Here is a 115,039-nt window from a genome sequence, read left to right as displayed (position 1 = left end):
GCAAGGGTGAGATCGTGGAATTCGACGCCGATCCGCGGCTGGTCGAGCAATTTGCGGATGACGTGTCGGTTGCGGTCCGTAAGGCGGCGGCCAATGGCGACACTGCGGTGCTGGTCGCGCCGCCTGACGTCCGTCCTTATGTTCGCATGATCACCGAGCGCATGTTCCCCACGCTGCCGGTGCTGTCGCATGTGGAAATCGCGCGGGGGGCCGAGGTGATGTCGCTCGGAGCTGTATCTTGATCGCAAGCAGCTCGGTCTCCATCCTGGCCACGTTCCTGATCTTTTGCCGCATCGGGACTTGCATGATGGTGGCGCCGGGCTATTCCCGCGTCAATATCCCGACGCAGATCCGGTTGTTCCTCGCTATCAGCGTCACTCTGATGCTCACGCCCCTGCTGGAGTCCACAGTTCGCCCGGCTGTGGAAGCGGCGACGGCGCCGGATCTCCTCCGCCTGATCATGTCCGAGCTGATGGTGGGCCTGGTCATTGGACTCACTGCACGCATGTTCTTCGCTGCGCTGGAAACGATGGCCACATTCGTCGCGTCGGGGATCGGTCTGACCCTCCCTGGTGTCGCCGACGATGGCGAGCATGTGCCGGCGCTGGTGCCGCTGATCACGCTGACTGCGACGGTGGTCTTCTTTGTAACCGACCAGCATTGGGAATTGTTGCGCGGCCTAGTCGGGTCCTATCAGATCTGGTTGCCGGCAACCGGGATCAGCGCCGAGGGCGGGCTAACGCAACTCGTAGATCATCTCTCCATGGCCTTTACGCTGGCGCTCCGGGTCGCCAGTCCCTTCGTTATCTATGCTGTCATCGTCAATTTCGCGGTCGGTCTCGCCAATAAACTGACGCCAAGCATTCCCGTCTACTTTATCTCGATTCCATTTGTACTCACTGGCGGTCTACTGCTGCTCTATCTCACGGGCCGCGAAATGGTGCTGCAATTCAGCATCGCCTTCGCGTCCTGGCTGTCCGGGTGACGAGCCATGCAGAAGCGCGACCGCAAGATCCGCCGTATCGCCGCCGTGCAGGCCAGGCTGCATCGGATTGCCGAGTGGCAGCTGATGGAATGCCAGGCACGAGAAAACCAGCTCGAGGAAAAGCAGCGCGTCATTCTCGAAGGTTTCAATGACGAGAGCAAACTTCCGGACCTCGCCGTGCAGACGGCGAGCCAGAGTTTGCGCGCCGCGAGCATCGAACAAGGCGTCGTGGCCAAGGCCAAGGAAAGACTGGCGGTGCATGCACGCGATGAAGGCCGCAAGCTGAAGCATGCGCTGAAAATGGTGAAGTCGGCGGTCGGACGCACGGTTCGGGCCGACGAAAAGCGGGTTCTGGACGACGAAATCGACAAGGCCGTGCGGCGCTCGATCGAGGGAGGATAGGCCGATGAAAGCTCTCACAACTATGCAGGGCGTGACATGACAGTCGCCCCGGTATCGAACGATCTAATTGCGGATGTCATGAAGGCGGCGGATCCGGCCGCTCAACGTGTCGCGGCAACGAGGCTCGAGCGTATGGCGCCGGCGGGCGATGCGAACTTCGCATCTGCGGTCGCCGACGAGTTTGCCGCAGGGCAGGCCGCCCAGAGCGCGAAGTCTGCCCCCGTCAGCGGCGGAGAGATAGTGTCAACGCCGATCATCCGGAAGGCTGAGGGAAGCAACCCGGTTTACCGCAAGTTCGAAGCCTTCGTGCTGCAGATGTTCGTGGAAACGATGCTGCCGAAGGATGCGGAGGACGTATTCGGCAAGGGTACCGCCGGCAATGTCTGGCGTTCGATGCTCGCCGAGCAGATCGGCAATGAAATGGCCAAGGGCAACGGCGTCGGCATCGCCAAGCAACTGGCCAAATCGCGCCCGACATCGGCTCCAACTTCCGAAGGCTAACGGCCGAATCCGGCCATGACAGTAGAGATCGACATGGAACAGATCGAACAGCAGACCTCAGTCATCCCCGTCGAGGCGCAGGCTCTGGCCTTGCCTGAGACCGACCTTCCTGAATCGGCTGTGCAGGAGGCCCCCATTTTCGGCGAGGGGGACGATACGCCTGGCCAATGGCTCGGCACCCAAAGTAGCGCGCTGACCGCGATTGATCGGTTGAAAGCAACCATCGACGAAGAGACGGAGAAGCTTGAGGTTCGCGCCGTAGTGGATTTCGACGGCTTCAGCCAGCGCAAGAACCGTGGTCTGCTCGAGCTGACTCGCGCGATGCGGCTGACTCAGGACATCAAGAACGATCCGCGTGTCGCGCCGCAACTCACACTGTTGCGCGCCAGCCTGATTCGTAATCAAGCGGCGTTACAGATCCATCTCGATGCGGTGCGTGAGGTCTCGGCCATCATCGCGCGTTCGATCCAGGAGGTTGAATCGGACGGCACCTATTCCCTGGCGATCGCAGGCAAGCGCAAATGATGAAGCTGCTGATCACGGGCATTTGGGCCTGCCTCGTCACTGTGGGTACCAGTTTCGGGATCTCCTACTGGAAGGAGACTGCGGCCGCATTGCCCGCGAAGCAGGACCAACCTGAAGGTCTGGTTTATGAAAAGGTCAAGGTGATCAATGTGCCGATGATCGCTGACGGCAGCGTTCAGGGCTATATCGTCACCCAACTCGTCTTCACCGCTAACGCCAAAGTCCTGCGTCAGCTGCCGGTGCCGCCGGAGCCGTTCGTCGTCGATGAAGCATTCCGTATGATCTATGGCGACCAGAAGCTCGATTTCAAGAATCTCGGTCGTTACGACCTCACACAATTCGCACAGACGGTGCGCGCGCAGGTCAACAAGCGTCTGCAGACGGACGCGCTGCAGGAAGTCCTGGTGCAGGATTTCAACTATGTGTCGAAGGATCAGATTCGCCGCTGAGACTACAGCGAGTGGTCATCGCTGTGGTACGGTGATACTCGATGATCTAGCGTGGTGGATGTGTGGTACTTCGTGTTGCGCGAGAAGCTCTGTGTCTTGCACAGCAGTTCGAGGAGGCGGTGGACGCCAACGCCGTAGTCGGCGTCCTCTTGCGCGTAAGGCGTGAGCCTTAGTTCGCCTTTGAAATAGGCGCTTCGTGAGCGGGACGAGACTTCAGATCGTCCAGCCGGTAACCCATATAACGCTTCGATTCGATCGGGTCGAAGCCGAGATGATCGCGTAGCTTCTTGCGCAGCTTGCTCACATGGCTTTCGATCACATTCTCATCGAAGCTGGCATCGAACAGACCGTAGATGGCGTTGAAGAGCTGGGTCTTCGTCAGCCATTTGCCCTGATGCCCGACCAGGTGTTCGAGAATGCGTAGTTCGCGTCGTGGCAGAATCAAAGTGCGACCGGCAACCTCCGGGTCGCGGCCATCGAGAAAGACACGAATTACGCTCGTTTGTGCCGGTTCATGCTGATCGATGGTGCGGCGGCGAATAACTGCCGTTCGTGCCATGATCTCGCGGACGTGGACCGGTGCGTGAACGACGTCATCGACGCCAGCTTCGAATAACTCAATGGTCTGCTTGAGGTGCTTCAGGCTGTTGAGCGCAATAATCGGCGCCCGTGACCTGTTGCGGATACTGGATGGGATGCTCGTCCGATCCGGACAATCGCCCAGCAGAAAGGCCCGAATGACAGTTAAATCATTACCAACGGCACATTCCAGCCAATCGCGAAAGTCTGTAGAAGTGAAGCCAATCGATACAACCCCTTCGCGATCAAACCCGGCCGCATAGCCTTGTGTGACGCCCTCTCGGTCATCGATTACAACAAACATTTTAATCCCCTGCGTGTTCGCCTTGATATCGTTATGGGGTCGAATTAGGCGCACTCGCCCCATTTTTGTCTTGAAGACGCAACACAACAGTTACTTGAGCGGATGGATGGGCCTTTGAGCGATTCGTTGACTTGCAAATGGGAGGCCCGGTCGCTTTTTACGGGATACCCAATGCTGTGATGCGGTCAGCTCACATTCTCCGGCTTGCATTCATCCGTAGTTTCAGAGAGCTCCCTCTCGCTATGTGAACACGACATGACATCTCATGGTCGTGCACGGTCGGTGGCAGAACCGAACCAGCGCTAATGTCAAAACGGGGGAGGTGGCCGATCGCGTGCCGTATCGTCGATATCTGGCGCTTTGATCGGCTGAACTTGCCCGAGTTGTCACACACGCGAATCGGCATACTGGTCATCAAGATGATACCGCATCATCAAGTAGTCGAGGTGCACAAATTTGCAAAGAGTCGTGCATGCAAACCATGCAGTTGAAGCAAACTAACAAGTGGATAATTCATGAAGGGCGACGATTTAGTCGGCCCCTTTTTGCATCGAACTATCTCACAGCGTGTCGTCACAGATGCAATCGCCACTTCACCGGTTTGAACCAGTGCAGTACCACACGGCAAAACGCATTGATTGTCGTGCGCGGGCATATGGAGCGAGAGTCTGTTCGTCATGTGCGGGGCAGCAACATGCGATTGCGTGGGTCCGATATCAGTCGGCATCGGCCAATACTGATATCCGCTCTCAAGAGCGTGCCATATAGGGCGCTCGGATCGCTCGATACGAATCCGAAGTTGCCGATCTTGTCGGCGTCGTCCTTGGTAGTCATCCAGCGTGTCACGAGCATCCTGCCTGTGCGTGGCCGTTAGTATCGATCAGTCAGATCGAGGCATCAATTCAGCGACCTGAAAGGATGACGCCTCTGCTGGTCAGAACCTGCCAGCGGTTGTTTTCGTTCTTGATTTCCTGGATCCGCCCGAGAGCAGGGACATCCTGCCCCGGCACGACCTCAATCACGCCGGTCTTCCCCTCGAGCACTGCGACGCCATCATAGGCGCGGCGCACGTGCCAGCCGGGAATAACTTCGCGTGACGTATTTGCTGGCCGTTGCGCCTGAGGCTGCACCGTGCCGGTGATATCGGCAGTATTCGTCAGCGTGGCTGCGACCTGTACCGCTTGCGCTTTCTCATCGGCAATGCGTGCAAATTTCGCAGCCAGAGCGGTTTGTTCGCGGTCGGCGCGATCTTGTGCGCGGCTCGCCTGTTCGGCGGCCTGCGTACGGGCAGCTTCAGCGGCAGCGCGACTGCTCGCCACATCGCCGGTCATCTCCGCAACTTGCCGTCGTAGCTGCGCGACGGAATCGCGAATGCTGCGAAGATCCGCATCAGATACGGCTGAAGATGTCATCGGCCGCAGGAGCAGATAGGCAATCGCGCCAGCGGAAACGAGCGTTGACAGGCCGACGACCATCGCCAGGGAGAAGAATGGAGCTTTCCATGCCGGCGATTGTAACGGTCTTGCGACAATACGGGCGGGCGGCACAGTGAAGCGCACCTTTGCCTTGATCGGCTCTTCGCGGGTGGAAATGCGAGCGCGTTGCATATTCGCCCGCGCTTCGCTGGCCAGAAGCTCGTCGATCGCAGCGGCAGCAGCGATATGAGGTTTTGGCGTGGAGTGTGAATTCGGTGATTGCTCACGAAACAGGCTGCCGTTTTCCACAGCGGTCGACTGTGAATCCGACGGTTTCTTGGACATCGTCATGCTGATCTTTGCATTGGTCATGACTGTCTGCAGTGGCAATCAAATCGTAAGAGCGGCGTAACAAGCGAAGCTTGCGCGAAGCCGTCGAGATAGATGTGTGCGCAAACGATCAACCGACGGTCGATCTTCATCGCACGACGATGCAGATTGTTCGAACGATGATGGGGTGCCGTCCGCACCGATATGTCGTGCACAAGAGCGCATAGGAGTTGTGTAGTTATCGGTGTGGTCTTCGTGTGGTCGCGAGATGCTAGCCGCCCATCTCACGATCGTCACGGGGTGGCGATTTGATCGAATAATGGAGAATGGCGCACGCACGATCAATGAGATGCGCGACAATCAAATTAAAGTCGACCCAAAGAATATTGAAATTGATTCGTAAAAATATAGATGAGTCGAGCTGCCTCACTCCAAAGTCTATCAGATCAAATCGGTAAATCCGCGCATTGAGTTAAATGCCGTAAATCTTGATAATAGATCGATAGGGGCTATTCATCGGTTGATGAAGTGGCGTTTTAAGAAACCGACACTATTGCCGTGGCCATGGATATCGATCTCAAAAGCCTTCGCGATTACGTGAAATTGTTGAAAGCCGAACGGCAGGATTCGCCGATCGGCAAGATCAAATCTGGCGCGACTGAAATTATTCGAAAGAACCTTCGGGAACTGGAACGGATGCACCGTGAAGACGGCGCGACGTGGACCGAGATTGCTGCGGGCCTTGCTGCGCAGGGCGTTACCCAGGGTGATGGTCAGCCCATCACCGGCCGTCGCCTCACAGCTCTGATGCATAATATCAGGGTGCAGGAAGAACGGAGTCTCGCCCGGGGAAAGGCGCTTGGTGATGCGCCTGATCAGGAGCCGCCCGAGCCACAAGGCACTGCCGACTGAGTCACGTTGCGAATTGTCAAATTCGATCCATTCAAAACGAGTCCCTTGTTGACGACCTTCTGTCACCAAGGTCGTTGGAGTGGATCGATTTGAAAGAGGACCGGCATGGTGCTCCCGCCGCATTGCGGCATGGGCTCTGCCTTTGGCATTCGCTCGACATTGATTGTCTTGTTGGCGCCTGTCCTTCAGCTCCGACAGTTCGGTTATCTGACGTGCCGACGCTCGGCCTTGTCCACCCTGATATGCGATCAGCTTCATGACCAACCAGGTATGGATCCAGTCCGCCGCGCGCTCAGGATGTCATGCTTCATCATGTCCTGTAGAGGATGTGGCTGCAGCGCGTGGTGCACCCAGTTGAAGACATGGAATATGGGTGGTGGCGCGGGGGTCGCTCATCGACTGATCCTGCCGCGTCAGCGGTCGCGGTGCGGAAAGCGAAAATTGGAATGCCCGCCGACCTTCAACAGGTTGAGCAGCGGTCCCCGCCGAGTGTTGTAGATACTGCAGCCGGTGCAGCAAGCGGATGAAGGGTGTCGGATCGCAGGCGGCTTTGGGAGAGGCTAAAAGGCGCCTTGAGGCCAGCTCGCCAAAAACGCTTGCAGACGGGCATGTTGCAGCCTTCTTCGCCCTCGTCAGACGCGCTTTTTTGTTGCATTCATGTCGTGTCGCGCATCAATCCGTGATGGTGATACCCGTTCTATTGCAACTCCCGTGATCTGGCCTCGTCTGTTAAGGAATTCCATCGGTGAGTGCGACGGCAGAAAGCCCAAATAGGACCAGACCGAGAATCCTCGAATTGGGCTCCTGGCACTACTGCAAGGATATCTATCCCGAAGAGACGGATGTGCTTTGGACGGGGGAACGTCCGATCCCTCGCGGGCGAGCGGCGAAAGGCTTTGCCGACTGCACGCCCTGGCGATTCATCAAAGCGATGCGTGAGGCGCGACGCGGGAAATACAACCTGATCATCGTCTATATGCCACTACGCCCGGCGTGGCATCCGCGCTACTGGCTACGCGCTTTCTTCCGGCAGCCGCTTCGCCCGCTCTCCGCGATGACAAGAGTGTTCGGCGTCTCCTGGCTACGATTCGTGAAGCCTCCCGTGCCGATCGCCGTTCTGGATATGAACGACGCCTTCATCGTCGGCTCGCATAACTTTTTTCTGCTCGACAAGGCTACCGCGGCTTTTAAACGCGAGCTTCCCGTCGATCGGTGGCACATTCTCTGCCACTCGGCCCATCCGGCACTTCCGACGCGGCGCATACGGCGCAATCGGCGCTGGAACGAATGTCTGGCGAAGATCCGCCCCATTTCGCTTCCTGCAACAAGGGTCGATACCGATAGCGAACCTCCGGAAAAGACATCTGACGTGTTTTTCGTTGGCGAGGTTGCGGAAAATTCGTGGGTGCGCCGTGTCGGTCTTTCAGAACTCGAGGCGTTGAGAAGCAAGGGTCTCAAGGTCGATATTCCGCATGAGAGGCTACCGCATGACGAGTTCCTGCGGCGGCTTTCCAGCGCATGGCTGGCCTGGTCGCCGTCGGGCTATAGCTGGGAGTGCTATCGAACCGCCGAGGCGGCGCAATGCCTGACGGTGCCGGTTCTCAACTATCCGACGGTCGAGCGTCACGCGCCCGTTCGAGAACACGAGCATGTTCTGTTGTACGACGTAACCCCGGGCAGTCTGTCGGCCGTGATCGAGCGCGGACTGAGCGACAAGCCGCATCTGCGCCAGATGGCACTGGATCTGCGCGAGCATGTTCGCAAATATCATCTGCAGGACGCGATGGTCGATTATGTCATCGACGAGACGCTGCGTGCTGATGGTCGAACGGCTTAACGGAGGCAAAGCTCTGAGGCGCAATCCGTTGGGCTTGACCCCGCAAAGGCCGCCTAGCGCGGCGCGGCAAGATCTGGCGCACCCGACACGATTCGAACGTGTGACCTTTGCCTTCGGAGGGCAACGCTCTATCCAGCTGAGCTACGGGTGCTTGAGCGTCCATTTAGCCGATTGGCCGGGCGGCGGCAACGGCTGGCCGGGGCCGGATTCGGCGAAAATGGCTCGGTTGGAGTGCGCGTGCCCTCTTTCGGGCGACGGTCGCACGTTCGGATCGGGGCGGGATGCGCAGAAGCGCTCGCGCCGCGGGTGTGTGGGGTATTTCGAGGGGGCGAGGGGACCAGGTTGCGCCCCCCGTGATTGTCCCGGAACCTCGTCCATTTGCTCAATCACGCTGTGTTTGGCAGCGGGACGTCCGATCGTGAATGCTGAACCTAGAACAGGAGCCGAGTGACATAACTCCGGCTACCCAGGCGCCGTTCTGCGAACCGACCCAGGCGCCGGCCGTTCCCATGTCGAACATTGGAGGATGTCCTATGAATCCCAACCAGGCTCTTTGGGAGAAAGGTGATTTCACCCGTATCGCTGAGACGATGCGTGCCAGCGGCGAAGCGCTTGTCGCGTCGATAGGGATCACGCGCGGAAGTGATGTGCTCGATCTTGGATGCGGAGATGGCACGACAGCGCTTCCAGCAGCAAAAGCCGGGGCAAATGTCACGGGCGTCGATATTGCACGCAATCTGGTGGAGGCTGGCAACAGGCGCGCGATGGCGGAAGGGCTTACGTGTCGTTTTCAGGAAGGCGATGCGTCGAATCTGAAAGATATCAAGGACGACAGTTTCGATCTCGTTGTCAGCATCTTTGGCGCGATGTTCGCGCCCCGGCCATCGGATGTTGCCAGGGAAATGGTTCGCGTCACGCGGCCGGGCGGCCGGATTGTGATGGGAAACTGGATCCCGAACGATCCCACTCTGGTGGCGCAGATTCTCAAGATCAGCTCATCCTACTCGCCTCCTCCGCCGGAAGGGTTCGTAAGTCCCATGACCTGGGGGCTCGAGGACAATGTTGTCGAGCGCTTCACCTCGGCCGGCATTCCGAAGCCAAATATCTCATTCGCTCGTGACTCCTACGAATTCAACTTTGCCGGACCGCCGGCAAAGTTCGTCGACCAGTTCAAGGCATATTACGGCCCGACCATGAATGCCTTCGATGCGGCTGAAAAAGACGGTCGCGCCGACACCTTGAAGGGCGAGCTTGTAAAGCTCTTCGAGAGCCAGAACAGAAGCTCCGATCCTTCGACGACATCGGTGAAGGCGACGTTCCTGCGCGTGACCGTCCGCAAACCGTGACATGACTGCGAGCGAGCTGCTGCACAGCCAATTTGGCATCGGGCTGTGCAGCAGGAGCGCGATCCCCGTCGTCTTCGCTTTGCAGCATGTGGAAGCACACTTGACATGGATCGCGAAACGATCACGTTGGCCTCAATCAAGTGAACGCCGGCCCAAAATGGCGTCACGACATCAGGGAGGAACCAATGTTCACAAGACGCGGTGTTCTGCTCTCTTCAATCGCGGGAGCGGTCGTGCTCAGCAATAGATTTGCGGTTGGCAAGGCCGCGCAGCCGGCGACGCCGGTGAATTTCCAGGTGCCTGCAGACGCCTGCGACTGTCACACTCATATTCATGGCGATCCCGAAAAATTCCCGTTTTTTGCAGGCCGCGTCTACACGCCGGAACTGGCGTCGCCGGAGGAAATGGCGGCGCTGCACAAGGCACTCGGCGTCAAGCGCGTGGTGATCGTCACGCCCAGCATCTACGGTACTGATAATTCGGCGACCCTGTTCGGCATGAAGGCGCGCGGCAGCGACGCGCGCGGCGTTGCTGTCATCGATGACAAGACACCGGAGAGCGAGCTCGACGCCATGACGGCCGCGGGCATTCGCGGCATGCGGATCAATCTTGCGACCAGCGGCGTGAGCGACCCCGCCATCGGCAAGCAGCGTCTGCTGGCTGCGATCGAGCGCATGAAGACGCGCGGCTGGCACATCCAGATGTTCACCAATCTGCCATTGGTATCTGCGATCAAGGAGGTTGTTGCCAGTGCGCCGATGCCGCTGGTATTCGATCATTTCGGCGGCGCGGAAGCCAAGCTCGGGCTGGATCAGCCGGGCTTTGCGGACCTGCTCGACCTCGTCAAAGCCGGCAAGGCCTATGTGAAGATTTCCGGCGCCTACCGCGCTTCGACGCAAGGGCCGGATTACCCGGACGTCGCACCGCTGGCGAAGGCGCTGATCGCGGCCAATCCGGAGCGGATCATCTGGGGCACCGACTGGCCGCATCCGGATTCGGTGACACCGCCCGGCAAGAAGCCGACGGACGTCACGCCGCTCCATCAGATCGACGATGGCCGCCTGCTGAACCAGCTCGCGATGTGGGCGCCCGACGCCGCCATTCGCAAGACAATCCTGGTCGACAACCCGGCGCGGCTTTACGGCTTCTGACCGCTGGCGTCACCTCGCCGCCTTCTTTGTCCCGCAAGAGTTCCGGATCGGCGGAACTCTCGTCTCTGCCAGAGGTTTGCCCCCGACCGCGACGGGCGGTCGAGGGAGCCCCATGCTGTCAAATCTGCAGGTGTTGCGCGGCGTAGCTGCCCTTGGTGTGGTGTTCTTCCACACCGGCTACAAGTTCGCGGGCGATTGGCACACCGAATTCTTCGGGGTCTCCACCTTCTTCGTCATCTCCGGCTTCATCATGTGTTTCATCACCCGGAAGGGTGATGACGATTTTCTCGCTAAGCGCCTGGAGCGGATCGCACCGCTCTATTGGCTGTGCACAGCCGTGCTTCTTGTCGTGATGTTCGGATCTGCGCTGCTTGAGGCAGAGACATGGGCAAAGCCGTTGGATGGCCGTTCGTCCGAGCCGCTCTGGGCCTATGTCGGCCGTAGCCTGATGTTCGCGCCGATCGGTGACAAATATCCGATCCTGAATGTCGGTTGGTCGCTGAACTACGAGGTGTATTTTTATCTGATCTTCGCAGCCGCGCTTGTGATCAGCCGCCGTCTGGCGCCGCTGATCGTTGTCGGATGCCTGGTGGCGTTGAACTATGCCGCGGCCGCCGTCTGCATGGCGGCTGCCTGCCACTATCTGTCCTTCGACTATACGAAGTTCTTCATCGCCGGGATCGCGATCTTCTATGCGTTGCAGGTTTTTGCTCCCGCTGCACCACAACGCTCCATTGTCTGGATCGGCGCCGCACTCGTCACACTCTGCTATGGGTCCCAATTCGTGGGACCGCTATGGGCAAACAGCGTCACGCCGTCGGTCTATATGGCGCTCGCCGCAGCCGCGCCGGTCGTGATTGTCGCCAGTGCGCTGTTTGTCGAATATGCCGGCGGTGCCATAACCTGGCAGCCGCTTATTCTGATCGGCAATGCGTCCTACGCCATCTATCTCACGCATCCGATCGTTTTCGACGTCATGAAAACAGGTAATGAGCGATGGCTTCAGCTGCCGACGCCCGAAGCATCGACAATGATGATGCTGTGTTATGTCGCCATAGCCGGCGGCGCGGGCATCATCGTGCATCTCACAATTGAAAACCCACTGCTTCGCGTGATCAGGCGCAGGCGGCAACCGGGCATCAAAACACTCGTGTCAGGCAGTGGGCTTGATGCTGTGGGTCGACAGCATCAAGCCGCATAGGTTCTGCCTCAGCTCCGGATCATATTGATCGAGACGTCGCGGATCTGACCCTTGGAGCTGATCGAGACCAGCTGCTTGTTGCCCTTGGTCGTCAGCGTCAGGTTGGCGGCGAAGCCGGCGGCCTCGACGAAGACATCGATCTGGCCACCGCCGGCGCTGCCCTGCAGATTGCCGAAGATATTGCGGCTGGCTTCGCCCCAGGTGCCGGTCACCTGATTACCCTGGCTCTTCACATCGCTGCTGAGTTCGAACTTGTAGCTGTCGCTGGCGCAGCGGAGGGACTGTTTCAGCGCGGTACCGCCGACGACGTTGTAGGTGGCGCGGCAGCGAATTTGTTCGGAGGAGCCATCCGACAGCGACACGGTGCCGCTGCCGCTCCACGATCCGTCAAAGCCGGCAAAAGGGCTCGCCGACTGGGCATGGCTCGCCGTCGCCGACAGCATCAGGATTGCGCCGACAGTGGCGGCCTTGAGGGTGTGTCCGATCAGATGTGCGCTGAATGAGGTCATGGTGATGGCTTTCTGTGTCTGGGGATATCGGAGGGGAGGGGTGCGATCAGGCGCGACGCGTGAGCGTCAGATAGGCGAATTTCGCGGTCGCCGTATCAGGGGCAATCTGCGCGCCGTTGTAGGAAAAGGTGCCGATACCCGGCAGGTCGTTCATCGCGGTGCCAGAGAATGACGGACCGGCAAAGGCGAACGAGAAGGCAAGGATGAAACCGATGATGCGCATGTGACTGTCCCTGTTGGGCGGCGCTGTGTGCCGCTTCGTTGGACAGATGGATAACCATGCCCGGTTTCGGGCGGTCTGCGTCGGTGCGGAAAATGGTTTCGTCCGGGGATCGTTTTGTTTCGCCGCGGGCCTCGCCACGAAACACAAAAAGGCCGGGGCAGCGGTGCCGCCCCGGCCTCGATTGGGTTCAACCCGAGTGGATCAGGTGCTAGTCGACCGTCTGGATCACGTTGGAAATCGGGCGCGCATTGCTGGTTTTCACCGGCTGCAGCTCGGCGGCGATGGCGGCGTCGTAGCTTGCGATCGTCGGCAGCGTGTCCTTGGCGCGGATATGCACGACCTTGTAGCCGCCGGCCTTGAGCTGAGCGAGCAAGTCCGGCACCGCGGCGGCGGACCACTTGTGCAGGTCATGCATCAGGATGATGCCTTTGCCCTTCTTCTTCAGCTTTTCCATCACCGAGGCAACCAGCTTGCCGGCATTGTGGATGCGGAAGTCCTCGGAATCGATGTCGATGGAGAAGGCGGCGATGTTGCGCTCGGCGAGATAGGCCTTGAGCTCCGCATTCTGGCGCAATTGCGGGAAACGGAAGAAGGGCGACAGCGGCTGCCCGGCCATCAGGGTGATGGCGCTGATGCCGCGCTCGATCTCGTCCTTGGCTTCCTGTGGGGTCTTGCTGGCCAGATTCTGGTGCGACCAGGTATGGGTGCCAACCGAATGGCCGGCCGCGATCACCTGCTTCAACACTGCGGGATGCCAGGTGGCATGTTTGCCGATCGGGAAGAACACGGCCTGCACGCATTGCGCGCTGAGCGCAGCCAGCACGGCAGGCGTGGTCACCGGCCACGGGCCGTCGTCGAAGGTCAGCACGACTTCGCCGGGCTGCAGGAAGTCATAGTCGCGATATTGCGACATGCCGAGGCCGGGGCCGCCGGTGGTGTCGATCTGCACGGTGCGTGACACGCCGAGCGCGTTCGGATTGTTGCAGACGGGCTTGGCGATGGCCGGGCGCTTTTCCACCGCGGGAGCCACGGGCATGGCAGCCGGTGCGGCTGCGACAGCCTGCACGCGCGGCGCCGGCTCGGCCGGTGCGGTCGAATTCGACTTCGGCACGCGCGTGTCGATCGAGGCGGTGGTGAGCTCGCCTTTATCGGCTTTCGCACTGGTCTGAGCGCCGGCGGGCCCGAAGAAATGCCAGGCGCCAGCGCCCGCGGCGACAACCGCCGTGAAAGAACCTGCAACGATCAAAAAAGGAAGTTTACGCATAATCACTCCGGCGCCCGAGGCCCACCTCGTTTCACCATTGAGCGAAATAGTTAATCACGCGTATGCGCGGCGCAGTCTCAACGAGAAAATTTGAATTCGTTCAACGCAATGCGCGTTAGGCCGGTACGATGACCTTGCCGATCGGCCAGAGTGCGATGCCGGCGAGCTTCAGATGTGCCCAGGCAAAGGGGATGCCGACGATGGTAATCGCCAGGGCCAGCGCCGCCAGGAGATGGCCGATCGCCAGCCACCAGCCTGCCAGCACCAGCCAGATGATGTTGCCGAGGAGGCCGAAAACGCCGGTGCCAATGTCGCCGCGGCCGGTGACGGCCTCGCGGTCAACGGCGCGCTGGCCGAACGGCAGCAGCGTATAGGCGGCGATATTGAAGGCGGCGCGGGCCCAGGGCAGGCCGATGATGGTGATGGCCATCACAACGGCCGCGATTAGCCAGCCGACTGCCATTCCCAATCCGCCGAACACGATCCAGAGGATATTCAGAAACAGCGGGACGACGGGCATGGGGGCTCTCTGGTGATGCGTAGCGCGCGGTTTTCAGTCCCTTAACAGATGGGATGTGGTTACGGGATGACAATGACGGGGAGAGGGCGGTGCCTCAATAACCCCGGCCGCCGGAGCGGGAATAGGCGGGGCGGGCATCTGCTGCCGGACGAGCCGATGATGCACCGCGCAGGTCGCTACTGGTGCGTGCCTGTGGCTGCAGTTCTTCCAGAAAAATCGGCTTGGAGAAATAATAGCCCTGCGCATAGCGGATCTTGGTCGCGGCCTGAAGATAGGCCAGTTCTTCGAAGGTCTCGACGCCTTCGGCGATCACGGTCATGCCCAGCGCCTCGCTGAGCGACTCGATGGCGCGGAGAATGCCTTGGCTGCGCGGGCGCTTGTGGATGTCCGTAATGAAGGATCGGTCGATCTTGATTTCGTCGGCGGTGATATCCGCCAGCGCCGACAACGACGAATAGCCGACGCCGAAATCGTCGATGGAGATACCGACGCCAAGCGCGCGGAACATCGGCAGGATGTCGTCCTGGAAATGCGTCTTGGCGACGAATGCGTCTTCGGTCACTTCGACCATGAAGCGCGTCGGGCAGCCGGTCTCCTCGATCGCCCTGGCAAAGGTGCGCATGAATTCCGGATTGCCAGCCTGTTTGGCGGCGACGTTGATGCTGATACTGGCGGTGGCGCCGAAGGTCTCGTCGATCAGGTCGATCGACTTCATGATCTCGGCGAGCACCAGATGGGTGAGCTCATCAATCAGGCCGAGTTCGACCGCCAGATTGATGAAGGTGCTGGGCGCCTGGATCACGCCATCGTCGTTACGCAAGCGCACCAGGGCCTCGATACCCTTGATCTCCTGGCTGCGGATATCGACCTTCGGCTGAAACGCGCAGCAGAACCGCTTGTCGAGAATCGCCAGCCGCAATGACTGTTCGGTGGCCATGCGGGTCAGCGCCTCGCTCTCCATGCTGGAGTCGAAGAACACCGCAGCGCCCTTGGTCTCATTCTTCACGCGATACATCGCGATATCGGCGTTCTGATGCAGCGCGTCATAGTTGCGGCCGTGTTCGGGATAGAGGCTGACACCGATCGATGCAGAGGCGAATACTTCGGAGCCGTCGATGAAAAACGGAGCGCGCAGCCGCTGCACCAGCAGCTCCAGATATTCGGCGACCTCCTGCTGGCTCTGGATCGGGTTCAGCAGCAGCAGGAATTCGTCACCGGAAATCCGCGACAGCATGTCGGTGCCGCGCAGGTCGAGCGCCAGTCGCTTGGCGAACTGCACCAGCAGCGCATCACCGACGCTGTGACCGTAATAGTCGTTGATGTGCTTGAAATTGTCGATGTCGAGGAAGGCCAGCGCGAAATGTGATGTCTCGCCGGAATGGCCAATGATGTCGCCGACATGTTTCTCGATCACGCGCCGCGTCGGCAGATCGGTCAGCTCGTCGTAATAGGCGCGGCGAAACAGCTCTTCTTCCATCTCCTTCTGCCGGCTCACATCGGTGGCGCTGGACAGTATCACGCTGCGGTCACCGATACGCACCGGGCGATGCGTGGTCAGGAACACGCGCCGGTCGCGTTCGGAATTGACGCGTTCCTCGAACACCGCGGAGCGGCCGGACTGCAGCAGGTCGAGTGCAGTCTTGCGTCGATGCGTCAGTGCCTGCACCAGAAAATCCGACTGCGGATCGGGTCTGTTGAACTGGTCTGCCGATGCATTGAACTGGATTGCCGCGGCGTCATTTACCAGCAGAAAGTCGCCCTGATCGTCTTGCACAGTGACGGAGGCCGGCAGCATGCGTACGATCTCGCGCAGCATCTCCAATTCGCGTGCGGCATCGCTATCCACGAATCCGGTAGCAGCCTCGGTCGAAGAGGTTGCGGTCGGGCGGTCGCTGTCTATTGGAGAGGCCGACGAGCCTGGGGCGGATGCGTTCTGCATGGTGGCCGAGCCTCGCAAAACGCCTTGTCGATTTGGTTAAATCGGTTCGCAAAACGCGGGTAGTTGTGTAAATGCCGCACGATTTGGACCGGTAGCGGTGCTGACGTCATTAACAAAGCGTCAATGACGGCGGCGAAAGCGCCAGATTGCTCAATAAGGGCGTGCACGATCATTCTCATGACGAGCCTTTGAGAAAAACAATCTGAGTGGCACGCGCCGCGATCTCAGCATGAAATTCTCCACTCAGTCGCGCTGATCGCCGGTCGGGCTCTTGCATTCCGACCCACGCGGTTGTGATCGCTGCGGGATGCAGGATTGGTGGAGAAAAATGCGCTGCATATGCCCGGAAGTTTGAAAGGAACGCCTCGTCATTGATGTAAGTCACAGTGCGCGCGTCGCTATTTTCCCAGGCCACTCGACAGACTTATGTCATGACACCATCCTCTCGCGGTGCCGCAATGGTCGCCCGATGCGAGAGAGACGTCACCGATGAGCAATCCATCCAAAGCCAATGTTCTATGGTTCCTGCCGACCCACGGCGATGGACGCTATTTGGCATCGACCCATGGTGCGCGCGACATCGACTTCAAATATCTCCGTCAGATCGCGCAGGCCGCCGATCAGCTGGGCTATTTCGGCGTGCTGCTGCCTACGGGGCGCAGCTGCGAGGATTCATGGGTGGTCGCATCCGCTGTGGCCCCGTGGACCGAACAGCTTCGCTATCTCGTGGCCGTCCGGCCGGGCCTGCAATCGCCGAGCGTCGCCGCGCGCATGACCGCAACGCTGGACCGCGTCACCAACGGTCGCCTCCTGATCAATGTCGTGACCGGCGGCGATCCGGTCGAGAACAAGGGCGACGGCATTTTCCTGCCGCATGACGAGCGCTATGCCGTCACACGCGAATTCCTCAACGTCTATAACGACCTGCTGGCCGGCAAGACCGTCAATGTCCAGGGCAAGCATATCCAGATTGAAGACGGTCGCCTGATCTTCCCGCCGGTGCAGTCGCCGCGCCCACCGCTGTATTTCGGCGGCTCGTCGGATGCCGGCATCGATGTCGCGGTGGACACTGTCGACAAGTATCTCACCTGGGGCGAACCGCCCGCGCTGGTCGCCGAGAAGGTTGCGCGCGTCAAGGCTGCTGCCGAAAAGCGCGGCCGCAAGCTGTCTTTCGGCATCCGTCTTCATGTGGTCGTGCGCGAGACCAACGAGGCGGCCTGGAAGGCCGCCGACGAACTCATTCAATATGTCACCGACGACGTCATTGCCAACGCGCAGAAGACATTGGCGCGGCAGGACTCCGTCGGTCAGCAGCGCATGATGCAGCTGCATGGCGGTCGCCGCGACAAGCTCGAAATCAGCCCGAACCTCTGGGCCGGTGTTGGCCTCGTACGTGGTGGAGCCGGTACGGCGCTGGTTGGCGATGCGCAGACGGTGGCGGCGCGCATCAAGGAATATCAGGACGTCGGCGTCGATACATTCATCATGTCCGGCTATCCGCATCTCGAGGAGGCCTATCGCTTCGCCGAGCTCGTCTTTCCGCTGCTGTCGCTGCAACAGCACGACAACGTCACATCGCTACGCACGCGCACCGGCCCGGTCGGTGAAATCGTTGCCAATGAGCATCGCGCGCAGAGCGCCTCGTAATTCCGACAGGCACCCATCATGAGCATTGTTGAAATCCTTCCCCGCGTTCGCAGCTTTCGCCTGCCACGCATCGATGGCCTGACCCAATGGATCGTGCCACTGGTCATCCTGCTCATGTGGCAGGCCGCGTGCGTGACCGGCTACGTGCCGGCGCGGGTGATGCCGGCACCGACCGATGTTGCCTTGGCTGGCTGGAAGCTGTTGCTCTCGGGCGAACTCGCTCAGAATATCTGGGTGTCGTTCTGGCGTGCGTCCGTCGGTTTCCTAATCGGCGGCAGCATCGGCTTTGCCTTCGGTCTGGCCAACGGTCTGTCCCAGCTCAGCAGCAAGCTCACCGACACGACGCTGCAGATGGTGCGCAACGTGCCCCATCTGGCGCTGATCCCGCTGGTCATCCTGTGGTTCGGCATCGATGAGTCGGCCAAGCTGTTCCTGGTTGCGCTTGGCGTATTCTTCCCGATCTATCTCAACACGCTGCACGGCATTCGCACGGTCGATCCGCAGCTGATCGAGATGGGCCGCATCTACGGCATGCGCAACAGCGAACTGTTCCGCCGCGTGATCTTTCCGGGCGCGCTGCCATCGATCTTCGTCGGCGTGCGCTTTGCGCTCGGCATCATGTGGCTGACGCTGATCGTGGCCGAAACCATCGCGGCCTCGTCGGGCCTTGGCTACATGGCGATGCAGGCGCGTGAATTTATGCAGATCGACGTCGTGGTGCTCAGCATCCTGATCTATGCGCTGCTAGGTAAGGTCGCCGACAGCGCCTCGCGCGCGCTGGAACGACTGACATTGTCCTGGCACCCGGCTTTTCAGAAACATTGAGCGAAATTCGGAAGCGAGAATTTGAAATGACCGTGCAACAGTCTCTTCGCCTCAGCCATGCCGATGCTCAGGTCATCGATGCGCCCGTCGATTTCGAACAGGCCCGCGCCACGCAGGCGCGGCGTCCGTCCGAGCAGAAGTCCCGTGGACTGTCGCTGACCATTCGTGGTCTCCGCAAATCCTTCGGCAGCAATGAAGTGCTGCGCGGCGTCGATCTGCATATTCCTGCCGGCCAGTTCGTCGCCATTGTCGGCCAGAGCGGCTGCGGCAAGAGCACGCTGCTCCGCTTGATCGCAGGCCTCGACGAGCCGACTGCCGGTACGATCAGCTTTGGTGAGGAAACCCGCCCGGAGGACATCCGCGTGATGTTCCAGGAACCGCGCCTGCTGCCATGGGCCAGTGTGCTCTCGAATGTGGAAGTGGGCCTGGGGACCGACCGGACATCGGCCGATGCCAAGGCACGCGCTGAAAGTGCATTGACGGAAGTCGGCCTCGCCGAGAAGCGCGATCAATGGCCGTCCGTGTTGTCTGGCGGCCAGAAGCAGCGTGTCGCGTTGGCGCGGGCACTGGTCAGCCATCCGCGTGTGCTGGCGCTCGACGAGCCGCTCGGCGCACTCGATGCGCTGACGCGTATTTCGATGCAGCAGTTGCTCGGTCGCGTGTGGCATGATCAGACCTTCACCTCGATTCTCGTGACGCATGACGTGTCCGAGGCCGTGGCGCTGGCAGATCGCGTGCTTGTGATTGAAGACGGCCGCATCGCGCACGATATCAATGTCGATATCGCCCGGCCGCGGCAGCGCGGCTCGGCAGATCTTGCGGCGCTGGAAGGTTCGATCCTGCGCAATCTGCTCGGCCCGGGAGCCGACGCCACTGGCTTGTGAGACTATTGTGACCTGCGAGGCTGCCATGAATTCCGTCGTTCGTAACATCACCGTCGATCGCGAGATTTCCTCTGATCGCGGGGTCTCTTCGCAAGAATTCCGTGGCGCCATGCGAGTGCTGGCCGGCGGCGTCAGCGTGATCACCGTCGGGCGTGGCAAGGACATCACCGGCATGACGGTGACGTCGGTCTCGTCGCTGTCGGTCGATCCACCCACACTGATCGTCAGCGTCAACAGGGAGTCGTCGTCATGGCCGCTGCTGCAGCGCTACGGCACCTTCGGTGTCAACATTTTGTCGGCTGATCAGCTCGATGTGGCCGAGCGATTTTCGGGCAAGGGCGGATTGAAGGGCGCAGAACGTTTCGTTAGCGCGCAATGGGTTACCCGGGCAACCGGCGTGCCGCTGCTGGCCGGCAGCCTTGCCGCAATCGACTGCGACGTCGAGGAAGTCATCGAGCGCCACTCCCACGCCATCGTCATCGGCCGCGTCCGCGATGTCATCACCTCGGTCCCGCACACCGCGCTGACCTATTGGGACGGGCAATATGTGGCGATCGACCAGAACGAAGACAATCTGAAGCTCGCCGAAGTCAGCGTGCCCAGCATGCGGGCACTGCGCGAGATCTGATCCGTAGATTGTAGGGTCGGTTAGCGCAGCGTAACCCACCGCCCGCTGGCGCAATACGCTTTGCTATTGTGCCCTACGTGGGATTACTTCGTCAGCAATGCAAACGAGCCGTTCCAGTCCGCTGGTGGCGGGGTCTCCCGATAGGCGCGGATGCGCTTCTCATAGAGATCGTAGAGCTTCTCGAGCGCATTCGCGACATCGGAATTGCGGCCGCGCTCGACGGCGTACAATGCGCCGTCCCAGTCGCGACTACGATAGCAGGCGAGCATTTCGATGGTCAGGTTGCGCAGCGTCTGGAAGCGCTCCGAATGCGTTACGTCCTCACGTCCGGCGATGGCGTAGATCACTTCCGGTTCTTTCTTGCCCTTCACCATGATGAAGTCGAGTTCAAGAATGGCGAACTTGTCTTTGACGGCGAGCGCGGTCTTCGAGCCGACGATGATTGGGAAGCCGTATTCCTTGGACTGGCCTTCGAGGCGCGAAGCCAGATTGACGCTGTCGCCGAGCACCGAATAGTCGAAGCGCAAGTCCGATCCCATATTGCCGACGACGCAGATGCCGGTATTGAGGCCGATGCCGACGTTGATCGGGATATAGACGTGGCCGCCTTGCGTGGCCTCGTCTTCGCGCAGCTTGTTCAGGGCATCGATGCGATCCAGCATGTCGAGCGCGGCGTGGCAGGCATTGATCTGGTGCTGGTCGTCATCGAGCGGCGCGTTCCAGAACGCCATGACAGCGTCGCCCATATATTTGTCGATGGTGCCCTTGCGATCGAGGATCGCATTGGTCAGCGGCGTCAGGAAGCGGTTCATCAGCGTGGTCAGGCCGTGCGGATCGTGCTTGTAGGATTCCGAGATCGTGGTGAAGCCGCGCACATCGGAGAACATGATGGTCATCTCGCGCTCCTCGCCGCCGAGCACCAGCTTCTCCGGCGATTGCGCGAGCTGCGCGACCAGGGCTGGCGACAGATACTGGCTGAAGGCCGAACGGATGCGGCGGCGCTGCGCCTGCTCGCGCACGAAATTGCTGAAGATGAGCGTGAGATAGATCAGCGTGGTCGAAAGCAGCGGATAGGTGAAGTCGATCAGCAGACGGTGCTGCGTGTAGAAATACCAAGACGTGCCGGCGAGCAGTCCTGCGAATACTGCGCCCATGATGACCAGAGTAACCGGCCCGAACATCGGGGCCAGACAGATCACGATAATGCCGAGAATGATCGCAATGCACAGTTCGGCGCCACGCGTATAGGCGGGTTGCGACAGCACGGTCTTCGTGAGCGCACTCTCCAGCACCTGCGCATGAACCTCGACGCCGGGAATCACTGCGTCGAGCGGTGTCGTTTTGGTGTCGAGCAAGCCGACCGCCGAGGTGCCGATCAGCACCAGATGCCGTGCGATCATGCCGGGTTGCACCGTGCCATCGAGCACGTCGGACGCCGACACATAGATACTGGGATCGCGCTTGGCGAAATGCACCCAGATCCGTCCTTCGCTGTCGGTGGGAATCTCCAGACCCTTGACCGCAATGCTCTTGATGCCGGCGCGGTCGGATTTGATCAGGATCGTGTCGGTGCCGGTGACGGCGCGCAGCATCTCGAAGCTCAGCGACGGCATGACTATGCCTTGCGCCTGCATCATCACGGGCACGCGGCGCACGAGACCGTCGCGCTCCTGACTGATGGTGAACAGGCCGCGTCCCATGGCTGCCTTTTCCAGCAGGTCGATATTCCGGATCAGTCCGGGAAACGCCAACATGAATGGCTGTGGATCGCCGCCGAGCATGGCCAATCCCGTCAGGGGCAGAGACTTGTCGAGTTCCGAAACGACATAGGGCAGGCCGGACTCGCCAAGCACCACGCGCCCGCGCCGGATGGCGTCGGCCAGCACCTGATCGTTGCTGGGTAATGCTTTCAGCCGGATACGCGTTTCGTCATCGAGCCCTGTAAAACTCTCCGCCGCCAGCGCAGGATTCAGCCGGTCCGGTTCGGGGAATACGATGTCGAAGCCGGTCACGACGGCGCCGAGCTGGTTCAACCTGGTGACAAGTTCGGCGATACGCGTGCGCGGCCACGGCCACTGGCCATATTTTGCGAGGCTCTTCTCGTCGATATCCACGATGGTAACGGGCTTCGCCGTCTTCACCCGTGGCTGGATCACTTGATAGGTATCGAAGACGCGCAGCCGCAATTCCTCGATGGCGGGCGGGTCAGCGATGCGTAGCAGCGCGAGGCCCAGCAGCAAGACAAGACAGAATGCACGTGCCCAACCGAACCGCCGCGCCAGCCGTATCACTCGCCGCATGCGCTTCATGGCTGGCGGGTCATTTCTCGCGGAAGGCGCGCATCAACTGATCGCTCAGCGGCTTGGCGAGATAGGACAGCATGGTGCGGTCGCCGGTCTGCACGAAGGCTTCGACGGGCATGCCGGGGATCAGGCGCACATCGCCGAGCTTGGCGACTTCCGACGCCGGCATCGAAATCCGGATCGTGTAATAGCTTTGCCCGGTGCGCTGATCCGTCGTCGTATCCGGCGAGACGCGGCTGACGGCGCCGTTGAGCTCAGGCGTGGTGCGCTGGTTGAAGGCAGAGAGTCGCAGCAGCGTCTTCTGGCCGATCTGCAGCTTGTCGATGTCCTGTGGATTGACCCGGGCTTCCACTGACAGATTGTCGGTCTGCGGCACGATCAGCATAATGGCGTCGCCCGCGGTGATGACGCCGCCGATCGTGTGCACGCTGGATTGCAGCACCATGCCGTCCTGCGGTGCGCGGATGTCGATGCGCCGCAGCTGGTCCTCCGCAGTGACCTTGCGTTCGACGAATTCGCCGATCTTGTCATTGGTCTCGCGCAGATCCTTGGAGACTTCGCTGACCAGGTCCTTGTCGATCTGGAAAATCTGCAGCTCGATCTCGGTGATTTTGCCCTTGGCCTGGGCGCGGGCGGCGATGAACTGTGCGCGTTCGCCGGCGAGGCGCGCGGCGTCGCGTTCCAGCACGGTCAGGCGCGAGATCTGCACCAGCTGTTGATCGAACAATCCGCGGACGCCGACCAATTCCTTTTCCACGAGCGCGATTTCGCGCGTCTTGGCAGTCTCCTGCGCGGTGAGGCCGGCGATCTCCTCGTTGAGCTGCGCGATGCGCTCGCGGAGCTGCTGCTTCTGGCCAACGCGGCCGGTCGAACGCACATTGAACAGCTTCGTTTCGCTGGCGATGACGTTCTTCACGTCGTCATCTGCGATCTGTTCGATAAGCTGCGGTGGAAACGTAATACGATCGACGCCGCGCTGCTCGGCTTCCAGCCGCGCCGCACGGGCCCACAATCCGTTGAGGTTCTTGGTGACGATGGCAAGGCCGGCTTTGGTGACGGTATCGTCCAGGCGCACGACGACATCGCCGGCCTTTACCAGGTCGCCGTCGCGGGCGCGCACTTCGCCGACGACGCCGCCGGTCGGGTGCTGGACTTTCTTGACGTTGGAATCGACAACTACCGAGCCGGGCGCGATCAGGGCGCCGGAGATCTGCGCCGTCGATGCCCAGCCGCCCAAACCGCCCGCGAGCACGAGCACAACGACGAGGCCGATAATGAGGTGGATTCGGATCGAGCGGCGCGATCCTGTGAGCGGCGCACTCATGGCTTGGCTACTCCGCCGTCGGCGACGATCTTGATCGGCTGTGGTGCTGGGCGCTGCAGCACCTGACCCAGCACGGTCTCCTTCGGTCCGAAGGCTTGCATGCGACCGTCCTTCAGCACCAGCAGCATGTCGACGCCTTCGATGCCGATCGGCCGGTGTGCAACCACGATGACGATGGCGCCGCGCGTACGGGCCGCACGCACGGCCTTGGTCAGCGCTTCATCGCCTTCGGTATCGAGATTGGAATTCGGTTCGTCCAGAACGATCAGGAACGGATCGCCATACAGTGCGCGCGCCAGCGCGATGCGTTGCGCCTGACCGGCGGACAGAACGCCGCCGTGATCGCCGACCTGCGTATCATAGCCTTCGCGCATGCCGACGATGAGGTCATGGACGCCGGCCTGCCTTGCCGCAGTGATGATGTCGTCATCCTTCGCGTCGGGATCGAAACGGCAGATATTGTCGGCAATGGAGCCTGCGAACAGTTCGACATCCTGAGGCAAATAGCCGATATGGCGGCCGAGATCGTCCGGCGCCCATTGGTCGAGCGCCGCGGCGTCGAGCCGGACATGACCGCGCACCGGCTTCCAGACGCCGACCAGTGCGCGCAGCAGCGATGACTTGCCGGAGCCCGACGGTCCGATGATGCCGAGGCCGTTGCCGGCCGCGAGTGCAAACGTGATGTCGCTGACCGTGATCTTCTGCTCACCCGGCGGTGCTATGCTGACGCCTTCGATCGTCAGTTTCTGCGACGGGTTCTGCAGCTGAGTAACAGCCGCCTGATCCGGCAACGCGTATAGAAGCCCGTTGAGCCGATGCCAGCTCTGCCGGGCGGTGACAAAACCCTTCCAGTGCGCGATCGCCAGATCGACCGGCGCCAGCGCGCGGGCGCTGAGGATCGAGCCCGCGATGATGATGCCGGCGGTGGCTTCCTGATTGATCACGAGATAGGCACCGACGCCGAGCACCGCCGATTGCAGGATCATGCGCATGACCTTGGCGATGGCACCGAGACCGCCGGCCACATCGCTGGTGCGCTGGTTGCCGGCCAGATAGGTCTCGTTGGCCTCGCGCCAGCGTTGCGTCAGACGTCCGGCCATGCCCATCGCGACGACGACTTCGGCATTGCGCCGGCTAGCTGAAGCGATGCCGCTGCGACGAGCGGCAAGTCCGTTGGCCTCGCGCGCTGGTTCGCGGGTCATGATTTCCGTGAGGATCGTCAGGCCCACCAGCAGAACTGCGCCGACCAGCGCGGTAACGCCGATCATCGGATGAAACGCAAAACAGATCGCCAGATAGAGCGGCAGCCAGGGCAGGTCGAACAGCGCGCTCGGTCCCATGCCGGAGAGGAACGAGCGAACGTTGTCGAGGTCGCGCAGCGGCTGCAGGCCTTCGTTGTGCCCGCCGGCGATGAGCGGAAGCCTCACGACGGTCTGGAACACGCGGGGGCTCAGCGCCTCGTCGAGCGAACTGCCGATCCGCACCAGAATGCGACCGCGCAGCAGGTCGAGAATACCTTGGGCCACGTAGAGTCCGCCGGCCAGGATGATGAGACCGACGAGGGTCGGCACGCTGCGGCTCGGCAGCACGCGGTCATAGACCTCGAGCATGAAGAACGAGCCGGTCAGATACAGGATATTAATCATGCAACTCATCAGCCCGACGCCCAGAAAGGCGCCGCGGCAGGCCCGCAAGGCATCGCCGAGCTCGGTCCGCGCCGGCAGGCTGGAGGTTCGTGACAGGCCACGCTGCATCGTCAAACCTTTGCGGATCATGCGGACGGTCGCTCGTCAGGCACCAAGCGCCACCCCAAGCCCCGATCTGACAGCCATTATGCCATCAGTCAGGCGACTTGTGCAGGTGCTGTCCGCGGGACGGTTAACGGTGCCGCGTTACGCCACGTTGGAATAGGGGTGGACGATGAAGTCGCTGGCGTGCAGCTGGGACATGTGCACGTTATTGAGTTGCAGCGTGTCACCGCCATCGAGATGGATCAGGGTATTGGTTCCCTTCTGCTCGATTCCGCCAGACAGCTCCCAAAGGGTCAGCTTCAAATCGCCGAAGGGGCCTGAAAGATTGGGCACACCACGAATGTGGTCGAGCACGATCTTGTCGGTGCCGACCTCGAAGTCCGTGACGATATCCCTATCGATCGATCCACTATGCGACCCGAAGACGAATTGATCCGAGCCATGGCCACCCGTCAGCGTATCTTTGTTGACCGTTGCGAAGATAACGTCATTTCCGGTCGTGCCGTTCAGTGACACCTGCGTATTGGACTGGAGAGGTGCTGTATTGAAGATGAAATTGACATGTTCGCTAGCGCCGAATCCGTCAGTGACGGTGACGGCAACGGTCGCTTGAGGCGTTTCCGAACTGGTTGGTTTGAAGGTGAAACCATCTTCGAGATAATGATCAATAGACGAGAGTGATCCCGACTTCACCACAGTGCCGTTGATGTCCAGCTTATAGTTCTCACCGCTGGACCAATCTTTGTCCCACACGGACACATCGGAAATCTTGAAATAGCCGCCGTGGAGCTTGGAAAGCTCAGCCGACGACGTATTGATGTCGGGCGCGTCATTGCTCCAGGTCATCTCGGTGCCACCGTGATGGTCGGAGTCGATGTCGAGATGTTTCAGCACGCCTGGATCGGTCAGCGTGAAATAGTCGTTCTTGCCCCAGCCGTAATGCACATCGACGACGCCGTCGTGCTGGTCGAACCAGAGCTGCCAGGGCGAGATGCCCTTCAGGTCGATCGTGTCGCCATAGGACAGACCGGATACCGTGCCGACAAAGTGAGAGCCACGGTCGAGGATCAATTCGTCGCTGCTGACGCCGGAGAATGTCACATTGGCATCCGACCAGCCGCCGAATTCGAGATTGCCGCCGCTGATTTTCGCGGTGCCGTGGCCGGTGACATTGCCGCCGATCTCGAACAGGCCGGCATAGGCTTCGATGGTCCCGTAATTGACCAGATCGCCTTTGATTTCGAGACCGCCGGTGGCCATCGACGCGATCAAACCAAAGTTGATCAGGCTGCCCTTGCCGGTGTCGATAATCAGTGCGTGCGAGCAGTCGGATGCGATGATCTTGCCGTCGCATTGATTGACGATGCTGAGCTTGCCGTCGCCGAGCTTGCCATAGCCGTTGATTGTGTTGTCGGCATTGATGAGTTTCGAGCTGAGCGAGTCGCCGGTGATCCGGTCGGCGCTTCCGTCGAGCGTCACGGTGCCTTCGCCATCGAGCGTGACCGTGCCATGGATCAGCAGGGTTGCGCCGGCCGTGTGATCATCGACCAGCAGCGTGCCGGTGTTTTGCACGACGCCGTGGACTTCGAGCGTCGTGCCCGGTGCGAGCTGGATATCGCCGTCGTTCACCAGTGTGCCGGTGACATTCAGCGTTCCGGTGCCGGTCAAATCGAGCTCGGCCTGGGCTCCGATGTGAAGCCCGGCGATTTCCAGCAGGCCGTTGAGATTGAAGGTAACTGTCCCCGTATTGATGTAGACGATCTCGTCTGCCGTCGGGACGATTCCGAGGGACCAGTTGCCCGGCGTGTTCCAGTCACTGTTGACGGCGCCAGTCCAATAGTTGGACGCTCCGTAGGGCGGCGGCGCAGCCAGGATCACATCGGTTGGGCCACTGCCAACCATCTCGGCGGTTCCACCGCCGTCGGTGTAGCTGACGATAACATAGACGGTCACGCCGACATCTGCGGCAGTGAGGACGTAGCTGCTATCTGTGGCCTGCGAAATCGCGACGGGTGCATTGGAGCCGGGGCTCGAGCGATACCATTGGTAGTGAAACGTCCCCAGTCCATCGACATCGGCCACGCTGCCAGTCTGGGCGGTGATCGTCGCGCCTTCTTGGAATGTTCCGGAGATCGTGACCTTGCCGCTGGGCAAATCATTGACCGGCGTGACGGCAAGCTCCGCATGGCCATCAACCGACGTCACGCCGTCGGAGATCCGATACGTAAACGACACCGGTCCGTTGAAATTGGCCGCAGGCGTGAAGGTCCAGGTGCCGTCTTCGTTTGCGGTGAGCGTTCCGCAGCCGTTCGCAATTTCAAGGCCGGTCACGTGCAGCGTCTGGCCGTCGGCATCCGTGGCATTTGCCAGCAGCTGCGCTTCTGTGATGACCAGACAGTGGTCTTCCGCGATGGCCGTGAGCGCGACATCACCCTCGACAACCGGCGCATGGTTTTCACTGGGCGCGACCGTGCCCTCATAGAGGGCACTGAGATTGTTGTGGCTGCTGCCATCGTCGACCTGCACGGTGAAAGTAGGCTGACTCGTGCTGCCGTCACTGACGAAACGGACATGATGTTGGGCGAGTTGGTCGCTCGTGAAGGCGTAGGAGGTCTCGGAGGAGCCCGTCTCGTTGGTTACACTTAGGAGCTGAAACACGGAATTCGTCGCCGGCACCCATGCGGAGCCGTCCCACACTTCGAATGTGCCGCCAGTGACGTTGCTCACCGTGAAAGTGAAGTCGGTCGTTCCGTCGGGATCGCTGACCGTGAAGCTTGTATCGCTCAGCACCGTAACGCCGCCGAGGACGACCGCGATCGACGAGCCGGTGATCACCGGCGCGTCGTTGACGCCCGTGATCGTAATCGTCTCGGTCTGCGCCACGCTCGCGCCATGCGCATCGATGATATTATAGGTGACCCTGAGGGTCGCGGTCTGGCCTTCGCCGAGATAGGCAAACGCGTTCGGAGCGATTTCCAGCGTGGTGCCGTTGAGCGTCACGCCGACATGCGTGTTGGTCGGCGCACCATTGTTCAGTGAAAATTTCACACCACTCACGGTCAACGTCGCGGTTTCGCCGAGATCGGCGTCGGACGCGCCGGCGAGCAAATCGAAGCTCTGGGCGGCAGTGCTCTGCGTTGCGGCGGCTGTCAGCGCAGATGCAACGACCGGCGCATCATTGGAGCCATCGACCGTGAAGGTCAGCGTCTCATGGGTCGTGTCCGGCCCGGACTGGCTGTCGAAGCCGATGGTGTAGACGGCCTTCTGTCCTGCGGCGAGGAACTTGAACGCTGCCGGATCGTAACTGACATGACCGGTTTGTGGATCGACGGTGACCAGCGATTTGAGGTCAAGCGACGTGGGTGTGCCGCTCGGACCGCTCGCCGAAATGATATGCGCGGTGCCCGGTACATAGGGTGTCGCAACGTCGCCGCTATCCGGATCGGTGATCTGGACCTGATCCTTGATTTCAAAGCTGGTCTTGTCGACCGGCAGCATCACGACAACCGGAGCGACGGTGACGATCGGCGCGGTGTTGAAGCGCGTGAAGGTGACATCAATCGGTGGAGTAGTGGAACCATCGCCCTGCAGCTTGATCGGGACAGTATATGGCTGGTTAGGCAGATAATCCGGAAGAATGAATTTCAAAGGATCGGGACTGGTGCCCGAATTGGGATCGCCAGGCGCGGATCCGCCGCCGGATCCGTTGCTGCGCGGATTGGCGTTCGGAACGTAGTTCGGGAAATAGGTCTGCAGCGTTTGCTCAATGATCGCCCGCGCGATCGGCGTCAGCGGATCGGCGATGCCTGTGGATGTATCGCCATTGCCGAGCACGCTGGTGACCTGACCGGCCGCATTGACGGTGCCGATCGCCTGGCCGCTGGTCTTGCTATACAGCACATAAGAGCCGGTCACGCCGTTGGGCTCGACCAGAACCTGGAATTTCACCGGCGGTGCGCCGCCCTGTCCGGGCACCTCGAAACCGATTTCGACCAGCACGGCGGTGCCGCGAATGCCCATGGTGGCAACGGGCGTATCGACGCGCATGTTGCCATGCTTGGCGGTTTCGCCGGCAACGAAAGTGATCGTGCCCTGCACGAGGCTGAGCAAGGATGAGTTCGCCGATCCCTGGGGATCGTAGACCATCTCGTTCAGCACCATGCGTGCATTGGCCGAGAGGCCAAACACGGTGCCATCGATGAAAGTCATGGTCAGCGATGAGTCTGCGCCAGCCTGGACCACGTCGCCCTTCTGCACCTGATCGCCGACATTGAGCATCACGGAGACGCCATTGCGGATCGCAGTCGCGCTACCGGCTAGCTTGCTAACAGTACCAATGACTTGCGCGGCGGCAGTGGCGCCGCCGCCGAGCTGCGCGACCTGCACTTCACCAACAAGGGCGGTGACGAGGTCGCCGGACAGTTGCGCGCCATCGGGCGACGACAGAGCTGCGCGCAGCGAACCCTTGAAATAGTCGGAGACGACGTGTTCGTGCCCGTCCTTGGACAGCACGAGATCGACGCCGGAGCGCTTGTAGTCGCCGGAGAACAGCAGGTTGGCATCCTGCACGACAATCGCGGAACCGGCCGTATGAGCGGAAAACGTATGGCCAATACTGCCGCCGCCAGCCGTTGGTTCGGCCGGAGCATCGCCAGATTGCGAAAAATCGAATGTACCCGCGTAGTTCAATTTCTACCGCGCATGGTTATGGTTATTAATTAGCTAATTTGCGAGCCATGCATACCACCGCGGGGTGCAATGCGATAGTGGACGTCTGCGCATCACTTTTTCAAGTTATCGCCCGCTTTGTGAAATCATCCGGATACCACTGATCCATATAGTGAATTTTCGTTAACGATGTTCCGAGTTCGGGCTGTGTTCCCGGTTCCGGAAATCGACGTCGCTGGAACGAATGCGTGAGGTAATATAATCCCTCTCGTACGAGCCTTTCGGCCATTTCGATAAAATTGTCGTCAAGCCGGTTAGCCCCCCTTCAGCCTGTCCGCGAACTTCGCCGACCCGGCTAACCCCTTTTAATCTCGTCGAAAATTAGCCGCCTCAAGATGGCCCCACAAATGATCCGGTCACGTGCGAGCAGCCCTGCTTGCCGATGCCCGGACAGACGGGGCGTCTATGATGTGGACTTCTGCTTTTGCGCGGGTGCGCTGCGCGTCTGTGCTGGCCTTGGGGCTGGCGATTTTCGCGGCACCCGCTGATCTCCTGGCCGGAACGGCCTTTCCTGACCAGGCGATCGACGCAGTCGAACGGCCTGCGGAGCCGTTTGGCCTTGCCACATCGGCGCTGCCGGAAGGCGAGCTCAAAGCCAAATGGCGCGGGGTGGAACGCGAGCAGGACGACGAGCAGCTTGCCGTCGAGCTTTGTGCCGAGACACCCGTCCGCTGCTCGCCTGAGGCCGCGAAGTTTCTGGATATCGTTGGCGATGCCAGCGCCCGCGACGGTCGCGCCCGTATGGGTGAGGTCAATCGCGCTATCAATCTGGCGGTTCGGCCCGGTGATGATCTTGTGCTCTATGGCGCAACGGATGTCTGGCGCTCGCCGCTGGCACTGTTCGCCATTGGTGCCGGCGATTGCGAGGACTATGCCATCGCCAAGTTCACCGCATTACGTGCCGCCGGCGTCGCGGCCGAGGATCTGCGCGTTGTGATCCTGCGCGATACGCTGCGCCAGGAAGACCACGCTGTTGCGGCCGCCCGTCTCGATGGCCGCTGGTTCATGCTCGACAACCGTCGCATGGCGATGGTCGAGGACGTCAACATGAAGAACACCCGGCCGCTCTTCGTGATGGATCACAACGGCATCCGGCAATATGTCGACGCGCCGCTGCTGGCGGCTATGCAGCGTCCCGTTGCGGATGAAGCAGCTCTGACCACGCTGGCAAGCAATGCCAAAAAGACATCGGGCCGCCCCGCGCTATAAGCGGAACGGCCCATATCGATCGAAGCTTCAGTCGGTCGCCTGATTTAGGCCGCGCGAACCTTGGTCAGGAAGTCCGTCACCGCCGATTGCAGCATGCTGGCCTGCCCGTCGAGCTCGCGCGCGCCGCTGAGCACCTGGCCGGCCGCTTGTCCCGTGGCGGAGGCTGCTGCGTTGACGCTGCCGATATTGGTGGCGATTTCGCTGGAGCCCGTGGCTGCGGCCTGAATGTTGCGGGCGATTTCGCGGGTCGCAGCGCCTTGCTCCTCGACAGCTGATGAAATCGCCATCGAAATCTCGCTCATCTTCTCGATGGTCGCACTGATATTGCCGATTGCCGAGACGGCATCTCCGGTCGTCGATTGCATGCTGGCAACCTGCGCCGAGATTTCCTCCGTCGCCTTGGCTGTCTGGGTTGCCAGGGCCTTCACTTCCGAGGCGACAACCGCGAAGCCACGCCCAGCTTCACCCGCGCGGGCAGCCTCGATGGTGGCATTGAGCGCCAGGAGGTTGGTCTGTGCTGCAATCGTGTCGATCAGCTGCACCACAACGCCGATCTTCTCGGCTGCGCCGGACAGGAGCTGAACCGTTGCGTTGGTTCGGTCTGCTTCGCCGACGGCCTGCCGCGCGATCTCGGTCGATTGCGCGACCTGCCGCGAGATTTCCTCGACGGAAGCGGTCAGTTCTTCCGCTGCAGCGGCAACGGTCTGCACGTTGTTCAGCGCCTTCTCGGACGCCATGCTGACGCTGGCGACGCGATCGGTGGTTTCGCTTGCGGTGTTGGTCATGGACGATGCGGTGGCCTGCATTCCGGCCGCGGACGTCGCAACCGATTTCACGACGCCGTTGACGCTTTGCTCGAAGCCATCGGCAAGGCTGTTCATCGCCGACTTGCGTTCGGCGGCGACGCGCTGCTGGACGGCTACCTCTTCCTGCTCGAGGCCGTGCATGCGGATCGCGTTGTCCTTGAACACCTGCACCGTCGTAGCCATCGCACCGATCTCGTCGCGACGGCCGGCGCCGGGGATCTCGGCTTCCAGCTTGCCGTCAGCAAGATCCCGCATGCGGGTGCCGAGCTGGCTCAGCGGCCTCGTGATACTGCGGGCGATGAACCAAGCGATCAGACCGGCAACAACAGCGATACCGAGGATCGCTGTTGCCAGTGACCAGATGATCGGCGTCATCTTGGTATCGAGGTCGTCGAGATAGGCGCCGGTGCCGACGAACAGATTCCAGTCGGGCACGGCAACCGCATAGGAGAACTTGCGGATCAATTCGGTCGTGCCCGGCTTCATGTATTCGTAATACAGCGTGACATCGCCCTTGGCGGCGACGCCGTCGCGCAACTCGCGGGTCAGCGCACGGCCGTTGGTCGGGACGTCCAGCCGGTTGGTGCCGAACTGTTTCGGATCCGGCGTCACCAGCGCGATGCCGTTCATGTCATAGGAGAAGACGTAGCCGTTGCCCTTGTCATAAGTCATCGTGCGGGCGCGCTTGACGAATTCCTGGATTGCAGCATCCTTTGTCAACTCGCCGGCTGTCACCTGCTTCTGCAGACCGAGCGCCATGTTACGAGCCGTTTCGACGATGGCGAGAACCTGCTCCATGCGAGAGCTGCGCATCTCGGCGCTGACGAGGCGCGTCGCCTGCACGCCGGCGAGGCAGAGACCGATCAGAGTGACGGTGACGAGAAGCCCGAGCTTGGCGGAAATCGGCAGGTTATTGAGCAGCTTCACGGAAAAGGTCTCCAGCAATCGCGAGCCATGCTTGGATGGCGGTACAATGCTGCACGATACGCAGATGCGTCTTAGAACTTCCTTAATCGTAATTCTCGGGACTCTCCGACGGTTGTGGCTTGGAAAGTGCGCCGCTTCATCTGCAAATTCAGCGGGCTGCGAGTCGCGCTGACTCAAAATACGCCTTGCGCGGGCGCAGGTTCGGGGCGTCAAATGCCGGCCATAAAAACAAACGGGGGAACGATATGGGGCGTCTCGACAACAAGGTTGCAGTCATCACCGGTGCAACGAGCGGCATCGGATACCGTACGGCGGAAATCTTCATCGCGCAGGGTGCGAAAGTTATGATTGCCGGGCGTCGTGCGTCGGAAGGCCATGCGCTTGCTTTGAAGCTCGGCGCAAATTGCAGTTTCCGTCAGACCGACGTTACCGATGAAGCGCAGATGAGTGCACTGATCGGTCACGCGGTCGAGAAATTCGGCCGCATCGATTGCCTGTTCAACAATGCCGGCGGTCCGGCGCAAACCGGTGGTATCGAAGGCCTCGACGTCGATCGTTTCGATACGGCGATGGCGACACTCGTACGCAGCGTCATGCTCGGCATGAAACATGCCGCCCCGCATATGAAGAAGCAGGGCTCGGGCAGCATCATCAACAATGGCAGTATTGCCGGCCGGCTCGCCGGCTACTCGTCCTCGGTGGTCTACGGCGCCGCCAAGGCCGCGGTCATCCATCTGACCAAATGCGTGGCGATGGAGCTCGGTGAGAGCGGCGTGCGCGTCAACAGCATCTCGCCAGGCGCCATTGCGACCGGAATCTTCGGCAAGGCGCTGGGACTATCGGTGGAAGCAGCCGAGCAGACGCCGGCGCTGATGCGCGAGGCATTCAAGGCTGCACAGCCGATCCCGCGTGCCGGCCTGCCGGACGATATCGCCCATGCCGCGGTGTTCCTCGCCAGCGATGAATCCTCTTTCGTCAACGGCAACGATCTGGTGGTCGATGGCGGTGTCACCGGCGGTCGTAACTGGAGCCAGCAGCAGCAGGGCTATGTCGCGATGCGCAAGGCGTTCGGCCAGGACAACGGCTGATGGGCAGGGAGCAAAGAATGTCCATCACATGCGATGCGATCGCGCCGCGGCTGCCTGAAGCCCGCTATGTGTCTGTTGCCGTTGCCGCAGGACTGATGTGTGCGATTGCCCTTGGCAAAGCACTTCCGGCGACAATGGACGCCTTGTCGATTGTTCTGGCGCCGCTTTGCGCCGTCAACGCTGGCTCCAGCGCCAATCCCGGCGATGCGGTGGAACTGATCACGTCGCATGCGCTGCCGAATGTGCCGGGAAAGCGCGTGACCATTGTGCGCGTGTCCTATGGCCCCGGCGGCTTCAGCGCGCCGCATCGTCATTCCGGCACGGTGATAGCCTACATCACCAAGGGAGAGATTCGCTCGCAGCTCGGCGGCGGGCCGGTCGAAACCTTCAAGGTTGGGCAGTCATTCTTCGAGCCGCCGGGCTCGACGCATCTCGTCTCGGCCAATGCGAGCACTACGGAGCCGGCCGAGCTGATCGCAGTGTTTGTGGCTGATGAAGGCGCGCAGCTTACGATGCCGCTGGACTAGTTGCGGTGGTCAAGGCTGACCTCTTTGGCGTGACGCGGCCATGCTGTTGCAGGAAGGACAAACCTGCGGTCGTCACTTGAACGACGGAGCCATGCCCGGCGACGTGCATGCGCGTGGTAAATCCACGGTCGATGCAGTCTTCCCACACCGTCAGTCGCGGGCACGACGTCCGCCATGAATCGAGCACGTCGGCATAGGATCTGGGTTCGCGCGCGATCCATTCCAGGAGATCAAGGATCAGGGGATCGAGGTCATGGGAATCGAGCTCATGGGGCATGGCGCTGTCTGCCTCCCGCGATCGAGGCCGGCGCAATCCGCACCGACCTATGCTATCGATACGCATATCCGCACATAATAAGAACCGGGAGACATTCCATTGTCCAGAACTTTGCGAGTCTTGCTTGTCGCCGTGGCGACCCTTGCTGCCATGGCCAATGTGCCCGTTGCGGCGCAAGCGCAGACCAAACCCAAGGTCACGTCGCTGGGACCCGATTTCCCCAAGACCGAGATCTTCATCGGCAACAGCTTCTTCTATTTCAACAACAGCATGCACAGCCACGTGCTGGGGATGGTGCGCGCTGCCGACCCCGCCAACAGGACGAGCTATCAGGCGACCTCGGTGACCATCGGCGGCTCCGGCTTCGAATGGCACGATGTCGAGAGTTATTTCCGCCCCAACGCCATCGCGTCCTATTCCTTCGATGATAATAACAACATCATCTTCAATAAGCGGGAGCGGCTGTTCGATGCTGCGATCATGATGGATTGCAGCCAGTGCCCGATCCATCCCAAGCTGAAGTCGGTCTTTACTGAATATGCGAAAAAGGATGCGGACATCGTCAGGGCGCATGGCGCGAAACCGGTCTTCTTCATGTCCTGGGCCTATGAAGACAAGCCGGAGATGACGCAGCAACTGGCCGAGGCCTATACGGTCGCCGGTAATGATAACAATGCCTTGGTGATTCCGGCAGGTCTGGCATTTGCGAGGGTGCGCGCGAAGCAGCCCGAGCTCAATCTGTACCAGCCCGACAGGCGTCATCCGAGCATGGCAGGCACATACCTTGCGTCCTGCGTGGTCTTCGCCGCGCTGACGGGCCGCTCGCCGGTGGGCAATCCGTATCTCGCGGGTCTCGATGAAGCGACTGCGAAGATGCTGCAGACGGCGGCGTGGGAAACGGCGCAGGATTATTACGGGAAGTGAGTGCCACATTCTCCGTCATGGCCGGGCGTGTCCCGGCCATCTACGTCTTTGCCTGGTGGTTTAAGACGTGGATACGCGGGACAAGCCCGCGCATGACGGAATTCTACTAACCCTTCTTCTGCAGATCCGGTGCATTGACGAGTGGAATCGCCACGCGTCCCGGCCCCGTCAGCGGCAATGCCGCAGCTGCTTTCTCGTTGGCCATGATCTTGGCCATCACGGCCTGCCCCGCGCGCTCGAACACCTCGCGATTCTCGATCACGAATTGCTGCGACTTGCGCAGTGATGCGATGTAGCCGTTGATCTCTGGCACTACATAGCGCGCCACCATGTCCCAGCTGCGCCTCGTGTTTTCCGGATTGGCCCAGTCATGCACGAAGCCGATGATGGTACCGACACCGCCGGAAACCTGCATCAGGTTCTTGATGGTCTTGATGAGGTCATCCGGCGTGCCGATGGTCGAGGCCGCATTCTCGCCGCCCGCCGTCTTTTCCACTGCGTCCTCGGGCGAGGTGAAGGGCTGGAGGCCCGGCCGCTGCAGCGTGCCGACATTGTATTCGTTGTGCCAGCGCATCAGGCCGGGGCCGGCCTCGCGCGCGGCCTGTTCGCGCGTCTCGGCGATGTGCCAGGACAGCAGCACGCGCCAGTTGGCGCGATCCACCGTGGTGCCGTGCTTCTTGGCTGCGTCCTCCGCAAAGCCCCATTGCGTCGGCAGTGCCATCAATCCCTGCGTCGACATCGAGCCGAGCGAGATGATGCCGATGCCGTATTTGCCGGCCAGCGTCATCCCCGACGGCGAGATCTGCGACGCAACCACGAGGGGCATCTCCTCCTGCAGAGGCAGGATCTGCAGCGCGGCGTCGTTCATGGTGAACCAGTCGCTCTTCGCGGTGACGCGCTCACCGTTGAACAGACGGCGGATGATGGCGATGGCTTCGTCCTGGCGATCGCGCTGGGTCATCGGGTCGATGCCGAGTGTATGCGCGTCGGAAGCGAGAGCCCCGGGGCCGGAACCGAAAATGGCGCGGCCGCCGGTCATATGGTCGAGCTGCACCATGCGCTGCGCGACATTGTAGGGATGATGATAGGGCAGCGAGATCACGCCGGTCCCCAGGCGAATGCGCTTGGTACGTTCGCCTGCCGCGGCGAGGAACATTTCCGGCGAGGCGATCATCTCCCAGCCCGACGAATGATGCTCGCCGCACCAGAATTCATCGTAGCCGAGCGCATCGAGCTGCTCGACGAGATCGAGGTCCCGCCGGAACTGCAGCATCGGATGTTCGCCGATCGGATGATGCGGTGCGAGAAAGGCGCCGAACTTCACGCGAGCCATAGTGTTTCCTCTTTGTAATGTTTTTTAATGTTTTCGTTGCGCGCAGCCTATGGCCACATGTCGCGGCATTCAATGCAGTCCGCTGCATGGCCGCGACGCGCTGCCGCACAATGCCGTCTTGCGGAACGATCGGGCGGATCACCATTTGATGCCTGCACCGCAGCGTTTTCCGCAGGCGGGCAGGAGGACCAATGAGCTACTTCAAAACCGCGATTCTGCTGGCTGGCATGACCGCCCTGTTCATGGGTGTCGGCTATCTCATGGGCGGCGCGTCGGGTGCGATGATCGCACTGGTGGTCGCCGCCGGCATGAACATGTTCGCCTACTGGAATTCGGACCGCGCGGTGCTGTCGATGCACGGCGCCCAGCCGGTCGATATCAGCAACGCGCCGGACTTGTATCGCATGGTCGGCGAACTCGCCCAGAATGCCGGCCTGCCGATGCCCAAGATCTACATCATGGACAATCCGCAGCCGAACGCCTTTGCGACCGGCCGGAATCCGGAGAACGCCGCCGTTGCCGTGACCACCGGTCTGATGCAGCAGCTCACGCGCGAGGAACTCGCCGGCGTGGTGGCGCATGAGCTCGCGCATATCAAGCATCACGACACGCTGCTGATGACCATCACCGCCACCATCGCCGGTGCGATCTCGATGATCGCGCAGTTCGGCATGTTCTTCGGCGGCAACCGCAACAATAATGGCCCGGGCATGATCGGCCAGATAGCGCTGATGATCCTGGCGCCGCTCGCCGCCATGCTGGTGCAGATGGCGATCAGCCGGACGCGCGAATATGCTGCCGACGAGATGGGCGCGCGGATCTGCGGCCAGCCCATGTGGCTTGCCTCGGCACTGGCCAAGATCGACAACGCCGCGCATCAGATTCCCAACGAGGATGCCGAGCGTGCGCCGGCGACCGCCCATATGTTCATCATCAATCCGCTGTCGGGGCGTGCCATGGACAATCTGTTCACCACGCATCCGGCGACGCAAAATCGAATCGCAGCGCTGCAGCAGCTTGCGGGGCAGATGGGTGCTCAGTCGCAGGTATCGACGCGATCCGCGCCTCAAGCAACTGGCCCGTGGAACAGCGGTCAGTCGCGTCCGCGCGGTCCGTGGGGCTAAAACCCGTTTGGACTTAACGAGATTGGTCGCCGCGCAGCATCGTCCGGTTCAATGAAAACCGGACATGGCTACATGGCTGCGCGGCCATTCGCTGCGCTTTAGTCCGCTTGTTTACATGTCCCAAATCGTCATCGTGTGCGCTCCTGAAACGGGGACGCATGACTCATGCTCGGACGCATTCTGACGGTTGGCTTGTTGTTCTGTTCGGTGCGTGTGCGGCACAGGCCGATGCGACGATTCCCAACAAGGATATTCCCGGTGCCCGGGATAGTGCGCTGCTGAAGCGTTACGACGGCTCCTTCATCATCAGCTATGAGCGTCTCGCCTTCACTGACTTCACCATCCCGCTGTCGAAGCTCGAAAAGACGAGTGATAGCGATCGCGATCGGATGAACAATCAGGTCTACAAGCCGAACAAGCTGCTTGAAGTGGAAGGCGCACGCACGCGCATCACCTATCTGCTGCCGGCCAACCGCTCGCCGCTCGAAGTGCTGCGGAACTATCAGGATGTGGTCAAGGCAGCCGGCGGCGAGGTGCTCTATAGCTGCAAGACCGATGACTGCGGCGGCGATCCGACGCGCTCGGCTGCGGGCGGCGGCGGCGATATGAGCCTGCTGATGTATTTCGTCACTGAGGCGCAGTTGAAAGACGGTGATTTCTCCAATGGCAAATGCGCCATGGCGTCTCATCTCGACGATCAGCGCTTCTTCGCTGCCAAGATCCCGCAAGCTGGCGGCGAAGCCTATGTCACCGTGCAGACTTATCTCGTGAAGGACGATCTCTACTGCAAGGCCTTCAACGAACGCACCGTGGCCGTCGTGCATATCGTCGAGCCGAAGCCGCGTGAGCAGAAGATGGTGGTGGTAAAGGCCGACGAGATGGCGAAGACCATCGGCTCTACCGGCCGCGTTGCCCTTTACGGAATATTCTTCGATACAGGCAAGGCCGACCTGAAGCCGGAATCATCGCCGACCCTGCAGGAGATTGCAGGTCTGCTGTCGTCGGATCCGAAGCTCGCCGTGCTGATCGTTGGCCATACCGATAATCAGGGCGCCTATGACTACAATCTCGATCTGTCGCGCCGCCGCGCCGAGTCGGTGGTCGCAGCGCTCACTACGAGCTTCCGTGCAGACGGCAAGCGCCTGCGCGCAGCCGGTGTCGGCATGCTCGCACCTGCAGCATCGAATGACCAGGATGACGGCCGCGCCAAGAACCGGCGTGTGGAAGTCGTCAAGCTGAACTGATCGCAACGGATGTTGGGGGTGGGTGGGCTCGCCGGTGTGAGGTCCTTCGGATAGGCGCTGTTCTGTTGGAGAAGAGATATCTCTCCAGATTCGACCAAAGCCCAATAGTGCTAAAGAAGCAGACGGGGATATTGGTATCGGAAGTTGATGGAAAGGTTGTTGCCCGGACAGATAGAAGGGTAATTGCATGACGCCCGATGCCGTCGCCTTGGCCTCTATGGTCCTTCTGATTTTCTCGATGGGCTTCTTTCTGCTGTCGTCACCGGCCTTTCTGCTGGTGAGGCTGGATATCCCGGAAGTGACACAGCTGCTGCGGGGCCTGTTCCGTTCCTATTTCCTGATGGTCGCTATCGCCGGTGTCATCGCGACAACGGCCTTTGCACTGGCTGGTCGACTGGTTTTCACCATCGGCGTCGGCTTGATCGCGGCTTTTGCGATCTGGGCGCGGGGCTGGTTCTTGCGGCGGATGGATAGTCAGATGAGCGCACGAGACGCCGGTGATGCCGAGGCCGTGCGCCGGCTCCGACGGATGCATTGGGGTGGCATGCTGTCGAACGCATTCCAGCTTGCCGCCATTATCGGCAGCATCCCCTACGTCATGTCGGCCTGATCAGCCTCGCGGCACAGCGATGTGCTGACGATAAAGCGCGATGGAGAATGCAGATGAGCAAGTTCTCATGGCGGTGGTTGTCACGTCAGAAGCCTAAGCCTTCGAATGCTGGGTCTCTGGATGCCGCGCAGGGTACCGAACGATTTGCAGGCAGCGATCGGCGTCAACTGCTTCAGGTGCTTTCGGTCATCGTCGGTGGCGGCGCTTTGGCCGGGCTGCCGCAAAGCTCGGATGCGAAAGATGCGAGCGAGCTGCCACCGCCCAAGCGGGTCGTGACCGGCCGCGATGGCGCCGGCAAGTCTGTGTTCAAGTCCTTCGATGTCACGTCCAAGGTTGTGGAGATCGATGCCAATCCCGGCCTGACATTCTACGAACTCTATATGACCGAGGGCGTGCCGCAGCTCACCGGCCTGGAGCAGGATCCGATGCTCAAGGGAACGAAAGCGTTTCCCGGCCCGGGCGGCACGATGTTTCGGCTGATCTCCTATCCGCCCAAGCGGCCCGAAGGCTGGAAGCCGCCGCCCGGCGTCACAATGGAAAGCGGGCTGCGCGAGTTGTCGGACAAGGTCCCGGGCATGGGGGATCATTTCGAGCACGATGCGCCAGGCATGCACACGTCGGATACGATCGATTACGGAGTCGTGGTTCGCGGCGAGATGACGCTGGAATTGGACGATGGACAGAAAGTCCATTTACGTCAGGGCGACTGCGTCGTGCAGAACGGAACACGCCATCGCTGGCGCAATCCGTTGCCGGAGCCATGTCTCATGGCGTTCATATCGATCGGCGGCAAGCGCGGCTAGGACCTGGGCATGCCACGCGGGACGTCAGGCGATGAATCCATGTGGCCAAAATCTATGTGACCATGGCGCTTCTGCGCTACCGCGCCGTCATCCTGTTCCACGCATCCAGCCCGGCGATCTTGTAGGCCTCGGCCAGCGTCGGATAGTTGAACGTGTTCTGGATGAAATAGTCGATCGTGCCTTTGAGATTGAGCACGGCCTGGCCGATATGGATCAGCTCGGTGGCGCCTTCGCCCAGAATATGCACGCCGAGCAGACGGCGGGTCTTGGTCGAGAAGATCATCTTCATCATGCCGCTATCCAGGCCCATGATATGGCCGCGCGAAGTCTCGCGAAAGCGCGCGACGCCGACCTCGTAGGGGATGCCCTTCTGGCGGACTTCCTCTTCGGTGAGCCCGGTCGTGGAAATCTCCGGCACCGAATAGATGCCGTAGGGAAAGAACTCCGGGGGCGCCAGCGGCTCCATGCCGAGCGCGTGGCAGGCGGCAACGCGGCCCTGTTCCATCGATGTGGAGGCCAGTGAAGGAAAGCCGATGACATCGCCCGCCGCATAGATATGCGACACGCTGGTCTGCAGCGTTACGGGATCGACGGCAATGCGACCGCGGTGATCGACGGCGATGCCGGCAGCATCGAGATTGAGCCGGTCGGTCGCGCCGACGCGGCCGGCGGCGAACAGCAACATCTCGGACGTGACGTTGCGGCCGTCAGCGAGCCGGGTGACGATCTGGCCATGTGCGTTCTGCTCGATCGCATTGACCTTGGAGCCGAGTCGTAGCGCGACATTGCGGTCGCGCAGCTCATGCATGAATTCGTCGATCAGCTCCTTGTCGATGAAATCGAGAAAGGTCGGCCGCGGCTCGATCAGGGTCACGGCGACATCGAGGGCGCTGAAGATGGTGGCATATTCGACGCCGATCACGCCCGCGCCGATCACCGCGAGGCTGCGCGGCAGTTTCGGCAGGTCGATGATCTCGTCGCTGTCGAACACTGTCTTGTTGTCGAACGGGACATAATCCGGCCGGAACGGACGGGTGCCGCAGGCAATCAGGATATGGCCGGCGGAGACATTCTTGATCTCGTTCTTCTCGTTGGCGATCTCGATCTGGTGCGGTCCGGTGAAACGTGCCTCGCCGAGCGCCGTCTTCACGGCATTGCGGCTGAACTGATGCTCCAGCACCTCGACTTCGTGATCGAGCGTCTTTTGCAGCCGCACGATCAGGTCATGGGCGTCGATGTCCTGTTTCACCCGATAGGAGCGGCCGTAGAAGCCGCGTTCGCGCCAGCCGGACAGGTTGAGCACGGTCTCGCGCAGGGTCTTCGATGGAATGGTGCCGGTATGGACCGAGACGCCGCCGACCCGCCGTCCCTTCTCCACCACCAGCACGGACTTGCCGAGCTTGGCGAACTGGACGGCTGCGCGCCGGCCAGAGGGGCCGGAGCCGATCACGATCGTGTCGTAGTCATACATCGAAGAGGCCTCGAAACCGGAAGGGCCGGCATATGCAATCGCTTCGCCATGCAGCAATCGGGCCACAGGCGGTATCTTCCTGCACGAGGAATGCAAATTCGGTGTGACTTGGACGGGGAGATCGACCTGCGAAGCCGGGCCTGCGGTCAGCGCCACCAATTCCGACGGGAGAGTTCAATTGAATAAAGCTACCTCCGAGGTAATCGACGCGATGACTGGAAGCTGGGATCAAAGTGGACGGCTGCTTCAGGCCGAACCGTTGAGCGGGGCGCTTCCATGCACCAGATCGTTGCCAATCCTGTCGACTCCACGCTCCGCTGGTGGGTGCTGGCGATCGTCGTTGCGGCGCAGTTCATGTTTGGGGTCGATGCCTTCATCGTCAATGTCGCGGTCCCGACCATCGCGGTCGAGCTTCATGCCAGCGCGGCGCAGATCGAGGCCGTGATTGCGGTCTATCTGATCGGATATGCGACGCTGGTGATCACCGGCGGCCGGCTCGGTGACATCTACGGCACCAGGGACACCTTTCTCGCCGGCGTGCTTGGCTTCACCCTGACGTCGCTATGGTGCGGGCTCGCGCAATCCGGACCGGAGCTGATTCTGGCGCGGCTGGCACAGGGCGCCACTGCGGCGCTGATGGTGCCGCAGGTGCTGGCCACCATCCACGTGCTGTTTGTCGATGAAACCCGCGCGCGCGCCTTCGCCGTCTATGGCATCGTGCTTGGCCTTGCCGGCGCTGCGGGCTTTCTGCTCGGTGGTCTGCTGGTGACGATGGACCTTGCAGGCCTCGGCTGGCGCGCCGTGTTCTTCGTTAATGTACCGGCGGGACTTGTCATCATCGCGGCTGCTTGGCGGCTGATGCCATCCGTTCCCCGCCGTCCAGACACGCGGCTGGATATACCGGGTGCGCTGGTGCTGTTCGCCGGGTTGCTCGGTCTGATCGGCCCGCTGCTGTTCGGGCACGAATTGCATTGGGCGCCGTCGGTGTGGCTGGCGATGGCTACGGGTGCGGCAGTGATCGCCGGCTTCGTCAGGCTGGAGCGCCGTGTCGCGTTGCGCGGTGGCATGCCGCTGATCGATCTGGCGTTGCTCGCGGATGCTGCTTTCATGCGCGGGCTGTGCGCGGTGTTCTTTTTCTTCTTCGCCAATCTGTCATTCTACCTCGTGATGACGTTGTTCATGCAGAACGCGTTGCACATGCCGCCGCTGCGGGCCGGTTTTATTTTCGTACCGCTGGCGCTGGCTTTTGTTGTCGCGTCGCGTCAAAGCGGCATGCGGTCGCGCCATCGTGGCAGCCTGGTGCTGATCGAGGGCTGCGTGGTGCAGGTCATCGGTCTCGCCGCGCTGGCTGCAACGGTGCTGGCCGTGAATGCGTCATCTGCATCGCTGCTGGCGGTACCGCTTGCCGTGTTCGGTTACGGCCAGGGTCTGGTCATGGCGCCGCTGTCCAGTGCCGTGCTGTCAACCGTACAAACGTCGAGCGCGGGAGCTGGCTCGGGCATGTACGGCACCACGACACAAATCGCCAATGCAGCCGGCGTTGCTGCGATCGGCGCGGTCTATTTCGCGGTGCAATCCGAGGCATCGGCAGTCATCGCGCTGCTCGCAAGCTTCGCATTGTGCGTGTTGTCGGTCGCCGCCTGTGCGGGCTTTCTGCTATGGATGCGCCGCGCGGGCAACGTATAGAATTCCAGCACGGCGTTTGATCGTCCAGCACGCGCCTTGACAGGTCAATCGCGATGGCTTGATATTGGGGCATGGGGACAAAGCGATCTCCCCACGAGGCGACATGCCCAAGTATCGCGTCCCGCATTCCTGCAAGGACGCGCCATGTCATCGATTAACAGCATTTCCGTTGAAAAACTCGTTCGCCTGATCGGGACGCCGAAATGTCCCGCGCTCGTCGATGTTCGCACCGACGAGGATTTCGCCCTGTCGCCGTTTCTCCTGCCAGGTTCGGTCCGGCGGCCATTTGGCGACGTGAATGGCTGGGCCGCGGCGCTGCGCGGTCGGTCCGCCATGGTGATCTGCCAGAAAGGTCTCAAGCTCAGTCACGGCGTTGCCGCGCTGCTGGGCGATGCTGGTATCCCGGCAGAGGTTCTGGAAGGCGGGTATCTCGCATGGGAGAGTGCGAGCCTGCCGCGCGTTCCCACCGGCAAGTTGCCGCCACAAAACCCGCAGGGCCGCACTTTGTGGGTGACGCGCGAACGGCCAAAGATCGACCGCATTGCCTGTCCCTGGCTGATCCGGCGTTTCATCGATCCGGCGGCGCTGTTCATGTTCGTTGCGCCGTCGGAAGTGTCGGCAGTCGGCGAGAAATTCGATGCTGCGCCCTTCGATATCGAAGGCGTGTTCTGGAGCCATCGCGGCGAGCTCTGTACCTTCGATGTGATGATCGAGGAATTCGGCCTCACCACGCCGCCGTTGCTGCGGCTGGCTACCATTGTCCGCGCAGCGGATACAGCACGGCTCGATCTCGCCCCGGAAGCGCCGGGCCTGCTGGCGGCGTCACTCGGCCTGTCGCGGATGTATGCCGACGATCTCGAACAGCTTGAGGCTGGACTGAATTTGTACGATGCGTTCTATCGCTGGTGCCGAGATGCCAGCACCGAAACCCACAACTGGCCGACAGCAAAGACGAAAGCTTGAGATGGCGGAAGCAACTTCGGTCACACCACCGGCCATTCCCGAGCCGCAGACCCACGGCGTTTCCTTCTCGGAGGCATTTTCGGTGTGGCTCCGGATCGCGTTGCTTTCCTTCGGCGGTCCGGCCGGGCAGATCGCGGTGATGCATCGCATCCTGGTCGACGAGAAGCGCTGGGTGTCGGAAAGCCGTTTTCTGCATGCGCTGAACTATTGCATGCTATTGCCGGGCCCGGAGGCGCAGCAGCTCGCCACCTATATCGGCTGGCTGATGCACCGGACCGCCGGCGGGCTGATGGCCGGCGGGCTGTTCATCCTTCCCGGTGCAATCTGCATCATGGTGCTGAGCTGGATTTACGCTGTGTTCGGCAATGTCGGCATCGTCGCGGCGCTGTTCTTCGGTTTGAAGGCCGCAGTGCTCGCGATCGTGCTGCAGGCGGTGGTGCGGGTCGGTAGTCGCGCGCTGAAGAACGATGTGATGCGCGCGCTGGCGGCCATCGCCTTCCTCGCGATCTTCTTTCTCGACGTGCCGTTCCCGGTGATCGTTTTCGGTGCGGCAGCAATTGGCTTTCTCGGCGGTCGGGCCGGTCTGCCCGCCTTCACGGTAAGTGTGGGCCACGGCTCATCAGGCGGCGGTGATGCTGATAGTTTGCTCGGAGATCAACTTCCTCTCCATGCCCGGCCGAGTGTACGGCAGTCGCTCACCGTTGCGGTCGTCTGGCTGGTGCTGTGGCTTACGCCCGTCGCTGTGCTGCTCGTGGCATTCGGCAGCAATGACGTGTTCAGCCAGATTGCCGTTTTCTTCTCCAAGATGGCGATGGTCACCTTTGGGGGTGCCTATGCGGTTCTCGCTTATGTCGCGCAGCAGGCCGTCGATCACTACGCATGGCTGAAGCCGGGCGAGATGCTCGATGGTCTTGGCATGGCCGAAACCACGCCTGGTCCGTTGATCATGGTGCTGCAATTCGTGGGCTTCATGGCCGCCTTCCGCGCACCGGGGATGTTGCCGCCGCTGCTGGCGGGCACGCTTGGTGGATTGCTCGCGACCTGGGTGACCTTTGCGCCGTGCTTTCTCTGGATTTTCCTCGGGGCGCCGTTCGTCGAAACTCTTCGTGGCAATCGCGCGCTGAGCGCCGCGCTAGCGGCGATTACCGCCGCAGTGGTCGGCGTCATCCTCAACCTGGCGATATGGTTCGCCATCCACACGATGTTTCGGGAAGTGAAACCTGTTCGCACGCTCGGACTCAGCTTCGACATGCCGGTTCTGCAGAGCGTCAACGGATGGGCTGTCGCGCTGTCGGTCGCGGCGCTGCTTGGGGTCTTCTATCTGAGGATTGGTCTGCTGCAGATCCTGTTGGCTTGTGCAGGCGCGGGTGTGCTTTTGCACATCGTCGGTCTGGTGTGACGTCAATCGCGAAACCGTGTGCGGAACCGGTAATTGACGGCTGACGGAACAGGAACGTTTCGAACGACGTCGCGTTGAAGGCCGTTCACTCAACAGGAGCTGACCATGCGGAAAACCATTCTTGTTGCGATCTGCGCCACGGCCATCGGCGCTACTCCGTTCGCAGCCTTTGCCCAGGCGACCGGCCCCTCCGGCCAGGATTCGACCAAGATGGGCACCGGCACGACGGCGAAGGAAGGCGAGACCAAGGCCACGGGCACCCAGGGAATGTCGAAAAATAGCGCGAAGAAGGATTCCATGCACAAGGACGGCATGAAGAAAGACAAGATGATGAAGAACGAGATGAAACAGTAACTCGTCATCTCTCCCCGACTCGCCCCGTATGACCTGGCCATGTTATGGCCGGCCCTGCGGGGCTTCCTTTGCAATATAGGTAATTTCGGAAGCGTCCGGGGGCCTCTCGTTTCGTTGATAGGTATATTGAAACCGTATTTGTTTTATTTTGCAGTGCAGCAACCATATGTCGTCGGTACTGTTGTATAAGCTTGACGACCTAGGAGCTGCCGTGTCTCTTGCCGATAATATCGATTTCCTCCGCAATCTCCCGAAACCGCCCGGAATCAATACGTTGCAGGGGTTGGCGCGCGGCCGTGCGTCGGCAGGTTTGAGTCCGATCAGCGAATCAACGGGTTTCGGCAGCAATCCCGGCGACCTCCGTATGTTCAGTTACGTGCCCGCCACGCTGGCAGCAAATCCGGCATTGGTCGTCGTGCTGCACGGATGCACCCAGAACGCTGCGGGCTATGACAACGGCACCGGCTGGTCTGCTCTGGCCGAGCGCTATGGTTTCGCGCTGCTGATGCCCGAACAGAAGTCGTCCAATAACGGCAACACCTGCTTCAACTGGTTCAATGCCGATGACATCGCGCGCGATAGCGGCGAAGCGCTCTCGATCCGAGAGATGATCGAGCAGATGGCCGTGGACCACGATGTGGACCGCAAGCGTATCTTCGTTACTGGTCTGTCGGCCGGCGGCGCGATGACGTCGGTGATGCTCGCAACCTATCCTGACGTGTTTGCGGCCGGCGCCATCATTGCGGGCCTGCCTTACGGTATCGCCACCACCATGCAGGAAGCGCTGAGCGGCATGTATCGCGCGGCGCCGCGTGCCGCGAACGATCTCGGCAATCTCGTGCGCAAGGCATCGCCGCATACCGGTGAGTGGCCGAAAGTATCGGTCTGGCATGGCAGTGCCGATCGCACCGTCAATCCGGCCAATGCCGGCGAGATCGTCAAGCAATGGCTCGACCTTCACGGCCTGCCGCCCGCACCGATGTCCGCCGTGGATGTCGACGGCTATCCGCGTGAGGTGTGGTGGAACAAGGACGGTGAAACCGTCGTGGAATCCTACACGATCACAGACATGGCGCATGGCACGCCGCTGGCGATTGCCGGACAGGACGAGCCCTATGGTGCCGCCGGTGCCTTCCTGCTCGAAGTCGGCATCTCATCCTCGTATCATATCGCGCAGTTCTTTGGCCTTACCCGACAGCTTGCACCGGGCAATGTCGAAGCTGCAGCCGTGGAACCGGCGGCTCCGGCGGATGCCACTGTCTCATCGGTGACGCAAAAGCCGCGCACGTCAGGCGATCGACGCGCCGCGCGCCGCGATCCCGTAGGACGGCGGTCTATCGATATCAACGGTGCCATTACTCGTGCCCTCACGGCTGCCGGTCTCATCAAGTCACCCTGACAAGTAACAGGGCGTGATCGGCGCCGATTTGCGCCAGGTCTGACAGGGCGCTAAGTTCTCAAGATACGTCAGATTGGTCTTGCGTACCGATTGCCCGCGCATGTTGGATGCCCATCGACCGAATTCGCCCGACTTTCTCGCCGGTGGAGGCGAGATGGGGGCGTTGATGCGTGCTTACGATTGGGCATCGCATCCGATCGGAGCACCGGACACCTGGCCGCAGAGTCTGCGCACCGCGATCCGGATCGTTCTGAATACCAACCACCCGATGTTCATCTGGTGGGGACCGGACCTCATCCAGTTCTATAATGACGCCTATGCCCTGACCATGGATGCACAACAGCATCACGCAGGGCTGGGCGCGCGTGGCCGTGAATTCTGGCACGAGATCTGGCCCATCATCGGCCCGCAGATCGCGCAGGTGATGAGTGGCGGCGGTGCCACCTGGCACGAAAACCAGCTGATCCCCATGACGCGCAATGGCAAGCTCGAACACAGCTATTGGACCTACAGCTACAGTCCGCTCGATCTGGATGACGGCGTCGGCGGTGTGCTGGTGGTTTGCCGCGATGTCACTCGGGATCATGAAGCGACCATTGTCTTGCGCGAGCGAGAAGCAGAGCTCGCGCGCGTGCAGCAGATCGGCCAGATCGGCGGTCTCGAAGTCGATCTGCGTACCGGCTTCCGCAATCGTCGATCGCCCGAATATCTGATCGTTCATGGTTTGCCGCCGGAAGCGGCCAACGAGTCGCACGAAGATTGGGTGCGTCGCATCCATCCCGAGGATCGCGAGGCGACGGAGCAGAAGTTTCGCGACGCGGTGAAAAGCGGCGTGCGCGACTATACTGTGCAGTATCGCATCATTCGCCCGAGCGATGGCCAGACCCGCTGGATTTCAGTGCGGTCCTATATCGAGCGGGACGACGCGGGAAAGCCGCTGCGGCTGGTCGGTGCGCATACCGACGTCACCGATCAGGTGCTGGCCGAGCAGGCGCTGCGCAAGAGCGAGGATGAGGCGCGTCAGCTCGCGGCAAAACTTGCAGACCTCAATGAGACGCTGGAGCAGCGCGTGCGCGACAAGACGCGTGAGCGCGACCGGATCTGGAGCGTGTCGCAGGATCTCCTGATGGTCTCCGACCATGATGGCGTCTGGCGCACCGTCAATCCGGCCTGGACGCGCACGCTCGGCTGGAGCGAGGCCGAGCTGCTCAACAAGACCTCGCGCTGGCTCGAGCATCCCGAGGATCAGGCCAGGACGATGGCCGAGGTCGACAAGCTTGCCGCCGGCGAACCGACGATCCGCTTCGAGAATCGCCTTCGCCACAAGGATGGCTCCTATCGCTGGCTGTCCTGGACGGCGGTGCCGGATCAGAACCAGATCTATTGCGTGGCGCGCGATGTCACTGCCGAGAAGGCTGCTGCCGAACGCCTTAAAAATACTGAAGAGGCGCTGCGGCAGTCGCAGAAGATGGAGGCTGTCGGTCAGCTCACCGGCGGCATCGCGCATGACTTCAACAACCTGCTCACCGGCATCGTCGGCTCGCTCGACCTGATGCAGACACGGCTCGGTCAGGGTCGCACCGACAATATCGCGCGCTATATCGACGCTGCGATGACCTCGGCCAATCGTGCGGCTGCGCTGACGCACCGGTTGCTGGCCTTCGCGCGGCGGCAACCGCTGATTCCGAAAAGCGTCGATGCCAATATGCTGATCGTCTCGCTGGAGGATCTGTTGCGCCGGACCATCGGCGAGACGCTGGATCTCGATATCGCGGCGGCGCCCGATTTGTGGTGCACGCTGTGCGATCCGAACCAGTTGGAGAGCGCGTTGCTCAATCTGGCGATCAATGCGCGGGACGCGATGCCTGATGGTGGGCACCTGAAGATCGCGACACAGAATGTGCGCGTCGATGCCATCAATGCCAATGCGCCGGCTCTGACGCCCGGCGACTATATCTGCATCAGCGTCAGCGACAGCGGAACCGGCATGAGCCCGGAGGTCGTGGCGCGCGCCTTCGATCCGTTCTTCACGACAAAGCCGATCGGGCAGGGCACGGGCCTCGGCCTATCGATGATCTACGGCTTCGCGCGTCAATCCAACGGACATGTCAGCATCGACAGCAGGCTCGATATCGGGACGACCGTGAAACTGTATCTGCCGCGCCATGAGGGAGACGCTGCCGCACAGGATGCGGCCCCGCTGAAGGGCGATCAGCATGTGGCCGCAGGCGAAACCCTGCTGGTGGTCGAGGATGAGCCGGTGGTGCGCTCTGTCATCGTCGATATGTTGAAGGACGAAGGCTATCGCGTGCTTGAGGCGGTTGATGGTCCGTCGGGCTTGCGGGTCCTGCGCGAGACACCGAATATCGATCTGCTGGTCACCGATATCGGGCTGCCCGGCATGAACGGCCGTCAGCTTGCCGATCAAGCGCGCGAGGCGCGGCCGGACTTGAAGATCCTGTTCATCACCGGTTATTCCGAAAGCGTCGTTATGGCGAAAGGCTTTCTGCTGCCTGGGATGGAGATGATCACCAAGCCGTTCGACCTCGATCATTTCCTGCGACGCATCCGCGCGATGGTCACGAGCTAAAGCGTTTTCAAGCGAAGTGGATACCGGTTCGCGTCTAGAAAACGCGTCAGAATAAAAGGCGTAGCCCTCCGGTTCCATATCTCTCCAGATATTTCAGCCTCGGTGCGCAGGCTCTAACAGTTCAATCGCCGGAACCATTGTGCGGCCGCGAGCTTGTATCGGCGCAATACCGATCAATCAAAACTGGAGATCATCATGATCCGCCGTCTTCTTGGAACCGCTGCCATCGTCGCCATGATGGCTCTTCCCGCCGTTGCTCAGGCTCAGGGTGTCCCCGGAGGCATTGAGCGTGGTGCGCGCGATGGCGAGCGCGCAGCTGGTCCTGTGGGCGCTATCGTAGGCGGCACCATCGGTGGTGTTGTCGGCGGCGTAGCCGGCGTGCTCGGTGTCGACGATCGTCCGCGGTTCCGCAGCTATGTCGTGGAACAGCGTCGCCCATCCTACACCTATAGCAACGAAGTTCGTGTCGGTGCCGTGCTGCCTGAGAGCGGCGTGACCTATTACGAGGTTCCGGCAGAATACAATTCCGCCCGTGAATACCGCTACACCGTGGTCAATGGTCGCACGGTTCTCGTCGAGCCGCGCACCCATCGCATTGTGGAAGTGATCGATTAAGCCGATCAATAAATGACTTTTCGAACGGGCCGCCCTCAGGCGGCCCGTTTTGTTCCATCTATGGCCTGCGGCGTATCTGTAGTCAGCGCCGATGTTCTCGCGTAGAGAAGTGCCGGGGAATCACACGAGCACCACGCGGCGATCAATCGCCCGGATGCGGAGAACGATGGCCACCAGCAATCGCGATCAGATCGCCCCTGCCATCGCACTGGACATTCCCCTTGCCGATCGTACCGAGACAGGTCTCGCTTTGCCGGACGGCGTGCAGCCCTATCGCATCGACTGGCTCAACACGCTCACCATCGCCACCTTTCACGCACTCGCACTACTCGCGCTGATGCCGATGTTCTTCAACTGGACAGCGGTGATCGTGGCGGTCATCGCAGCGCGGTTGTTCGGCCTCATCGGCATCAATATCGGTTATCACCGGTTGCTGACGCATCGCGGTTTCAAGTGCCCGAAATGGCTGGAGCACGCTTTCGTTGTCGTGGCGATCTGTTGTGCCGAGGATACGCCGGCGCGCTGGGTTGCCATCCATCGCCGTCATCACGAGAAGTCCGACGAGCAGCCGGATCCCCACAGCCCGCTTGCCAGCTTCTTCTGGGGCCATATGGGCTGGCTGCTGGTGAAGAACCCGGACCTGTCCCGCCTCGGCATCTATGAACGATATGCCAAGGATGTCCTGCGCGATCCGTTCTATGTCGCGCTGGAACGTAATTTCTGGCAGCTGAAGATCCTGCTCATCCAGATCAACGTCTTCTTCTTTGCGGGCCTGGCCGGCAAACTGCTGTGGGGCGGCTCATGGGCCGAGGCCGTGCAGTTCGCTCTGAGCATCGTCATCTGGGCGGTCTTCGTGCGAACCGTTTTCGTCTGGCATCAGACCTGGGCGGTCAACTCGGTCACCCACATCTGGGGCTATCGCAACTACGCGACCGATGAGGACAGTCGCAATAATCTGTTCATTGGCTACCTCGCCCATGGCGAGGGCTGGCATAACAACCATCACGCCGATCAGCGCTCCGCGCGCCATGGCCATCGCTGGTGGGAGTTCGATACCACCTATCTGACGATCCGCCTGCTGGAGAAGCTCGGCCTGGTATCGGATATTGTCGAGCCGCGGCATACGACCAAGAGGTAAGGCCTGCCAAGCTCGGGCATGCCACACCAGATGCAACTTTTCGTCACAATTCGCGTTACTACACCATGATGACGAAGCCCGATATCTGGTACGTGGCGTTTGGCCCCGACAAATCCGTGAAGTCCGACACTCGTGCGACAAACGGTGTGCGTACGACCAGGACCTTCAAATCCGAAATCGATGCAAAACTGTTCGCCCGGGAAATCCTGGCCAAAGGCTGGACCGCTACAGCCGGCACACTCAATCCATATCAACCCAAGCGCACCATTGCGGCATCGCAGATCGAAGACTGGGCCGATCCCGCTCGAGCCGACTAATCTGGCTAGATGACTTCGTAGGCGAAAAACAGAATGATTACCGTGATCGCGACGAGGCCTCCCAGAAAGCACTGATCGGCAATCGACTCGCAGCGCTCGCTGAGTTGGCGGTTTTGCGACTTCCGCATCGATGTGTAGGACGCGACCGCGCTGGCGAGAAAGAACAGCGAGGCGATGGCCGAATATTCATCGACCCGGCTGGGGCCGATCTGCGGCTCCATGATCTTGACCAGTCCGATCAGCGTCGCGCAGACGCCGATCATCGTTCCGGAGCTCGGCAGGATGTGCTTGGAAAGCGCTCCTTGCTCCCCGGAGGCCCTGTCGTCACTCATGGCGGGATTACGCCTCGCCGGTGAGGAACGGGTTTGTCATGCGCTCCTGGCCGATGCTGGAGCCGGGGCCATGACCGCAGATGAACCCGACATCGTCGCCGAGCGGGATCAGCTTGGTCGTAATCGAATGGATCAATGTCTCATGGCTGCCGCCGGGGAAATCGGTCCGCCCGATGGAGCCTGCGAATAGCACGTCGCCGACATGGGCGAATTTCATCGCCTTGCTGTAATACACGACGCTCCCAGGCGAATGACCGGGGCAGTGCAAGATGTCGAAAGTCAGGCCGCCGACGCTGACGGTGTCGCCTTCATTGAGCCAGCGGTCAGGCATGAAGTTGCGGGTGCCCGTCATGCCGTACTTCGCGCCGCTGTCCTCGACATGTTCGAGCAGGAACGTATCGGCGACATGCGGGCCGATGATTTCGACCTTCAGCGTTTCGCGCAGCTCGTCGGCGCCGCCGACATGGTCGATATGGCCGTGGGTCAGCCAGATCTGTTCGACCTTCACATTGGCCTTGGCAATGGCGTCCAGGATCAGCGGCACGTCGCCGCCGGGATCGATCACCACGGCCTGCCGCGTGGCCTCATCCCACAGCAACATGCAGTTCTGCTGAAACAGGGTCACCGGAATGATGGTGCCCCCGGCCTGGGCTTTATGTTCGGTTTCATCTGTCATCGCGCCACAATGCTGATTTTTGCGGGCGAGAAAAGGGAAATTTGGGCTTTCTTCTTCCCCTCTCCCGCCTTCGCTTCGCTCAGGCACCCTCTCCCGCGGCGCGCAGCCTCGCTGCGCTGGGGGAGAGGGGAGGGAAAGGACGACCGCGTTCTACTTCTTCAACTGCACCTTCAACGTCGCCTCCACCTCGCGATCGAAGGACGACGCCTTGGCCGGCGCCTTGTCGCGCTGGGCCATGAGGTAGGCATCGCGCTTGGTCACCAGCGCTGTCAGCTTGTCGTTCAGCGCCTTGCGATCCTTCATCTGCTTGCCGAGTTCATCGGCGCGCTGCTGCGGCGACAATTTGCGAATGGCCTCAGGCAATTCATCTTCCTTCACGCTGTCGAGTTTCTGCTTGCCGGCGGACACGTCGCTGACGAGGTCGCCGCCGCCGGTGACGGCTTCCGACGACACTTTCGCGCGCTTGTTGATGTAGCTTGCCATATCCGTTGCCGAGGCGGGCGCCGCCGCTGCGACTTCCGAGAGCTGCCGGGTCTTGTTCTCGGTGTGCTTCTGCAGCGCGCGCGGGCCGTAGGGGATCACCGTCTTGTTGACGTCGTTCTGCAGGATGATGATCTCTTCGTCATAGGGCGTCTCGATGATGACGATCTGGCCGCCATCCTGCGGGATTGCGATGAAACGGCCGTCGCCGCGCTGGGCAACGTCGCGCCAGACCTTCTCCGTATCGCGGGCGGCGCCTGCCAGAACAGCGTTGACGATGATATTCTTCTGCTTCGCGACTTCGAGCGTGGTCGTGTATTTCGTGTCCTGCTGATAATCCATATGCGGCGGTGCGTCGCCGACCAGGAAGACGATACGCCTGACATCGTTGCCCTTGGTCCATTGCAGCTTGTTGACGGCGACATCGAGCGCCTCGTTGACGCTTTCCGGCCAGTCGCCGCCACCTTGCGCCCGGACCTGCAGCAGGTTGCCATAGAGATCCTGGATGTCGGTGGTGAGGTCGAAGGTCTTGGTCACGTAGTCGTCGCCGATGTCGCGATAGGCGACGAGACCCATGCGGATGTCGGCGTCGGGATTGCTGTCGAGGATCGTGGTTGCGATCGACCAGATCTTACGTTTGGCGCCTTCGATCAGCCCGCTCATGGAACCGGTTGTGTCGAGCACGAAGGCGACTTCGACGGTCGGCTTTGCCTGCGCGGAACCGGCGAAAATCGCTTGCGGCAAAGTTGCGGCAGCGGCGAGCAGGACGACGCGACTGAGATGGGCTAAGCTCATGGAATGTCTCCGTAATCCGGGCTGCTGCGATGAAAGAACACGCCCGCTGCCGCTTGCGGAAAACTTGCGTCCGGCTTGCGACATGCGTGCGGCAGACTGGCGGGAGACGTGATGCGCGGCCCCGCCGAAATCGGCTAAGTTTGTCGCCATGGAATCGAATGCCGTTCACACGCCCGCGCTGATTTTCGATCGCCGCCAGTCGGAGACGGCGCTGGCGATTGCGCGCGGAACCACAAGGTTGCTGCGGTCGCTGGGATTCTCATGCGTCAGCGAATTGCCGCTGCCGTCCGGACGGCGTGCGGATCTGGTCGCGCTGAACGAGCGCGGCGATATCTGGATCGTCGAGATCAAGTCGTCATTGGAGGATCTGCGGGCGGATCAGAAATGGCCAGACTACCGCACCCATTGCGACCGGCTGTTCTTCGCCTTTACGCAGGATCTGCCGTGCGAGATTTTTCCTGCCGACACAGGCCTGATCGTGGCGGATGCCTATGGCGCGCATGTTCATTGCGATGCACCGGAGCACCGGCTGCCGGCGCCGACGCGCAAGGGCATGATGCTGCGCTTCGCGATGACCGCGGCGCACAGACTGAACAGGCTGCACGACCCTCAAGGTCATGCAGCCTGGCCGAACGAAATCTAGCTTTTAAAGAAGGCTCAGCGCGGCGCGCGCTTGGCGAGAATGCGCTGCAGCGTACGGCGATGCATGTTCAGACGACGTGCGGTCTCCGAGACGTTGCGATTGCACATTTCATAGATGCGCTGGATGTGTTCCCAGCGCACGCGGTCGGCCGACATCGGGTTGTTCGGCAGTTCGGACTTGTCATTGTCGATCGCGAGCAGCGCTGCAACGACATCGTCGGCGTCGGCCGGCTTCGACAGATAGTCGACAGCGCCCATCTTCACTGCGGTCACGGCGGTGGCGATGTTGCCATAGCCGGTGAGCACGATGGCGCGCGCATCGGGACGCTGCTGCTTCAGCGCCGACACGACATCGAGGCCGTTGCCGTCACCGAGACGAAGATCGACTACGGCAAAAGCGGGCGCTGATTTGCTGATCTGGGCGAGACCTTCGGAAACGGAGTCGCAGGACGTGACCGTGAAGCCGCGCGTTTCCATCGCACGCGAAAGACGCTCCAGAAACGGCTTGTCGTCCTCCACGATCAGGAGCGAACGGTCGGTCTGTTCAGTCACTTCGGCGAGCGCATTCACGGTTCAAAATCCTCCATATCCAATACGATACCATATGGCGCTGCCGAATGCAGCTGCCAAGGGTGTGAAGATTTGAATGGCTTGATTGTGAAGTTAATCCAAAAGCGGTTTGGCCCGTAAAACGGGTGGTTAATTCTAATCACGGTGGTACATCAGCGCGGCGTGTTGTCGCAGAGCAGCATGATGGACGAAACGTAATGAAAGCAGATCCGGAATGGACGCGACTCCGACTGGGCCGAAGAAGCCCGAGTTAAATGACGAGACATCCGCTCGTTACGACGGCTGGCGTATCGTCGGTGTTTGTTTCCTGCTCGCGACATTCGGCTGGGCGCTCGGTTTCTATGGCCAGAGCGTCTATCTCGCGGAACTTCAGCGCGTGCATGGCTGGCCGGCCTCGACCATCGCAACGGCCACGACCTTCTTCTATCTCGTCGGCGCATTGCTGGTCGCATTCGTAAGCGAAGCGATGCGCGCGCTCGGGCCGCGTAACTGTTTGCTGGCCGGCGTCGGCGTGATGGCGTTTGCCACCATCCTGCTCGGACAGATCACGTCGCCCTGGCAGCTCTATGCGGTGAATGTGCTGCTCGCATTCGGGTGGGCCGGCACAAGTCTGGGCGCCATCACCAACACGCTCGGTCTGTGGTTCGACAAGAAGCGCGGTATGGCCATCAGCCTTGCGCTGAATGGCGCGAGTTTCGGCGGCATCGTCGGCGTGCCTTTACTGGTCGCGGCGAGCAATGCCTTCGGCTTTGGCGGCGCGACTATCGCAGCAGCGATCGCGATGCTTGTGCTGCTCGTCCCGGTGATCATTATCTTCGTCGGCCATCCGCCGCATCGCGCAGCATCCGCCACACCGGACGGTGTTGCCGCTACGGCCAGCGCGCCATCGTCGACACGCATTCGCGCGGAGGCGATGCGCGACGTGGCGTTCCTGACGCTCACCATTGCTTTTGCGTTCGGATTATTTGCGCAGGTTGGTTTCATCGTTCACCTGATCTCGTTTCTCGATCCGGTGATCGGCCGCGAGCGCGCGGCGGCCGCGGTATCGCTGCTGACGCTGATGGCGGTGGTTGGCCGCGTCTTGTTCGCGACAGTGATCGATCGGCTCAATCAGCGACTGGCATCGGCGCTATCGTTTCTCAGCCAGGCAACGGCGCTTGCGATAATTATCAATTCGCGCAACGAAGCGCTGGTGTTCTTCGCCTGCGCGTTGTTTGGCTTTTCTGTTGGCAATCTGATCACGCTGCCGGCGCTGATCGTGCAGCGCGAATTTGCTGCGCGGTCGTTCGGGGTGCTGGTCAGCCTGATCACGGCGGCGACGCAGGTCACTTACGCTTTCGGTCCGGGCATCGTCGGCTGGCTGCGCGATCTTTCGGGCAGTTACGCCGTGCCGTTTTATGTCTGCATGGCGTTGCAGGTGGCCGCGGCACTGTTGATCATGGTGCGGGGGCGGAAGAGCAAAGCTCTAACCTCATGGTGAGGAGGCGCGTAGCGCCGTCTCGAACCATGAGCTGCTTGGCACATCCTTCGAGACGCCGTGCGAAGGGGCGCGGCTCCTCAGGATGAGGACAGAGCTCAAACGTCCCGCTGCTTCAGCAGCTCCTCAACATCCAGCCGCTTCGTAAACATCGCAATCCCGCCATCGCCATTCCGTGGCCACTCCGCCTCCGGCCGATCCCAGTACAGCTCGACGCCGTTCTGGTCGGGGTCGCGCAGATACAGCGCCTCGCTGACGCCGTGGTCGCTGGCGCCGTCAAGCTGTATGCCGGCCGAGAGCACGCGGTGCAGCGCGTCGGCCAATGCGGCGCGGGTGGGATACAGGATCGCGGTATGGAAAAGACCTGTGGTGCCGGGCGCCGGCGGCTGGCCGCCTTTGCTCTCCCAGGTGTTCAGGCCGATGTGGTGATGGTAATCGCCGGCGGCGATGAAGACAGCCTGATCGCCATAGCGCTGCTTGACCTGGAAGCCGAGCACATCGCGGTAAAAACCGAGCGCGCGATCCAGATCGGCAACCTTCAGATGAACATGCCCGATCCGCGTGCCTGCGGGGATTGGCGGGGTTGGGTCGGGCATGTGGGAGCTCCTGAGTTGCGTGATGCTCAAGACGATCTAGTCACGGGATCGAAGGATCGGTAGAGCGTCTTCGCGAAACCCATCGTTTCCGGGAATTGGATTGATGGGTCTCGCGGCGCTTTACCCATAGGGGCATCGCCTACGCAAGTTCCGAGACCAGCCCGTCCGGCAGGCCGAACTCGTAGGTGTTCAGCGTCATCGAGACCATGGTGTAGTAGCCGCACAGGCCGATGATCTCGACGAGGCCCTGGGCGCCCAGCGTCTCGGTGGCTTCGTCATAGAGCGGCTTGGACAGGCCCTGCGCCTCATGCAGCGACTTGGCGACGTCATAGATCACCCGCGCCTTCTTCTCGCTGAAACTCGGCGTGCGACGGTTCTTGATATCTTCGATGATGGCGGGATCGAGGCCGCCGTCGAGCGCCATCTTCTTGTGCGCATACCATTCGAAATGCGCGGTCCAGTGCCGCGCGGTGACGAGGATCGCCAGCTCGGCATGCGCGGGTGTCAGCGTGGTGTCGTAGCGCAGAAACGCGCCGAGGCGGGTCGCGTGCCGGGCCATGTTCGGGCTGGCGAGCCAGGCCATCATCGGCTCCGGCGGGCGTCCGCGCTTGCTGGCGATCGACTCGTCATAGATGGATTTCTGGTCGGGAGACATTTCGCCAGGCGAAAGCCACTTGAGACGCATGTTGTTTCCTCGTGTGTTTTTGCTCGTTGTTCTCTGGCGATACACCGGAATGGCAAGCCTGACTACTTCCGCTTTGCAGCAGGCCATTGAATTCCACGAAGTGGCGAGTAAGCTTCGCCCAACAACATTGCGGATGCTTGGCATCCCGCGCACAAAATGGATGGAAACGCTGATGTCGGATCTCGATCAATTTCGCAGCGAGACGCGCGCCTGGCTTGATGCCAATTGCCCGCCGGAGATGCGCAAGCCGATGAGTTCGGACGAGGATACATTCTGGGGCGGACGTAACGCGAAATATTCATCCGAGCCGCAGCGGATCTGGTTCGAACGGATGCGCGACAAGGGCTGGACCGTGCCGCATTGGCCAAAGGAATATGGCGGCGGCGGCCTCGACGGTGAACGGACGAAGATCCTGCGCCAGGAAATGGCAGCGATCTCGGCCCGTCTGCCGCTGGTGTCGTTCGGCATTTCAATGCTCGGGCCGGCGCTGTTGAAATATGGCACCGACGCCCAGAAGCAGGAGCATCTGCCGAAGATCGCGGCGGGTCTGATCCGCTGGTGTCAGGGGTACTCCGAACCCAATGCCGGGTCCGATCTCGCCTCGCTACAGACGCGCGCCGAGAGCGACGGCGATGACTATCTCATCACCGGTCAGAAGATCTGGACGTCTTACGCGAACTATGCCGACTGGATCTTCTGCCTGGTGCGCACCGACGCGTCCGGCAAGAAGCATGACGGCATCAGCTTCATCCTGTTCGACATGGCGTCGAAGGGTGTCTCGACCAAGCCGATCCTTTTGATCTCTGGCAAGTCGCCCTTCTGCGAAACTTTCTTCGATAGCGTCCGCGTGCCGAAGTCGCATGTGCTCGGCACCGTCGATCGCGGCTGGGACGTGGCAAAATACCTGTTGCAGCACGAGCGCGCGATGATCTCCGGCATGGGCGAGCGCGGTGCTGGCCGGCCGCTTGGCCAGGTCGCTGCCGACTCCATCGGGGCGGACGAACAGGGCCGCCTCGACGATGCGATGCTGCGCGGGCAAATCGCAAGTTTCGAAGTCGACGAGGCCGCATTGGCCTGTGCGGCCGAGCGCGCGGTCGATCTGGCGAAAGCCGGTCAGGCGCATCCAGCGTTTTCGTCGGCGATGAAATATTACGGCACCGAACTCAACAAGCGCCGCCATGAAATCCTGATGTCGGCAGGCGGCATCGATGCACTGGAATGGGAAAGCCAGCGCTCGCATGAAGGCGCACGTCCGCGTGCGTGGCTGCGCACCAAGGCGAATTCGATCGAAGGCGGCACGAGCGAGGTCATGCTGGGGATTGTCGCCAAACGCATTCTGGATTTGCCGGGGGCGTGAATTTCACTCTGCCCTCATCCTGAGGAGTGGCCGAAGGCCGCGTCTCGAAGGATGGTGGTGCACTCCATCTCATGGTTCGAGATGGCGCTTCGCGCCTCCTCACCATGAGGACTGAGCTAGGATCAATTTGGTCGCCAGACCGCCTCATCATTGGATCACAACCCATGCCTCTCCTCCTCAACGAAGAACAGACCATGCTGCGCGATAGCGCCCGCGGCTTTATCGGCGACAAGGCGCCGGTCAGTCATTTCCGGCAGCTCCGCGATGCCAAGGATGCGACCGGGTTTTCGCGCGACTACTGGCGCGCGTTCTCCGAGATGGGATTTGCCGGACTGCTGGTACCGGAAGCGTTCGGCGGCAGCGGGCTCGGCGCCGTCGAAGCCGGCGTCGTGATGGAAGAGATTGGCCGCACACTGATGCCGTCGCCATTCTTCGCCACGGCTGTGCTGGGCGTCTCGGCGCTGAATCGGGGCAGCGACGCCCAGAAGTCGGAATATCTGACAAAGATCGCCAATGGTGCGCTGCTGGCGGCGCTGGCCATCGACGAAGGCGCGAAGCATCGCCCGCTGCAGACGGCGATGAAGGCCGCGCGCTCCGGCAATGGCTTCAAGCTGAACGGCGCGAAGGCCTTTGTCGTCGATGGCCACACCGCCGATCTCCTGATCGTCGCGGCGCGCAGTGCAGGTGCGCCGGGTGAGCGCGAGGGCCTCACGCTGTTTCTGGTCGATCCGAAGGCCAAGGGTATCGCGCTCGAGCGCACCGCGATGGTGGATTCGCACAATGCAGCGCGGATCACGTTCGACAATGTCGAGGTTACCGCCGACAGCGTGCTCGGCGATGTCGATCAGGGCGGCGCATTGCTGGACAGCGTGCTGAATATCGGCCGCGGCGCCGTCGCGGCGGAGATGGTTGGCCTGTCAGACGAAGTGTTCGGCCGCACCGTGACCTATCTCAAGGAGCGCAAGCAATTCGGCAAACTGATCGGTGAATTTCAGGCGCTGCAGCATCGCGCCGCGCATCTCTATACCGAGATCGAGGTGACCCGTGCGGCGGTGCTGAAGGCGCTGCAGCTGATCGACGACGGCGCGCCGACGGCGCCGGCCGCTATTGCCGTCGCCAAGGCCAAGGCCGGCACCACGGCGACGCTGGCCGTGCAGGAAGGCGTGCAGATGCATGGCGGCATGGGCATGACCGATCAGTTCGACATCGGCTTCTTCATGAAGCGCGCGCGGGTCTGCCAGGAATTGCTGGGGGACAGCAATTACCATGCGGATCAATTGGCGCGGCTGAAGAATTATTGAGTGCGGGCGACGAGAGCTGGGACGGACTAGCTGAAACTCGTCATGCCCGGGCTTGTCCCGGGTATCCACGTCTTGGGGTCTTGCTAGGGAAGACGTGGATGGCCGGGACAAGCCCGGCCATGACGGCGTTTAGCTATGACGGAGGGTCGTTAGCCCTACCTGATCGGCGGGGCGTATTGAATCCCGCCGGCGCTCCAGATCTGGTTCAACCCGCGCGGAATCTTCAGCTTCGAGCCTTCGCCGATATTGCGGTCATAGACTTCGCCGTAATTGCCGACATGGCGGATGATGCGGGCGGCCCAGTCCTTCGAGAGGCTGAGGTCTTCGCCATAGGCGCCTTCGGTGCCGACCAGACGCATCACGTCGGGCTTCTTGGACTTGAGGGCTTCGTCGATGTTCTTCGAGGTGATGCCAAGCTCCTCGGCATTGATCATGGCGTAGAGCGTCCACTTCACGATCATCATCCAGTCGTCGTCACGCTGGCGCACCACGGGGGCCAGCGGCTCCTTGGAGATGACGTCGGGCAGGATCAGGTGATCGTCGGGCTTGCTCATGGTCAGGCGCAGCGCATAGAGCTGCGAGGCATCCGCCGTGAAGGTGTCGCACTGGCCGGAATTATAGGCCTTCAGGACTTCGTCCAGCTTTGGAAACTTCACTTCGGTATATTTGATGTTGTTGCTGCGGAAGTAGTCCGCGAGGTTCAGCACCGTCGTGGTGCCGTCCTGGACGCAGACCTTGCTGCCATCGAGCTCCAGTGCGGAATCGATCTTGCGGGACTTCGGCACCATGAAGCCCTGGCCGTCATAATAGGATACGGCGGGGAAATAGAGATCGTAATTGGTTTCGCGCGACATGCTCCAGGTGGAATTGCGCGACAGGATATCGACCTTGCGGCTCTGCAGCTCCTTGAAGCGATCCGACGCGTCGAGCGGAACGAAGGTCACCTTCTTTGGATCGTTGAAGATCGCAGCGGCAACGGCGCGGCAGAAGTCGACATCGAAGCCGGTCCAGGTGCCCTGCGCATCCGGCGACGAGAAGCCGGGCAGGCCGGTATTGACGCCGCAGAGTACTGCGTCGCGTTTGACGGTGCGCTTCAGCGTCTTGGTGTCGTAGCGCTCATAGGTGATCGCAGCCGCAGCCACTGCAGTGGCAACCACCAGGCCGATGGCCAGCCCGGTCGTGAAAGTCCGCTTCATCCCCATGCGACGTCCGCCCCGTATTCAGAGAAAAATATGTCAGAGAAAAACTGGATCGAAGAGCTGTGCGGCGAGGCGCAGATCAGATTTCAGGCTTCTGCCGTACGATGACCTTGGTGCCCACCGGGATCCTCTCATAGAGGTCGGCGACATCGGCATTGACCAGCCGGAAGCAGCCGGACGATACGGCGGTGCCGATGGTGTCGGGCCGGTTGGTGCCGTGGATGCGATAGACGGTGGCGCCGAGATAGAGCGCGCGGGCGCCGAGCGGATTGCCGGGGCCGCCGGCCATAAAGCGCGGCAGATAGGGCTGACGCGCGATCATTTCCGGCGGCGGCGTCCAGTCCGGCCATTCCGCCTTGCGCGAGATTTTCAAGAGGCCCTGCCACTGGAAGCCGTCGCGGCCGACGCCGATGCCGTAACGCAGCGCGCGACCATTGCCCTGCACCACATAGAGATGGCGCTCTGAGGTCGCGATGATGATGGTGCCCGGTGCCTCGGTGGTGCGGTACAGCACCATCTGCTTCTGGAATTCCGGTTCAAGCTGAACGGAGTCGTCGGCAATCAGCCCGGGCTCGTCGCCGACATCCGGGCGCGGTTGCTGGGCGAGGCCTTGCGTGATCGACAACATCAGGCTGGCTGCGGCGACGAGCTGAAAGCCAAGCAGGCGGCGGATGTTGATCATCGCAGGCATCTCCGGTTTCGCGTCCGATATTCTGTATCATCCCAGCCAAATCACGGGAACCATGAAATCAGCGGGCGACGGTCCGCGCGCGGACGTCGTGAGTCGCCGGCATATTTGCCGTCCGCGGGTGACGATTTGATTAAAGGTCACCGCGTCTATTTCGGTGCGATCCACAGTCGCAGCACGTAGCTGACGAGGGTCACACTGGCGACGCCGCCCAGCCACAGCGCAACAAACCACAACAGGCGCTGCATCAGCGGGCGCTTGTCTGAAGGGACGGGCTTTTGCTGCGACGCAGGTGTCATCAGTGATAGCCCGCGCCAGCGCGAACCTTGCCGCGAAACACATAATAGGCCCAGGCGGTGTAACCGAGGATGATGGGAACCAGCACGGCGACGCCGTAGCTCATGAAATGCAGGCTATTGTCGGGCGACGCGGCCTGCCAGATGGTGATGCTGCGCGGCACGATATAGGGCCACATGCTGATGCCCAATCCGGCATAGGACAATGCGAACAGCGCCAGCGACAGGAAGAACGGCCGGTAATCCTGTTTGGCCGCGAGGCTTCGCATCAAGAGCGCCGTGATGGCTGCAACTGCAATCGGCACCGGCGCCGTCAGGATGATGTTGGGCCAGGCGAACCAGCGCCGCGCATATTCGGCATCCAGAAATGGCGTCGCGATGCTGACGAGACCGATGGCGGCGAGCATGGCGAATAGCAGCCACCAACTCAGCCGATAGGCCTGATCGCGCAACGCGCCTTCGGTCTTCAGCACCAGCCAAGTGGCCCCGAGCAGGCCGTAGCCGGCCATCAGTGCGAGTCCGGTCAGGACGCTGAACGGTGTCAGCCAGTCCCACCAGCCGCCGCCATAGTGGCGACCATTGACGACGATGCCTTGCAGGATCGCGCCGAGCGCCACGCCCTGCGCGAGCGTGGCCATCAGCGAGCCGCCGGCAAAGGCGATGTCCCACAGATTGCGCTCGCGCGTGGTGCGCCAGCGGAATTCGAAGGCGACGCCGCGAAACACCAGCCCCAGCAGCATCACGATCATCGGCGTATAGAGCGCCGGCATCAGCACCGCATAGGCCAGCGGAAACGCCGCCATCAGCCCTCCGCCGCCGAGCACCAGCCAGGTCTCGTTGCCGTCCCAGACCGGGGCGACCGAGTTCATCATGACGTCACGGTCTTCCTTCTTCGGGAAGAGTGGAAACAGCATGCCGAGGCCGAGATCGAAGCCGTCCATCACGACATAGACGAACACGGCAAAGGCGATGATGAAGGCCCAGACGACCGCTATATCGATCATGACGCGTGCCCCGATGCGGTTGCACCCACGGCCGGGGTAATGCCCGCCGCACGACTCGGCACGTTGCCGGCGGGGCCTTGCTCATCATGATGCGGCGGCGCGGCCATGAGCCGGAGCAGATAAATCGTGCCGGCGGCGAAGACCAGGAAATAGACGATGGCGAAGGCGATCAGCGACGACGCAACGGCTGGCGCCGCCAGCGGCGAGACCGAATCGCTTGTCCGCAGCAGGCCGAACACCGTGAACGGCTGCCGCCCCGTTTCGGTCGTTACCCAGCCGGCCAGCACGGCGATGAATCCCGCCGGGCCCATCGCCAGCGCAAAGCTGTGAAGCAAACGCGACTCATAGAACTTGCCGCGGAAGCGCATGAAGAGGCTCAGCAGTCCCAGCCCCAGCATCAGAAAACCGATGCCGACCATGATGCGGAACGACCAGAACGTCACCGGCACCGGCGGCCAGTTCTCGCGCGGGACGGTGTCGAGGCCGGCCATCGGCGCATTGAGATCATGCTTCAGGATCAGCGATCCGAGCTTGGGGATTTCAATGGCGTAGTTCACTTTGCCTTCGGCCTGACTCGGGATGCCGAACAGGATTAGCGGTGCGCCATGGGGATGGCTTCCGAAATGGCCTTCCATGGCCATGATCTTGGTTGGCTGGTGCTCGAGCGTGTTGAGGCCGTGCTGATCGCCGGCAAGAATCTGCAGCGGCGCGACCAGCGTGGCCATCCACATCGCCATGGAGAACATCACGCGCGGGCCGGGCAGGCGCGTATCCTTGAGGAGATGCCAGGCGCCGACAGCGCCCACCACGAAAGCCGTGGTGAGATAGGCTGCCAGCACCATATGCACGAGACGATAGGGGAAGGACGGATTGAAGATCACCTTCCACCAGTCGGCCGCAACGAACTGTCCGGCAGCGTTGATGCTGTAGCCGGCCGGCGTCTGCATCCAGGAATTCGCCGAGAGAATCCAGAACGCCGAAAACAACGTGCCGATCGCGACCATCAACGTAGCGAAGAAATGCAGCCTTGGACCGACGCGCTTGAGTCCGAACAGCATGACGCCGAGAAAACCTGCTTCGAGAAAGAAGGCGGTGAGGACTTCATAGGCCATCAGCGGGCCGATGATCGGTCCTGCCTTGTCGGAGAAGGCCGACCAGTTGGTGCCGAACTGGTAGGACATCACGATGCCCGAGACCACGCCCATACCGAAGGCCACGGCGAAGATCTTGAGCCAGTAATTGAACAGGTTGAGGAAGACGTCGCGCCCGGTCCACAACCAGAGCGCTTCGAGCACGGCGAGATAGCTCGCTAGCCCGATCGAGAACGCGGGAAAGATGATGTGAAATGACATCGTGAACGCAAATTGCGCTCGGGCTAGTATGACAGGGTCAAAGCCTTCGAACATCTGCATCCGTCCATGTGTAGTCTGGACGTGTTCTATCATGCAGAGCGCGCGGGCGAAACTGCGCGAGGTCTTTGTTAGTTGGCCGCCCGGATTCGGCAACGTCTTGAAAAGGCTGTCCATCTGCCCACATTGGCGTTCGCCGTTGGACTCGTAGACAATTTGTCCAATTTTGTCAGATGTATTGCGCAGGTCGGTGCGGAAGTTCGTGCGTCCGCCGACGATGACAAAGCCGTAGCTCCAAACAGAATACGACCCGGAAGGGGGCATCCCGTCCGGGTCGCTGGAGGTGGGGAGATTTACGCGAACTGACGTCTGGAACGTTGGAGCAAAAGGAACGCGGCAGATTACGCTGCGATACTGTCGATGCCGGCGGTCTTCAGGAGATCGGCGAGCTGCTTGCGGGCGTAGAACATCCGGGTCTTCACCGTCGACGCGGGGATACCGATCAGGCCGGCGACCTCTTCCACTGACTTCTCATGATAGTAGACGAGGTTGACGATCTCGCGATGCGCCGGCGACAGCTTGGCGACACAGGCGCGAAGAATGGCGCTGGTGCGGCTGCGATCAAGCGACGCCTCAGGTGTATCGGCCTGGTCGGCGATTTCCATGACATCGTCCTGGTCGATGTCTTCATATTTACGCTGGCGCAGCGCGGTCAGTGCCTTGAAGCGTGCGATCGACAACAGCCAGGTGGAGACCTGCGAGCGGCCTTCGAATTGGCTGGCGGTCCGCCACACGTCGAGGAATACCTGACTGACCAGATCTTCCGCCGCCGACGTGTCGCGCAGCATGCGGAGAACGAAGCGATAGACCCGCACATTGTGTCGGGCATAAAGCGTGTGCATCGCTGTGCGGTCGCCGCTGGCGATATTCTCCAGCAGCATCTCATCCGAGGTGGCGCGGGCCGTAATGATACCCTGCTGACCGGCGGCATTGAGGGCGATGACGTTCTGCATGACTAACTCCCGTAAGAGACCGCGTTGCGGCTTCGTTGGGAGGATTGTTAAGGAGCCCCGGTTTCAGGGCGTCTGCTTCAAAAGCGGAAAATGGTTTCATGGAACCGGAGAATTGTTTCATCGCAGGGTTTGCGACGAAACATTCAGAGGTGAAATGCGTGTAAATTGAATGAGATAGATTCCAAAAGGGGTGCTCAGGCCTTGTCGCCCACCGGGGAGAACAAATAGCCCCCGCCGCGAATTGTACGGATCACGGCGGGTTTCGTCGGATCGGGCTCGATCTTGCGGCGGATTCGCATGATCCGTAGGTCAACCGCCCGGTCGAAAGCCTCTGCATCGCGGGCATTGGCCAGTTCGAGCAGCCGTTCGCGCGAGAGCACGCGCTTCGGATTCGCGGCGAATACCTTGAGCAGGCCAAATTCAGAGGCTGTCAGCGGATGTTCGTTGCCCTCATCATCGCGCAGGGCCTGCGCTTCCAGATCGAGCCATTTCGTGCCGAAGCGCACGAGATGATCCTTGCTCTCCTTGGCAGGCGTTGCGTCTGCTGCTGCGCCCTTCACCGGCGTGCTTCGGCGCAAGACCGAGCGGATGCGCGCCATCAATTCGCGGAGTTCGCAGGGCTTGGCGATGTAATCGTCGGCACCGAGTTCGAGGCCGACGACACGGTCGATCGGGCTTGCGGTGGCGGTGAGCATGATCACCGGCACGTTGATGCGGCTCTTGAGGTCACGGATGATCGAGAGCCCGTCTTCCTCGGGCATGTTGAGGTCGAGCACAACGAGATCCGGCACCTTGGTCTCGATCTCGCTGCGCAGGCTCTTGCCGCCGTCGCACAGGGTCACGGCAAAGCCGTGCATCTTGAGATAGTCGCCCACCATCTCGCGGGCGGGTGCTTCGTCGTCGACGACGACGATATGCGGGCTCTGGCTCATGACAGGCCCTCACTGGTGGCTGGCAGCAGGATGGTGAAAGTGGCGCCCTGGCCGGGGCTATGTGCATTCACCTCGCCGCCATGCATGTCGATGATGCGTTTGACGATCGACAGGCCGAGGCCGGTTGAACTTTCACCACCGGTCGGCTTGGCTGAAAGCCGCTGGAAACGACCAAACAGGCGGTCGAGATCCTCCGGCGACAGGCCGGGACCTTCGTCGCTGATGCTGATGCGGACATAATCGGCATCGCCTGTGATGAGCAGCGCGATCTTGCCGCCGATCGGGCTGTATTTGATGGCGTTGCTGACGAGATTGTCGATCGCTTCGCGCATCCGGTCGGCATCGCACATGGTGAGATCGTGGTGATCCGGCGCCGAGACGGAGAGGTCCTGCTGCTTGTTCACCGCAGACGGCCGATTCGCTTCAGCGACGTCCCGGACCAGCGTCGCCAGATCGACCGGCTCACGGCGGATGGTGATATCGAAGGCGTCCGCCATGGCGTCGGAGATCAGGTGATCGACCATCGAGGTCAGTCGCTTGGTGGCGTCACGAATGTGATCGACCTGCGCGGAGATGTTTTCCTTCGGCGATCCCGCGGAAATCAGCTCGGTCAGCATCTCGGTGCGGCCGAGGATCACGCCGAGTGGATTCTTCAGGTCATGGGCGACGGTACCCAGAATCTCGTTCTTGAAGCCGTTGGCGCGCTGCAGCCGCAGCCACTGCGCGGAAAGCCGGCGATTGGCCTGCATCAGGGCGCGGGTACGCTGCGCCACGCGGTCTTCCAACTGCGTATTGGCCTCGTGCAGTTGCTGATAGAGGATCACGTTGTCGAAGGCGATCGACAGCCGACTGCCGAAGATCTCCACCAGCGAGCGGTCTGTCTCCGACAATTGCCGCTCCGCCTGCAGCAGCACGACAACCTCGCGGCCGCTGCCGGTGCGGATGTAGAGCGCCGTCCGATGGTCGGCGAAATCATGCTTGCGGCGCTTGAAGGCCTCTTCGACCATCAGGCGCAGGTCCGGGTCGAGCGACTGCGCGGTGGCGGTACCCATGAAGCGGCTGTAGCAGCCTGATCCGGCGAGGACGGCATAGTCGTCGCCGACAACGCCGCCATCGCGCAGCACCAGAATGCCGGCGCAATCGACATTCAGCAGCGAGGCGATCTGCGTCAGCACGCCTTCGGCAAGCCGCTGCATCGACTTGAAATCATAGAGCGTCGAGGCGGCGTCGATGATGATTTCGAGGCCGCGCCGTGTCTGCACCATGCGTTCGAGTTGCTGATAGCTGCGCAGCGCGGCCGTCAGCGAGGTGAACAGCTTGTCGGCGGTCAGTTCGGTCTTCGCCTTGTAATCGTTGATGTCATAGTCGACGATGACGCGGCGCTCCGGCGCCTGGCCGGGCTGGCCGGTACGCAGGATGATGCGGACGGTTTCGTTGTGCAGCTCGTTGCGGATGAACTCGACCAGTTCGAGGCCGGCCGCATCCGTCTCCATGATGACGTCGAGCAGTACGGCTGCGATATCCGTATGCTCGCGCATCAGGGCCTGGCCTTCGGCAGCGGAATAGGCCGACAGGATTTCCAGCGACTGGCCGTTCAGGGTGTAATCGCTCAGCGCGAAGCGCGTGCCCTCATGCACGGCCTGGTCATCGTCGATGACCGCGATCTTCCATTTTCGGTTATTGGATTCTTCCGGGACATCACCGGAGTCTTCAATCAGGTAGAGGACATCGTCCTGGTCGGCCATTGCGTAGTCCCGTCAAATGATCCAGCGGCGCCAGTGGCGGCCCGCGGCATGATAATGCGAAATGTCGTGCCTTGTCCCAGTCTTGACTCCAGCATCATCCGGCCACCCAGCTGCTGGGTCACCAGATTGTAAACGATGTGGAGGCCAAGGCCGGTGCCGCCTTCGTTGCGGCGGGTGGTGAAAAACGGGTCGAAGGCCTGCCGCTGGACGTCCGGGCTCATGCCCGCGCCGTTGTCGGAGAAGCTGATCTCGATATCGTCGGCGCCGCGCGGCTTGGCGGTGATGGCGATGGCGCCCGGTTTGCCGTCCGGAAATGCGTGATTGGCCGCATTCAGGAACAGATTGGTCAGGATCTGGCCGTAGGACCCGGGATAGCCATCGATCATCAGCCCGTCCGGCACGTCGACCGTCAGTGTGATCGGAGCCTTCTTCAGGACGGGGCGCAGACTGGCGATGATCTGATCGGTGGCCTCGGAGAGGCTGAATTGCCGCCGTTCGGCGTGGGACCGATCGACGGCGACCTGTTTGAAGGACTGAATAAGCTCGCCGGCGCGATGCAGGTTGGCGACCAGTTGCTGCGCCGCATCGCGTGACGTCTTGACGAATTCTTCCAGTTGCGAGCGCCGCAGCGGGGCATTGGAGCGCAGTTCGGCCTCGAACATTTCCGAGCGCCGCGCGAAGCTTGATGCCACGGTCAGGCTGATGCCGATCGGATTATTGACCTCGTGGGCCACGCCGGCGACCAGACCGCCAAGTGCGGCCAGCCGTTCGGCGTCGATCAAATTCTGCTGTGCGGCATTTAGTTCGAGCAAGGCGCTTTCGGCTTTCTCTTTCGATGCACGCAGCTCGTTCTCGGCTTCGCGCTTGGCGACGGCGTTTTCACGGAACACTTCGACGGCGCGGGCCATGGCGCCTACCTCGTCCTTGGCGGCCGTGCCCTGGACCTTGCGATCATAGTCGCCCGAGGTGATCGCGCGCATCGAGGCCATGATCTGCTGCAGCGGCAGGCGGATGCTCAGCGCGATGATGATGCCGGCCGTGATGATCAGCCCAAGAAAGGCCGCGGCGATGACCATGACATTGCGGGAGATTGCCGTCAGCGTGCGGTCGAAAGTGGCCTGCGCGGACTGCTCGCGCTGGCGCATCTTGACGGACAGGCCATCGATCGCAGCAATCGTGTCGGCCTGGCTGGCATCGATCGAATTTCGCAGCAGGTCCGTGCGGCTGGAGAGTTGTTCGGACAGTTTTGCGAGCCCCTGGCGGAGGGCAACTGAGCGTCCCTTGAGCCGCTGCAACGCAATACGCTGCAGATCATTGTCGGCGAGGTCGGTCATGACCGGGATAGTACGCTCGATCGTCTCTGTGTTGCGGCGTGCATCCTCGGCCGAGGCGGATGCCAGCGACAGATAATAGGCGTTGGCGGCGACCAGCATCGCGGTGAATGCCTCACGCGACTTGCCGAGTGCCGGCCAGATCAGCGCGTCACGCTGGCCGGTGGCGCCCTCGATGATGGAGTACAGTCCCGCCATGTCCTTGGCAGGCCCGAGCACCTGTTCCTCATAGGTCTTGGCAATGGTGGTTTGAAGCGTCCGCAATTCACCGAAGCCGCTGAGGAAGCGCTCGGTGACGCGCTCCAGCTCGGCGACCGAGCCTGACAGCATGGGGTCGGTCGAGGCACGGGTATTCAGTGTCCCAAGCACAGCCTCGCGCAACAGCAGGATTTCGGCGAACAGTTCGGGGCTGGGCTGATTGATATAGCGATGGATCAGGTTCTGCAGCCGGCCGGTCTCGCTCTCGAGTAGGGCCAGAACCTGATCGGATTGCCGGACCTGGCGCACGTCGTCCCAGGCTGAGGACAGCACCCGCGAGCCGCTCCAGATCAAGCCCGCCAGGACGAGGACGACCGCCGAGTTCAGGGCTGCGATGGACAAAATGCGCCAGCGGATCGGAATCGCACGGACAGCCGCGACGACGCCGGTCCGGCCTCGCGCCGCCAGCTCGTCCTGTCCTTCAGAAACTCCGTTGTGCGGGCTCGTCACCACAGGTGTGTCATTCGGCCTTGCGAAAGGTTCAATCGGTGAGACAGCCGTGCGTCGCAACCCGGCAATTCGTTTTTTCTAGTCTGAAAGAGTTTCGTTGAGGTTGCGAGACAGTTCAATGTAGCAAATACAGGCGGTGCTGGCTATTAACCTGCAACAACTGGTTGAACTGGCGCAGTCCCGATTGAACCGAACGCCGCGAAGTCGCAACAGAGTGCTGCGGCAGATCGCGTCCGGTGAACGCCACCGTGCGGGGCAATTTCGATCAAAACTATAATGAAATCATTATTTTATTGGGCGGCGGAAGCTTTGGCCTCCCAACAAGAATGATTAGCACAGCAGGCCGGCAGCCGACGGCGTTGTAAGGGCAGAATGAAATGAAGTTGAAGGCGGCGCTCGGATATCTCGCGCTCGTGGTGACAGTCAGCCAGACGTCGACGCCCGCACGCGCCACCGACATTCAGTGGTGGCACGCGATGTCCGGAGAACTCGGCCGGCACGTCGAAAAGCTGGCCGCGGATTTCAACGCCACACAGACGGGCTATCGCATCGTTCCGGTCTACAAGGGCAACTATACCGAGACCGTCACGGCGGCGATCTTTGCCTTCCGGTCTCGGAGCCAGCCGGCCATCGTCCAGGTCAACGAAATCGCGACGGCCACCATGATGGCCGCCAAAGGCGCAACCTATCCCGTCTATGAGCTGATGCGCGATCAGGCGGAGGCGTTCAATCCGTCAGCCTATCTGCCAGCCATTACGGGCTACTACACTGACATGGCCGGCAACATGCTGTCCTTCCCGTTCAATGCGTCGACGCCGATCCTTTACTACAACAAGGATCTGTTCCGTGCCGCCGGGCTCAATCCGGACGAGCCGCCGCGGACCTGGCCGGAACTCGGCGCCGCCGCCAGGCGATTGCGGACGGCAGGCGCGGTTTGCGGCTTCACGACGGCCTGGCCGTCATGGATCAATGTCGAGAACTTCTCGGCATTCCACAACATTCCGGTGGCCACCAAGTCCAACGGCCTTGGCGGGTTGGATGCCGTGCTCACCTTCAACAATCCGCTGATGGTGCGGCATATTACGCAACTCGCCGAATGGCAGAAGACCAAGGTCTTCGACTACAGCGGCCGTGCGACAGCAGCTGAGCCACGCTTTCAGAAGAGCGAATGCGGGATTTTTCTGGGCTCGTCAGGCACCCGCGCCGACATTCTCGCCAATGCGAAATTCGAGGTCGGCTATGGCATGATGCCGTACTGGCCGGATGTCACGGCAGCGCCCCAGAATTCGATCATCGGCGGCGCAACGCTCTGGGTGCTGCGGGATCGACCGCGCGAAGAATATAAGGGCATCGCGAAGTTCTTTGCGTTTCTTTCGCAGCCCGAAGTGCAGGCGACCTGGCATCAGAAGACGGGTTACCTGCCGATTACGCGCGCCGCTTATGAGCTCACGCGCCAGCAGGGTTTTTACGACCGCAACCCCGGCACGGTGAAGTCCATCGAGCAGATCACGCTCAAAGCGCCGACGGAAAATTCGAAGGGATTGCGCCTTGGCTCATTCACGCTGATCCGGGACGCCATCGAGGATGAGCTGGAACAGGCCTTCAGCGGCAAGAAGCCCGCGCAGGAGGCCCTCGACGCTGCCGCAGAGCGCGGTAACAAATTGCTGCGCCAGTTTGAACGCGCCAATCCTGTGCAGTGATATCTGACCGGTCGCGGCGCATCATGATCTTCGTTAGTCGCTAACGAAGATCATATCTCAATGGAACATTGAACGCCTCTGTACCGCCGGTCTTCTCCGGCGGAAATGCCGGGAATGGCTGCGCGCGGCGAACCATGGCGAGTGTTTCGGCGTCGAGCGCTTGATTTCCCGACGATCCCAGGAGGCGGGACGACAGCACGCGACCGCTGCGATCGAGCGTAAAGGCGATTCTGACGACTGCCGTGCCTGACTGACCGGTGCGTGCACTCTGGGGAAATTGCTTGAAGCGCTGCAAGTGTGATTGAACGAGCTGATTGTAAGACGCAGACGCTGCCCTCGAGGCACCGGCCGCTGCAGCCGATGCTGCAGGCGCAATGCGTTCTGCGCGCGGTGCTGCGGTGGTCTGCGGCGCTGCTGGCGTATCGTTGGGCTTCTTCTTGACCTCGGCGCGTATCGGCTTCGGCTTGGGCTTTTCCGGCACCGGCTTTGGCGGATCGGGAATGATCTTGGCGGGCTCGGGCGGGGGCGGCGTCGGCTCGGTTTTCTGCTCGGGCGGCGCTTCGACGACCGGCTTCTCCATCGGCGGCGTCGGTGGGATCTGCTCTTCCACCTGCTTCTGCTGAACCGGCTCGGGCGGCGGCTCGGACGGCGCTTCCGCTTGCTGCATCTCGGGGCCGGGCGCGATATCCAGTGGCTGCGTTTCAGGCGCTGCGGTGGCCGGCGCCATGTCGATCATGATGGTCGGCATCGTAACGCCCGGCGGGTTTGGTTGATGGTACCACCAGATGCCTGCGGCGATCAGGCCGGCATGGATCGCGACGATAGCAATCGCCGATCCGGTCCAGCGAAGCCTGACGCTGTCGGTCGGCGCATGTAGCGCAAAGACGTTCATGGCGCAGAGGTTCGTCCGTCGAGGCCGACCAGCGCGATCTTGAGATAGCCTGCATTGCGCAGCAGGTTCATCACTTCCATCAGATCGCCATAGCTCACGACCTTGTCCGCGCGCAGGAAGATGCGCTCGTCCTTGTTGTTCTTGGTCGCAGCATCCAGCGTGCCGCTCAGCGTATCGCGCGGGATGATGTCTTCGCCCACGGCGATCGTCAGGTCCGGCTTGACGGTGACGAAGACCGGCTTGTCGGGACGCGGCTGCGGTTCTACGGCGCTTGCCGGCAGATCGACACCGAGATCGACCGTTGCAAGCGGCGCCGCCACCATGAAGATGATCAGCAGAACCAGCATCACGTCGATGAAAGGCGTCACATTGATTTCGTGGTTGACCTCGAGGTCGTCACCGCCGCCTGAGCGTCCACCTAATCTTGCAGCCATGATCTATTCCGCCGCCCGCGAGATCGGCATTCCGCGACGGCCGTGATCGCGGCTCATCAGCAGCATGACCTGTGCGGAGGCATCGCCGAGCAGCGCTCGGTAGGTCGTGATGTTACGAACGAGCTGGTTATAGATCACCACGGCCGGAATGGCTGCGACAAGACCGAGTGCTGTCGCGAGCAAGGCTTCTGCGATGCCCGGCGCGACGACGGCGAGGTTGGTGGTCTTGGTTTCCGAAATGCCGATGAAGGCGTTCATGATGCCCCAGACGGTTCCAAACAGGCCGACAAAGGGTGCAGTCGCACCAATCGTTGCGACCACGCCGATGCCGCGGGAAATCCGGCGCGACATCGCCTGTTCGACGCGCTCAAGCCGAAGCGCAATGCGCTCCTTGAAGCCGTCATCGAACAGTCCATGGGAGAGGGCAGTCTCGCGCACGGCCGAATGAATGAGCTGGGCCACGGGATCGCGGGCATTGGCGCTATCGCGCTCGACCTGGGCTAGCGTCGTGTCGCTTTCCAGTATATCGAGCCGCCGTTTGGCGGACCGCGTTTCGCGGTTGAGTTCGATGGTCTTTGCGAGCCAGACCGTCCAGGTCACCAGCGAGGCGATGGCAAGCCCGATCATCACGGCCTTCACCACGATGTCGGCATTCATGAACATGCCCCATGGGGACAGATTATGCGGAAGCAACGCTTCCGTGGTCGCAGCTACGGCAAACTGCGGAACCGCCGCCGTTCCGCCAACCGCCAGGAATACAGTTGCGATGGGAGACCAGGATCTTGTCATAGGGGCTGCATTCCGTCGGTCGAAGTTTGCAATGGGAGATGATGGCGAAGAATACCTTCGCATGTGAACGATGTCGCCCTCTGGAGGCCGAGTTGAGGCCCAAACTGGAGCGATTCCAAGGTCATTGGGCTCAAAATCTCATACTCGTGAAGAGCCGCACGCCGCGTCCGGGCTGCAACACCTCCGCCTTCTTGAAGGAGATGTGGTTGCGGACCTGTTCGTCGAGCAGATTGTCGCCGGTGACGCCAAAGGTGATGTCGCGCAGGCCGCCGTCGACCTTCGCGAATGTGTGGGTATAGCTCACCTCAGCCTTCAGCAGATTGTAGCCGGCCGTCGAAGTTTCATTGAGTGCAATATCATTCTGTGTGAACGCGTGGAGCACGCCCAGGCGCGCATACCATTCGGCGCTGCGCCACCAGACGCCGCCGCCCACGCGCATCGGTGCGATGCGCGGAACATTGCTGCCATCGGCGAAGGTCGCGCGGACCACGTCGAATTGGGTGTCGATTCCGAGCATGCCGTCGCTGAGCGGCGTCACGTCGAGTTGTGCCATCAGCTCGGCGCCGCGGAAGTTCGCATCTCGTTGACCGTAGGCCACTTGCAGCAGTGGGCCGGTCGCGCCGCAGCTTGCGAAAGTGTCGGTGCAGAAGTTGCCGGTCACCTGCTTGAAGATGAAATCAAGATAGCGCGTGTAGTAGAGGCTGGCCTCGAAACGAAGCTGGCCGTTGCTGCGCTTGAGGCCGACTTCGATCGATTCTGCGGTTTCGATTTTCAGATCCGGATTGCCGATGACGAAAGTGCCGGATGCGCCGTCGGAGCCGCGCGAATAAAGCTCCGGCGCGGCAGGCGCGCGCTGCGCACGCTGTACGCTCAAATTGGCAACCATGTCCCAGGGAAGTGATTTCAGCAGTCCGAAGCTGAAGCTCTTCGGGGTGAAATCGCGCGTCGCTGCGGTCTCGGAGAATGTGTCGGGCGGTGGCAGGAAATTGCTGGGGAAGATCGGCGCCATGCCGGATACGGAAAGATGTTCGATGCGGCCGGCCGCCTGGAATTTGAGAGTGTCCGAGAGCTGCAATTGCTCGAACACGAAGCCCGCGACTGTGTCCGTATTGGTGGGAGCGAGCAGCCCGCCGAGCAGGCCCGCGGTGCCGAGCTTGCGGTTGCTGGCCTGTACGCCCCAGCTTCCGGTCAATGCGCCGAGCGGTGTTGCGACCGCGGCGTGGTCCAGTTCGAAGCGGCCTTCGATTTCCTTGTTGGTGATGGTGTTCTGCAGGCCGTCGACGCCATTGCCGCCGATGCCGAGCTCGCCATGCTTGTAGTCGCTGACACCGAACGTATAGCGGATCGCGGCGATGCCGTCGGTGGGCGCGCGCCATTCGCCCTTGCTGGTCACCTTGGTCTGTTCGAGATCGATGCGAGTCCGCGACGCGGATTCGGCGATGCCGGGGATATGATACAGGCTGGTGATGTGCTGGATCGCGGTGCCGATATAGCCGCCGTCGAAGATGTAGGAGCCGCCGACCGACTGGCCTTCCGAGCGTAGCCTCGTATTGGCCTGCACGCCGCTGCCGGGAATTCTGTAATCGCCGGCGCTGCGGCCGAAGGCGTCGACGTGAATGGCGACATTATTGCCTGATGCATCGATGCTGGCTGCGCCGTCGATGCTGCTATCCACCGAGGAGCCGCCACCCTTGATGCGCGCGCTGAAATTGTCCGGCACGAGATTTTCCGGAATACGATTGTTGCTGGCATTGACGACGCCGCCGATGGCCTGATTGCCGTAGCGCAGTGTCGCTGGACCGCGGATCACCTCGATCTTGTCGGCGGAGAGTGGATCGACCGGGACCTGATGGTCCTGGCTGAAATCCGACGCGTCCTGGCTGCCGATGCCGTTCTCCTGAATGCGAACACGATAGTCGTCGAGGCCGCGGATATTCGGCCGGCTCGCGCCCGGCGCGAAGGTCGATGCCGCAACGCCCGGCTGGGTTGCCAGCAAGTCGGCGATGGAGGCCGAGGTCGTGCGCTGCAGGGCCTCACCGGTGAGCAGGGTGGTGGACTGGAAGGCGTCAGCTTCCTTCTGCCGCTCGGCACTGACCACGATTTCCGACAGCGTTTGTCCCTCCTGGGCCTTCGCGTCTCCAACCCAGACTGACGAGAGGCATGCTGCCCCCGTGATCGATGCCCACAACCTTAAACTCACGCCATTCCCCAACGTTACTGATCTGATGCGAATGCTAATGCGAACTATTCGCAATAAGGAGACGTGAGCCGTTTATGTCAAGCCGGAATCGGGCGAGTAATGACCGGGCAGGCACGCGGGGTGGTCTAAATTTTATGCATATCAATATCTTTGTATGCAACGTGACTGAGTCTCTGGCGATGCTGACCGTCGGAGGCGTTGCGGAAATGCAAGGTTTATCAGATGCCTAGGCGCGCATTAGGTGTTCGTTAAGCTCTGGCACGAAGTTTGCGATGTCTGTTCCCAAGCCGATCCACTCGCGCCCTTGGGGAGAGCCAGAATGAAGCGTCGTGATTTTCTGAAAACCGCCACAGGCGCCGCGGCCGGCGCCATGGTCTCCGGCCCGGCGATCTTTTCGTCCGCCAAGGCAGACGCCCGATCCGAAACCCTGCTGATCGTCTCCGAAAGCGGCCCCAACAACCTCGATATCCATGGCGTGGGCACCAATGTGCCCGGCTATGAAGTGTCCTGGAATTGCTACGACCGCCTGATCGGCCACGAGATGAAGGCCGGCCCCGGCGGCGTGCCCTATTACGACCGCGACAAGTTCAAGCCCGAACTCGCCGAGGACATGACCATCAGCGACATGTCGGCGACCTTCAAGCTGCGCAAGAACGCGAAGTTTCACGACGGCACGCCGGTGACGGCGAAGGACGTCAAGTGGTCGCTGGATCGTTCGGTCAGCGTCGGCGGTTTTCCGACCTTCCAGATGAGCGCCGGATCGCTGAAGAAGCCCGAGCAGTTCGTCATTGTCGACGATCACACCGTGCGCGTCGATTTCGCCACCAAGGATCGCCTGACGATTCCGGATCTCGCGGTCATCGTGCCCTGCGTGATCAATTCCGAGCTGGTGAAGAAGAACGCCACAGAGAAGGATCCGTGGGGGCTCGAATACACCAAGATGCAGACGGCAGGTGGCGGAGCCTACAAGGTGACCAAGTGGACCGCGGGTACCGAAGTTGTGCTCGAACGCAATGACGACTGGGTCAGTGGCCCGATGCCGAAGATCAAGCGCGTGATCTGGCGCATGGTGCCGCAGGCCGGCAACCGGCGTGCGCTGCTGGAGCGCGGCGATGCCGATATGTCTTATGAACTGCCCTACAAGGATTTCCAGGAGATCAAGGCCAACGGCAAGATGAATGTCGTGTCGCTGCCGTTCTCCAACGGCATCCAGTATATCGGTATGAACGTCACCAAGCCGCCCTTCGACAATCCGAAGGTGCGTCAGGCCGTGGCCTATGCGTTGCCCTATCAGAAGATCGTCGATGCCGTGTTGTTCGGTCTCGCCAATCCAATGTACGGCGCATCAGCCGACAAGTCGACCGAAGTCGCGTGGCCGCAGCCGCATAAATACAATACCGACATGGCCAAGGCGAAGGCACTGCTCGCGGAGGCCGGCTATCCCAACGGCTTCGAGACCACGATCTCATTCGATCTCGGCTTTGCCGTCGTCAACGAGCCGCTATGTGTGCTGGTGCAGGAAAGCCTCGGCCAGATCGGCATCAAGACGACCATCAACAAGATCCCCGGCGCCAACTGGCGCACCGAGCTGAACAAGAAGGAGATGCCGCTCTACACCAACGTGTTCTCCGGCTGGCTCGATTACCCCGAATACTTCTTCTACTGGTGCTATCACGGGGACAATTCGGTGTTTAACACCATGAGCTACAAGTCGCCCGAGATGGACAAGCTCATCAACGGTGCGCGCACCGCCGCCGCAACCGGCGACAAGGCAGCCTATGATGCGGACGTGAAAGGCTTCGTCGATCTCGCTTTCAATGATGTGCCACGGATCCCGCTGTATCAGCCCTATGTCAACGTGGCGATGCAGAAGAACATCTCGGGCTACCAGTACTGGTTCCATCGCCGGCTCGATTATCGCGCGCTCGTGAAGGCGTGATGTGATGATCGCCGTTGCAACGCGCACTCTCTTGCTTCCCCTCTCCCTCAAGCAGCGAAGCTGCGCAGGCGGGAGAGGGTGGATCGAACACGCGAAGCGGGTTCGAGACGGGAGAGGGGGCTCTTGCGATCGTGGCGCCCCCTCTCCCGCCTTCGCTTCGCTCAGGCCCCCTCTCCCGCCAGCCGCAGCTGCGCTGCGCCCGGGGGAGAGGGGGCAAAAGCAACGGAGCGTTCTATGCTGACCCTGATCGGCAAGCGACTGATGTTCGCGATCCCGAGCTTGATCGGGGTCGTCATCGTCACATTCCTGTTGACGCGCGCGCTGCCCGGCGATCCCGCGGCCTATTTCGCGGGACCGTCGGCGGACAAACAGGCGATCGAGGAAATCCGCAAGAAGCTCGGCCTCGACAAGCCGCTGATCGAGCAGTTCTTCCGCTACACGGCGGATCTGGCCAAAGGCGATTTCGGCAACTCGCTGACGACCGGCCAACCGGTAGCGACTGAAATTCGCAATCGCCTGCCGGCCTCGGCGGAGCTGACGCTGCTGGGTCTGCTGGTCTCGGTCATGATCGCCATTCCGCTTGGCATTCTCGCCGCCACCCGGCCGGGCTCGTGGATCGATCATCTCTGCCGGGTGACGACGACGGCCGGCGTATCGCTGCCGGTGTTCTTCACCGGCCTAGTGCTGGTCTATGTCTTCTATTTCAGACTGGGCTGGTCGCCGGCTCCGCTCGGAAGGCTCGACGTGTTCGCATCGACGCCGCCCAATGTAACCGGCTTCTATCTGATCGACAGTCTCGTCGCGCGTGACTGGGAGGCCTTCAGGTCCGCCTTCAACCAATTGATCCTGCCGACGGCGACGCTGGCGATCTTTTCACTCGCGCCGATCGCGCGCATGACGCGCGCGTCGATGCTCGCGATCCTGTCATCGGACTTCGTGCGAACGGCCCGCGCAAGCGGTCTGTCGCCACGCGCCGTGATCGTCACTTATGCCTTTCGTAACGCCATGCTGCCGGTCATCACCACGCTGTCGATGACGTTCTCGTTTCTGCTCGGCGCCAATGTGCTGGTCGAGAAAGTCTTCGCCTGGCCGGGCATCGGCTCTTACGCGGTCGAAGCGCTGATCTCGTCGGATTTCGCGCCGGTGCAGGGCTTCGTGCTGACGATGGCCGTCATGTATGTGCTGATCAATCTGATCATCGACATTCTCTACGGCGTGATAGATCCACGCGTGCGGCTGGAAGGGTGAGGTGTCAACCATGAACGCTGTCACGCCTGTCGATTCCGAAGCCGTTCCCGCGCCGCAGCCTGCGCCCGCAAAACGCACATCCGGCCTTGCAGCGACGCTGCAGCATACGCGCTACATTCTAGGCGAGAATCGCGTCACGGCGTTTGCATTCGGCCTGCTGGTGCTGATCGTGTTCGCAGCGCTGTTCGGTCCCTATATCGTGCCTTACGATCCGCTCGCCAGCGATACGGCGCAGGCGCTGAAGGCGCCGTCTGTGGCGCACTGGTTCGGGACCGATCAGCTCGGGCGCGATATTTTCAGCCGCGTCATCGTCGCGACCCGGCTTGATTTCTTCATCGCGATTGCCTCGGTCATCCTGGTGTTCGCCATGGGCGGCCTCGCCGGCATCGCCTCGGGCTATTTCGGCGGCTGGACCGATCGCATCGTCGGCCGCATCGCCGATACGATCATGGCGTTTCCGCTGTTCGTGCTCGCCATGGGTATCGTCGCGGCGCTGGGCAACACCGTGCAGAACATCATCATTGCGACGGCGATCGTGAATTTCCCGCTTTATGCGCGTGTCGCTCGCGCCGAGGCCAATGTCCGCCGCGAGGCCGGCTTTGTGCAGGCGGCCCGGCTGTCGGGCAATAGCGAGATGCGCATCCTGCTGGTGCATATCCTGCCCAACATCATGCCGATCATGATCGTGCAGATGTCGCTGACCATGGGTTACGCGATCCTCAATGCGGCGGGCCTCTCCTTCATCGGTCTCGGTGTCCGTCCGCCGACCGCAGAATGGGGCATCATGGTCGCCGAAGGCGCATCCTTCATGGTGTCGGGCGAATGGTGGATCGCATTGTTTCCCGGTCTGGCGCTGATGATCGCGGTGTTCTGCTTCAACCTGCTGGGCGACGGTCTGCGCGACATCGTCGATCCGCAGCGACGCACCTGAGGGCCCGGACATGACAGCTCAACCGCTTCTCGACGTCAGCGACCTCACTGTCGAATTCGCCACGCGGCGCGGCATCGTCAAGGCCGTGCAGCACGTCAATATTTCCGTGGCCAAGGGCGAAACACTCGGCATCGTCGGCGAGTCCGGCTCGGGCAAGTCGGTGACGTCCTATGCGGTGATGCGCATTCTCGACCGGGCCGGCAAGATCGCCGAAGGCTCGGTGATGTTCTCCGGCGTCGACATCAAGGGCGCAACCGAGAACCAGATGCGCGACCTGCGTGGCCGCGAAATCTCGATGATCTTTCAGAACCCGCGGGCGGCACTGAATCCAATCCGGAAGGTCGGCGACCAGATCGAGGACGTGCTGCGGCAACATGCGCAGGCTGGTAGCGCAGACCGTGCGGAGAAAGCCATCGAGGCGCTGGAGCAGGTCAAGATCGCACGCCCGCGCGAGCGCTATCACGCCTATCCGTTCGAACTCTCGGGCGGCATGTGCCAGCGCGTGGTGATCGCATTGGCGCTGGCCTGCAATCCACAGCTCCTGATCGCTGACGAGCCGACCACGGGCCTCGACGTCACGACGCAGAAGGCGGTAATGGATCTGGTCGTCGAGCTCACCAAGAGCCGCGGCATGTCGACGATCCTGATCACCCATGATCTCGGCCTGGCCGCTGCCTATTGCGACCGTGTCGTGGTGATGGAAAAGGGCAGGGTGGTCGAGACGGCGCTGTCGGCCGATATCTTCGCCAATCCGAAACACGCCTATACGAAGAAATTGATGCAGGCGACGCCGCGGCTTGGCGTCTCGCTGCGCGATCTGCTGCCGGCCGAAGAACGCGCGGCAATGCCGGTGCAGGCTCTTCTTACCTCTCCCCGCTCGCGGGGAGAGGTCGACGCGCGCAGCGCGTCGGGAGAGGGGGAGCCGGCGAGTGAATCTCTGACTCCCCCTCTCCCCGACCCTCTCCCCGCAAGCGGGGAGAGGGAGCAGAGGCCCCTTCTCACCGTCGAAAATCTGGTCAAGGAATATGTCCGCCAGGGCGCAACCGCCTCTCTGGCAAAACTGTTCTCGCGCAAGCCGCCGACCGAGCCGGACAAGTTTCGTGCTGTCGATGGCATCAGCTTTACGGTTGGCCACGGCGAGAGCGTCGGTCTTGTCGGCGAATCCGGTTGCGGCAAGTCCACGACGTCGATGATGGTGATGCGGCTGATCGACAAGACCTCGGGGCGTATCTCGTTCGATGGCGACGAGATCGGCGAGATGGCGCCGAATTCCTTTGCGCGCTTGCCGCTGCGCAAGAGCATCCAGATGGTGTTCCAGGATCCGACCGACAGTCTCAATCCGCGCTTCACGGCGGCGCGTGCCATCGCCGACCCGATCATGCAGCTTGGCGACATCAAGGGCGGCGATGCATTACGTGCAAAATGTGAAGACCTCGCGCGACAGGTGGGGCTGCCGCTCGAATTGCTCGATCGCTTTCCGCACCAGATGTCCGGTGGCCAGAAGGCGCGTGTCGGCATTGCCCGGGCCGTCGCGCTGCAGCCGAAGCTGATCATCCTGGACGAGCCGACCGCCGCGCTCGACGTCTCCGTGCAGGCGGTGGTGCTGAACCTGTTGCAGGACCTGAAACAGTCGATGGGAATGAGCTATTTGTTCGTGTCGCACGATTTGAATGTGGTGCGTTTGCTGTGCGATCGTGTCATCGTGATGCGCACGGGGCGGATCGTCGAGCAGGGCCTGACCGAGGCCGTGCTGGATGCGCCGCAAGATGCTTATACGAAGGAACTGCTGTCGGCGATCCCGCATCCGCCGCTGCCGGTTCACTGATACGAATGATCGAGAGAGGGACCGTGGCCGAACCGCTTGATGACTATATCGACGCTGTCGCCGGGGAGTTGGGACTGCCGATTGAAGACGCGTGGAAGCCATCCGTCCGTGCCAATCTCGCGGTGACGCTGAAAATGGCCAAAATGGTCGACGAATTTGCGCTGCCAGATGAAACCGAGCCGGCGAGCATCTATGCAGCTTGATCTTGTCATCACACCCGAAGGCGACTGGCGCCCGGCCTCCGACATCGCCCAGGCGGTTGCCGCGAAGAAGATCTCGGCGCTCGCTGTCACCGAAGCTGCGCTCGCGCGGATCGCGCAGCACAATCCGGTCCTGAACGCATTCACCGATGTCACCGCCGATCGCGCGCGCGCCACGGCCAAGGCGCTGGATGCCGCTATTGCTGCGGGTCAAAGCGTAGGGCCGCTTGCAGGCGTGCCGTTTGCGGTGAAGAACCTGTTCGATGTCACCGGCTTGCCGACCCGCGCCGGCTCCAAAATCAACCGTGATCGTCCAGCTTCGACCCGCGATGCGACACTGGTCGAACGCATGGAAGCCGCAGGCGCCGTATTGGTCGGCGCGCTCAATATGGGCGAATACGCCTATGATTTTACGGGCGAGAATATTCATGACGGCCCGTCGCGGAATCCGCATGACGTGACCCGGATGACTGGCGGCTCGTCGGGCGGTTCCGGCGGCGCAGTCGGCGGCAGTCTCGTGCCGCTTGCCTTGGGGTCGGACACCAACGGTTCAATCCGCGTGCCGTCGTCGTTTTGCGGTATCTTCGGCCTGAAGCCGACTTACGGCCGGCTGTCGCGGGCGCGCTCGTTTCCGTTTGTCGCGAGCTTCGATCATCTCGGCCCGTTCGCACGATCGGTCGAGGACCTCGCGCTGTCCTACGATGCCATGCAGGGACCCGATGCCGAGGATGCGGCGTGTTCAACCCGCGCCATCGAGTCGGTGACGGCGCTGCTCGGACAGGATATCGGCTCTCTCCGCATCGCTGCGGCCGGCGGATACTTTCGCAAGAACCTGTTTCCGGAGGCCCAGGAGGCGGTTGCGCGTGTCACGAAGGCGCTCGGCGTCACACGCGACATCGAGCTGCCCGAGGTCGCCCGCGCGCGTTCGGCGGCCTACGTCATCTCGACCGTTGAAGGCGCCTCGCTGCATCTGGACCGTCTGCGGACACGGCCCAATGACTTCGACCCGGCGGTGCGAGACCGGTTGCTGGCCGGCGCCATGGTGCCGGCGCCGCTGGTTGATCGCGCGCAGAAATTCCGTCGCTGGTACCGCGCGAAGGCGCTCGAATTGTTCAAGGACGTCGACGTGATCATCGCGCCGGCGACGCCTTGCATCGCGCCGAAACTGGGGCAGGCGACTTTCGTGCTCGACGGCGTCGAACTGCTAGTGCGGGCCAATATCGGCATCCATACCCAGCCGATCTCTTTCATCGGTCTGCCCGTGGTCGCCGTCCCCGTGCCGCTCGATCCGATGCCGATCGGTGTGCAGATCATTGCGGCGCCGTGGCGGGAAGACATCGCGCTGCGCGTCGCTTATGCTTTGGAGCGGGCCGGCGTCGTTGCCGCGCCCCCCGCAAAAGGGTTCTGACATGGAAATCGATCTGCCGGACGTCATCGCCGAAGTGGGCGCCGCCTTCGCACGTTATGAGAAGGCACTAACGACCAACGACACGGCGGTGCTTGGCGAGTTGTTTCGCAACGATCCGCGGACGCTCCGTTACGGCATGGGCGAAAACCTCTACGGTTATGACGAGATCCAGGCCTTTCGCGGTGCACGCTCGCCGGTCGGATTGATGCGCCGCACTGCGCGCACGGTGATTTCCGCCTATGGCCGCGACACTGCGGTTGCCTCGACGCTATTTTATCGCGACACGGCTCCGGGTAAGGTCGGTCGACAGATGCAGACGTGGATCCGCTTTCCGGAAGGCTGGCGAATCGTGGCGGCGTCTGTCAGCCTGATCGACGAATCGCAGGGCGCCAAGGGATGAGTTTCGACAACATGCTGATCCAGCCGGGGAAGTCGCGCCGCAAGGCGGGCATCGCCGGGCCGGTCAGCCGGGTTGACCGTGCCGGGACTATCACCGGCAAGATGACGCGCGCCGAAGAACTCCGCCTGCAACTGGCCGACGAGATCGTGCGCGGCGTGCTGCCCCCCGGTACCTCACTCGACGAAACCGATCTGGCACAACGTTTCAATGTCTCGCGCACGCCCGTTCGTGAAGCGTTGCGCCAGCTCACGGCCAGCGGCCTTGTCGACTCGCGCGCGCATCGCGGCGCCGTCGTGGCGCAGCCGTCGATCGATCGCCTCACCGGCATGTTCGAGGCGATGGCCGAGCTCGAAGCGATATGTGCCGGCCTCGCGGCCGAGCGGATGCCGGCCGTGCAACGTCACGGGCTGGAGGCCATCCACGAAGAGCTGCGGGTGCTGAGCTATGACGGCAATCCGGATCGCTTCCACGAAGTGAACGAGCGTTTTCACAACGCGATCTATGCGGGCTCGCAGAACGAATATATCGCCGAGATCACGCTTGCGACCCGGGTTCGGGTGCAGCCGTTCCGGCGCGCACAATTTCGCAATCTCGGCCGTCTTGCCAAGTCGCAGGCTGAGCACGACCGCGTCGTCGTCGCCATCATGCGCGGCGATCGCAATGGCGCCGCGGCGGCGATGCGCGCCCATATCGAGCTGGTACGCGGCGAATACGAGCATTACGCCGTTTCGCTCTAGGTCCCAATTCCCCCCGCATAAAATGGGAACCAACGCGTTCTTCGTGGGTTGTTTCGCGGAGAATGTAACCCTCTGGCGCTGAATGACCCGTCACCGCAAGGTTTCGGGCTTTTCGCGTTGATGTCGATTTCCGCTTGTCCGTGGGGTAGCGAGCAAATGCTCAGGAGCAAGGCGGCATGGCTTATCTGAGCAGCGCGGATATCGCGGCTTCGCCGATGCCGAGCCAGACGTCAGCTTCTGACTCGGATCGTATCATCGAAACCGATATTCCCGCGCGCCTGGATGCGCTGCGCTGGAGTGGCTTTCACACACGGGTTGTCCTGGCGCTCGGTATCACATGGATACTCGACGGCCTTGAGGTGACCCTGGCGGGGGCGCTATCCGGCGCGCTGAAGGAAGATCCTGCGTTGAAGTTTTCGAACCTCGATGTCGGCTTTGCCAACAGCGCTTATCTTGCAGGCGCTGTGATCGGCGCGCTGGGCTTCGGCTGGCTGACGGACCGCATCGGCCGGAAGAAACTGTTCTTCATTACGCTCGCGCTTTATCTCACGGCGACTGCCGCGACAGCGCTGTCATGGAATCTTGCCAGCTATGCCGCGTTTCGCTTCCTGACGGGCGCCGGCATTGGCGGCGAATATACCGCGATCAATTCGACGATTCAGGAGCTGGTGCCGGCGCGCTATCGCGGCTGGACCGATCTGGTGATCAACGGAAGTTTCTGGCTGGGCGCTGCAATGGGCGCCGTTTGCGCCATCGTTTTGCTGGACCCCGCAGTGATTTCGCAAGCCTATGGCTGGCGGCTGGCCTATTTCACCGGTGCTATTCTGGGTCTCATCGTGTTGTTCATGCGGATGTGGATTCCGGAAAGCCCGCGATGGCTGATGATCCACAGTCAGCCGCAGCGCGCCGAAGAGATCGTGGCTGAGATCGAAATCTCCGCGCATCAGAAGGCCAAGCCGTCGGTTCTGGCCGCGCTGCCGAAGATCAGGCTGACGATGCGCGATCATACGCCGCTGAAGGAAGTCGCGCAGACACTGTTCGTGCTGTATCGGCAGCGGTCGCTGGTCGGACTCGTGCTGATGGCGTCGCAGGCGTTTTTCTACAACGCGATCTTCTTCACCTATGCGCTGGTACTGACGGATTTCTTCGGTATCCCGTCCAACCATGTCGGCTGGTATATCCTGCCGTTTGCCGCAGGCAATTTTCTTGGACCGCTGCTGCTCGGCCGGCTGTTCGATACGCTTGGGCGTCGCGTCATGATTGCGGTTACCTATGGCATGTCGGGCATCTTGCTTGCGATCTCCGGCTATCTGTTCTCGATCGATGTGTTGAGTGCACAGACCCAGACCATCGCCTGGATGATCATCTTCTTCTTTGCGTCGCCGGCGGCGAGTGCGGCCTATCTCACCGTCAGTGAGACGTTCCCGATCGAGGTGCGCGCATTAGCGATCGCTGTCTTCTACGCGATCGGCACCGGGATCGGCGGCGTTGCCGGCCCGGCGCTGTTTGGCGTGCTGATCGATACCGGGTCGCGCAATAGCGTGTTTGCCGGCTACCTGTTTGGCGCTGTTCTGATGATCGTGGCTGCGATTGTCGGCTGGCGCTATGCCATCGCGGCGGAACGCCAGCCGCTTGAATCAGTTGCACGGCCGCTGGCCGTGGTGGAGTAACTTCATGAACATGTCTCAGAAAATTATCGAAATTCCTGTCGACGATGCGCCGCATTCCGAAGAGGTACTGTATCCGGGTGCGGAATTGCCGCGGCTTAGCGAATGTGCGCTGCTGCTCGATATCGACGGTACGCTGCTCGATCTGGCGCCGACGCCGCGTGAAGTGTGGGTGCCGCCGGATCTGGCGACGTCCATGGGCAAACTGCTGCAGCGCACGAATGGCGCCATGGCGCTTGTCTCAGGTCGCTCGATCAACGACATCGATCTGATTTTCGCGCCGATGCAATTCCCGGCGGTCGGCGGCCACGGCGCTGAAATGCGACTATCGGCAGAGAATGAATCGGTCGCGTCAGGCGCGCCGCCGATGGACAAGGAATTGAAGCGTCGCCTTGCTGCCATTGCAAAGTTGAGCCCGGGCATTCTGCTCGAGGACAAGGGCTATGCGCTCGCGCTGCACTACCGTCTCGCGCCGCATGCGGAGAAGGCGATCTATGATGCGGTCTCCGCGATCCGTGCCGATCTGCCGAATGCGCCGATCGAAGTGCTGCCCGGCAAGGCTGTCTGCGAGATCAAGCCCGCTGGTGTGACCAAGGCGACCGGCGTGATCGAATTGATGACGCATGAGCCGTTCAGCGGGCGCCGTCCGATTTTCATCGGCGATGATGTCACCGACGAATCTGTATTTGCGATCATGCCCGGCATGAATGGTCTCGCATTCTCCGTCGGTCGCCGTGCGCAAGGTGTGTCGGGTCACTTCGACGAGCCGCGCGATGTGCGCGCATGGCTCGCGCGCTTGCTGATCGACGATGCAGCGAAATCGAAGTGATTCACCTCATGTCATTGATACCGATGCAGATGGAACTCACTGAAAGGTGAGTTCCATCGTCGCGTGCCCGAATTTGGTTTCAATTGGGTCGAATGGTGACGAGGAACCATATTGATGAACGGACGTTTATCAATGTGTGCAATCAGGAGGGGACCCTGTGAATCTCGTCGTAGTCTCAAACCGAGTATCGCGCGCTTCGGCGAATGAGCCGATGACCGGCGGTCTGGCAGCAGCCTTGCTGCCCGTGGTGGAGAAATCTGGCGCGATTTGGGTGGGTTCCAGCGGCCGCGTGCGCGACGGCGCGCAAAAGGAACCGTTTGCCGAAATTGAGGCGCTTGGCGCCGGTGCGCTGGCAATGCTCGATCTGCCTGCCGCGCATTACGGTGGCTATTACGAAGGCTTCGCCAATTCGGCGCTTTGGCCTGCGCTGCATTCCCGTACCGACCTGATCTGCACGTCGCACGACGATTATGAGTCGTATCGCGAAGTGAATTCGTTCTTCGCGCGCGCGCTGCTGCGGTTCCGCAAGCCCGACACCGCGTTCTGGATTCAGGATTACCATTTCCTTGCGCTCGGCGCAGAATTGCGTGCGCTTGGCGTGACGCATCCGCTCGGCTTTTTCCTACATACGCCGTGGCCGGCACGCGATATTTTTGGCGGCGTGCCGCATCATCGCGAACTGGTCGAGGCAATGCTCGCTTACGATCTGATCGGCTTCCAGACCGAAGATGATCGCGACAACTTCCTGTCTTATGTCGATGGCGAGCTCGGCCTGGACACGACGGGGGGTGTGGTGATGTCGCGTTACGGTGTGTCGCGCTGTGCGGTATTTCCGATCGGCATCGATCCCGCGAAGTTTGCTGCGCATGCTGCCAAGGCGGCGTCGCATCCCGATGTGTCGCGGCTGCGCCGCAGCCTGAACGGCGAGAAACTCGCCATCGGCGTCGATCGCGTCGATTACTCCAAGGGCCTCGTCAATCGTCTCGATGCATTCGATCGCATGCTGACGCGGCAGCCGCAGCTCAAGCGCTCGGTCTCGTTGTTGCAGATCGCGACGCTGTCGCGCGGCACGATCGAGGCCTATGGCGATCTGCAGAACCAGCTTGCGAAGCTGGTGAGCGATATTAACGGGCGTCACGGCGAAGTTGACTGGACGCCGATCCGCTATCTCAACAAGGGCTTCAGCCAGACCGTGCTCGCTGGCCTCTATCGCACCGCGCAGGTCGGCCTCGTTACGCCGCTGCATGACGGCATGAATCTGGTCGCCAAAGAATATGTCGCTGCGCAGAACCCGGTCGATCCCGGTGTGCTGGTGCTGTCGAAATATGCCGGCGCCGCCAACGAGCTCGATACGGCCCTGCTGGTCAATCCGCATGATGTGGACGGCATGGCGCGCACCATCGCGACCGCATTTTCGATGCCGTTACTGGAGCGCCGGATGCGCTGGGAAGCCATGATGGCGAAGCTGCGCGCCGGCACCATTCAGGACTGGTTCGCCGATTTCGTCGAGGCGCTTCAGCAAGCCCATGTCGCCAATGACAAGACGCCGGTGGAAACGCTGCCGGTTGAGCCGGCCGTACTCTGGCCGGTCCAATCGCTGGGCGCTGGGGTCGGTAGCCGGTTCCACTGAGCCGCGGCGCCGCCCAGGCGAAATGGGGAGGTCCCCCCGCGGCGTGCTGGCGCGGGGATTGCTGTGCCGACGCATCGCAAGGCGATTCGCCGCTCGCCAGGACGAGCAGGTGGCGCCAAGGCTCCCCGGAATTCCCTATATCCTTCAATAATTTGAGAAAAGCCGCCGGGCCGGGCCGGCGGTCCCTTGCAAATCTCGCTCCGGCCCGTCATGAGAAGGCGAGCCGGAGAGATGGCCGAGTGGCTTAAGGCGCACGCTTGGAAAGCGTGTGTGCGGGAAACCGTACCGTGGGTTCGAATCCCACTCTCTCCGCCAGCACCCCCTCCTAACCATCTGATCCATTTGCTAGCCGGCCGTCGTCCTTCCGCGCCCCGCGCGCGGTAACAGGATGACGTCTGCGTCGATGGCTGGGTTTTTAGCGAGCCTGTTTAGGCAGGCTGGATGGGAAAAGGAATCTCTCGCTCTGGGAGACGGACCTTCCGGAGTGGCGCAAAGTCTGGCAAGGCCAAAATGGCCTAATACGTCAGGCTCGTTGGCTTGATTTGAGCCTGAATCATTGGGTAGCCTTTTTGCGTCGTGTCCGGGGCATCAATTGCGTAGATCTCGAATTGTTATCGCTGCTGCGTCTGTCGGAGCCCTCGCTGCGGCCCTGACGTTATGCGCGTATGTTCGAGAGCCTCAAAATGTACTGAGCTTCTTTAAGGCCAAAAATCCAAGTAGTCCCCAGCTCGACGACGTCTCGTTCGTTCAGCGTTTTCCGCAAGCATTTGATTTTGAAGTGTCGGCTTCTAATGTCGAATTGGAAGTTCAGCGGGCTAAGTCGCAGCTCGCGCAAGCAATGCGATCGCAGCCAGTGCTTCCCGCCGACAGCTCGCTCGGAATCTCGGCGGCGAATGGAAAAGTGCCGCTACCGAGAGTCCGGCCGTCGGCGGCCAATTTGATTGCTGTGTCTCTGCCCGATCAAGCGTCAACACCGTCTGATCCTTTGTCCAACGTAAGCGCAGCACTTAAAAAAGTCTTTGCGATGCTACAGCCGTCTGAAACTGTTTTGGCATCTGCGTCACCCGAGGGTGGAATCTCCGGTGACGGAAAGGACAGTGCACCTCCAACGTTGGCGGAAACGCGAACGGCGCTTTACGATATTTCCGCGCGCACCGTTTACATGCCCGACGGAACGCGGCTCGAGGCTCACTCCGGACTTGGCGAACTGATGGACGATCCAACGCAAGTCCACGTCCATGATCGAGGTGCGACGCCGCCGCAGATATATGAACTGAGCAAGCGAGAGAAGCCGTTTCACGGCGTTGAAGCATTGAGAATGAAGCCGGTGGGTCAAGGTGATCTGTTTGGCCGCGCCGGATTGCTTACGCACAGCTACCTGATGGGACCAAAGGGAGATTCGAACGGTTGCGTATCGTTCAAGGACTACGCAACGTTCTTGCAGGCTTACAAAGCAGGCGCCGTGAAGAGATTGATCGTCGTACCGAGCCTGGCCGATCCGACCGTTATGGTGGCACAAAAAACGTCGATGTAGCCGTGTCTGTGAATACTCAGATATCGCACCGGCTTGAGATTGATCTTCAGAACTAATTTTCGCCCAGATTTAGATTGGTAGTATGCCAACGCCGAATCGGGGGATTCGCATATGACACCCAGTGACTACGCGCGAATGGCGAAAAATTGCGCTGAGCGAGCTGACGCCTTGGAGCCCGGCCCGAAGAGAGACGAGTTGCTTAAGAAAGCACAGCAGTTTCGTTTTTACGCGAAGGTCGAAAATTGGGTGGCGTCACCGGGGCTGCAACCTCCGGATTGAATCTTGCGCATTTAAAGCGGCAAACGACGCAGTGCTTGGAAGATGGGACGCAGATAGTCCAGCATCTTTGGCGGGTTCTCCGTCATCGGAAAATGCCCGAGCTCCGGCATCTCGGTCACCACGGCACCCTCGATCCATTCGGCAAGCGCGTAGGCATCGCTCACGGTGGCAGAGAAGTCGTAGTGACCGATCAGGAGATGCACCGGGATCTTGTGGCCATCGATGAGCTTGGCGGTCTGTTCGCCGTCGAACTCGTCCGAATAGAAAGCCAGATCGCCGTCATAGATGCCCGGCGCACCCTGCGAATAGATCCAGGCAGCGCGTCGGCGATCCTCAGTGGGGCTGGACGGGCTCATCAATCCGCGCACATAGGCTGCCGAATGCCAGCCGCCATTGACGCCTGCATGCGTGAGATAGTCGTTACGACGGCCGCGTGGGCGCAAGGGCGCTTCGAGCGCGATCACGGCTTTCACGAGATCAGGTCGCTCTGCGGCGAGCGCCATGGCGATGCCGGCGCCCATCGAGCAGCCCATCACCACAACGGGTTCGCCGATCGCCTGTTCGATGAAGCTCGCGCACCAGTCCAGATAGGTTGGCTGATCGAGCTGATAGATGCTGCCGTCCCAACCGATAGGTGGCATGGAGCGGCCATGATGCGGCATGTCGAAGCCGATCAGGCGCCAGTCGCGCCCGAGTTCGGGATCGCACATCACGCCGTGAAACTGCCGCGTATCCGCTCCGGCCGTGTGGAGGCACAGCACTGGCCTGCCGGTGCCCGTGGCCTCTGAATAGATTTCGGCAATCTGCCCGCCGGCGCTGTGCACGCGGTGATAGCGGCCCTCAAGGCGCGTGAGATCGACTTCGACCGCATGCGCGGCCGGCACCGTCAGATTCGCAAACACGGCTTCTAGAAATGCGCGGGCCTGCGCAATAACCAGCGCATCGCCGCTCACGGTGAAGCTGGTATTGCGCAGCTGGATCGATGAAAACGAATGATAGGTCGGCGGCGGGCAGGGCGCCAGCACCTTCAGCCATGCTGTGGCTGGCCCGGATAGCGCGATGTCTGGCGCATTACTGGGTATACTGACAACCGGCTGGTTGTTGCGACAAGCGATAGCGACGGCGGCTTCGTCGATCCCAAACTGAATTTCAAGATCCAGTCCGCGCGCAAAGGACTGCACCTCCGGCGCGGCGATCGCGACCGCAAGTCGATTGTGAAGCTCGTCGATCAGGCCCATGCCCAACGTCACCTACTTCCTGGCAGTGAGATAGCGGCCAATTTCGACATGGTCGGCCGATGGTCCAAGCTTCTCCAGCGCGGCATCCCACAGTGCAGCGACTTCGTCTGCCAGCGGCGCGTTGACGCCGATCTGGTGTGCGAGTTCGTCGGCGGTGCGGATATCCTTCGCCATCAGGGCCATCGCAAAGCCCGAGGTGTACTTTTCGGGAATGACGAATTGCTTGAGCTTGTTTTCGGTCGAGTTGTTGCGTCCGGTGGAGGCATTCAGCACGTCGACGAGGACATTCGGATCGATGCCGAACTTTCCACCGATGGCAACGGCTTCGGCGGCAGCGGCGAGGCCTGCTGCCGAGACGTAGTTGTTCAATGCCTTGGCGGCGTGACCGGATCCGAGCGGACCGGTGCGAAACACCGATTTGCCCATGGCATTCAGCACGGGATCGGCGCGATCTATGGTCTTGCCGTCGCCGCCGGCCATGATCGCCAGCGTGCCGTCGATGGCGCGCTTCACGCCGCCCGACACCGGTGCGTCGATGAAAGCAAGGCCTGCCGCGATCAGTTCTTCGCCGAGCGCGCGCGTGCCCATCGGAGCGGAGGAGCTCATGTCGATCACCACCGTGCCCGGTGCGAGCTTGGCCTTGAAGCCTTCGACGGCGGCGCGCACGATCTTGCCATCGGGCAGCAACGTGATGACGGCGGCTGCGTCCTTGACGGCTTCATCGACTGTCGCAGCTGATGTACCGCCGGCTTCGCCATATTTGCCGCGGGCTTCTGCAAACGTATCGAAGCCAACCACCTGATAGCCTGCGCGCGCAATGCATGCGGCCATGGGGCGTCCCATATTGCCGAGGCCGATGACTGCGATCTTGGCGGGCGGATTGATGGCGGCTGAATTCGACACGGGCGTTCCTCTTCAAGTTCTTATTTTAGTCGATATCTGGCGCGGCAGTTGATCGCGCTTGTCAGGGATTATCGCGCCGCAGCGCTTCCAGCGCTATCGCGGCGGCATTCTTGATGTGCTGGACACAAGCCTGCTCGGCACCATCTTCGTCGCCGGCCTCGATCGCGACAAGGATGGTCTCGATTTCGGCAAGACTGCGGCCGATGCGATTGGACTGGGTCATCGACGTCATGCGCAGCACCGTGACGCGGTTCAGCAGCATTTTCAGAAAGCGTTCAACGAAAACATTGCCGCAGCCTTCGAGCAGCGCGGCATAGAATTCAGTCTTGGCGGCCAACAGGTCGCTGCGGTCTTCCTGACCGGCAACGGCGCCCATCTGGACGAACTGTTTGCGCAATCGTCCGATGATCACCGGGTCGCGCAGCCGCGCACATTCACGGCCGGCATAGCCTTCCAGCAGCGCGCGCAGATCATAGAGCTGCTCGGCTTCCTCGACGCTGATGGTGCTGACGATCGGGCCGCGATGCGGGATCGTGGTGACAAGGCCCTCTGCCTCGAGTTGCCGGAGCGCCTCGCGGATCGAGGTGCGGCCGACGCCGACCTGCTCGCAAAGCTCGCGCTCGATCAGCCGCTGGCCAGGCTTGAACAGCCCGCTACCGATTGCAGAGCGTAGTCGATTTTCAACCAACAGTCGCAGGCTGGTCGATTCCCGCGAGACATTCAGTTCCGATTCGATCTTTGCCATGCGTCAAGTTGACCGCCTATCAGACAATCTGTCAAGCAGCTTGACCGCTCGTCTGTTTTATGTCGAATTGGCGATGAAGCCGCAAAGGCCGTTCTGCATTCGGAGAAAACGCCCATGTCCAAGACAACCTCCCATCGTGGTGGCCTGAGCCGACGTTCGCTGCTCGCCGGAACCGCGTCTCTGCTGGCCAGCCCGATGGTGCTGTCGCCCGCCCGTGCGCAGGCGAAGCCGGTCAATATCGGCGTGATCATGCCGCTGTCGGGCGCCAATGCGCAGTTCGGCATCAATTCGCGCAACGGCATCGAGCTGGTCGCCGATGAGATCAACGCAGCCGGCGGCATCAAGGCGCTCGGCGGTGCCAAGATTAATCTGATCGTTGCGGACGCGACCTCGACACCCACCACGGCGGGCACCGTCGCGCAGCGCCTTATCACCCAGAACGAGGTGACCGCGATCCTCGGCGCATTCGCGTCATCGTTGACCATTGCGATTTCGGAAGTCACGGAACGCCGTGACATTCCGCTGCTCACCATGTCCTTCGCGGACCAGATCACCGGTCGCGGCTTCAAGAACATCTTCCAGATCGTCGCCAAGGCTTCCGCACTCGGAAAAGCACAGCTCGACTATACGCTGGCGATTGCGCAGGCATCCGGCGCCAAGATCGACAAGATCGCGATCATGTATGAGGACACTGCCTATGGCACTGCGCAGGCGGCCGGCCTTCGTGCCGCTGCCAAGGCAGCCAATATCGACATCGCGATGGACGATGCCTATCCGCTGGGGATCACCGACACCACGCCGTTGATCAACAAGCTGCGCGCGTCCGGTGCCCAGGCCGTCTTCCCGGTGTCCTATCTCAATGACAGCCTGCTGCTGATCCGCACCATGCGCCAGCAGCGCATCACGATTCCGGCCATCGGTGGCGCGGCCGGCTATGTTATTCCGGATTTCGAGAAAGGCCTCGGCGAATTCGCGGAGAATGTGCTCTCGATCGCGCCGGCCAATTACGATCTCGCGCCGGATCTCACTGAGCGTTTCCGCAAGCGCTTCGGCTACTTCATGGTGCATGAGGCGCTGGAACACGCCGTCGCGCTCGACGTGCTGGTGCAGGCGATCGAGAAGGCGAAGTCGGCCAAGGCCGAGGACGTCACCATGGCGCTGCGCGGCGCGAAGTTCACCGGCGGCTGGACCAAGGCGATGACCGGCGGCGCCGTCGAATTCGACAGTACCGGCCTCAATACCCTGTCCGTTCCCGTCATGGCGCAATGGCGCAACAAGGAGCTCGTCACCGTCTGGCCGAAGGACGTCGCCAAAGGCACCGCGGTCTGGAAATCCTGACGAACTAAGAAAGATCGCAGTGTCATTTCTACAAGCAATAATCGATGGGTTGTTGGTCGGCGGCGTCTACGCCGTCATCTCCATCGGCCTGACGCTGGTTTATGGCGTGATGGGCATCGTGAATTTCGCGCAGGCGGAATTCCTGATGATCGGCATGTTCGTATCGTGGTTCGCCTGGGCCTATCTCGGCCTTGATCCGGTGCTGGCTGCGCCGCTGTCCTTTGCGGTCGCATTCGGCATTGGCTGGCTGGTGCAGGGGCAGTTGATCGCACGCGTGCTGAAGGCGCCGTCGGTGGCCCAAATCTTCCTCACTGTTGGTCTGTTGATCGTGATCGAGAACGGATCGTTGCTGCTGTTCGGCTCGCAGTTTCGTTCGGTGACCACGTCCTATCAGACCATGTCGCTGTCGCTCGGCGCGCTGTTCATCAGCGTGCCGTATCTGATCGCGTTCGGCATGTCGCTGGCCTGCGGCCTGGCCCTGTGGTGGTTCATGCGCACGAGCTGGTTCGGCCGCGCCATGCGTGCCACTGCGCAGAATCCCATGGCTGCACAGTTGATGGGGATCGATACGGCATTGATGTACAAGATCGCATTCGCGCTTGGCGTCGGCCTCACGGCCTTCGGCGGCGCGGTGATCCTGCCTTACGTCACCGTATTCCCCGGGGTCGGTGGCCAGTTCGTCGTGCTGATGTTCACCGTCGTTGTGCTCGGCGGTCTCGGCAGCGTTGCGGGAGCGGTGGTCGGCGGATTGGCTGTGGGCGTCATTCAGGCATTGTCGTCGCTGTTTTTCCCGATCCAGTTGCAGAACCTCATTCTGTTCATCGTCTTTATTTTCGTGCTCGCGGTAAGGCCGCAAGGCCTTGTGGGAGCATCCCGATGAAACGCTGGATCGCGATTCTGGCTGTGATCGCCATTGCGGCTGTGTTGCCGCTGCTGCTCAGCCCGACCGGATACTGGATCCGCGTGCTCACCTTTACGCTGCTATTCGCGGCGATGGCACAGGTCTGGAACATCATCGGCGGTCTGGCCAATCAGACATCGCTCGGCCATGCGGCCTTCTTCGGCATCGGCGCCTATACATCCACCATCCTGGTGCTGAAATTCGGCATCAGCCCGTGGATCGGCATGTTCGCGGGCGGCCTCCTCGGTGGCATCGCCGCGCTGATCATTGCCGTTCCGACCATGCGACTGCAGGGGCATTACTTCGCCTTGGCCACACTGGCGTTCGGCGAAGTGATGCGCGTCATCGCCAATGTCTGGTCGTCGCTCACAGGCGGGCCGGTCGGTCTGTCGGTGCCGTTCGTGCCGCCCAGCATCGCTGCCTATTCCTTCAAGCAGCTATTGCCGCATGCCTATATCGCGCTCATCGCTTTGATCGTTGTGACCTTCATTTTTGAGGCGATCCGGCGCAGCGCGATGGGCTATCGGCTACGCGCCATCAAGGAAAATCCGGCTGCTGCGGAAGTGATCGGCATCGACACCACCAAGGTGAAGCTGCAGACCGCTGTTATCTCGGGCGTGCTGATGGCCATGCTGGGCACGCTCTATGCGCAGGTCGCGGTGTTCTTCGATCCGGATACGGTGTTCAGCGCCGCCTCCATCTCCATTCGCGTCGCGTTGATCGCCATTCTGGGCGGCGTCGGTACGGCGATCGGTCCGATCCTCGGCGCATTGTTCATCATCCCCGTGGAGGAGCTGATGAACGATCTATTCTCGTCGGGCGCGGCGGGCCTGTCGCAACTGATCTTTGGCGTCATCCTGATCGCCGTCATTCTGTGGCGTCCACGGGGCTTTATCACGGTGTTCGACTCGTTGATGGCACGCTTCTCGAAGAAGGCACGCTCATGACCATTCTCGATGTGCGTGGCATCTCGCGTCGTTTCGGCGGCCTTCAGGCGCTGTCAGACGTGACGTTCTCGGTGCCGAAGGGTCAGATCGTCGGCCTGATCGGCCCGAATGGCGCCGGCAAGACGACGTTCTTCAGTACACTGGTCGGCCTCATTCGCCCGGACAGCGGCTCCATTCAACTCGACGGCACCAGTGTGGTCGGCCAGAAGCCGCACAAGGTCGCGGCGCTTGGCATGACCAAGACGTTCCAGAACGTGGCGCTGTTTGCCGAAAGTTCGGTGCTCGACAACGTGCTCACCGCGGGCCTGTTGCGCCACGATGTGGAGACCGCGCGCAAGGAGGCATTGATCTGCCTCGACCGCGTCGGGCTCAAATCCGTTGCTCACAAGCTTGCCGGCAATCTCTCGTTTCCCGAGCGTGCGCGCGTCGAACTGGCACGCGCATTGTGCACTGGCCCCAAAGTGCTGCTACTCGATGAGGTGATGGCCGCACTCAATCCGGTCGAGATGCACGAGATCATGGATCTGATCCGCTCGCTGCGCGACGACGGCATCACGCTGCTGGTTGTCGAGCATCATATGCGCGCAATCATGACGATCTGCGATCGCATCCTGGTGCTGAACTTCGGCCGCCTTCTAGCCGATGGTACGCCGGAGCAGGTTGCGAACGATCCGGTGGTGGTGGAAGCCTATCTCGGCCGTTCGATGGAGGCCCACAAATGAGTGCGTCTCAGCCATTGCTCGAGATCAAGGGTCTCAATGCCGGTTACGGCGAGATCGAAGTCCTGCACGGCATCGATCTGCAGATGTTCGAAGGCGAGTTCGTCTGCATCATCGGCGCCAATACCGCCGGCAAGAGCACGATCCTGCGCGCGATCTCGCGCCTGGTGCCGCATGTCACCGGCACGTTGCGTTTTGCCGGCAATGATCTGTCAAGCCGTGCCTCGCATGACATCCCCACGCTGGGCATCGCGCATGTTCCCGAAGGGCGCCATGTGTTTACGGATATGATGGTGGAAGAAAACCTGATGCTCGGCGCCTTTACGGCGCGGCATGCCAAGGATCTGTCGTCGCGTATGGAAGGCATCTTCGAGCTGTTCCCGCGTTTGCGCGAGCGGCGCGGTCAACTGGCAGGCACGCTTTCTGGTGGCGAACAGCAGATGGTCGCTGTCGGGCGCGCGCTGATGCTGCAGCCAAAGCTGCTGCTGCTCGATGAGCCGAGCCACGGTCTGGCGCCGAAGGTCGTCGAAGAGATGCACGATGCCTTCACCAAGATCCACAGCCGTGGAACGTCGATCCTGCTGGTGGAGCAGAATGTCGGACTGGCGCTCGACGTCGCGACACGCGGCTATGTGCTGGAAAGCGGTCGCATCGCACTGCAGGGCACGTCTGCAGAATTGAATGAAAATCCTGCCGTTCGCGCGGCCTATCTCGGCATATGATCGAGGCAGACGGGCGAACGACGTCAAACCCTGGCAATCGCAAATAGAAGGAAGAAAATATGAGCTACGATCAGACGATCACCCTTGGCGGAATGTTCGACATCGGTCTTGCCGCACGGCGCGAAGTGCTGGGCGCGGCCTATGTCGACAAGTCGATGCAGTCGACCAATGATTTCATGATGTCGTTCCAGCACATCACCACCGAATGGTGCTGGGGCTACGCCTGGAATCGTCCGGGCCTCGATCGCAAGACCCGCAGCATGTTGAACCTCGCAATGCTGACGGCGCTGAACCGCGCGCCGGAAATCAAGCTGCACACGCGCGGCGCAATCACCAATGGCGTCACGGTCGACGAGATCAAGGAAGTGTTGCTGCACGCCACGGTCTATTGCGGTATCCCGGCCGGCCTCGATGCGTTCAAGGCCGCGAATGAAGTGCTCAAAGAGATGGGTAAGGTGGAGTAGGTCGCCGGCCTGACAACGACACCTCAAACGCAAATTCAACAGTCCGCTTGATCTGCGCAAGATCAGGCGGACTTCGTTATTCGCGGCGATGATACGCACAAGAGCAATTGGCGCAGATATCTACGCCGGACGCTTCTGTTGTACCCATGCCAGTCCCGCAAACTCAGGCAGCGGGCTTGGATGCCGTGGTCGTGGATGCCGCTGGTGCTTGAGCCTGGGGCTCGGTTGTGGCCTTGGCGAGCGCGTTCCTGAGCGCCTGCTCCTTGGCATCGTCCAGGGACGTCTTCAGCACAGTGCCGCCGGCGTCCTGGATTTCCTTGAGCACCTTGTCTGCAGTGATGCTCTTGATGAGAACGAACAGCGCCGCATTTCCCGGCTGAAGGTTTGCCGATAGCTCCTTCATGAAGTCGTCATTGATGCCGTAATCCGTCAGTGCGCCGCCCAATGCACCGGATGCGGCGCCCAGTGCTACGCCGAGAAGGGGATTCAGGAACAGCACGCCGATCAATAATCCCCAGAAGCTGCCGGAGGCCGCGCCGGCCATGGTGGTATTCATCAGCTGGTTCAGCTTCACGGGGCCGGCTTCGGTTTTCACCGCGATAACGGCATCGCTGATCGTGATCAGATATTCCTTCTGCAGCTTGAACAGACGCTGCCGCACCTCTTCGGCTTTTGCCTCGGATGGATAGATGATCGCAACGAGATCTGACATTTCCAATCCTCCTGACTAAGAGATTTCTATTCCGCCACGTGGTCTGCGTCGTTGATGGTTCCTTCTGCGGCTATGCTGCCTTGGTTCTCAGCTGCCATGCGTAAGCGAGCCACGCCAGACCGTGAGAGATCATGTCGACGGCCAGCAGAGAGCCGAGGACCCACAGGCCTGTCCTGGGAAAACCTGTCAGAATAACCAGACCTGCCAGAACGCCGAACAGTCCTGAAGCCAGCATGATCCAGCCCCCTTTGCTCCAGCGGCTAAATCCGAGCAGCGCGCGAATGACGCCGGAAACCAGCAGCAATATACCGAGGACATAGGTGAGGATGATTGCGCTGGCGACGGGCTGTTGCACCAGAACGATGCCGAATGCGATGTAGAGAATGGCGAGCAGGATCTGCCACAGAAATCCTCCCCATCCCTTGGTCCAGAACGCATGGATCATTTCGAACACGCCAGCGGCAATGGCCGTCCAGCCGATGAACAGCGTGCTGATGACAGTGGCGAGAACGACGTCGCCGAGGATCAGGAGCCCGGCCAAAATCAGAACGATGCCAAGCAGTACGCATATCCAGAACGGCGGTGAAGACAAGCCGCTGACGCTTACCGAGGAACTATTGCCATACGTCGTCATCTTGTCCTCCCGCTCCTGCGCTGCTTTTGCGCTATGATTTGAGGCCGCCCGTGTCACCGCGCATGCGCTTCACACCATCAGCGCCAAGCGCAGACGCGGCGACCATGGCGCCACCAACACACACGGCGACGACGTCGCCACGATCGATGCGGGTGGTGAAGGACCCTGCGTGGCGGCCGGCCCGCCACAACCACCTGGGCGTTTTCGGTGAGGGGCTCCAACTTGTTGGCAAGGTCTTTCTGCAGCGGGATTGGCGCGGCCTTGGCAGTCGTCAGAAAGACGCTCGTGCCAAGCCCCGTGGCGACCGCGCTGAACAGAAGGCCCTGCAAGAGGTTTCGCCGATCCATCGCTTCCATAGAACTTCTCCTTTCAAGAATAGAAAAGGAACGTCAGGGATATAAGGAGGCACCGGAATTGCACGGCAGAGCCGATAATCGTAGCGACTCCGAATGGCGACGGCATCGCAAGATCAACGGTGAGGCGCGGACGTGCATGGGCGCGCAAATGGCGGTCGCGAATGATAGTTCACCCATGAAAGCTGTTGTGAAGCGGCGATGGGTTTCAGGCGCCAGCCCTTGAACAGTCTCCGACCAGGTCGATTGCCCAGTCGGGACATCAGGCCGTTCAGCCTGTGTTGCGATCGATTGCGAGTCCATGGGACTCCGTTCCGGCTTTTTATCAGCCTGATTTTTGATATCGCACGGGGCGAATGGATATTACCAAAGGCGCAGTCCGTCAATCAGAACGGGAAGATGCGCTCGATATGGGTATGCCTCGCTGTCTCAATTTTCAGAAGTCTTGAACCGCCTAATTAGATCTGCATGCCGCAACATGTTCGAGAAATTGAGTGATATTTTCAGTGACCTGTCTCTATTTGCCGCGCTCATCTCTCGCCATGCTTCGGTAATTACATCATGCGAGCGGTGATGTTGCATCGGGTCAAACCCTGACGCGTGCGGATGTCGTCGAAGATATGATAGCGTTACTCTCGTGACAGGATTGTGCCTGTTCACAAGAGGCGGTGCCATGAAGAGAGGGGATGCGGGAGACGACGAGCCAACGAAGGAGTGGAACAGGGAAACGATCGACCCGCGTAGGGGCGATATCGAGGACGATGCCGCCAGCCCTGAACAGCGAACTCTGCTCTCGATGGCCGGGAGCCTGCTTGTTGAAGTCAGTCTGCCGAAGCTCCTGTTTGCCTGGACAGTATCGTTGTTACTGCCGGCGGTGTCGTTGGGTCTCGCGGCATTGGTTGCTTCTGCCTGGCTCTCAACTCTGTCGGACAAGGTTCTCGTCCTGACCGAGATCGGCGCGCTGCTGGTGGCAATCGGGATTGTCGCGCTGGGGTGGATCGGCTGGAAGCCTCTGTTTCGGTTCGCCGAGGTCAACTTCTGGTCTCTTAACGCGCTTGCCATCCAGCCTGGATATGTTCTCGGCCGCGAGGGCTTGCAGCATCTGACGGAGAAGATGCTGGGGAGACATCTGACCGTGCGTGGAAGAGCGCGCTTGCGCGCGGTGAATTCGGCCGCGGCAGGAATCGCCATCTCCATCTGCGCTGTAGCGGTTGCGATGTGGGCGTGGCCAGCCTCGCGCTGGACAGGAAGCCTCGAAGATTTTGGTGTTCCTCATCGTTTGATCATTCCGACGCTGGCAAATGCCGCAGTCCTGATATGCGGCTACCTTGCCGGCGCATCGCTTGTCTGGGGCCTGGCCGATGCCCGTATGGCGCAGCCGGTGGATATTGTCGCGTTCGATGCAGCGCCGGCGCATGCCAGGATCTGGCGCGTGGCTCATTTGTCGGATCTCCATGTGGTCGGCGAACGATACGGTTTCCGCATTGAAAGCGGGCGCGCCGGGCCGCAGGGGAATGAGCGTCTTGAGCAAGTGCTGGCGCGGCTGGCCGCCATTCACGCCGTTGATCCGCTCGACCATGTACTGATCAGCGGCGATATGACCGATGCCGGACGGGCGACCGAATGGGCGGAGTTTCTGGACGTCCTGTCACACTATCCGGACCTCGTCGCGCGCACCTTCGTGCTGCCCGGAAATCACGACATCAATATCGTGGACCGGGCGAATCCGGCACGGCTGGATCTCCCGTTCAGTCCGGGCAAACGGTTGAGACAGGTCCGCACGCTTTCGACCATCGCTGCCATTCAGGGCGATCGTACTTTTGTTGTGAAAGACGCGAAAGGTCATACAACGACACTGACCGACGCGTTGGCGCCGTATCGCCGTCAGATGGCCGACTTCGCGGACCTCGGTGGCCTGCAGCGCGCAGCCCGGTTGCGTGGGGTCTTCGATGATTTGTATCCGATGGTGGTTCCGCCTCTGGAGGAGAATGGACTCGGCATAGCGCTGCTCAATTCCAATGCTGAAACACATTTCTCCTTCACCAATGCACTTGGCCTCGTCTCGATCGAGCAGACCCGCCGGCTGGAGGCCTTTATCGCTCAGTTCCCGAAAGCGCGTTGGATAATCGGATTGCACCATCACCTGATGGAGTATCCGATGCCAGTGACTGCGTTCGCTGAACGCATCGGCACGGCGGTGATCAACGGCAGCTGGTTTGTACGTCGGCTGAAGGCCTTTGCTGATCGGGCCGTCGTCATGCACGGGCATCGCCATATCGACTGGATCGGCACCTTTGGTTCGTTGAAGGTCATTTCGGCTCCGTCACCGGTCATGGCCGCTGCTGATGTGGCCTGCACGCGCTTCTATATTCACAGGCTTGCGGCCGGGCCGGGTGAGCAGCTTTGCTTGCTTGAGCCGGAGCGGATCGATGTGCTGGCGGGCGCGAGTGACCGAGCGGATGCGGCGGAGGATACGACCGCCAGATCATCGATCGCGTAATGCTATCACTCGCAATCGTCGGCAGAAATGGCTCGACCAGGAAAGCGCGCCGAGCCGCATCGCGTCGTAACTATTCGAATCGAAATCGAGTCAGCTTGTGAGTTGTGCCTGACGTGGCGATCTTGCGGCGCTGAATAGCCACTGCCATATTCTCGCGCAGAAAGTGGAGGCTCCCATGATCAAGAAGGCCCTGCTTGGACTTTTCGGCGCATCCCTTTTGCTCTGCGTTTCATCGCTGCCGGCTTTCTCTGCCGCATTCAGGGCAGGAACGCTGACATGTATGAGCAATCCCCGGATTGGCCTAATTATCGGCTCGCGTCAGACGCTGCGATGCGTGTTCAGGATACGAAATGCGTCACGGCAGTACATCTATGAGGGAACGGTGCGCCGCATCGGCCTGGATCTCGGGGTGACTCCGTCGAGCGCGCTGGTCTGGCGGGTCTTCGCCCGGAACTCACAGGTCGGCCGGGGTACGCTCCGTGGAAATTACGTCGGCGCGAGTGGCAGCGTTGCGTTTGGCCCGGGTCTGGGCGCGAATGTTCTGATCGGGGGATCTCGCAGGACCGTGATGCTCCAGCCACTGTCGCTTGAGCGCCAGATCGGTGTGAGCCTTGCCGCGGGAATAGCGACGCTGACGTTACGCTAGTGGTGGTGCCCGCTAGCTTGATAGTCCCGTGAAACCAGGCCAACGAGATCACGCGATGCAGGATCGTGGGCGCCTGCCTTGGAAACCGCTATTTTAATCCTATCACTCGACTGATTTTTGTTGCCGGCGCAGCCGCAATTGTCGCTCGCTCGGAGGTCGCGGCATGGCGTGCAAGCGTGGTCGCCCTCTGCGGTGCAGTGTCTGTCCTTGAGGTTGTCGCGGTTGTTCTATGTTGAGCGGGGACGCTGGTGTCTTCAGACGGTTGGTGCGGACATCGTCCCGAATTGCTTCAGAATCCAGCCTTTGACCACGCTCGACGGAGTCGCGAGGGTCTGCAGTCGCGGAGAACGCAGCGCACAAGAAAATCACCCCTGAACCTGCCGCAGCAATAAAGCGCTTCATGATATCTCCTGTTGAGGATCGCTCCGAACGGAGACTCTTAAATGAGAAAGCCGCGCATCTCCATGCGGCCTAACGCAGCTTCCTGGTTTGTCGGATCCGCTAATCGTCGCTTAGCCCAAGGCGCCGGCGGGCCGCTTCGATGTCCGATGTATCTTCGTCCGATGTGTCTGCGTGATCGGCAACCGGATCGCCTGGCGAGGCGGGCCGTGAAGACGCCGTTCGCTCAGATCGACGCGTATCCGTCCGGAGCGACCAGAAAGCCATGGCAAGGCCGATCACGAAGACCACAACCAAAATCAGAAAGAGCGCCGATTGCTTGATCCAGGAGATCGCGGGAACTGCCAGAGCCATTGAGAGGCCGAGAAAGCCCATTTGCAGCGACATAAGGTTCAGGCCGGCGAGAAAAGTGCCAAGCGCTAGCAACATCAAAAGCACGAGACTCGTCGCAGGCGCAGGCAGAAGCTGTTGAACGCCTGCCAGCAGCATGATGTTCATCGTAACAAACCGCGATCCAGTGAAGCGCTTGCGTCCATACCAGTCGAACCCGAGCCTGCCTGTCGTCGCGCTCGGTCCATTCGGTTACGACGCTTACAACGCCAATTGCGAGGGCAAGGAACTCCCAGTAGCCAATGAGTGGTTTGCCTGAAAAATTCGTATAGGCCACGCCCGCAATTGCAAGCGCGAGAATGGCAAGAAAGGGTAGCTGCCTGAGGACGATGCTTCTCGTTCTGAAGTGAAGGTCTTCAGTATGCCGACCCGGTGGCAGATCCAGTTCACTCATCGAAGATCCAGTCGTAATCCCGTCTATTGCCGCGAATTCCAAACGTCGCGTCCTCCGTGAAAAAGCTAGCCTAGGCTTCTGCGAGCCGATGCGATATCGGATGATCACCTTAGGGACCTAGGGGATTTCCCGATGAGTTCGCAGGTATCAATTTGTTTCCGGTCTGGCTGAGGCGTTGCTTGACGCAACAAACGCGGGCGCAATCGGCGTTCCCTAATCTGGATCCTGCATCTCGCCCTAGGGGAAACACCTGATTGTACTGGTGGCAGCGTCAATGATCTGCTGGGATTTCTCGGCTCGTCGGACATTCCCTGCGACCGCCGCGCCAGCACGCTGTGTTGCTCGAAGACGATCGAGAAAGGCTATGAGAAACCGTTCGACCGAAGGGGCACAAGTCGGGCGAATAGAAATGAAGCTTCGCAAGGTATCGCAGCTCTTCGATACGCTCGATCCGTCTCCGTTCCGCGAGACTGATCTCGCGCTACAGGCTGAGGATTATATCGTTGATCGCGCGCTGGAGTTTTCCGACCGTGTCCCAATTGAAATCGTCATCTATCTGCCGCCTGACGAACTGCGGAAAACGCATGTATCCGATATCGCAGCCGCGGTCAGATACTATTTTGGCCTTCGAAGCCAGGCCGTCTCACGTGAACTGAGCGAGTTGTTCAAGACCGGCCGGCTGTCACTCGTCGTCGGAATGGTGATCCTTTTCATTTGCCTCTTGCTCGGCTGGGTCTTCGCTCAGCGAATGACGGAGGGACCGTTTTCAAGGGTTCTGTCAGAGAGCTTTCTTATTCTGGGCTGGGTTGCGATCTGGAAGCCTTCGGAAATCTTTCTTTACGCCTGGCCACCCGTTGCAGCTCGCAGAAAACTCTTTGACCGGCTTTCCAGGGCGGCTGTTCTGCTCGATGAGGACGACACCGTGTTGTCGACTGCAGAAGGTGCAAACGGATAGCCGGAACGATCTCGGAGGGACCCGGAAACGGTGCCTTCCTATTGCTGCGCCAATGTTGGTCCTTCTTCATTCGACCGATCGTCTTCGAGCGTCAGGTTCAATAGAAAAATGGGAACATCATCCAATTCATCCGATCAGAAGCTCTCGCGCGGCGCGTTGATTGCGCTCGTGGTCGGCTCGATGGTCGGCTCCGGGATCTTTGCTTTGCCATCGGCATTCGGTCGCGCCACGGGCGGTCTCGGCGCCCTGATTGCCTGGTGCATCGCCGGCACCGGAATGCTGATGCTCGCTTTTGTCTTTCAGACGCTGTCCCGGCGTCGGCCCGATCTCGATACGGGCATTTTCGCCTATGCTGAAGCTGGCTTCGGCGACTATGCCGGCTTTGCATCTGCGGCCGGTTACTGGATCGGATGCTGCCTTGCCGATGTTGCGTGTCTTGTGCTGATCAAAGCGACATTGGGGCAGTTCTTTCCGGTGTTTGGCGATGGCACCACGCCCGTTGCGATCGTGGGCGCTTCGTTGCTGCTCTGGAGCGTTCACTTCCTTATCCTCCGGGGCATCAAGGAAGCTGCCGCACTCAATACGATTGCGACATTCGCGAAGATGATACCGATACTCCTTTTCATCGTCGTTGCCGCTTTTGCGTTCAAGGCCGACGTCTTCGCGCTCAATTTCTGGGGCGGTGAGGAGCCGAGCTTTGCCAGTGTGTCGAGCCAGGTTCGCAACACGATGCTCGTCACCGTATTCGTGTTCGTGGGAATCGAAGGAGCAAGCGTCTACTCGCGCTATGCAAGGGACCGCAATGATGTTGGGATCGCGACGGTTCTGGGTTTTCTCGGTGTGCTCGCTTTGCTTGTCCTGGTCACCATGCTGTCCTATGGAATTCTGCTCCGCCCAGAGCTGAGCGCGCTCGCGACGCCGTCGATGGCGGGCGTATTGGAAGCGATCGTTGGGCCTTGGGGCAAGGTATTCATCAGCATCGGCCTGCTGATCTCCGTGCTTGGAAACTATCTGTCCTGGTCATTGCTTGCCGCCGAGGTTCTCCATTCCGCGGCTGTCAATGGCACGATGCCGCGCTTCCTCACGCGCGAGAACGTCAACAAGGTACCCGCAGGGGCGCTGTGGCTTACCAACTGCCTTATTCAGCTTTTCCTGCTCGTCACCTATTTTGCTGAATATGCCTTCACGCTGGCATTGAAGATGACGAGTTCAATGACGCTCATCCCCTATCTGTTCGTCGCTGCATACGGACTTAAACTCGCATGGACCGGGGAAACATATCAGACAGAGCCGCGTAGCCGCGCCATCGACTGGGCGCGCGGTGCGCTTGCCACGATTTACGCGGCTGTGATGATTTACGCAGGCGGTCCCACCTTCCTGCTGCTTTCGGCGCTTCTCTATGCGCCGGTCACGATCCTGTTCGTGATCGCGCGGCGGGAACAGAAAGCAACGGTCTTTGCGTCTCCCGAGGGAATCTTGTTCGGAGCGATCGTCGTGGCAGCTGCCGCTGGCCTCTACAATCTTGCGATGGGCAATATTTCCATCTAGTCGGAGTTTCCCGCCTCTACCTAAGGTCAGGACCGTCGTTCAGGTTATCTCCCAGGCAGTCCTCCACATAGAGTCGAAGAACGGCGACGCGCCCGATCGCGAATAGCGGCATCGCAAGCGCAATTCCCAGAACGCCGAACAGAGAGCCGAGCAGGACGATGGCGACCAGCGTCCATGCGGGGGGCAGTTCCACCGCGCGCCGCTGAATGAGCGGGCCGATCACATAGCCCTCGATGGATTGAATAACGGTGTAAATCCCGATGGCCCAGATCACCATCGAGGGACCAAGCGGCATTGCCACCAATCCCACGGGGATACTGGCCAATATCGGCCCGAGATAAGGCACGAAGTTCGACAGGCCGGCCTGCAGGCCGAGCAGAAAGGCGCTTGGAAGCCCGAGCAAATAGAGCGCCAGCCACACGCAGGCGGTCATCAGGACGATCCGGATCAGTTGTCCCATGAGCCATGAGCGCAGCACGGCGCCCATTTCATCCAGAACAGAACGCATGCGCTCGCGCGAGGAGGGCTTGACCAACAATACGACGCCGTCGCGATAGGCCTGCGGATCGAGCGAAAAGAGAAGGCCAAGAAATATGATGACGAGCGTATTGGCAAGAAAGCTCGAGGCAGTCCCGACGGCCGATTGAGCGTGGCCAAAGAGCTTGTCGTGATCGGGAAACCAACGGGAGAAGTCGCGCCCTCCGTCCGGGCCGAACAGATCCACGCCAAAAGCCAGCAGACGTTGTTGCAGGATATCCAGTTGAGCGTCCATGACGCGCATCAGGATCCGGGCCTGCTCGGGGATTTTTCCAATCCCCCATATTGTCCCCAGCACGACCACTGCAGTCAGGATGACGATCACGATGGCTAGCCGCCACGCGCGCGCGATCGGAATGTATCGACCAAGCGACCGAGCGCAGGCATCGAGAAGCGATGCAAGCAGGATCGCCGCAAATATGATGAGAAGGCTGGACGACGCGCGCCATGCGAGGAAGATGCCGCTGGCAACACCCAGAATAACGAGTGCTCCCCCGAGGGTCAGCCGCCGGCCGGCATTCGCTCCTGCCGTCGGAAGATCCCCACTTCGAACGTCCTTGGCTAGGATGGCTTGATCCACTCTCGGCTCAGGCATGGTCCCCCACATTTCCTATGGCAGCTAGGGTCCAATCAGTTTCATGCGAATTGCATACCGGACCAGTTCGGCAGTGGAGGAAACTCCAAGTTTGCGCATGGCGGATGCGCGGTGGGCTTCGACAGTTTTCACGCTGAGATTCAGTACCGTGCCGACGGACTTGTTGGTGTGTCCTTCGGCGATCAGCTGAACGACGTTTTGCTCGCGTAACGACAGCAGGACTTTCGATTTGTCCTTCTTGCTGGCCAGGTAGTCGTGAAGCAATTTTTCCACGACCACACCGGTGAAGTAAGGCCGGTGATTGAGTAATGCGTCGATCGCTGCAATGAGATGATGTCGCGCATCTGACTTTAACAAGAAGCCTCGTACCCCTGCCAGGAGGGATTCGGTGAGGATTTCATTGCTTTCGTGCATTGTCAGGATGAGCACCTCCGTCCGCGGGTAATGCAACTTGATCTGACGGCTCACCTCCAGACCATTCAGGACGGGCATGGAATAGTCGACAATTGCTATATCGGGCTTCAACTCCCTGATCATGGCGACCGCAGCCCTGCCATCGCTCGCTTCGCCGCTCACAGCCCAGTCCGCACGGCTTTCGACGATCGCGCGCAATCCGGATCGCACGACTTCATGATCGTCTGCAATCAAGATCTGCTTCACAGTGCCGTTCCCATTCGTTGGAACCACTGGCCATATCCAATTGACGAAAGCAGCTCGCTAGAACGACCGCCTCGAATGATATGCGTCACGGCTGCCAAATCCGTGAAGGCCGTCGACCATGTTTGCGCAATCACGCTTCTACTAGATTGTTTCGTACGGCGTACCGAACCAGACCTGCAGTCGATTTTACGTTGAGCTTGCGCATCGCCGCAGCTCGGTGGGTCTCGGTCGTCTTGATACTCAAATTCAAAGTCTCGCTTACACGCTTGTTGCTGTAACCCTCGGCAACCAGTTTAACGATTGTCTTCTCGCGCGGCGAAAGCGATCGGCTTGTGCCAATATTTCCGTCGGATGATCCGACCATTGTGCCGCAAGTCTCGCCGGCATGAAACGATCTGTGATGCATCAGTGATTCAACGGCTGCCAGGAGCATTCTGTTGGCATCGGATTTTCGCAGGAATGCGCGAACGCCAACTTGAGATGCCTGTAGCTCAAGCGCGATCGAGTCGTGCATCGTGAAGATAAGCACCTCTGTTGGAAGTTTGTACTCCTTCATCCGCCTCGCAACTTCGAGGCCGGTCATGAATGGCATCGAGTAATCAACGATAGCGACATCCGGCTGCTTCTCGATGGCGCAAGCAACGGCTTCTTTACCATCGCGAGCCTCGCCAACGACCTCCCATCCGGGACGTCGTTCCAGTATTGCACGAATTCCAGCCCGCACCGCGTCATGATCATCGGCTATCATAATCTGCTTCATGGTCCTCGGTACTCCGATGTCATTTCCTTACAGGCGGCAAAATACTTTCATCGAGAAGATCCAGCCCCTGGAGTTCGTTGCCCTCGCTGAGCGTCAGATTGTTGAATCCGTTAGCTGACCTTTAGCCATGCGACGGTCGGATCTTCGTCGATCCTCGGTCGCCCTGGTGGATACCCGCTGGTTTGTTTCCTTTGCGCGAGATGGCTCGTGGAATAGTCGCGTACACTGTGGTCCCGCTCCATGCCGCTGTGGATGACGAGTGGATCTCAAATGTGCCTCCCATCTGATCCAGTCTCGTTCTCATGGCCGGAATTCCAACACCAAGCGGCACTGCCTTATGGCGATCTCTCGCCTGAGAAATCGGCATTCCGCAGCCGTTATCGCTGATCCGAAGCGTGACGTTGATGTCTGTGGCCTTGATCGAGATAGTCACCTGCGTCGCTTTCGCGTGCCTGAAGACGTTCGCGAGGGCTTCCTGGATAACTCTCAGCAATGAGCGCTGCGTTTCGTTAGGCAATGTATCGACCGCAGCATCGATCTTGAGACGCGTTTCCAGCGATGTCCGCGATGAAAGCCCCACCACAAACTCCTCGATCGCCGACTTCAATCCGCCGTCGAGCAAATTCTGGGGATGCAGGAGGTAGGTGAAAGCCCTGATTTCCCTAAGAGCCTCACAGATCGACGCGTCGATCTCATCACAAATTTTTATGGCGCTGCCGATGCCAGCAACGGCGCACCTCATTCGCATCATATTCAAACTTGCGGCCAGCAGATGCTGGCAAGTCGAATCGTGAAGGTCTGATGCAATCCGCTGCTGCATATCTTCTTGCAGCGCCAAAAGCTGGATACCAAGGCCTGATTTGCCAAGTTTCGATTTTGTTCGTGCACTAGCGGTGCCGTTGAAAGTGTCGTGAACCACGATCTTTTCCCGAACGTGAATTCGACACGAGTCGTCTACGTGAGCCTTGTGGGCCATCATGTAGTCCGATGCATCTTGGATCGAGTGGCGAGTAACCACTAAGGTTAAATGCCATCGTTCTCTTGCGCGAAGTTATCCTTACTAAATACCCTTGATTGAATCGGCGTCAAGTAAGATGTCGCCAGATCGTCCGATGTGCGACTGACTGTACTCAGTCTCGAAATATACGAAGTAACAATAGAAGTAATTTCAGTTAATTGCCGCGTTTGCTTTGCACAAGGAACCTTGTCGTCTTCAACAGGGCGCATGAATCCCGCTACGGTTTGAGAGCGTCCAGCAGCGCGTCAGAGAATCGTTGGTGCGATCAGTAGTTTCCCCGATACCGGGTAGATATCCGCACCCCCAGAATAGTTTGAGTCATAGAAGAATTGGCGGGCAGGCGATCACGCAGGCAAAAGCCAGCTATCTGCTTTTGCGAGGTGGTCAGCGAATCTGGTGTGCAATTTTGCTCAGCGAGGGTTTCTTCATGCCTGCGTATGCGCGTCATGCCTACCTATGTCGAGTTACACGATATCGGACGATTATAATTATTCTAACAATTGTGCCGGCGTTTCTGCTGACGGCGTGCGGCAGAGAGTCTGATGAAGCCGCTCCTGTCGTGCGGCCCGTGCGTACGGTCACTGTTGCGAAGAGCATTGCGGGCGCGCCGCTTTCATTCACCGGCCGTATCGAAGCGGAAGACGAGGTGGCGCTGGCATTTCGTATCTCGGGTCGGCTGATCGAAAACAACGGGAAGACCGGAGATTGGGTGCAGCCCGGTCAGGTCATCGGGCGGCTTGAATCTCAGAATGAGTTGAACACGTTGCGCCAGGCCCAGGCGGCAGTCGCGGCCGCGCAGGGGCAACTGACCCAGGCACGCAACCATTTCGATCGTCAGCAGACACTGCTTGCACAGGGCTGGACCACCCGCGTCAACTACGACCAGGCAACGCAGGCGCAACAAACCGCTCAATCGCAGGTCGATGCCGCCGAGGCCCAGCTCAAGACGGCACATGATCTGGTGAGCTTTACCGAGCTGAAGGTAGATGCACCGGGCGTCATAACCGCTGTCGGACCTGGCGCCGGAGAAGTTGTTCAGGCCGGGCAAATGATTCTCAGGCTGGCGCGGCAAGATGGCCGCGACGCAGTCTTTGACGTACCGGCTCAATTTTTTCGATCGGCACCGAGCGATCCGCAAATAACCGTCAGCCTGACCGACGATCCCGCGGTGACGGCTCACGGTCGTGTCCGTGAGGTCGGCGCCCAGGCCGATCCCGTCACGCGCACCTTTGAAATCAAGGTTGGCCTGACGGATCCGCCGGCGGCCATGCGGCTTGGCGCGACCGTCGTGGGGCGCATGGAAATGGATGCCGTCCCCATGATCGAGATCCCGGCATCGGCATTGACGAGGGCCAATCAACAGCCCGCAGTCTGGATTGTCGATCCCGCGAGTCGCACGGTTTCGATCCGAAACGTGGACGTCTTGCGCTTCGAGCAAGCGCAGGTCGTGGTGTCTCAGGGACTCGACACGGGGGAGGTCATCGTGACCGCGGGTGTGCAGGCGCTGCACCCCGGCCAGAAAATACGTCTTCTTGGGTCAGAGCAATGACCGGCTTCAACCTCTCGGAATGGGCACTTAAGCACCGTTCCCTGGTGGTTTATGTCATGATTGTTGCCGTTATCTTCGGTGTCCTGTCCTACTTGCGCCTCGGTCGCAGCGAGGACCCGTCATTCATCATCAAGACGATGATCGTTCAGGCGGCATGGCCCGGAGCAACGGTTGAGGAGACCGTCAAACAGGTCACCGAGCGGCTCGAGCGCAAGCTGCAGGAAACACCGCATCTGGACTTCCTGCGCAGTTTCACGCGGGCAGGCGTCACCACAATCTTCGTCAACCTGCAGGGGAACGCGAACGCC

105 protein-coding genes and 2 tRNA genes (2 of these 107 running past the window's edge) are annotated in these 115,039 nt (G+C 60.8%); 61 read left to right on the top strand and 46 right to left on the bottom strand.

All coding sequences use genetic code 11. The features are described from left to right. The 6 genes in view from flhA to AB8B02_RS23535 are tightly spaced (at most 36 nt apart) and all read left to right on the top strand, a layout consistent with a single transcriptional unit that may run on beyond the window. On the top strand, positions 1-242 hold the end of the coding sequence (gene flhA, locus AB8B02_RS23560) for a flagellar biosynthesis protein FlhA (RefSeq protein ID WP_309941945.1). It extends 1,846 nt beyond the left edge of the window; the window shows 242 of its 2,088 coding nt (coding positions 1,847-2,088); its start codon lies beyond the left edge, outside the window; its stop codon occupies positions 240-242. Continuing rightward, entirely contained in the window at positions 239-985 is a 747-nt protein-coding gene (gene fliR, locus AB8B02_RS23555; protein ID WP_068729859.1) for a flagellar biosynthesis protein FliR, read from the top strand. The genes flhA and fliR overlap by 4 nt, the downstream gene beginning before the upstream one ends. A 6-nt stretch (positions 986-991) precedes the next feature. Continuing rightward, a complete protein-coding gene (locus tag AB8B02_RS23550) occupies positions 992-1,387 on the top strand; it encodes a hypothetical protein (protein ID WP_175369208.1) in 396 nt (131 codons plus the stop codon). A gap of 36 nt (positions 1,388-1,423) precedes the next feature. Next, positions 1,424-1,888, top strand: coding sequence for a rod-binding protein (locus tag AB8B02_RS23545; RefSeq protein ID WP_175369207.1), 465 nt, complete (start codon positions 1,424-1,426; stop codon positions 1,886-1,888). Between the two features lie 33 nt (positions 1,889-1,921). Then, positions 1,922-2,413: a hypothetical protein gene (locus tag AB8B02_RS23540; RefSeq protein ID WP_231078766.1), complete on the top strand. Its 492-nt coding sequence runs from the start codon at positions 1,922-1,924 to the stop codon at positions 2,411-2,413. Continuing rightward, complete coding sequence (locus AB8B02_RS23535; protein WP_175369206.1) at positions 2,410-2,862, top strand: hypothetical protein; 453 nt, start codon at positions 2,410-2,412, stop codon at positions 2,860-2,862. The genes AB8B02_RS23540 and AB8B02_RS23535 overlap by 4 nt, the downstream gene beginning before the upstream one ends. Positions 2,863-3,031: 169 nt before the next feature. Here the strand turns inward: AB8B02_RS23535 and AB8B02_RS23530 are convergent, their stop codons facing one another. The 3 genes from AB8B02_RS23530 to AB8B02_RS23520 all read right to left on the bottom strand — a co-directional run bounded on the left by AB8B02_RS23530 (position 3,032) and on the right by AB8B02_RS23520 (position 6,660). After that, positions 3,032-3,745 carry a response regulator transcription factor gene (locus AB8B02_RS23530; protein WP_175369205.1) on the bottom strand — a complete coding sequence of 238 codons (714 nt, stop codon included), beginning with the start codon at positions 3,743-3,745 and terminating at the stop codon, positions 3,032-3,034. A 902-nt stretch (positions 3,746-4,647) separates the two neighbouring features. After that, on the bottom strand, positions 4,648-5,532 hold the full coding sequence (locus AB8B02_RS23525) for a hypothetical protein (protein WP_309941957.1): 885 nt from the start codon (positions 5,530-5,532) through the stop codon (positions 4,648-4,650). A 471-nt stretch (positions 5,533-6,003) separates the two neighbouring features. After that, complete coding sequence (locus AB8B02_RS23520; protein WP_147421587.1) at positions 6,004-6,660, bottom strand: hypothetical protein; 657 nt, start codon at positions 6,658-6,660, stop codon at positions 6,004-6,006. 673 nt (positions 6,661-7,333) lie between these two features. Here AB8B02_RS23520 and AB8B02_RS23515 point away from each other — a divergent pair. Further along, positions 7,334-8,239 carry a glycosyltransferase family 1 protein gene (locus AB8B02_RS23515; protein WP_439065320.1) on the top strand — a complete coding sequence of 302 codons (906 nt, stop codon included), beginning with the start codon at positions 7,334-7,336 and terminating at the stop codon, positions 8,237-8,239. A 74-nt stretch (positions 8,240-8,313) separates the two neighbouring features. Here the strand turns inward: AB8B02_RS23515 and AB8B02_RS23510 are convergent. Next, positions 8,314-8,390: transfer RNA gene (locus AB8B02_RS23510), tRNA-Arg, on the bottom strand. 382 nt (positions 8,391-8,772) lie between these two features. Here AB8B02_RS23510 and AB8B02_RS23505 point away from each other — a divergent pair. The 3 genes from AB8B02_RS23505 (at position 8,773) to AB8B02_RS23495 (ending at position 11,937) form a co-directional block, all read left to right on the top strand. Next, positions 8,773-9,585 carry a class I SAM-dependent methyltransferase gene (locus AB8B02_RS23505; protein ID WP_439065319.1) on the top strand — a complete coding sequence of 271 codons (813 nt, stop codon included), beginning with the start codon at positions 8,773-8,775 and terminating at the stop codon, positions 9,583-9,585. Between the two features lie 185 nt (positions 9,586-9,770). After that, positions 9,771-10,736, top strand: coding sequence for an amidohydrolase family protein (locus AB8B02_RS23500; protein ID WP_439065318.1), 966 nt, complete (start codon positions 9,771-9,773; stop codon positions 10,734-10,736). A gap of 112 nt (positions 10,737-10,848) precedes the next feature. After that, positions 10,849-11,937, top strand: a complete 1,089-nt coding sequence (locus AB8B02_RS23495) for an acyltransferase family protein (RefSeq protein ID WP_439060099.1) — start codon at positions 10,849-10,851, stop codon at positions 11,935-11,937. A gap of 8 nt (positions 11,938-11,945) precedes the next feature. On the opposite strand, the gene AB8B02_RS23490 is transcribed toward AB8B02_RS23495, so the two are convergent. The 5 genes from AB8B02_RS23490 to AB8B02_RS23470 all read right to left on the bottom strand — a co-directional run bounded on the left by AB8B02_RS23490 (position 11,946) and on the right by AB8B02_RS23470 (position 16,269). Further along, positions 11,946-12,446 (bottom strand): hypothetical protein, encoded by a 501-nt coding sequence (locus AB8B02_RS23490; protein ID WP_309941971.1) that lies wholly within the window; start codon positions 12,444-12,446, stop codon positions 11,946-11,948. 46 nt (positions 12,447-12,492) lie between these two features. Next, a complete protein-coding gene (locus tag AB8B02_RS23485) occupies positions 12,493-12,669 on the bottom strand; it encodes a hypothetical protein (RefSeq protein WP_175369197.1) in 177 nt (58 codons plus the stop codon). A gap of 208 nt (positions 12,670-12,877) precedes the next feature. Next, the gene (locus AB8B02_RS23480) at positions 12,878-13,933 is read right to left on the bottom strand and encodes a polysaccharide deacetylase family protein (RefSeq protein WP_309941977.1); all 1,056 of its coding nucleotides are present in this window, start codon (positions 13,931-13,933) and stop codon (positions 12,878-12,880) included. 115 nt (positions 13,934-14,048) lie between these two features. Beyond that, entirely contained in the window at positions 14,049-14,453 is a 405-nt protein-coding gene (locus tag AB8B02_RS23475; RefSeq protein WP_093757646.1) for a YccF domain-containing protein, read from the bottom strand. A gap of 94 nt (positions 14,454-14,547) precedes the next feature. Further along, on the bottom strand, positions 14,548-16,269 hold the full coding sequence (locus AB8B02_RS23470) for a putative bifunctional diguanylate cyclase/phosphodiesterase (RefSeq protein ID WP_439060562.1): 1,722 nt from the start codon (positions 16,267-16,269) through the stop codon (positions 14,548-14,550). Positions 16,270-16,881: 612 nt separating this feature from the next. On the opposite strand from AB8B02_RS23470, the gene ssuD reads away from it, so the two are divergent. From ssuD to AB8B02_RS23450, 4 genes are read left to right on the top strand one after another with little or no spacing between them, the layout of a single operon-like run. Then, on the top strand, positions 16,882-18,039 hold the full coding sequence (gene ssuD / locus AB8B02_RS23465) for an FMNH2-dependent alkanesulfonate monooxygenase (RefSeq protein WP_068730429.1): 1,158 nt from the start codon (positions 16,882-16,884) through the stop codon (positions 18,037-18,039). 18 nt (positions 18,040-18,057) lie between these two features. Beyond that, positions 18,058-18,864, top strand: a complete 807-nt coding sequence (locus AB8B02_RS23460) for an ABC transporter permease subunit (protein ID WP_439065317.1) — start codon at positions 18,058-18,060, stop codon at positions 18,862-18,864. A gap of 32 nt (positions 18,865-18,896) precedes the next feature. After that, positions 18,897-19,748, top strand: coding sequence for an ATP-binding cassette domain-containing protein (locus AB8B02_RS23455; protein WP_439065932.1), 852 nt, complete (start codon positions 18,897-18,899; stop codon positions 19,746-19,748). A gap of 25 nt (positions 19,749-19,773) precedes the next feature. Further along, positions 19,774-20,376 (top strand): flavin reductase family protein, encoded by a 603-nt coding sequence (locus AB8B02_RS23450; RefSeq protein ID WP_439065316.1) that lies wholly within the window; start codon positions 19,774-19,776, stop codon positions 20,374-20,376. An 83-nt stretch (positions 20,377-20,459) separates the two neighbouring features. On the opposite strand, the gene AB8B02_RS23445 is transcribed toward AB8B02_RS23450, so the two are convergent. The 4 genes from AB8B02_RS23445 to AB8B02_RS23430 form a co-directional block, all read right to left on the bottom strand. Beyond that, positions 20,460-22,685, bottom strand: coding sequence for a CHASE2 domain-containing protein (locus AB8B02_RS23445; RefSeq protein ID WP_439065315.1), 2,226 nt, complete (start codon positions 22,683-22,685; stop codon positions 20,460-20,462). A gap of 10 nt (positions 22,686-22,695) precedes the next feature. Then, positions 22,696-24,003 (bottom strand): HlyD family type I secretion periplasmic adaptor subunit, encoded by a 1,308-nt coding sequence (locus AB8B02_RS23440; protein ID WP_439065314.1) that lies wholly within the window; start codon positions 24,001-24,003, stop codon positions 22,696-22,698. Next, entirely contained in the window at positions 24,000-25,757 is a 1,758-nt protein-coding gene (locus AB8B02_RS23435; RefSeq protein ID WP_439065931.1) for a type I secretion system permease/ATPase, read from the bottom strand. Before AB8B02_RS23435 ends, AB8B02_RS23440 begins: the two co-directional genes overlap by 4 nt. 138 nt (positions 25,758-25,895) lie before the next feature. Continuing rightward, positions 25,896-30,443, bottom strand: a complete 4,548-nt coding sequence (locus AB8B02_RS23430; RefSeq protein WP_439065313.1) for a cadherin-like domain-containing protein — start codon at positions 30,441-30,443, stop codon at positions 25,896-25,898. Between the two features lie 447 nt (positions 30,444-30,890). On the opposite strand from AB8B02_RS23430, the gene AB8B02_RS23425 reads away from it, so the two are divergent. Next, complete coding sequence (locus AB8B02_RS23425; RefSeq protein ID WP_439065930.1) at positions 30,891-31,691, top strand: transglutaminase-like cysteine peptidase; 801 nt, start codon at positions 30,891-30,893, stop codon at positions 31,689-31,691. A gap of 44 nt (positions 31,692-31,735) precedes the next feature. Here the strand turns inward: AB8B02_RS23425 and AB8B02_RS23420 are convergent, their stop codons facing one another. Further along, positions 31,736-33,424, bottom strand: a complete 1,689-nt coding sequence (locus AB8B02_RS23420; protein ID WP_120288065.1) for a methyl-accepting chemotaxis protein — start codon at positions 33,422-33,424, stop codon at positions 31,736-31,738. 245 nt (positions 33,425-33,669) lie between these two features. Between AB8B02_RS23420 and AB8B02_RS23415 the strand changes: the two genes are divergently transcribed. After that, the gene (locus AB8B02_RS23415; protein WP_439065312.1) at positions 33,670-34,512 is read left to right on the top strand and encodes an SDR family NAD(P)-dependent oxidoreductase; all 843 of its coding nucleotides are present in this window, start codon (positions 33,670-33,672) and stop codon (positions 34,510-34,512) included. Between the two features lie 17 nt (positions 34,513-34,529). Beyond that, the gene (locus AB8B02_RS23410; protein ID WP_439065311.1) at positions 34,530-35,039 is read left to right on the top strand and encodes a cupin domain-containing protein; all 510 of its coding nucleotides are present in this window, start codon (positions 34,530-34,532) and stop codon (positions 35,037-35,039) included. On the opposite strand, the gene AB8B02_RS23405 is transcribed toward AB8B02_RS23410, so the two are convergent. Continuing rightward, a complete protein-coding gene (locus tag AB8B02_RS23405; protein ID WP_439065310.1) occupies positions 35,020-35,316 on the bottom strand; it encodes a hypothetical protein in 297 nt (98 codons plus the stop codon). The genes AB8B02_RS23410 and AB8B02_RS23405 overlap by 20 nt on opposite strands. 150 nt (positions 35,317-35,466) lie before the next feature. Here AB8B02_RS23405 and AB8B02_RS23400 point away from each other — a divergent pair, with 150 nt between their 5' ends. Next, positions 35,467-36,240, top strand: coding sequence for a DUF4886 domain-containing protein (locus AB8B02_RS23400; protein WP_439065929.1), 774 nt, complete (start codon positions 35,467-35,469; stop codon positions 36,238-36,240). A gap of 106 nt (positions 36,241-36,346) precedes the next feature. Here AB8B02_RS23400 and AB8B02_RS23395 read toward each other — a convergent pair whose 3' ends face one another. Beyond that, complete coding sequence (locus AB8B02_RS23395) at positions 36,347-37,573, bottom strand: LLM class flavin-dependent oxidoreductase (RefSeq protein ID WP_439065309.1); 1,227 nt, start codon at positions 37,571-37,573, stop codon at positions 36,347-36,349. Positions 37,574-37,764: 191 nt separating this feature from the next. Between AB8B02_RS23395 and htpX the strand changes: the two genes are divergently transcribed. The 4 genes from htpX to AB8B02_RS23375 all read left to right on the top strand — a co-directional run bounded on the left by htpX (position 37,765) and on the right by AB8B02_RS23375 (position 41,354). Then, positions 37,765-38,697: a zinc metalloprotease HtpX gene (gene htpX, locus AB8B02_RS23390; protein WP_439065308.1), complete on the top strand. Its 933-nt coding sequence runs from the start codon at positions 37,765-37,767 to the stop codon at positions 38,695-38,697. Positions 38,698-38,855: 158 nt separating this feature from the next. After that, complete coding sequence (locus AB8B02_RS23385) at positions 38,856-39,941, top strand: DUF4892 domain-containing protein (RefSeq protein WP_439065307.1); 1,086 nt, start codon at positions 38,856-38,858, stop codon at positions 39,939-39,941. A gap of 187 nt (positions 39,942-40,128) precedes the next feature. Next, complete coding sequence (locus AB8B02_RS23380; protein WP_439065306.1) at positions 40,129-40,551, top strand: hypothetical protein; 423 nt, start codon at positions 40,129-40,131, stop codon at positions 40,549-40,551. 53 nt (positions 40,552-40,604) lie between these two features. Further along, positions 40,605-41,354: a cupin domain-containing protein gene (locus tag AB8B02_RS23375; RefSeq protein ID WP_439065305.1), complete on the top strand. Its 750-nt coding sequence runs from the start codon at positions 40,605-40,607 to the stop codon at positions 41,352-41,354. 76 nt (positions 41,355-41,430) lie between these two features. Here AB8B02_RS23375 and sthA read toward each other — a convergent pair whose 3' ends face one another. Then, positions 41,431-42,825 carry a Si-specific NAD(P)(+) transhydrogenase gene (gene sthA, locus AB8B02_RS23370; protein WP_439065928.1) on the bottom strand — a complete coding sequence of 465 codons (1,395 nt, stop codon included), beginning with the start codon at positions 42,823-42,825 and terminating at the stop codon, positions 41,431-41,433. A 276-nt stretch (positions 42,826-43,101) separates the two neighbouring features. On the opposite strand from sthA, the gene AB8B02_RS23365 reads away from it, so the two are divergent. The 9 genes from AB8B02_RS23365 to AB8B02_RS23325 all read left to right on the top strand — a co-directional run bounded on the left by AB8B02_RS23365 (position 43,102) and on the right by AB8B02_RS23325 (position 53,286). Next, positions 43,102-44,511, top strand: coding sequence for an MFS transporter (locus AB8B02_RS23365; protein WP_439065304.1), 1,410 nt, complete (start codon positions 43,102-43,104; stop codon positions 44,509-44,511). 144 nt (positions 44,512-44,655) lie between these two features. Further along, positions 44,656-45,474 carry a chromate resistance protein ChrB domain-containing protein gene (locus AB8B02_RS23360; RefSeq protein ID WP_439065303.1) on the top strand — a complete coding sequence of 273 codons (819 nt, stop codon included), beginning with the start codon at positions 44,656-44,658 and terminating at the stop codon, positions 45,472-45,474. A gap of 1 nt (position 45,475) precedes the next feature. Beyond that, positions 45,476-46,873, top strand: coding sequence for a chromate efflux transporter (gene chrA, locus AB8B02_RS23355; RefSeq protein ID WP_120287510.1), 1,398 nt, complete (start codon positions 45,476-45,478; stop codon positions 46,871-46,873). 105 nt (positions 46,874-46,978) lie between these two features. Further along, positions 46,979-47,227: a hypothetical protein gene (locus AB8B02_RS23350; protein WP_093757628.1), complete on the top strand. Its 249-nt coding sequence runs from the start codon at positions 46,979-46,981 to the stop codon at positions 47,225-47,227. Between the two features lie 211 nt (positions 47,228-47,438). After that, positions 47,439-48,626 carry an extracellular catalytic domain type 1 short-chain-length polyhydroxyalkanoate depolymerase gene (locus tag AB8B02_RS23345; RefSeq protein ID WP_439065302.1) on the top strand — a complete coding sequence of 396 codons (1,188 nt, stop codon included), beginning with the start codon at positions 47,439-47,441 and terminating at the stop codon, positions 48,624-48,626. A 100-nt stretch (positions 48,627-48,726) separates the two neighbouring features. Next, positions 48,727-51,216 (top strand): PAS domain-containing protein, encoded by a 2,490-nt coding sequence (locus tag AB8B02_RS23340; protein WP_439065301.1) that lies wholly within the window; start codon positions 48,727-48,729, stop codon positions 51,214-51,216. A gap of 195 nt (positions 51,217-51,411) precedes the next feature. After that, entirely contained in the window at positions 51,412-51,831 is a 420-nt protein-coding gene (locus tag AB8B02_RS23335) for a DUF1236 domain-containing protein (protein ID WP_068730422.1), read from the top strand. 166 nt (positions 51,832-51,997) lie between these two features. Beyond that, positions 51,998-52,969, top strand: coding sequence for an acyl-CoA desaturase (locus tag AB8B02_RS23330; protein WP_244528061.1), 972 nt, complete (start codon positions 51,998-52,000; stop codon positions 52,967-52,969). A gap of 65 nt (positions 52,970-53,034) precedes the next feature. Beyond that, a complete protein-coding gene (locus tag AB8B02_RS23325; protein WP_093757625.1) occupies positions 53,035-53,286 on the top strand; it encodes a hypothetical protein in 252 nt (83 codons plus the stop codon). 5 nt (positions 53,287-53,291) lie between these two features. Here the strand turns inward: AB8B02_RS23325 and AB8B02_RS23320 are convergent, their stop codons facing one another. The 3 genes from AB8B02_RS23320 to AB8B02_RS23310 all read right to left on the bottom strand — a co-directional run bounded on the left by AB8B02_RS23320 (position 53,292) and on the right by AB8B02_RS23310 (position 55,569). Next, positions 53,292-53,618: a hypothetical protein gene (locus tag AB8B02_RS23320; RefSeq protein WP_089263487.1), complete on the bottom strand. Its 327-nt coding sequence runs from the start codon at positions 53,616-53,618 to the stop codon at positions 53,292-53,294. Positions 53,619-53,625: 7 nt separating this feature from the next. Next, complete coding sequence (locus tag AB8B02_RS23315) at positions 53,626-54,294, bottom strand: MBL fold metallo-hydrolase (RefSeq protein WP_439065300.1); 669 nt, start codon at positions 54,292-54,294, stop codon at positions 53,626-53,628. Positions 54,295-54,444: 150 nt separating this feature from the next. Next, positions 54,445-55,569 (bottom strand): vWA domain-containing protein, encoded by a 1,125-nt coding sequence (locus tag AB8B02_RS23310; protein ID WP_439065299.1) that lies wholly within the window; start codon positions 55,567-55,569, stop codon positions 54,445-54,447. Positions 55,570-55,717: 148 nt separating this feature from the next. Between AB8B02_RS23310 and AB8B02_RS23305 the strand changes: the two genes are divergently transcribed. Next, positions 55,718-56,212, top strand: coding sequence for an MmcB family DNA repair protein (locus AB8B02_RS23305; RefSeq protein ID WP_439065298.1), 495 nt, complete (start codon positions 55,718-55,720; stop codon positions 56,210-56,212). 14 nt (positions 56,213-56,226) lie between these two features. On the opposite strand, the gene AB8B02_RS23300 is transcribed toward AB8B02_RS23305, so the two are convergent. Then, complete coding sequence (locus AB8B02_RS23300; RefSeq protein ID WP_089263491.1) at positions 56,227-56,781, bottom strand: ActR/PrrA/RegA family redox response regulator transcription factor; 555 nt, start codon at positions 56,779-56,781, stop codon at positions 56,227-56,229. Between the two features lie 214 nt (positions 56,782-56,995). Here AB8B02_RS23300 and AB8B02_RS23295 point away from each other — a divergent pair, with 214 nt between their 5' ends. After that, positions 56,996-58,261: an MFS transporter gene (locus AB8B02_RS23295; protein ID WP_439065297.1), complete on the top strand. Its 1,266-nt coding sequence runs from the start codon at positions 56,996-56,998 to the stop codon at positions 58,259-58,261. 95 nt (positions 58,262-58,356) lie between these two features. Here the strand turns inward: AB8B02_RS23295 and AB8B02_RS23290 are convergent, their stop codons facing one another. Both AB8B02_RS23290 and AB8B02_RS23285 read right to left on the bottom strand, forming a co-directional pair. Further along, positions 58,357-58,854, bottom strand: coding sequence for a VOC family protein (locus tag AB8B02_RS23290; protein WP_439065296.1), 498 nt, complete (start codon positions 58,852-58,854; stop codon positions 58,357-58,359). 139 nt (positions 58,855-58,993) lie between these two features. Then, entirely contained in the window at positions 58,994-59,539 is a 546-nt protein-coding gene (locus AB8B02_RS23285) for a carboxymuconolactone decarboxylase family protein (protein ID WP_068729735.1), read from the bottom strand. Positions 59,540-59,711: 172 nt separating this feature from the next. Between AB8B02_RS23285 and AB8B02_RS23280 the strand changes: the two genes are divergently transcribed. Continuing rightward, positions 59,712-60,896, top strand: a complete 1,185-nt coding sequence (locus AB8B02_RS23280) for an acyl-CoA dehydrogenase family protein (RefSeq protein WP_439065295.1) — start codon at positions 59,712-59,714, stop codon at positions 60,894-60,896. A gap of 164 nt (positions 60,897-61,060) precedes the next feature. Further along, positions 61,061-62,197: an acyl-CoA dehydrogenase family protein gene (locus AB8B02_RS23275; RefSeq protein ID WP_439065294.1), complete on the top strand. Its 1,137-nt coding sequence runs from the start codon at positions 61,061-61,063 to the stop codon at positions 62,195-62,197. A gap of 155 nt (positions 62,198-62,352) precedes the next feature. Here AB8B02_RS23275 and AB8B02_RS23270 read toward each other — a convergent pair whose 3' ends face one another. The 9 genes from AB8B02_RS23270 to AB8B02_RS23230 all read right to left on the bottom strand — a co-directional run bounded on the left by AB8B02_RS23270 (position 62,353) and on the right by AB8B02_RS23230 (position 72,420). After that, positions 62,353-63,393, bottom strand: coding sequence for an amino acid ABC transporter substrate-binding protein (locus tag AB8B02_RS23270; protein ID WP_086936948.1), 1,041 nt, complete (start codon positions 63,391-63,393; stop codon positions 62,353-62,355). 82 nt (positions 63,394-63,475) lie between these two features. Continuing rightward, positions 63,476-64,078 carry a L,D-transpeptidase gene (locus AB8B02_RS23265; protein ID WP_089263709.1) on the bottom strand — a complete coding sequence of 201 codons (603 nt, stop codon included), beginning with the start codon at positions 64,076-64,078 and terminating at the stop codon, positions 63,476-63,478. Positions 64,079-64,233: 155 nt separating this feature from the next. Further along, positions 64,234-64,383 (bottom strand): DUF2474 domain-containing protein, encoded by a 150-nt coding sequence (locus AB8B02_RS23260; RefSeq protein WP_120287497.1) that lies wholly within the window; start codon positions 64,381-64,383, stop codon positions 64,234-64,236. Next, positions 64,383-65,384, bottom strand: a complete 1,002-nt coding sequence (gene cydB, locus AB8B02_RS23255) for a cytochrome d ubiquinol oxidase subunit II (RefSeq protein WP_089263497.1) — start codon at positions 65,382-65,384, stop codon at positions 64,383-64,385. The genes AB8B02_RS23260 and cydB overlap by 1 nt, the downstream gene beginning before the upstream one ends. Further along, on the bottom strand, positions 65,381-66,790 hold the full coding sequence (locus AB8B02_RS23250; RefSeq protein WP_439065293.1) for a cytochrome ubiquinol oxidase subunit I: 1,410 nt from the start codon (positions 66,788-66,790) through the stop codon (positions 65,381-65,383). The genes cydB and AB8B02_RS23250 overlap by 4 nt, the downstream gene beginning before the upstream one ends. A 344-nt stretch (positions 66,791-67,134) precedes the next feature. After that, positions 67,135-67,746 (bottom strand): sigma-70 family RNA polymerase sigma factor, encoded by a 612-nt coding sequence (locus AB8B02_RS23245; protein WP_093757615.1) that lies wholly within the window; start codon positions 67,744-67,746, stop codon positions 67,135-67,137. A 194-nt stretch (positions 67,747-67,940) separates the two neighbouring features. Then, positions 67,941-68,678 (bottom strand): response regulator, encoded by a 738-nt coding sequence (locus AB8B02_RS23240; protein WP_175369166.1) that lies wholly within the window; start codon positions 68,676-68,678, stop codon positions 67,941-67,943. Then, positions 68,675-70,423: a DUF3369 domain-containing protein gene (locus AB8B02_RS23235; RefSeq protein WP_120287494.1), complete on the bottom strand. Its 1,749-nt coding sequence runs from the start codon at positions 70,421-70,423 to the stop codon at positions 68,675-68,677. Before AB8B02_RS23235 ends, AB8B02_RS23240 begins: the two co-directional genes overlap by 4 nt. After that, positions 70,393-72,420 carry an ATP-binding protein gene (locus tag AB8B02_RS23230; protein WP_439065927.1) on the bottom strand — a complete coding sequence of 676 codons (2,028 nt, stop codon included), beginning with the start codon at positions 72,418-72,420 and terminating at the stop codon, positions 70,393-70,395. The genes AB8B02_RS23235 and AB8B02_RS23230 overlap by 31 nt, the downstream gene beginning before the upstream one ends. Before the next feature lie 419 nt (positions 72,421-72,839). Between AB8B02_RS23230 and ugpB the strand changes: the two genes are divergently transcribed. After that, entirely contained in the window at positions 72,840-74,162 is a 1,323-nt protein-coding gene (ugpB, locus tag AB8B02_RS23225) for a sn-glycerol-3-phosphate ABC transporter substrate-binding protein UgpB (RefSeq protein WP_439065292.1), read from the top strand. 40 nt (positions 74,163-74,202) lie between these two features. On the opposite strand, the gene AB8B02_RS23220 is transcribed toward ugpB, so the two are convergent. The 4 genes from AB8B02_RS23220 to AB8B02_RS23205 all read right to left on the bottom strand — a co-directional run bounded on the left by AB8B02_RS23220 (position 74,203) and on the right by AB8B02_RS23205 (position 78,477). Next, complete coding sequence (locus AB8B02_RS23220; RefSeq protein ID WP_439065291.1) at positions 74,203-75,054, bottom strand: energy transducer TonB family protein; 852 nt, start codon at positions 75,052-75,054, stop codon at positions 74,203-74,205. After that, positions 75,051-75,488, bottom strand: coding sequence for a TonB system transport protein ExbD (gene exbD / locus AB8B02_RS23215; RefSeq protein ID WP_089263503.1), 438 nt, complete (start codon positions 75,486-75,488; stop codon positions 75,051-75,053). The genes AB8B02_RS23220 and exbD overlap by 4 nt, the downstream gene beginning before the upstream one ends. Positions 75,489-75,491: 3 nt before the next feature. Continuing rightward, entirely contained in the window at positions 75,492-76,277 is a 786-nt protein-coding gene (gene exbB / locus AB8B02_RS23210) for a tonB-system energizer ExbB (protein WP_120287491.1), read from the bottom strand. Positions 76,278-76,407: 130 nt separating this feature from the next. Then, positions 76,408-78,477, bottom strand: a complete 2,070-nt coding sequence (locus AB8B02_RS23205; protein ID WP_439065290.1) for a TonB-dependent receptor — start codon at positions 78,475-78,477, stop codon at positions 76,408-76,410. Between the two features lie 319 nt (positions 78,478-78,796). Here AB8B02_RS23205 and AB8B02_RS23200 point away from each other — a divergent pair, with 319 nt between their 5' ends. From AB8B02_RS23200 to AB8B02_RS23140, 13 genes are all read left to right on the top strand, one after another. Next, the gene (locus AB8B02_RS23200) at positions 78,797-80,416 is read left to right on the top strand and encodes an ABC transporter substrate-binding protein (RefSeq protein WP_439065289.1); all 1,620 of its coding nucleotides are present in this window, start codon (positions 78,797-78,799) and stop codon (positions 80,414-80,416) included. A 234-nt stretch (positions 80,417-80,650) separates the two neighbouring features. Then, positions 80,651-81,664 carry an ABC transporter permease gene (locus tag AB8B02_RS23195; protein WP_439065288.1) on the top strand — a complete coding sequence of 338 codons (1,014 nt, stop codon included), beginning with the start codon at positions 80,651-80,653 and terminating at the stop codon, positions 81,662-81,664. A 10-nt stretch (positions 81,665-81,674) separates the two neighbouring features. Then, positions 81,675-82,595 (top strand): ABC transporter permease, encoded by a 921-nt coding sequence (locus tag AB8B02_RS23190; protein WP_439065287.1) that lies wholly within the window; start codon positions 81,675-81,677, stop codon positions 82,593-82,595. Between the two features lie 10 nt (positions 82,596-82,605). Then, on the top strand, positions 82,606-84,420 hold the full coding sequence (locus AB8B02_RS23185; protein ID WP_439065286.1) for a dipeptide ABC transporter ATP-binding protein: 1,815 nt from the start codon (positions 82,606-82,608) through the stop codon (positions 84,418-84,420). 23 nt (positions 84,421-84,443) lie between these two features. Further along, positions 84,444-84,623: a DUF4089 domain-containing protein gene (locus AB8B02_RS23180; RefSeq protein WP_439065285.1), complete on the top strand. Its 180-nt coding sequence runs from the start codon at positions 84,444-84,446 to the stop codon at positions 84,621-84,623. Further along, positions 84,613-86,028, top strand: a complete 1,416-nt coding sequence (locus tag AB8B02_RS23175; protein WP_439065284.1) for an AtzE family amidohydrolase — start codon at positions 84,613-84,615, stop codon at positions 86,026-86,028. The genes AB8B02_RS23180 and AB8B02_RS23175 overlap by 11 nt, the downstream gene beginning before the upstream one ends. A 1-nt stretch (position 86,029) precedes the next feature. Continuing rightward, positions 86,030-86,428 carry an oxalurate catabolism protein HpxZ gene (gene hpxZ, locus AB8B02_RS23170; RefSeq protein WP_439065283.1) on the top strand — a complete coding sequence of 133 codons (399 nt, stop codon included), beginning with the start codon at positions 86,030-86,032 and terminating at the stop codon, positions 86,426-86,428. A gap of 101 nt (positions 86,429-86,529) precedes the next feature. Then, positions 86,530-87,165 carry a GntR family transcriptional regulator gene (locus AB8B02_RS23165; protein WP_439065926.1) on the top strand — a complete coding sequence of 212 codons (636 nt, stop codon included), beginning with the start codon at positions 86,530-86,532 and terminating at the stop codon, positions 87,163-87,165. Positions 87,166-87,380: 215 nt separating this feature from the next. Then, the gene (locus AB8B02_RS23160) at positions 87,381-88,835 is read left to right on the top strand and encodes an MFS transporter (protein ID WP_439065925.1); all 1,455 of its coding nucleotides are present in this window, start codon (positions 87,381-87,383) and stop codon (positions 88,833-88,835) included. A 10-nt stretch (positions 88,836-88,845) separates the two neighbouring features. Next, a complete protein-coding gene (gene otsB / locus AB8B02_RS23155; RefSeq protein ID WP_175369592.1) occupies positions 88,846-89,661 on the top strand; it encodes a trehalose-phosphatase in 816 nt (271 codons plus the stop codon). Positions 89,662-89,818: 157 nt separating this feature from the next. Beyond that, positions 89,819-91,291: a trehalose-6-phosphate synthase gene (locus AB8B02_RS23150; RefSeq protein WP_439065282.1), complete on the top strand. Its 1,473-nt coding sequence runs from the start codon at positions 89,819-89,821 to the stop codon at positions 91,289-91,291. Positions 91,292-91,516: 225 nt separating this feature from the next. Continuing rightward, positions 91,517-91,606 (top strand) — tRNA-Ser (locus AB8B02_RS23145). A gap of 277 nt (positions 91,607-91,883) precedes the next feature. Further along, positions 91,884-92,825 carry a DUF2778 domain-containing protein gene (locus AB8B02_RS23140; protein WP_439065281.1) on the top strand — a complete coding sequence of 314 codons (942 nt, stop codon included), beginning with the start codon at positions 91,884-91,886 and terminating at the stop codon, positions 92,823-92,825. Positions 92,826-93,115: 290 nt separating this feature from the next. On the opposite strand, the gene AB8B02_RS23135 is transcribed toward AB8B02_RS23140, so the two are convergent. The 3 genes from AB8B02_RS23135 to AB8B02_RS23125 all read right to left on the bottom strand — a co-directional run bounded on the left by AB8B02_RS23135 (position 93,116) and on the right by AB8B02_RS23125 (position 95,990). Further along, complete coding sequence (locus tag AB8B02_RS23135) at positions 93,116-94,354, bottom strand: alpha/beta fold hydrolase (RefSeq protein ID WP_439065280.1); 1,239 nt, start codon at positions 94,352-94,354, stop codon at positions 93,116-93,118. Continuing rightward, positions 94,355-95,245 carry an NAD(P)-dependent oxidoreductase gene (locus AB8B02_RS23130; protein ID WP_439065279.1) on the bottom strand — a complete coding sequence of 297 codons (891 nt, stop codon included), beginning with the start codon at positions 95,243-95,245 and terminating at the stop codon, positions 94,355-94,357. A gap of 61 nt (positions 95,246-95,306) precedes the next feature. Then, positions 95,307-95,990: a GntR family transcriptional regulator gene (locus AB8B02_RS23125; protein WP_439065278.1), complete on the bottom strand. Its 684-nt coding sequence runs from the start codon at positions 95,988-95,990 to the stop codon at positions 95,307-95,309. Positions 95,991-96,104: 114 nt separating this feature from the next. Between AB8B02_RS23125 and AB8B02_RS23120 the strand changes: the two genes are divergently transcribed. From AB8B02_RS23120 to AB8B02_RS23095, 6 genes are read left to right on the top strand one after another with little or no spacing between them, the layout of a single operon-like run. After that, complete coding sequence (locus tag AB8B02_RS23120; RefSeq protein WP_439065277.1) at positions 96,105-97,328, top strand: ABC transporter substrate-binding protein; 1,224 nt, start codon at positions 96,105-96,107, stop codon at positions 97,326-97,328. Between the two features lie 19 nt (positions 97,329-97,347). After that, positions 97,348-98,208, top strand: a complete 861-nt coding sequence (locus tag AB8B02_RS23115) for a branched-chain amino acid ABC transporter permease (protein ID WP_089263519.1) — start codon at positions 97,348-97,350, stop codon at positions 98,206-98,208. Beyond that, positions 98,205-99,176, top strand: a complete 972-nt coding sequence (locus tag AB8B02_RS23110; RefSeq protein WP_439065276.1) for a branched-chain amino acid ABC transporter permease — start codon at positions 98,205-98,207, stop codon at positions 99,174-99,176. The genes AB8B02_RS23115 and AB8B02_RS23110 overlap by 4 nt, the downstream gene beginning before the upstream one ends. Continuing rightward, complete coding sequence (locus AB8B02_RS23105; RefSeq protein ID WP_439065275.1) at positions 99,173-99,898, top strand: ABC transporter ATP-binding protein; 726 nt, start codon at positions 99,173-99,175, stop codon at positions 99,896-99,898. The genes AB8B02_RS23110 and AB8B02_RS23105 overlap by 4 nt, the downstream gene beginning before the upstream one ends. Then, entirely contained in the window at positions 99,895-100,617 is a 723-nt protein-coding gene (locus tag AB8B02_RS23100; protein ID WP_309942099.1) for an ABC transporter ATP-binding protein, read from the top strand. Before AB8B02_RS23105 ends, AB8B02_RS23100 begins: the two co-directional genes overlap by 4 nt. A gap of 59 nt (positions 100,618-100,676) precedes the next feature. Beyond that, positions 100,677-101,081, top strand: coding sequence for a carboxymuconolactone decarboxylase family protein (locus AB8B02_RS23095; RefSeq protein ID WP_068729678.1), 405 nt, complete (start codon positions 100,677-100,679; stop codon positions 101,079-101,081). Positions 101,082-101,244: 163 nt separating this feature from the next. Here the strand turns inward: AB8B02_RS23095 and AB8B02_RS23090 are convergent, their stop codons facing one another. Continuing rightward, positions 101,245-101,793: a DUF1269 domain-containing protein gene (locus tag AB8B02_RS23090; RefSeq protein ID WP_439065274.1), complete on the bottom strand. Its 549-nt coding sequence runs from the start codon at positions 101,791-101,793 to the stop codon at positions 101,245-101,247. 70 nt (positions 101,794-101,863) lie between these two features. Then, positions 101,864-102,427: an HdeD family acid-resistance protein gene (locus AB8B02_RS23085; protein ID WP_439065273.1), complete on the bottom strand. Its 564-nt coding sequence runs from the start codon at positions 102,425-102,427 to the stop codon at positions 101,864-101,866. Between the two features lie 1,026 nt (positions 102,428-103,453). On the opposite strand from AB8B02_RS23085, the gene AB8B02_RS23080 reads away from it, so the two are divergent. Both AB8B02_RS23080 and AB8B02_RS23075 read left to right on the top strand, forming a co-directional pair. Further along, entirely contained in the window at positions 103,454-105,280 is a 1,827-nt protein-coding gene (locus AB8B02_RS23080; protein WP_439065272.1) for a metallophosphoesterase family protein, read from the top strand. Positions 105,281-105,455: 175 nt separating this feature from the next. Further along, positions 105,456-105,926, top strand: a complete 471-nt coding sequence (locus tag AB8B02_RS23075) for a DUF992 domain-containing protein (RefSeq protein ID WP_439065271.1) — start codon at positions 105,456-105,458, stop codon at positions 105,924-105,926. Between the two features lie 501 nt (positions 105,927-106,427). Here AB8B02_RS23075 and AB8B02_RS23070 read toward each other — a convergent pair. Then, positions 106,428-106,823, bottom strand: coding sequence for a hypothetical protein (locus AB8B02_RS23070; protein ID WP_439065270.1), 396 nt, complete (start codon positions 106,821-106,823; stop codon positions 106,428-106,430). 695 nt (positions 106,824-107,518) lie between these two features. Here AB8B02_RS23070 and AB8B02_RS23065 point away from each other — a divergent pair. Both AB8B02_RS23065 and AB8B02_RS23060 read left to right on the top strand, forming a co-directional pair. Continuing rightward, positions 107,519-108,064 (top strand): hypothetical protein, encoded by a 546-nt coding sequence (locus tag AB8B02_RS23065; RefSeq protein ID WP_231078828.1) that lies wholly within the window; start codon positions 107,519-107,521, stop codon positions 108,062-108,064. Between the two features lie 108 nt (positions 108,065-108,172). Next, a complete protein-coding gene (locus AB8B02_RS23060; RefSeq protein WP_439065269.1) occupies positions 108,173-109,612 on the top strand; it encodes a basic amino acid/polyamine antiporter in 1,440 nt (479 codons plus the stop codon). Positions 109,613-109,628: 16 nt separating this feature from the next. Here AB8B02_RS23060 and AB8B02_RS23055 read toward each other — a convergent pair whose 3' ends face one another. The 4 genes from AB8B02_RS23055 to AB8B02_RS23040 all read right to left on the bottom strand — a co-directional run bounded on the left by AB8B02_RS23055 (position 109,629) and on the right by AB8B02_RS23040 (position 113,083). Continuing rightward, positions 109,629-110,729 (bottom strand): AI-2E family transporter, encoded by a 1,101-nt coding sequence (locus AB8B02_RS23055; protein WP_439065268.1) that lies wholly within the window; start codon positions 110,727-110,729, stop codon positions 109,629-109,631. A gap of 39 nt (positions 110,730-110,768) precedes the next feature. Next, positions 110,769-111,404, bottom strand: coding sequence for a response regulator transcription factor (locus tag AB8B02_RS23050; protein ID WP_093757590.1), 636 nt, complete (start codon positions 111,402-111,404; stop codon positions 110,769-110,771). A gap of 130 nt (positions 111,405-111,534) precedes the next feature. Beyond that, a complete protein-coding gene (locus AB8B02_RS23045; RefSeq protein WP_439065267.1) occupies positions 111,535-112,164 on the bottom strand; it encodes a response regulator transcription factor in 630 nt (209 codons plus the stop codon). Positions 112,165-112,285: 121 nt separating this feature from the next. Next, a complete protein-coding gene (locus AB8B02_RS23040) occupies positions 112,286-113,083 on the bottom strand; it encodes a sensor histidine kinase (protein WP_439065266.1) in 798 nt (265 codons plus the stop codon). Positions 113,084-113,609: 526 nt separating this feature from the next. On the opposite strand from AB8B02_RS23040, the gene AB8B02_RS23035 reads away from it, so the two are divergent. Together AB8B02_RS23035 and AB8B02_RS23030 are read left to right on the top strand one after the other, a co-directional pair. After that, entirely contained in the window at positions 113,610-114,731 is a 1,122-nt protein-coding gene (locus AB8B02_RS23035; RefSeq protein ID WP_439065924.1) for an efflux RND transporter periplasmic adaptor subunit, read from the top strand. Beyond that, positions 114,728-115,039 carry the 5' portion of an efflux RND transporter permease subunit gene (locus AB8B02_RS23030; RefSeq protein ID WP_439065265.1) on the top strand. The gene runs 2,754 nt beyond the window's last position, so 312 of the gene's 3,066 nt are visible here — the first part of the coding sequence; its start codon is at positions 114,728-114,730; its stop codon lies beyond the right edge, outside the window. The genes AB8B02_RS23035 and AB8B02_RS23030 overlap by 4 nt, the downstream gene beginning before the upstream one ends.

Origin of the sequence: Tardiphaga sp. 862_B3_N4_1 (genome assembly GCF_051811085.1) — a bacterium.
Classification (GTDB): domain Bacteria; phylum Pseudomonadota; class Alphaproteobacteria; order Rhizobiales; family Xanthobacteraceae; genus Tardiphaga; species Tardiphaga robiniae.
This window is presented reverse-complemented; position numbering and strand designations above follow the sequence as displayed.

Excerpts from the sequence above, each read along its gene's own strand:
- AB8B02_RS23550 (WP_175369208.1), top strand. The coding sequence starts at position 992 with ATGCAGAAGCGCGACCGCAAGATCCGCCGTATCGCCGCCGTGCAGGCC.
- AB8B02_RS23545 (WP_175369207.1), top strand. The coding sequence starts at position 1,424 with ATGACAGTCGCCCCGGTATCGAACGATCTAATTGCGGATGTCATGAAG.
- AB8B02_RS23540 (WP_231078766.1), top strand. The coding sequence starts at position 1,922 with ATGGAACAGATCGAACAGCAGACCTCAGTCATCCCCGTCGAGGCGCAG.
- AB8B02_RS23535 (WP_175369206.1), top strand. The coding sequence starts at position 2,410 with ATGATGAAGCTGCTGATCACGGGCATTTGGGCCTGCCTCGTCACTGTG.
- AB8B02_RS23530 (WP_175369205.1), bottom strand. The coding sequence starts at position 3,745 with ATGTTTGTTGTAATCGATGACCGAGAGGGCGTCACACAAGGCTATGCG.
- AB8B02_RS23525 (WP_309941957.1), bottom strand. The coding sequence starts at position 5,532 with ATGACCAATGCAAAGATCAGCATGACGATGTCCAAGAAACCGTCGGAT.
- AB8B02_RS23520 (WP_147421587.1), bottom strand. The coding sequence starts at position 6,660 with ATGAAGCTGATCGCATATCAGGGTGGACAAGGCCGAGCGTCGGCACGT.
- AB8B02_RS23515 (WP_439065320.1), top strand. The coding sequence starts at position 7,334 with ATGCGTGAGGCGCGACGCGGGAAATACAACCTGATCATCGTCTATATG.
- AB8B02_RS23505 (WP_439065319.1), top strand. The coding sequence starts at position 8,773 with ATGAATCCCAACCAGGCTCTTTGGGAGAAAGGTGATTTCACCCGTATC.
- AB8B02_RS23500 (WP_439065318.1), top strand. The coding sequence starts at position 9,771 with ATGTTCACAAGACGCGGTGTTCTGCTCTCTTCAATCGCGGGAGCGGTC.
- AB8B02_RS23495 (WP_439060099.1), top strand. The coding sequence starts at position 10,849 with ATGCTGTCAAATCTGCAGGTGTTGCGCGGCGTAGCTGCCCTTGGTGTG.
- AB8B02_RS23490 (WP_309941971.1), bottom strand. The coding sequence starts at position 12,446 with ATGACCTCATTCAGCGCACATCTGATCGGACACACCCTCAAGGCCGCC.
- AB8B02_RS23485 (WP_175369197.1), bottom strand. The coding sequence starts at position 12,669 with ATGCGCATCATCGGTTTCATCCTTGCCTTCTCGTTCGCCTTTGCCGGT.
- AB8B02_RS23480 (WP_309941977.1), bottom strand. The coding sequence starts at position 13,933 with ATGCGTAAACTTCCTTTTTTGATCGTTGCAGGTTCTTTCACGGCGGTT.
- AB8B02_RS23475 (WP_093757646.1), bottom strand. The coding sequence starts at position 14,453 with ATGCCCGTCGTCCCGCTGTTTCTGAATATCCTCTGGATCGTGTTCGGC.
- AB8B02_RS23470 (WP_439060562.1), bottom strand. The coding sequence starts at position 16,269 with ATGCTGCGCGAGATCGTACGCATGCTGCCGGCCTCCGTCACTGTGCAA.
- ssuD (WP_068730429.1), top strand. The coding sequence starts at position 16,882 with ATGAGCAATCCATCCAAAGCCAATGTTCTATGGTTCCTGCCGACCCAC.
- AB8B02_RS23460 (WP_439065317.1), top strand. The coding sequence starts at position 18,058 with ATGAGCATTGTTGAAATCCTTCCCCGCGTTCGCAGCTTTCGCCTGCCA.
- AB8B02_RS23450 (WP_439065316.1), top strand. The coding sequence starts at position 19,774 with ATGAATTCCGTCGTTCGTAACATCACCGTCGATCGCGAGATTTCCTCT.
- AB8B02_RS23445 (WP_439065315.1), bottom strand. The coding sequence starts at position 22,685 with ATGAAGCGCATGCGGCGAGTGATACGGCTGGCGCGGCGGTTCGGTTGG.
- AB8B02_RS23440 (WP_439065314.1), bottom strand. The coding sequence starts at position 24,003 with ATGAGTGCGCCGCTCACAGGATCGCGCCGCTCGATCCGAATCCACCTC.
- AB8B02_RS23435 (WP_439065931.1), bottom strand. The coding sequence starts at position 25,757 with ATGCAGCGTGGCCTGTCACGAACCTCCAGCCTGCCGGCGCGGACCGAG.
- AB8B02_RS23425 (WP_439065930.1), top strand. The coding sequence starts at position 30,891 with ATGTGGACTTCTGCTTTTGCGCGGGTGCGCTGCGCGTCTGTGCTGGCC.
- AB8B02_RS23415 (WP_439065312.1), top strand. The coding sequence starts at position 33,670 with ATGGGGCGTCTCGACAACAAGGTTGCAGTCATCACCGGTGCAACGAGC.
- AB8B02_RS23410 (WP_439065311.1), top strand. The coding sequence starts at position 34,530 with ATGTCCATCACATGCGATGCGATCGCGCCGCGGCTGCCTGAAGCCCGC.
- AB8B02_RS23405 (WP_439065310.1), bottom strand. The coding sequence starts at position 35,316 with ATGCCCCATGAGCTCGATTCCCATGACCTCGATCCCCTGATCCTTGAT.
- AB8B02_RS23400 (WP_439065929.1), top strand. The coding sequence starts at position 35,467 with ATGGCCAATGTGCCCGTTGCGGCGCAAGCGCAGACCAAACCCAAGGTC.
- AB8B02_RS23395 (WP_439065309.1), bottom strand. The coding sequence starts at position 37,573 with ATGGCTCGCGTGAAGTTCGGCGCCTTTCTCGCACCGCATCATCCGATC.
- htpX (WP_439065308.1), top strand. The coding sequence starts at position 37,765 with ATGAGCTACTTCAAAACCGCGATTCTGCTGGCTGGCATGACCGCCCTG.
- AB8B02_RS23385 (WP_439065307.1), top strand. The coding sequence starts at position 38,856 with ATGACTCATGCTCGGACGCATTCTGACGGTTGGCTTGTTGTTCTGTTC.
- AB8B02_RS23380 (WP_439065306.1), top strand. The coding sequence starts at position 40,129 with ATGACGCCCGATGCCGTCGCCTTGGCCTCTATGGTCCTTCTGATTTTC.
- AB8B02_RS23375 (WP_439065305.1), top strand. The coding sequence starts at position 40,605 with ATGAGCAAGTTCTCATGGCGGTGGTTGTCACGTCAGAAGCCTAAGCCT.
- sthA (WP_439065928.1), bottom strand. The coding sequence starts at position 42,825 with ATGTATGACTACGACACGATCGTGATCGGCTCCGGCCCCTCTGGCCGG.
- AB8B02_RS23365 (WP_439065304.1), top strand. The coding sequence starts at position 43,102 with ATGCACCAGATCGTTGCCAATCCTGTCGACTCCACGCTCCGCTGGTGG.
- AB8B02_RS23360 (WP_439065303.1), top strand. The coding sequence starts at position 44,656 with ATGTCATCGATTAACAGCATTTCCGTTGAAAAACTCGTTCGCCTGATC.
- chrA (WP_120287510.1), top strand. The coding sequence starts at position 45,476 with ATGGCGGAAGCAACTTCGGTCACACCACCGGCCATTCCCGAGCCGCAG.
- AB8B02_RS23350 (WP_093757628.1), top strand. The coding sequence starts at position 46,979 with ATGCGGAAAACCATTCTTGTTGCGATCTGCGCCACGGCCATCGGCGCT.
- AB8B02_RS23340 (WP_439065301.1), top strand. The coding sequence starts at position 48,727 with ATGTTGGATGCCCATCGACCGAATTCGCCCGACTTTCTCGCCGGTGGA.
- AB8B02_RS23335 (WP_068730422.1), top strand. The coding sequence starts at position 51,412 with ATGATCCGCCGTCTTCTTGGAACCGCTGCCATCGTCGCCATGATGGCT.
- AB8B02_RS23330 (WP_244528061.1), top strand. The coding sequence starts at position 51,998 with ATGGCCACCAGCAATCGCGATCAGATCGCCCCTGCCATCGCACTGGAC.
- AB8B02_RS23325 (WP_093757625.1), top strand. The coding sequence starts at position 53,035 with ATGATGACGAAGCCCGATATCTGGTACGTGGCGTTTGGCCCCGACAAA.
- AB8B02_RS23320 (WP_089263487.1), bottom strand. The coding sequence starts at position 53,618 with ATGAGTGACGACAGGGCCTCCGGGGAGCAAGGAGCGCTTTCCAAGCAC.
- AB8B02_RS23315 (WP_439065300.1), bottom strand. The coding sequence starts at position 54,294 with ATGACAGATGAAACCGAACATAAAGCCCAGGCCGGGGGCACCATCATT.
- AB8B02_RS23310 (WP_439065299.1), bottom strand. The coding sequence starts at position 55,569 with ATGAGCTTAGCCCATCTCAGTCGCGTCGTCCTGCTCGCCGCTGCCGCA.
- AB8B02_RS23305 (WP_439065298.1), top strand. The coding sequence starts at position 55,718 with ATGGAATCGAATGCCGTTCACACGCCCGCGCTGATTTTCGATCGCCGC.
- AB8B02_RS23295 (WP_439065297.1), top strand. The coding sequence starts at position 56,996 with ATGGACGCGACTCCGACTGGGCCGAAGAAGCCCGAGTTAAATGACGAG.
- AB8B02_RS23290 (WP_439065296.1), bottom strand. The coding sequence starts at position 58,854 with ATGCCCGACCCAACCCCGCCAATCCCCGCAGGCACGCGGATCGGGCAT.
- AB8B02_RS23285 (WP_068729735.1), bottom strand. The coding sequence starts at position 59,539 with ATGCGTCTCAAGTGGCTTTCGCCTGGCGAAATGTCTCCCGACCAGAAA.
- AB8B02_RS23280 (WP_439065295.1), top strand. The coding sequence starts at position 59,712 with ATGTCGGATCTCGATCAATTTCGCAGCGAGACGCGCGCCTGGCTTGAT.
- AB8B02_RS23275 (WP_439065294.1), top strand. The coding sequence starts at position 61,061 with ATGCCTCTCCTCCTCAACGAAGAACAGACCATGCTGCGCGATAGCGCC.
- AB8B02_RS23270 (WP_086936948.1), bottom strand. The coding sequence starts at position 63,393 with ATGAAGCGGACTTTCACGACCGGGCTGGCCATCGGCCTGGTGGTTGCC.
- AB8B02_RS23265 (WP_089263709.1), bottom strand. The coding sequence starts at position 64,078 with ATGATCAACATCCGCCGCCTGCTTGGCTTTCAGCTCGTCGCCGCAGCC.
- AB8B02_RS23260 (WP_120287497.1), bottom strand. The coding sequence starts at position 64,383 with ATGACACCTGCGTCGCAGCAAAAGCCCGTCCCTTCAGACAAGCGCCCG.
- cydB (WP_089263497.1), bottom strand. The coding sequence starts at position 65,384 with ATGATCGATATAGCGGTCGTCTGGGCCTTCATCATCGCCTTTGCCGTG.
- AB8B02_RS23250 (WP_439065293.1), bottom strand. The coding sequence starts at position 66,790 with ATGTTCGAAGGCTTTGACCCTGTCATACTAGCCCGAGCGCAATTTGCG.
- AB8B02_RS23245 (WP_093757615.1), bottom strand. The coding sequence starts at position 67,746 with ATGCAGAACGTCATCGCCCTCAATGCCGCCGGTCAGCAGGGTATCATT.
- AB8B02_RS23240 (WP_175369166.1), bottom strand. The coding sequence starts at position 68,678 with ATGAGCCAGAGCCCGCATATCGTCGTCGTCGACGACGAAGCACCCGCC.
- AB8B02_RS23235 (WP_120287494.1), bottom strand. The coding sequence starts at position 70,423 with ATGGCCGACCAGGACGATGTCCTCTACCTGATTGAAGACTCCGGTGAT.
- ugpB (WP_439065292.1), top strand. The coding sequence starts at position 72,840 with ATGAAGTTGAAGGCGGCGCTCGGATATCTCGCGCTCGTGGTGACAGTC.
- AB8B02_RS23220 (WP_439065291.1), bottom strand. The coding sequence starts at position 75,054 with ATGAACGTCTTTGCGCTACATGCGCCGACCGACAGCGTCAGGCTTCGC.
- exbD (WP_089263503.1), bottom strand. The coding sequence starts at position 75,488 with ATGGCTGCAAGATTAGGTGGACGCTCAGGCGGCGGTGACGACCTCGAG.
- exbB (WP_120287491.1), bottom strand. The coding sequence starts at position 76,277 with ATGACAAGATCCTGGTCTCCCATCGCAACTGTATTCCTGGCGGTTGGC.
- AB8B02_RS23200 (WP_439065289.1), top strand. The coding sequence starts at position 78,797 with ATGAAGCGTCGTGATTTTCTGAAAACCGCCACAGGCGCCGCGGCCGGC.
- AB8B02_RS23195 (WP_439065288.1), top strand. The coding sequence starts at position 80,651 with ATGCTGACCCTGATCGGCAAGCGACTGATGTTCGCGATCCCGAGCTTG.
- AB8B02_RS23190 (WP_439065287.1), top strand. The coding sequence starts at position 81,675 with ATGAACGCTGTCACGCCTGTCGATTCCGAAGCCGTTCCCGCGCCGCAG.
- AB8B02_RS23185 (WP_439065286.1), top strand. The coding sequence starts at position 82,606 with ATGACAGCTCAACCGCTTCTCGACGTCAGCGACCTCACTGTCGAATTC.
- AB8B02_RS23175 (WP_439065284.1), top strand. The coding sequence starts at position 84,613 with ATGCAGCTTGATCTTGTCATCACACCCGAAGGCGACTGGCGCCCGGCC.
- hpxZ (WP_439065283.1), top strand. The coding sequence starts at position 86,030 with ATGGAAATCGATCTGCCGGACGTCATCGCCGAAGTGGGCGCCGCCTTC.
- AB8B02_RS23165 (WP_439065926.1), top strand. The coding sequence starts at position 86,530 with ATGACGCGCGCCGAAGAACTCCGCCTGCAACTGGCCGACGAGATCGTG.
- AB8B02_RS23160 (WP_439065925.1), top strand. The coding sequence starts at position 87,381 with ATGCCGAGCCAGACGTCAGCTTCTGACTCGGATCGTATCATCGAAACC.
- otsB (WP_175369592.1), top strand. The coding sequence starts at position 88,846 with ATGTCTCAGAAAATTATCGAAATTCCTGTCGACGATGCGCCGCATTCC.
- AB8B02_RS23125 (WP_439065278.1), bottom strand. The coding sequence starts at position 95,990 with ATGGCAAAGATCGAATCGGAACTGAATGTCTCGCGGGAATCGACCAGC.
- AB8B02_RS23120 (WP_439065277.1), top strand. The coding sequence starts at position 96,105 with ATGTCCAAGACAACCTCCCATCGTGGTGGCCTGAGCCGACGTTCGCTG.
- AB8B02_RS23110 (WP_439065276.1), top strand. The coding sequence starts at position 98,205 with ATGAAACGCTGGATCGCGATTCTGGCTGTGATCGCCATTGCGGCTGTG.
- AB8B02_RS23105 (WP_439065275.1), top strand. The coding sequence starts at position 99,173 with ATGACCATTCTCGATGTGCGTGGCATCTCGCGTCGTTTCGGCGGCCTT.
- AB8B02_RS23100 (WP_309942099.1), top strand. The coding sequence starts at position 99,895 with ATGAGTGCGTCTCAGCCATTGCTCGAGATCAAGGGTCTCAATGCCGGT.
- AB8B02_RS23095 (WP_068729678.1), top strand. The coding sequence starts at position 100,677 with ATGAGCTACGATCAGACGATCACCCTTGGCGGAATGTTCGACATCGGT.
- AB8B02_RS23090 (WP_439065274.1), bottom strand. The coding sequence starts at position 101,793 with ATGTCAGATCTCGTTGCGATCATCTATCCATCCGAGGCAAAAGCCGAA.
- AB8B02_RS23085 (WP_439065273.1), bottom strand. The coding sequence starts at position 102,427 with ATGACGACGTATGGCAATAGTTCCTCGGTAAGCGTCAGCGGCTTGTCT.
- AB8B02_RS23080 (WP_439065272.1), top strand. The coding sequence starts at position 103,454 with ATGAAGAGAGGGGATGCGGGAGACGACGAGCCAACGAAGGAGTGGAAC.
- AB8B02_RS23075 (WP_439065271.1), top strand. The coding sequence starts at position 105,456 with ATGATCAAGAAGGCCCTGCTTGGACTTTTCGGCGCATCCCTTTTGCTC.
- AB8B02_RS23070 (WP_439065270.1), bottom strand. The coding sequence starts at position 106,823 with ATGAACATCATGCTGCTGGCAGGCGTTCAACAGCTTCTGCCTGCGCCT.
- AB8B02_RS23065 (WP_231078828.1), top strand. The coding sequence starts at position 107,519 with ATGAAGCTTCGCAAGGTATCGCAGCTCTTCGATACGCTCGATCCGTCT.
- AB8B02_RS23060 (WP_439065269.1), top strand. The coding sequence starts at position 108,173 with ATGGGAACATCATCCAATTCATCCGATCAGAAGCTCTCGCGCGGCGCG.
- AB8B02_RS23045 (WP_439065267.1), bottom strand. The coding sequence starts at position 112,164 with ATGAAGCAGATTATGATAGCCGATGATCATGACGCGGTGCGGGCTGGA.
- AB8B02_RS23035 (WP_439065924.1), top strand. The coding sequence starts at position 113,610 with ATGCCTGCGTATGCGCGTCATGCCTACCTATGTCGAGTTACACGATAT.